Source organism: Shewanella electrica (genome assembly GCF_022321485.1).
Classification (GTDB): Bacteria; Pseudomonadota; Gammaproteobacteria; order Enterobacterales; family Shewanellaceae; genus Shewanella; species Shewanella electrica.
Genome location: NZ_JAKOGG010000014.1, coordinates 1 through 99,215, shown reverse-complemented (window position 1 = coordinate 99,215; position 99,215 = coordinate 1). Strand labels below are relative to the sequence as shown.

Below are 99,215 nucleotides of genomic sequence, written 5' to 3'. Positions count from 1 at the left end.
ACTGACTACCTAGAGCTGGTACTAACAGCGGGTTTAAATGCGTTGAGTGATATTTAGGCATTCATGCTCTCACCCTGCGTGAATGCCAAAGCCCATCCATATTGAGTTTTTAACTTTCATACAACTACCGACTTCTTCTAAGGGGAGCGCCTTTCTGAACACTCCCGGGCCAAAATACCAACTTATTTCACTTTCATTCACTTCAATAGTCATTGAACTGAATATGAAGCAAATTACTGTTAGCCCCCCAAAAAGCACTCCTAGGCCGGCCGCTGGTATTGTGTACACCACGTCGTTAATAATAAGAACGATTACTGCGAGAAGAGCTAGTGATATTATTGCAAGTAGACCCCATTGCCTGTGTTTATAAGTTTGAAAGTTTCCATCAGGCCACACTAGAGTATCGGCATTTATCTCAAAAACAGAAGCTAATGCCCTTATAGACTCCTGAGACCCACTCCCCCTAGACTCCAATCTTTGAATCGTCCTTAGCCCAAGCCCTGAGACTTTAGCGAGGTGTTCTTGAGACCAAAGTCTGTCAGTTCTATATTTTCGAATGATTGATGATTTAGCTTTCATGTCCATTTCGTATGACCCTCAAGTGTTAGAGTCATAAATGTATGTCAGTAGTTTGTTAATAAGTGACGTCATCACTACGTCAATATACCGCCATATGCCTTAGCATATTGATTTTTATCTATTTTAATGAAATATGGGAAGCATAGCATTTATTATGTGCTGACACTCAGGCCTACACTGAGCTTATGCTTGCCCATGACCAGGGTGAGAGCACACTAACCTATTCGTTCATCAAATAAGCAATGAGTTTATCTTTTGAACGAACTAATTTGTATTTTCTCGGCAAATTTTGTGGAAATTGACTTAGTTTTTAAGCTCGAATACGACTTGTTTAAGAAACAAACGAAGTGTGCTCCCGCCCTGGCCCATGACGGCCAACCAACTTGATTAAACAAGTGCATTATTAATTTCTGATACGTGCCAGCCATTGCCATTGCTCGTTCGATAGTTGGACAAACACAACTAATTCCAAGCGGCCTCAAGGTTTTTTTCTTGTGCGACCAAGTAAACAGACATCATTTTGCTAGGCTCTTTTTAATTCAAAGTTTTCTGGGCTTAAATAACCAAGAGCACTATGCCGTCTGGTCCGATTGTAATCAACCTCAATATACTCAAATACCGCTTGTCTCATACGGTCTCATGACACAAGTGCCTGTGGTTTTGAGAGAAACCCAGGCAGTCAAATATTTTCAAGATCACTTTGCCAGTGCTTTTATCGATGCCGATGGCATCATTTTATCTGTATCTCCGATAGTGCTCATTGCGTGGCTTGACTGCTTATTGCTAGGTTCGCGTTGAGGTGTGTCAGATAATTCCGAGGTTTACGAATTTTCCGTGATTCAGCCACGCGGGTATGTCATCTGTATATTTCTCAAGTAGGCCTACAAGCGTTGCCTTAGCAACTAACAGGGAATTAGCAAACATCAGTCCATCGGCGAAGCTGGCTTGGAAGAAATCATCGCTAGGCTCATCCCATACCGTAGAAATTAATGCTTCAGGCGCCACGTCGATAGCATTTTCTACCAGCGTGTACCAACCTTCCTCAAGGCTTGAGTGTTGAGCGCTGACGTAGATTTGAAAGAGGAACAGTTGGCCATTTTTCTGAAGATTAATCGCTGGGAAGTCTTGGTTTCCGCGTTCGTTGATGCTGAGTGCAAGATGGTCTTCTTGCGCGTGGGAAAAGTTCTCCAGTGAGAAGAGAATAAAGTCCACCCCTTGCTTAATGTCATTGAGTTTCAACTCGATAAAACGCGTGCTATCAGGTCGAGGGAATAAGGTCAGCGCAGTCATTTTTAGTTTCCTATAAATACTTGAGAGTCGTTTGCCAATTTACCGTTAGCTTGGAGCCTTCAGCGTTGCGCTTTCAACCTCTAATGGTCCAGCACTTTCGTCAGCCATGTATAAATCACCACGGCAACGTCACTAGACGACTTTTAGCCTCATTAAAATATTGCCAATAATACGTTACTAGCGACACTCGGCCGTTGTTAGAGTGGCGACGCTTCGGATAGTAAAACATTTCTTGTCTTGCTTCATGCCACGCTGTGTATGCTATCCGTCTTATTTTTCCTCTCTTTAAGTTACTCATGCTGACTAAGCTGGCTATACTCAATCTTTAAACAAGGATGTTATTGGCGTGGAATGCCGCAAAGAGGCGGTACCACCATACCGATGGGAATTAACGCGAAGGATTGTTTATGTTGACAAGACCACTGTACGAACTGCTGCCGTATGCCTATATGACGCTCGGTGCTGTTAGCTTTATGAAGCTGGAACCTGACTATGCCCTGCTCTCTAGCATAGTGTTGTTTGTGCTTGGTGCTAGGATCTATGCGCTACGTTCGCAAAACCGCCGAACAGACCCGGAAATACGGCGCAAATCTGGCAATATGCCGAAACTGGTGTATGACTTGCTGCCATTTTTATATGTACTTTCGGCGTTGGCCATCTTCAAATATCTGCCCGAAAAAATCTTTCCTTTGCTTGCTATCTGTTTGCTGACTTACGGTTTTTACGTGATGTTTCGGCGATCAATGTATCGTCGCCATCGCTTGCCTGTATCATCGTCAATGTTCTAACACGATGGGTAAACGTCTCCTTGCGATTCTAATGGCCCAGCACGTTCGTTAGCCGTGTATTTAACAAACGCAGTCGCCAGAATCACCACCGCAACGTGACTTGAGAACCAATAAATAACGGCGGTGAGTGGCGCGTTGTTGATGACTTACCGCCATTTCGGCAATCTGCTGCAGTTATCCCTTAATAATGTAAAACTAATTGCTGCTATTTACTTTTCCCCACGCCACCTTGAGTGAGTTTAAGCGGATCAAGCAACTGCTCTAACTCACTTCTGCTCAGTTCGGTTTCCTCTTGTGCCACATCAATAATCGCTCGGCCTTCTTTGTAGGCTTTTTTGGCAATAGCGGCTGCTTTCAAGTAGCCAACGACCGGATTTAACGCGGTGATGAGGATCGGATTCTTCCCAAGGTTTTTCTCAATATTGTCTTGCCGTACGGTGAATGGCGCGATGGCTTTATCTGCCAAAGCGAGGCTGGCATTGGTTAGCAGATGAATCGATTCGAGCAGGTTGTGGGCAATCACTGGCAGCATAACGTTGAGCTGAAAGTTGCCTGACTGCCCTGCCACGGTAATGGTGGTGTCATTGCCGATAACTTGGGCCGCCGCCATTGCCACGGCTTCAGGGATCACTGGGTTGACCTTGCCCGGCATGATGGATGAGCCAGGTTGCAATGCTTGTAATTCTATTTCCCCCAGCCCAGCCAGCGGCCCTGAGTTCATCCAGCGTAAGTCATTGCTGATCTTCATCAATGCCACGGCGAGCGTTTTTAGTTGGCCGGACAGCGCGACCACCGCATCTTGACTGGCGAGGTTAAAATAAAAATTGTCACTTGGCACAAATGCTAACGCCGTTAGTTGGCTGAGCTGTTGACAGAACTCAGCGGTAAAATTTGCTGGCGCGTTGATACCAGTGCCGACTGCTGTACCGCCTTGCCCGAGTGCTTTTACACTAGCTAACGTCGCCGTAATAGTTCGAGCAGCATGGCGTATTTGCGCTTGCCAACCACTCAGTTCTTGCTCGAAAGTAATCGGCATAGCGTCCATCAAATGTGTTCTGCCCGTTTTAACTATGCCAGCCAGTTGCTGTTGTTTGTGTTTAAGTGTGACGGTTAGATGGTCAAGTGCGGGTAACAAACGGTGCTCAGTGGCGATGGCGGCGCTAACTTGAATCGCCGCGGGGATCACATCATTACTGCTTTGCGCCATATTGACGTGATCGTTGGGGCTGACGGGTTGCTGCAATATCTGGCTCGCCAAAGTTGCCAGCACTTCATTGGCGTTCATGTTGGTGCTGGTACCCGAGCCGGTCTGAAATACGTCTATGGGAAACTGATCGAAGTATTGGCCGCCGATGACAGATTGCGCCGCTTGCCCGATGGCAGCGGCCATCTGAGGATCTAAGTTACCGAGCTTGGCATTGGTATGCGCCGCAGCCTGCTTGATGTAGGCCAACGCCACAATCAACTCTTTAGGCATTTGGTAGCCACTGATGGTGAAATTATTTACCGCGCGCTGGGTTTGCGCTTGGTACAGCGCGTCAGCAGGCACTTGAACTTCACCCATGCTGTCAGTCTCAATACGATAGGTTAGCGCCATAAAACATCCTTAACTTCATCTGCCAGTTTTCTCCACAGTATAAGATTTGCGCGTTGAGCGCATTTATCCCTATGGATAAGCGGCGACAGCCACAGCAAGTAAAGTACAGGGCGACACGCTATCGGTTTTGCGTATTGCAGGCGCCAGCTACGCCCAGCTTTGCAAGATTTATTGCTCTAGTTGAGAACTCTTAGGGCTAGTCACGGCTAACTGTAACCTGCTGCCATTGGCAACATTGCGCCAACGCTTGGCGTGAAATGTTGAACGTGGAAATAAGCTGATCAACTAAACGTTTTTGCTCTGCTTTCGGTAAATTGGCATTGGTGGCTGAGATAAAATAGGTGGTATTAGGTTTATCAAGCGCCAGCTTCTCTACCCGAATATTGTTGAATGTTAACTCTCCGGTCGCTAACTCTTCAGCAGTAATCCGGTATTGGCGGCGCTCATAGCCATCTTTTAACGCGGGATAAAATTCTTCTAACTCTGCGCGAGAGCGAATGTTGGGATTATTAGCAATCTGCGCGGCGATTTCCTCATCGGTATATTTGGTCGCTACCGTGACGGTCACGCCGGACGCTTCGGCATGGTGGCTGCTGTTTGCTGTGTTGGAAAAGGAGATGTTGCTTTGTGAAAAAGCGATGGTATCGCTCGGCAACCTCAGCATGATGCGGTAACCGTATTTGTCCTCATTGGCCAAAAAATCCCCTGCCGGATTTTCATCTTTCACCACTTTAGCGGCCACGGTCGCTAGCCCGAGTCCAATGGCAAAATGATTGGGTGACAAAGACGCGACGACAGGCTCAGCTGCATTGGTCAGTACCCAAACGTCGCCTGCTTGAGCGGTTAACTCGGCTACGCGCAGATAAAGCGCGCGGCGGTCTGCTGAACGCTGGTGCACAAGCTGCTGTTGTTTGCGCTCCTTCTCCATCATGAGATCGGTAACGGTGGCAATGTCTCGCTGATATTGCTGTTGTCGATAATCTCTGATGAGGCGCGGCACCAAGTAACTGGCGATAAGTGCGATGAGTAACGTGCTCATGTAAAAGATTTGCAGTCGCTGTTTTCTCTTGTAGATCTGCTCCATCAAGGTGGCGGGAATCGAATGCAACTCAATGCTTTTGACCATATCTGACGGCGGCGAAGCAAAACGGCCCGGCGCAGCAAGCGGCACATAATAAAGCGTACCGTCGTGCATGGTGATGACGGCATAACTTGGCGTGTCGGTGTAAATGGGCCAAGTCGGGTCGGTAACGGCCACAATTTCCCAATCGGGAAAACGTCGCGCGGTGTACAGAATACTGCCTCGTGGCATTAACGGCTTAAGTGCCTGCGCAACAATATCGTCCATCATGTTTTACGTTTTCCCTATCCACGCTGTCGAGTCCGCTGCGCATTACAGCAGTTTTGGCAGGAATTGAAAACCGTGATGAAGATGGCGGCGGGGCATGAACGTCATTCGCAGAAAAAGCCAGCCGCTCGACATGAGCGGTACGCTGGCTTTGTTTAACGACCTATGTTCGGTTCAGATGACGGGGCAAGCACCGCCACCGTTGGTATTTCGATGCTAATCTTTACCTTTTTGCAGCTCAGTGATCAGCTCACTAAAGTCATGCGTGTCGGCTTTTTGCACCGGTGGATACTCTTGCAGTGATTTGATGTGCTCCATCAACAGTTCTTGGACTGGCTCATTCAACCATTGTTTACGTTGCAGCGCTTGAGAACGATCTAACGTTGAAGCAAATGACTCGTAAGGGTCCATATGCAAGTTGAAGATAATAGGGAATTTTTGTTTTAAGTACGGATCGTAGTACGTTTCGCTGGTTTCGAAATTTAACTTCCACTGTTTATAGCGGATCGCTTTGATGCTGGATTCGTAATAATAAATGAAGCTGTTACGCGCACTCTCTTGGGTTTTGCCTTCCCAATAATCAAGGTTGTTCACCCCATCAATGAACTGCTTACGTTCCTTAAGCATTTTTTGATGTACATCGGGTACGCCTGCCGCCGCGGCGAGTGTGCTAAAAATATCCATGTGCGACTGAATCCCAGTGCGCAGTTCACCAGCAGGGATGTGACCGGGCCAGCGCACAATCATCGGCACACGTACCCCGCCCTCATAAGTCGTCATTTTTTCACCGCGAAACGGTGTGGTGCCGCCATGAGTTTTCGCGCTATGTTCGGGGCCATTATCGGTTGAATAGACGATGATAGTGTTATCTAGCACGCCCATTTTTTTCATCGCATCCAGTAAATCCCCAATCTGCATGTCGTGTTCAATCATACCGCCGCCATACATGTCGTGTTCGGTATTGGAATCAGCCGCTAAATAGCGATGGGATTCACGCAGATGGGTAAACATGTGCATCCGGCTGGTGTTCAACCAAACAAAAAATGGTTTATCGCTATCCTTGCTTTGCTGCATAAACTTTTCTGCAGCGGCGATAAACTCATCATCAACCGTTTCCATACGCTTACTGGTTAGTGGTCCAGTATCTTCGCAAGTTTGTTTGCCTACTTTGCCAAAACGTGGGTCGTCGGTTTTATCATCCTTATTCGTTGCGTAACAATGTAGTACGCCGCGAGTACCAAATTTCTTTTTAAACTCAGGGTCTTTCGGATAATCGTATTGCTCTGGTTCCTCTTCCGTATTGAGGTGATAAAGATTACCGAAAAACTCATCAAAGCCATGCACCGTTGGCAAGTGTTCGTTGCGGTCACCAAGGTGATTTTTACCAAATTGCCCGCTGCGATAGCCTTGTTCTCTGAGCACCTCGGCTAATGTTGGTGTTTTACTGCTGAGCCCCAATCTTGCCCCAGGACGTCCAACGGTGGTCAAGCCGCTGCGTATCGGATATTGCCCGGTTATCAACGCGGCGCGTCCCGCAGTACTCGATGGCTGAGCATAATGTTCGGTAAACATAATGCCTTCTTTAGCCAGACGGTCGATATTTGGCGTTTGATAGCCAATCACGCCGCGTCCGTAGGCGCTGACGTTGGTCCAGCCGACATCGTCGGGGAAAATAATCAGAATATTTGGGTGACTCGCCTCGGCCGCAGTAATAGCGGGGACGATGGTCATTGACGACAGCAACGCCGTGGCAATTAACGATTTTTTCATATCAACATCCCTTTACGATTATGTTGGAAAACTCACGTTCTAGACGTGACAAGCCAAACCGACAAGCTTTTGCCTAACTTGGGACAACTCGCATTAAATGTATGTGGGCGCGCGGACTTGGTGGAGCAACAAACACTATGTAGTGAGCTTCTTATGAAAGTAGCAATAGTGGTTATGTTTATTTGGTTAAGTCCATTTATCCCAAAGTCAAACATCGTAATGGCGCAGTGATTACCGAGTAGCAGCAAACGGTTAGCAATAAGTATAGATGACTACATGGCAACCATTAACAAAAAAGCCGATAGGCGTTATGTTGCACCTATCGGCTAGTTTTGCGAGCTAAGCGGCTAACTTAGAATTTGTAGCGCAGCGTCAATGTGGCGTTTCTTGGCTCGGCGTAGGCTAGCTGAGTGTAGAAACCGATCTGACTGTAGTAGGTTTTATCAAACAGGTTGTCTATGTTTAACTGCGCTGATAGCTGCGGGGTAATATCGTAGCGCGCCATCAGGTTAACTAACGCATAAGCGCCCTGTCCTACTTTCTCGCGACTCTGGGTGCCAGCATTGTTAACGATGGTATAACTTTCGCCTTCCCAGTTAACCCCGCCGCCGACACTAAAATCCTGCCAGTTGTATACCGTAAATAGGCGGAACAATTTGCTTGGGAAGCGCGTATTCACCGTATTTGATTCACCATCGGCATTCTCTTCGGTGGCATCAAACTGGGTATAGTTGGCGCTGATTTTCCAGTTATCGGTAATATCACCGACCACTTCAACTTCAAAACCTTTGCTGGTAACACCATCAGCAGCGCGGAACGCCACCATCTGATCATCGGTTGGTACAAAATCTAACACTTGTACGGCAAAGTTTTCTTGTTCGGTGCGGAACACGGTGAGTGTTAGGTGCAGTGCATCATCAAGGAACTGACTTTTTACCCCAGCTTCATAGTTGATGCCAGTGAGCGGATCGAGATAATTGCCATCAACATCGAGATTGTCTTGTGGTTGGAAAATCTCGGTATAGCTGGCGTACAGCGTGTAGTTTTCGGAGAGGTCGTACAGCGCGCCAGCATAGGGCACGACTACGCCATCTTTGCCAAAGCTCGTCTCGTTCAATAAATCTTTGCGCTCCCAATCGGCAACACGTGCACCAGCAATCACTTTAAAATCATCAGTTAGTGAGAAGCGCGTGGCCGCGTAGTAGCCGGTTTGTTCGGTAGTCAACCGCTGCATTGGCGCGCGCGGAGACCATTCTGGCTCAGCGATATTGCCATCCCATTCGAAGAAATTGCCCACGGCTGGCCGGCTGAGCGGGCTGTAGGTGAAGTAATCAAAATCTTGTTTGCTATGGTTGGCACCCAACACCAGCTCATGTTGGCGACCAAATAGCGAATATTTGCCAGTGAGGCGTACACCAAAGTCGTCCTGTACGCGTTCATTATCGTAATGCGCGGGACTGGTAGTCATGCCCAAACCGGTGTCGCGATCGGGAGAACCGGCAAGGTACAGTAGTTTCATCGCCGAACTACTTTCGGTGCGATTGTAGTTAAAGCGCGCTTGCCAATCTTGGTTAAATTGGTGCTCTAAATTCACAAAGTAGGTTTTGTGCTTGGTGGCCCAATAGGTCCATTTCGCGCCAACGGTGTCAGAGCGTTGCCAGTCGGTGCGGCTGCCGTCACTGTAAAATATCGGCAAGCCGCCCCATTGCGATGCGGTGGGGTCATTATCTTGGTAACTCGCGCCCACGCGCAGCAAGGTATTGTCGGTAATATCAGCGTCGACTACGCCATAAATCACCGACTTCTTGTTGCCAGCGTAATCCACATAGGAATCGCCATCTTCATAGACTAAAACCGTGCGGCCGCGCACCGAGCCAGACTCGTTCAATGCATTACTGACATCCACTTCACCACGATAGGTATTCCAGCGGCTGGCGCTGACAGAGGCGTAACCACTCAGCACTTGGCTGTCGGCGTGTTTGCGCACTAAGTTGATCGAGGCTGAAGGTTGACCCGCACCGGTTAGCAAGCCAGTAGCGCCGCGTACAATTTCGACTCGCTCATATAAGGCGGTGTCAGTTTGGGTTTCACCGGCGCTGGAACCGCCATCCCATTGCACCGGAACACCATCAATTTGGTAGTTGTCGATGCTAAAGCCACGAGATGAAAAAGAGTTGCGAGAACTGTCATAAGCGCGTGATGACACGCCAGCAGCACTGTTGACGACGTCAGTCAGCGAGCCTAAGCCTAAGTCGATAATTTGTTGCTCAGTCATAATACTGACTGACTGCGGAGTTTCTTTCAGCGTCAGCCCCAAGCCAGTCGCTGTATCTAATTGATCGTTAACAATGTATTTGCCTTCGACTAAGACTACCTCGATATTGCGTGTGTCAGGTGCGGCCGCTGCGTCATCGGCAACAGCCGGCAATGCCGATGTTGCCAATAACAAGGTAATTGCGGCGCTGAGTGGAGTTTTACTGAAGCGTGGTTGCACACTATCTATGAATGAAAAAGCCCGTTGCATATCATCATCCTATCTTATTGTTGGACAGTTGCCGTCGGTAATTTTCCAAGACCACATTTGCCCGATTACCAGCCGCGGCGCAGTTTGGAAAGCGACTGTCATATTATTAATCGTGCAGAATATTAGATGATAATGGTTATCAATTACAATCGTGTAAATGTAAAGATTAGCCACTGCTGACGGCGAATGTGACCGAGTTATCGAAGGTGTAAGTAAAACCGTTGCAAGTCGCTAAGGACTGAGGGTGGAAAAGAAGTGCATAACGCATCACCGCCTTGCGAATCACACCCTGCCGACGGCAAAACACAACCATTACCATATCCCGCTACGGGCAAATAATACGGCGAGCAAGGCTAAGTTTGACGTGGCGGGGGCTAAATCTTAACTGAGATAACGTGGCGAATTTTCTTCAACAAGATATCGGGACTGGTCGGTTTGATGATGTAATCGATAGCGCCATGCTCGACGGAAGCTTCAAACGTCTCTTTTTCCGAAAAGCTGGTCAACATAATCACTGGAATTGACTTGGTGCTCTCCATGCTTTGCAGAATTTGCAGCGTTTCAATACCGCCCATGATCGGCATATCAACATCCAATAAGATCACGTTAGGTTTGATGCTATCCAGCTTTTGCAGTACCTCTTGCCCATTGGCAGCTAACTCGACTTTAAACCCCTTTGGCTCCAGTATCGATCGGACAATTTTTTGCATCACCGGTTGGTCGTCAGCAACAATCACCACCGGCTGTTTTATGGCCGTTTTCAACAGTTGAGGTTTGGCCTTTTCAATTTTACGCGCCAGAATTGACAGCATTTCATTACGCTTGCGCTTAAACTCCAGCAGCGTACTGACGCTATCGTCCGCTGACGGTTCACCGTGTTTATCGGCCTGCTCGTCGTTGACGTTTTTGATCACTAAATCTAATTCGGCGCGGCTTTTTTCAATTTCGCCCACCATGTTGTCGCGTTCGAGTTGTTGATGGTGCAGATTGGCAATGTTCATCGCGTAGCGACCAACGCGGTTAAGCGTAAGGCGAATTTTACCGATGTCATAAATCGGCCGAATGGTTTCGTAGCTGTAGAACACTTCCGATTTACACAAGTTGTATGCGGCGGTACGCGCCGCTTTATCACAGATAAGTATCGATTCACTCGGCCAGCGGCCGAAGATATCCTTGCCGCCAGTTTCAATGACTTTGCGTTTGAACGGCGTGATCTCTTCAGTATCACCGCAAGCGTAAATAAATAGGATCGCGTAGTGTTCTTCGCTCAGTTTTTCGGCCAATTTTTGTGCAGAGACAATGTCCATTTGGTATTTAGCCACGCCCTGAAACCGCGTAGCAATCACCTGCCGCATGATGTCCAAGGTATCAGGCGTGTCGTAAATAAGAATGACGCTTAATACGGCATCTGAACTCATTGTTCACCTATCTCTGTTGGTAACGGGCTACTGATGACCCCTATCTGGCACAGCTGTTGTTGTACTGGAACGACGGCCAGCTCTATTTGCGCCAATAGTTCGACCACAATAGCGGCTTGGTCAAATTCCCGCTCAAGTTGATTAAATAGCTCACTTAACGCTAATGCCCCGGTGGACGCGCTGGCGCCCTTAGCGCCATGGGCCTTGCTACGAATAGTAGCCCAATCTTCCGCTTTTACAGCAATTTTTAGCGCGTGGAGATCTTGTTGCAACGCGGTCCAAAAGATCTCAAGCACTTCATGTTGCAGTGTTTGGTTCTCAGAGCCGATCATCTGCTCCAGATACGTCATATCAATCGCAGCATTGGTCGGTTGCTCAACGGGGGCCGTTTGTTTGACGGAGCTTTCCCGCTGATAATCATCAATGGCATTAAGATAACGATCCAATACCACGCTGAGCGCGCTCAACTCGACCGGTTTGCCGATGTAATCATCCATACCCGCTTGCTTACAGATCACATCTTCCCCGGCCATAACATTAGCGGTGATGGCAATGATCAAGCTAGGCGATTGTTGCTGCTGTTGCTCAGTGTGGCGAATCGCTTTGGTCAACTCAAAGCCGTCCATCACCGGCATATGGCAGTCGGTTAATACCACTTGAAACTGCCCTGTCTTCCATGCCTCAAGTGCCGCTTCACCGTTATCGGTCATTAGGTATTGGTATCCCAAACGTTCCAGTTGCTTCGACAACACCAGTTGATTAGTGCGCTGATCTTCTGCACACAAGATGGTACCGGTGAAGTGGCGGTTCAATTTTAGTTTAGCCGACGATTTATCTTTGTCTGCGTGATAACTAAGCTCCGGGCTTTCTATGCCAAATAACACGGCCAAGCCAAACACTAATTCGCTCGGTTTTAGCGGATAGTTACTGATGCCGTAGCTATGTGGTGTACGGCCAGCGAGCGGCTCAAATGGATCGTCAATTAACAGTAGTAGTTTTTGATGTTCGTTGGCCGGTTTACACGTCAGTTGGTCAGTGATGATCACCTGCGCGGTGGTCATGTCGCTAAGGATTAGGCCCGCACCTGCTAGCATCACGCGACAACTTGCACTTAGCTCGTTATCGACAATGTCGAGATAAACCGTGCGCTGGGCCAAATCATAAGCGCAGCCTAAAATGTCGCTGTCATTGGCAATGGTAGCAGGCAAAGTGATGACAAATTCACTGCCCTGATCTGGCTCGCTAGTGACGCTGATCTCACCGCCCATCAGCTCAGTGAAAGATTTGGTAATACTCAGGCCCAACCCCGTACCGCCGTATTTGCGCGTGGTTGATGCGTCAGCTTGAGTAAAGGGTTTAAACAGATTTTGCATCTGTTCGGCGGTCATGCCTACGCCAGTGTCTTTGACTGACAAACTAAGCTGCTGTTGCTCAGCGAAGTATTGTGTTCGCACCCATACATAGCCGTGTTGATAACGGTTGGCAGTAAATTTAATGGCATTACCGACGAGGTTTAACACGATTTGCCGCAAGCGAATGGCATCTAACAACAACATGTGTGGCACATGGAAGTCGTGCTCGATGAGTAGCGTCACGTTACTGTCTTTGGCACTGAGCCACGTTGCTTCAACGGTACTTTCGATCTGGTTCAGCAGCACGGTTTTATTGATGTCCAACGGCATTTGACCAGATTCAATCTTCGAGAAGTCCAACACATCGTTGATGATATGCAGCAGCGATAGTGACGAATCTTTGATGGTTTTTACCATGCGTAGCTGCTCTTTTTGCAGCGCTGTTTGCTGCAACACATCGATCATGCCCACCACGCCATTCATTGGCGTGCGGATCTCATGGCTCATCATTGCGAGAAATTGCGATTTGGCTTCGTTGGCCCGATTGGCCGCCTGCGTTTCACGCGCCAGCGCATCCTGGATTTCGCGGTAGGCCGTGATGTCAGTATTAATACCGAACTGCTTAATCGGTGTTCCGTATTCATCCAGCATCATGTCTGCTGAGGCGGCAATCCAACGAGTAACACCATCAGGTCGCACAATACGGAAGGTATGACGGAAGGTTTGTTTATGCTCTATGGCGTGACGAAACACTTGTTCACTCTGCTCACGATCATCGGGGTGCAGGTGAGTCGTCCAAGTTTGGTAATCAACTTTTGCGCCGTGCGGGACGCCATACAGTTGATACATATTGTCGTCCCAGTCAATCTCATGGGTGCGGAGGTCGTATTTCCAGTTACAAATACCGCCAGCATCTGACGCTAATTTTAACCCGAGCAGCAGCTCCTCTTGATAGGCTTTGGCGCGTTTGAGCGCGGTTTCGGATGTTTTGCGTTCGTTAATATCCTCAAAAATGGCAATAAAATAGTCGTCCTCTCCGTTGCAACGCACTAACGACATGGTGAGGTTGATCCAAATTAGCCCGCCACGCTTGGTAATATAACGTTTATCCACAGTAAAACTTTTGGATTGCCCCGAAATCACCTGTTCGATTAACGGTGTGGTGATATGCATATCTTTACTATAAGTGATGTCATCGGCTCGCAGCGTCACCAACTCCGCTTCGCTATAGCCCAATATGCTACAGAGTTTTTCATTCACTTTGAGGAAGTGTCTTTGCGGCGAGATATGTGCCATGCCAATCGCCGCTTGGTTAAATGCGGTGCGATACAACTCTTCGTTTTGCACTAGCTCCTCTTTCAAACGTCGCTCGCGATCAAGGACGTTTTCTTGCTCGGTGATATCGCGCACGGAGATCACGTAGGTATCAACATCCGTTAAGTAGTTGATGCCTATCGACAGCTCAGCGGGAAATTTACGGCCAGACTTGTGAATACCCACCACTTTAATCAGGGCGCTACTGTCGTGGAGACTGATGGCGTAAGCGAGTGTGCCTTCACCATCGTTAATGCCCACCATTTGGGTATCATCAATGAGCAAGGAGATATCCTTGTTTAATACATGTTGCCGTTTGTAACCAAAAATAAGCTCACCGGAATGGTTGATATCAACAATTTTGCCATCGCCTTCCATCACTATGGTGCCGTCGCGGGTGCTGTTAAACACGGCCCTTAGCTTGTTTTCTGACTCGCGGCTCTGCTTGGTACGGCGATCAATCTCTTTTTCCAGCGAGTACTGTGTCATCTCCGCCTGACGTTTTTCGTCAGTCACATCATTGATCACGCCAATGTAATGAGTGAGTTGATTGGCATCGTTATACACCGGGTCAATCCGCAACTGATTTAAAAACTGAGTGCCATCTTTGCGGTAGTTGCGTAACTCAACGGTACAGGACACGCCCTTGGCTATCGCTTGGCGCAGTTTGGTTAGCTCTGCTTGTTCGGTGTCCTCACCTTGCAAGAAGCGGCAGTTTTCGCCTACCACTTCATCACTGTGATAGCCGGTGATATGTTGAAACGCGCGATTGACAAAAATAACCGGCTGCTCGTCTGCCAGCATGTCGGTAATGATCAAACCGCTGGTGGTGGCATCAATGGCCCGCAGTTGAATGTCCAACGCTCGCCGTTGTTGTTGGCTTTGCTGAAATAGCGTATCACGCTCGGTTAATTTCTCTTTGAGCAGCGCCACCGCCTGAGCCATTTCGCCAACTTCATCGTTTGCCGTCACTGGCGGCAGCGTAAACTGCCGCTGCCCATGGGCTAAGCCGACCACAATGCGGGCGATTTTGCGCAACGGGCTGGCAAAGTTGAAACTGATATACAGCGCCGAAGCCAAGATCAACAGCAGTAACAATACGCCGATAAATAGCGACGTACGTTGTAAGAATGCCGCTTGTTTGAAAGCCTCATCGACATTGATGCGGATCAGTGCCGACCAATTCATGCCGGGGTAGTCGTACACGCCTTGGGAATGCGCGTAACCGGTGACTTGTTCAGTCTTCTTGCGTGAATGAATCGAGATGTTAGCGCCTTGTAGCCCGGCAACGGCCAGTCTGGCTCCGGCCACACCGTCATTGACCAAGTTGATCTGCCCTAACACACTGAAGTCACGTTTATACATGGCAGACTGTTGTCCCACGGGATCGTAGTCAACAATGATGTTGCCTTGTGCATCTAGTAAGGTAATGGAGGTTGAAATCCAACCTCGATGAGAGAGCACCGAATAGGTATCGGCCACAATGCTCTCAATCACACTAAAATCGACGATATTCGCCCAAACACCGATAACGTTGCCCTGTTTATCGACGATCGGTTTGGCAAACAACAAGTCGTAGTGCTCTTGCCAATCGCGCAATATCGAGCGCTCAGGTCCATAAATGTAAACGCCATTCATCTCACTTTGGCCTAAGCTTTGCCCCTGAACTACGGCGCTAAACCAAGGTTGTTCAAATACCCACTGACTCCCCAGTGTTAGCGATGGCACGGTTTTGCCAAAACCATTATCGGTATTGGCCGCAATCACTTTGCCGTATTTATCAAACACGACTAGGTGGTTGTACAGCCGATAATTGCGCGCGATTTCATTGAGGCGTTCAGTCACAATCTGTTGTTTATCTAGCTGATACCAATTGCTGCTATTCACATCGTCTGGCAAGGAGAACGACTGCGTGTCCTTGTAACGTTCAAACACGTTACGGTCGATTAGTTGGGTGAGTAGTTCGGCCTCGTTCTTAATCGCGTTCATGGTTTCCTGTTCAAGAAAATCGCGACTTTTTAATGAAATACCATAAATCACCAATAAGGTTAGCAGGCTGTAGATGATGAAAATCAGCGGTAATTTGATGGCAATTTTCATGGTGATTCAACCTTGTTCAAGCCAAAAGCGTCTATGAGTTGCTGATATCGCATCGGCTTGGCGTAAAAGTAGCCTTGCCCGATATCACATTGTTTTAACGCGAGAAACCCAGCAACATCTGCCGATTCAATTCCCTCGGCGACCACGCTCATTCCAAAGCCTTTGGCAAGCTGAATGGTCTGTTCGACCACGACGCGCGAGCGCAAATCCGTTAAACAATCGGCCACAAAACGCTGATCAATCTTGAGTTCCTGAAATGGCAACGAGTGCAGCTGTTCGATAGAAGCGTAGCCTGTACCAAAATCATCAATAGAGAGCTGGAATTGAAACAGCCTCAATCTCAATATGGAGGCGGTAAGAAGTGATGGATGTGAGGCCAAGGCGGTTTCTGTTAGCTCACAGATGACACGAGGTGGCGGCACTGAATATTGGTGACAAATAGCCTGCAACCAATGAGGAAACGTTTGATCTATTAGCACGCGAGCACTGATGTTAATTGATAGCGTCAGCGCTGGTTCTACCGCCAATAACGCCGCAAACTTGGCCAGCGCATCGGTCACTACCGCCTTAGTGAGTGCGAGCATGAGTGGGTCAGACTGTTCGGCAATCTCAATAAACTGGCTAGGGTAAAACACCTCACCGTTGTCATTTTCAATGCGCGCGAGCGCTTCTACACCGCTAAGCTGCTGTGTTTTCAAGCAAACTTGTGGCTGAAAAAAGGCGATTACATTGGCGTCGTCGATAGCCTTGGCGATCGCGTTGGCGCTAAGTGGCGTGAGCTGTTGTTGCTCGGAAGGTGCAAGGTGTTGGTTGGCTTTAATTAAAAAACTCAGCACGGTATGGCGCTGAATTGGCTTTTCGGCAACACCAATAATGGCTAAATTAAATTGCCTCGCCAGCAACGACGAAGCTTTCAACAACGTTTCATCGGTGCTACTGATAAGTACCACACCACCACTAAAGTGTTGTTCCGCTAAATACTGCAATACATCAATGCCGTTCTCATTCGGCATATTGATGTCACAAAAGATAATATCGAATTGCCTATCAGCGATAAGTTGGCGCGCATCTTCGCCATCGCCAGCTTCGTACACCTCAAAATTGCCTATGCCATTCAAACAGGCGCTTAAGGTGCGTCTGATCACGGCGTGGTCATCGATAATTAGCACTCTTTTTACCAAGCTAAACACGAACTGCGTTCCTCCGAAAAGGCATCCATGCTTGGTTGTCTTACAACATGTAGGTGGTAACTGTCGCTGTTGATTCAGCTCCTTAAGCCGTTTTGGCTTAAAAAGCTTAGTTCAATAATTCACTCATTACTTACCACTAAGATGAAAAAATTATTGCCCATCGCTATGGTAATCATGTCGGCACAGACACAAATAGTCATACAAATACCCTGCACTTCGCGCTAAATCTATGTAACTATTCCCTCTCAAACGATTAACACCTGCTCGTCATCTTGTTAGATGTGCGGGCGAAAGTGTTACCTAAGCCAAGGAGTACAGATGTTTAGCACCATTTGTCGTTCGTTGTGTCTCGCGGGCATCAGCTTAATCGTGCCATTCTGCAGTTACGCCAACTGCGACACGGTCAACTATCCCCTATCAACCGATCAGCAATTTATTGTCGATGCCAAGGGCTGCAAAGTGGTGTTGAAAAGCATCAACTGGTTTGGTGGCGAATCGGCAGCACTGACTGTTGGCGGTTTAGATAAACAACCACTGGCAACGTTGGTTGAGCTGATTAAGGAGGCTGGATTCAACTCAGTGCGGCTGCCATGGGCCAACGAGATGGTGGCTAGAAATCCGCGAATCGATGACACACTGCTCAGTGCTAATCCTCAGCTACAAGGGAAAACAGCCCTTGAGGTGTTTGATGAGATTATCGATACGTTTGGTGCAGCAGGTTTGATGGTAATTTTGGATAATCACCGTAGCCGCGGTGATTGGTGTTGCGATGACGTACATGGCGATGGTTTGTGGTACTCCAAAGACTACGCACCTGAGACATTTGCCCAACATTGGGTGTTTATGGCTAAGCGCTATCAAAACCGACCATTTGTGGTTGGCGCTGAATTACGCAATGAAGTTCGCCCAGATAAACAACTCGATTTAGTCCCAAGTTGGGGCGATGGCAACGCCGCTACCGACTGGAAAGCCGCCGCCACCCATGCCGGTAACGCCATCCTCAAGCAGAATCCCAACCTGCTGATCATTATTGGTGGCGTGCGCTGGCAAGTGGATTTGGCCGAAATAAAACACCGACCAATCACTTTAGCTACACCACATAAACTGGTGTACGTGGCGCACGATTATGTGTGGAATCATCCAGTTGGCAACTTGACCAATCCTGAAAACTTCGCCAAATTAGCGCTTAAGCGTTGGGAATTTGTACTCGAACCCAACAAACCATACACCGCACCGCTTTATATCAGCGAATGGGGTGGCTGTACGCAAACCGGCAACAACGGTGAGCGTTGCTCTGAAGATCGCTATCAGTTTGTATCTGCTTTTGCCCACTATCTCTGTGGATTGGGCGAAGAAACGCCTGTAAGTTGGGCCTATTGGCCACTTAATGCCACGCAAATGGCGGGATACAACCGTAACGAAGGCGACATAGAAACCTACGGTCTGCTGAAACCTGACTGGAAAACTTGGGCCTCGCCGGAATTGATGGCCCAGCTGTTTAGCAAACAATGTGGCCCGCAGTACTAATCGGTCACTCATTGGGGGCATACCACTGTTCAATCACTATCACGGTGATGCATCGTGTTACACGGCCTCTTTTTGTCTAAGCAAAACGCCAACATTATTGTTCATGGCCTTCTCGGGTGTGCGTATTGCTTGAACCGTTTGATAACTTTTAAAGCCAATGGAATGTACTTATGAAATGTATTTATGCGCTCGCCGCATTGTTTGGTTCACTGGCCGTTAACTGTAGCGCGTCCGCTAATACGGTCGATGCTCCCACGAATACTGAGTGGCAGGACTTGTCTGTATATCGGGTGAATGCACTCTCACCCAAAGCCACCTTTATTCCCTACGATACGCTCGCCAAGACCATAGCAGATGAACCGAGCCAATCGCCTTACTATCAAAATCTTAATGGGAAGTGGCAGTTTAAGTTGTATCCAAATCCCGCCGCAGTACCTGCCAACTTTTGGCAAGACGCCAAAGCCGTTAAACAGTGGATGCAAATGCCCGTGCCCGCCAACTGGCAAATGCACACCGACGATTACCCAAACTATGTGAATATCGGTTATTCCTTTCCAATGGACGCACCGCATGTGCCCAGTGACCACAATCCCACAGGCGCTTATGTTACCGAGTTCAACGTTGACCAACTGCGCCCCGACAGCCAACAAATTCTGCATTTCGGTGCGGTGAAATCCGCATTTTACGCTTGGCTCAACGGCAAATATTTGGGATACAGCGAAGGCAGTAAAACGCCAACGGAGTTTGACGTCAGCAAATTTATCAAGGCAGGAAACAACCAGCTGGCAGTAAAAGTCTTGCGCTTTAGCGATGGTAACTATCTAGAAGATCAAGATTTTTGGCGCGTCAGCGGCATTGAGCGTGATGTGTATCTTTATCAACAGCATGAACTGCATATTCGCGATTACTTTGCCAAAACCTCACTGACGAATAACTACCAAACGGGCGTACTGCAACTCACCTTGCAACTTGAAAATACGGGTGACCGCAGTTATCAAGAGCAACCGCTAAAGATACAGCTGTTTGATGCAAAACAGCAGTTGGTGCACGAACAACAAGTGCAATTTAGCCTTGATAAACATGCACAACGTGAACTAACTGCCCGCACCGAAATCCCCAATGTTGCTAAATGGTCGGCGGAAACCCCGAACCTGTACTCCATCGTGTTGTCACTGCCAGAGAGTAGCGCCAAAGCGGACTATATCGGCAGCAAAATTGGCTTTCGCCAAGTGGAACTGCGCGACGGACAAGTTCTGGTCAATGGACAACCAGTGTTGTTCAAAGGGGTAAACCGCCATGAGCATGATCAATTTGAAGCCCATGTCGTTAGCCACGAGTCTATGCTGCAAGACATTAAAATGTTCAAGCAGAACAACATTAATGCCGTACGCACCTCGCATTACCCTAACGATCCGTATCTGTATAAATTGGCCGACAAATACGGCATTTATGTGATTGATGAAGCCAATATTGAGAGCCACGGCTTTGGCTACGATTCAGATAAAACCCTAGCCAACAAACCAGAGTTTGAGCCGATGCACTTAGATCGCATCAAACGTATGGTCGAACGCGATAAAAACCACCCTTCCATTATCTTTTGGTCGCTTGGCAATGAAGCCGGTGATGGCCCAGCCTTTATTCACGGTTATCAATGGGTCAAACAACGGGATGACTCACGATTGGTGCAGTATGAACGCGCCGAGCGCCACCCAACCGACTTCCATGAATGGCACACCGATATCTACAGCTGGATGTATGCCGACCACAAATCCATTAAAGATTATCTTAGCCAAAAACCAGCACGCCCATTTATCTGGATTGAATACGCCCATGCCATGGGTAATAGCAGCGGAAACTTGAGTGACGATTGGAACATCGTGCGCGCAGAACCACAATTCCAAGGCGGCTTCATCTGGGATTGGGTCGACCAAGGCTTAGTGAAACACACCGCCGATGGTCAAGCATATTGGGGCTATGGTGGCGACTTTGAACCCAAGGGCGTACACAATGACGTTAACTTCTGCCTCAACGGTTTAGTCAATCCTGACCGTACACCTCACCCCGGGTTATTTGAGGTGAAAAAAGTCTACCAAGATCTGCATTTTAGCCATGTCAAAGGCGATACCTTTGCATTATTCAATGAAAACTTCTTTACCGACCTAAGCCGTTATCAAATCGGTTGGCGCCTGCTAGAAAATGGTCAACAAGTTGATCAAGGTGAGCTACAGCTGGCCGCACAGCCACAGCAAAAGATCAACTTTACTATTCCGGCACTGAGCAAACACACGGATACCTCGGCCGAACGCTTTATCGAGTTTTATGCCAAAGCTAAACAGGCTGACGATTTACTCGCAGCGGGTTGGGTATTATCCCAAGAGCAGATAGCGCTCACACAGTTGCAGCCTGTTGTGGTAGATGCGGCGTCATCAACTGACACCAGCATTCAACTTACCCAAGCGGAGAATGGCACACAGTTGCGCGTCGGTAACATTAACATCGGCTTTAACGCGCAAGGTTATCTCAGCGATTATCGTATCGGTAATGCCGCCATGCTCAGTCAGCCAGTCACGCTGAATTTCTGGCGCGCCGCCACCGATAATGACTTCGGTAATGGCATGCAACAGCGTGCTCAAGCATGGCATCAAGCGACGTTAAATCAACAGGGCAAAGGCCTAACCGTGGTATCTGCCACGCCGAAACTGGTTGTGTTACAGCAGCAAGTTAGTCTAGCCGCAGTTGATAGCCAAGCCACAGTGCAGTATCGCATCACGGCTGATGGCAAAGTGACCTTCAACCTCGACTTACCTTTAAAAGCACAGGCAGAGCCTAGCGAGATCCCGCGTATTGGTATGACGTTAGAAATGCCCGATGGTTTTGACAACGTGAATTATTACGGCCGTGGCCCGTTTGAAAACTATCAAGACCGCAAAACGGCGGCATTCGTTGGGTTGTATCAAAGCAAGGTCGCCGATTTAGGCTTTGCTTATATTCGTCCACAAGAGAATGGTAACCGCTCAGATGTACGCTGGAGTGAAATCAGTAATGCCAACGGTCAGGGACTGATCTTCAGTGCCATCAAAGGCCGTAAAGACTTACCACTGTTTGATTTCAGCGCTCATCATCAATACAACAGTGATTTTGATGCCGGACTGCAAAAAGCCCAGCGCCACACTATCGATATCATCGAGCGCCCGTTGACGACGGTAAATATTGATTATCAACAAAATGGTGTGGGTGGTGATGACAGTTGGGGCGCGAAAGCTCATTCGCAGTACCAACTGCAGCCGCAGCATTATCAATTTAGCTTTGCGATAGCACCGAAGACAGCTAACAAATAGTTCGGTTACAGCAAGAGAAGCGTCTAGTCAGGTACTAGGCGCTTTTTTTATGAGATCGGCTTGCGGTATCGCAATCGAGAAAGGTTTGCTACTTAGCAAAGAAAAAGGCCGCTCAATTTGAGCGGCCTTCTCGGAATATGGCGGAGGAGCAGGGATTTGAACCCTGGATAGGCTATAAACCTATGCCGGTTTTCAAGACCGGTGCATTCAACCACTCTGCCACCCCTCCGAACGCGGTGAATAATGCCCTAGCCGACCGCGCTTGTAAACTGCTTTTTTTAAGCTTTGAATCAACTGCTTAATAGATGCACATTGCGCTAGATTTATCGACATTTATTGGCGTTTTCAGCGGCTTTCAACAATAGGTGATATTAATACTGAACGCTGTGCAGCGCCCCATAGCCCAAAAACGTCATTGAGTCATGGCAACGTGAGAATGGTAAAAAAGAAGAAACTCGCAAAGAAAAAAGGCCGCTCAACTGAGCGACCTTTCCCGAATATGGCGGAGGAGCAGGGATTTGAACCCTGGATAGGCTATAAACCTATGCCGGTTTTCAAGACCGGTGCATTCAACCACTCTGCCACCCCTCCGGATGCCGCAAATAATATCCCTATCGAGCTGAGCTTGTAAACCCCTTTTTAAATGTATTGAATCAACTGGTTAACTGATGAACATCCCGCTGAAATATTGTGCCACTCTGCGAGTTTTTAACCACTGTCCGCTTGAGTTAGCGGCAAGATCTGAGTAACTTGCTGTATGAAAACAATTCACACCAACAAGGAATGCACATGCTGTCGGAACAATCATTTGAACTGATAGAACTGGTCGCCAAGCTTGGAAGCTTTACCTCTGCGGCTAATCATTTGAATAAAGTGCCTTCAGCAATCAGTTATGCAGTGAAGCAAATTGAAGAGGAAATTGGTGTTGAATTGTTTGAGCGGCACCATCGCAGCGTTAGCCTCACAGAAGCTGGCGAGCATTTTGTTAGCCACTCTAAAGGTGTGATGGCCTCCATTGCTTCGCTAAAACAAAGTACATTAGACATCAACAAAGGCTGGCGCCCTGCTCTAGCCATCGCGATTGACGGCATTGTCCGCGAAGACGGCATCAGTCATCTTATCCGCGCATTCTATCAACGCTTTACCGATGTTGAACTGCGGATTTACCGCGAGCAAGTCAACGGTTGCTGGCAAGCGCTCAGTGAACAACGTTGCCAAATTGCCATTGGCCCAGCATCGAACATTCCGGTCGGCGGCCCGTTTGAGTTTCGCAAATTGGCGCAACTGCACTGGCAATTTGTGGTGGCAGCCAAACACCCACTGGCACAGGTTGAACACATCAGCCTAACAGATTTGGTTGATTACCCTGCGATCTGTGTTAGCGATACCGCCTCAGACTACCCACGTTATCGTCGCGGCGTTGCTCCCGGACAACGGGCGCTGTCGGTGCCAGATTGGATTCGCGCAATTAACTGCGTGAAAGATGGTTTAGGTGTAGGCTTATTACCCGCCCACCTTATTGAGCCTTTTTTGGCAAACGGTAGTTTAGTGGCAAAATCTTGCGAACTGACGCTAGCCGATGGCGATAGCTTGTTAGTGTGGGATCGCAATGTGCAAAATGAGGCTATGAGTTGGTTAGTTGATTATTTAAGTAGCGATCAGCGCCTGGTCAACAGTTGGTTTTTACCAAATTAACCTTATATTCATAAAGTCATCGCACACTTAAACGTTAATTCACGGAACACTGATGCGATTCATCGGTCTGAATTAATAACGAATTTTAATTTCATCGGTAGCATAGGAGATCAACATGAATCAGCATGCAACCTACTCGATTAGCGCTTCAACCGAAGTCGTCAACAAAATGCTACGCAACACCTATATGTTGCTGGCAATGACACTGGCATTTTCTGCCGTATGTGCGGCGGTTGCCACCGCTATCGGCATTTCCCCCATCGCATCGCTGGTACTGTCCATTGGTGGCCTAGTATTGCTGTTTGTCACTTTGAGAAAAGCTGACTCCGCAGCAGGTCTGGCATGGATCTTTGCCTTTACCGGTGTCGAAGGTGCTTCACTCGGTCACCTGCTTAACACCTATTTAGGTATGAGCAACGGCCCGATGCTGATTATGCAAGCGCTGGGTTTAACCGCAGCAATCTTTGTTGCCTTGTCAGCCTACGCCGTAACCACCAAAAAAGATTTCTCGTTCATGCGCGGCTTCTTAGTTGCTGGCTTAGTGGTCGTGATTGTTGCAGCAATCATTAATATCTTCTTAGGCAACTCAGTGGTGTTTATGGCACTGAACGCCGGTGTCGCACTTTTGATGACCGGGTTCATTTTGTATGACACCAGCCGTATCGTAAACGGTGGCGAAACCAACTACATCCGCGCGACTATCTCGCTGTATTTGGATTTCCTCAACCTGTTCATCAGTATTTTGAATCTGTTGGGTATTAGCAACGACGATTAACCTGCTAAATCCGCTATTCTGCGTTAAAATGGCCCTCTTCAACCGAGGGCCATTTTTTTTATGCAGACGTTTATTATTTTGGTAAGCAGCACACCGTTAGCGCCAGCTAATGGCCTTAAAGCGATAAAATTCGCCCGTGCTGCGTTATCGAGTGGCCATCAGGTTCACAGTGTGTTTTTTCTAGGTGACGGTGTTTATCACGGTAACAGCCTGACATTGACACCGTCAGATGAAACGCCATTGCTAGCGGAGTGGCGCCAGCTACAGCAAGAATTTAATATTCCGCTGATCAATTGCGCTACCGCAGCGGCCCGTCGCGGAGTGTTAGCGGCGATGGAAGCACAAGAACACGGCTTAACTGCTAATCTTGATGCAGCTTTTATTGCTGGTGGTTTGGTCGAATTAGTCAAAGGCATTAGCCAGAGTGACCGTGTGGTGAGATTTTAATGAAACAGATCGCCGTGATTTTTCGTAGCGCACCGCATCGCAATGCGCGCGCGCGTGAAGGTTTAGAATTCGCCATGCTAGCCGCAAGTCTCGATCAACAAGTCAGCCTATTGTTTGTCAATGAAGGCATTTTTAACCTCCTGCCGCAGCAGGCTGAACTCATCGGCAATAAAGATTATCTGGCCACGTTCAAAGCGGTCGATTTCTATGACATTGAGCCGGTGATGATACTCGATACTTCACTCGCCCAATTTGGTATCGCCGCAACGCAATTGAGCTACGACGCTGAGGTGGTTGACCAACAGACCATGCAGCAGCATTTGCAGCAAGTTGATGAGGTACTGGTATTTTGATCCTACATCAATTCAACACATCGCTTAACGCCGACAACGCGTATCAAAGTGCCCTACCACTGATTGGTAACGACGACAGTTTGTTATTTATGGGCGAGGCGCTGTACGGCTTGTTACAACCTGAGTTATGTCGTCCCTCAGTGCCAACATATGTGTTAGCCGAGGATGTCATCGCACTTGGGCTGGAACAGCAGTTAGCACATTTCAAACAAATCGATTACGCGCAGTGGGTACACTTGACGCAAGCACATGACAAGGTTATTTCGTGGTAAACAGTATTGAATTTAATGGGCGCGAAATCGCCACCGACGCGCAAGGTTATCTCCTAGACGTTAACGACTGGCAGCCTGAGTTGGCACCTATTATTGCAGCCAAAGAAGAGATTGAATTAACCGATGCCCATTGGGAAGTGATTAATTTCGTGCGGGATTTCTACTTAGAATACAAAACCAGTCCAGCGATACGTGCGCTCGTTAAAGCTATGGGACAGAAGCTCGGCGAAGATAAAGGCAACTCCAAATATCTGTACAAGTTATTCCCCGTCGGCCCGGCTAAACAAGCCACTAAGATTGCAGGACTGCCGAAGCCCGCCAAATGTATTTAGGGGCTGCTTATCTTTGCTGAGTGTTTTTGCAGCAGACAGAGCGTGATTTAGGCAAGGCAGGTGATGTGCCGTGTAGTTATTCTCCACCAACAGCACCTAACGCTGAATAAATTGCGCTCTGTCGCTGTCCGAAGGGTTCATTTAAACGCCTCCTGAACTTTGTTGCCCCCAGCTTGCTTAGTTGACTAAGCATCGCAGGCCGCGCCTCGTTCATAACGCGTTTAATTTGAAAAAAATCAAACACTAAAGATAAACAGCCCCTCGCACAACGTTAGGAGCGCGCTCCGCAGCTCGAATCACCGCGTACCAGCGTAACAAACGTCGCGACCTTTTCTGGTATCGACTAATGCGCTGGTTGTTCAGTTTGATGCTGACGCTTTATCGTCCTTCGCCAGTATTGGCGCTTGGCAGTCAAGGACGGCGAATGTTGATTTCAGTTTGGCAACGCGCATGTGGCACCAGACCTGTTGGCTTAATGACATTGCTGCCAATCATCGGAACCGGTTTATGCGCTATGCAGGCACTAGCTGCCTCAATGTACTTACTGCTTTGAGTTCTAAGCTCAACGATGCCATGGCATCGCCCCCCCAAAACAACATCGGCGTCGTAGAAGCGATCCACAGCAACACAAAGCAAAAAGGTAGAGCGTGATGCTCTACCTTTTTCATTGGCTTACCAAACTTAACTAGCTCAGCCTTATCTGACCATCCGCTAGTTAAGGTTTTCCAACACCAGTACTGCGGCTTTTCCTAACGTCGCAAAAATTAATAGCAAGAACAATATTGCGACCACGACGTAGGATAATCTCTTAAGGTATCTACGACTGTCATTGTCCATTAACGACTAACCTATTTTTTCAATGCCACCCATGTATGAACGTAATGCTTCTGGCACTGTGATAGAACCATCAGCATTTTGATAGTTTTCTAATACCGCAACCAAGGTACGACCAACTGCCAAACCTGAACCGTTCAGGGTATGCAACAAGGTAGGTTTCTTATCGGCAACACCACGGTAACGCGCTTGCATACGGCGAGCTTGGAAGTCTTTCATGTTTGAACATGAAGAGATTTCGCGGTAAGTGTTTTGTGCTGGCAACCACACTTCCAAGTCATAAGTTTTAGCAGAACCGAAGCCCATGTCACCAGTACACAGGCTCATGACGCGATATGGCAAGTTCAACTTCTGCAGTACTTTTTCAGCATGGTTAGTCAGTTGCTCCAATGCGTCCATTGAATCTTCTGGTTTCACCAATTGCACCAGCTCAACTTTGTCGAATTGGTGTTGACGGATCAGGCCACGAGTATCACGGCCGTATGAACCCGCTTCACTGCGGAAACACGCGGTGTGAGCCGTCAGTTTTATTGGCAGGTCAGCTTCGTCGATGATCATATCGCGGGCTAAGTTGGTTAACGGCACTTCAGCGGTTGGGATCAAGTGCAAGCTCTGTGCTTCTTCAGTGGCAGGCTTGGTGTGGAACAGATCGGCTTCAAACTTAGGCAACTGACCGGTGCCATACAAGCTGTCGTCATTGACCAGCAAAGGCACATAAGTTTCAGTGTAACCGTGTTCATTGGTGTGCAGATCTAACATGAACTGCGCCAATGCGCGGTGCAGTTTAGCGATTTGGCCTTGCATTACCACAAAGCGTGAGCCGGTCAGTTTAACCGCACTTTTGAAATCCAGCCCTTTAACGCCTTCACCGAGATCCACATGATCTTTCACTTCAAAATCAAATTCGCGTGGTGTGCCCCAGCGACGTACTTCAACGTTTTCGCTTTCGTCACGACCCACTGGAACGGATTCGTCCGGCAGGTTTGGCATGCCCAACGCTACCGCTTCCACTTCTTTAAGCAATGCAGCAAGCTCGTTTTGTTTAGCTGCAAGCTTTTCGCCCAGATCACCTACCTGCGCCATGATGGGGGCGACGTCTTCGCCGCGCGACTTGGCCTGACCGATCGATTTGGAAATTGCATTACGTGAAGCTTGTAGTTCTTCAGTTTCTACCTGAAGCGCCTTACGAGTTTCTTCAAGCTTGGTAAGTTTTGAAACGTCTAGAATAAAACCACGGGTCGCCAAACGCTCGGCCGTCGTTGCCAGTTCATTACGCAGATATTTAGGATCTAACATTTTTTAATCTTTATTCGTTATACGCGTGAAAGAATCAATTGTTGTCCGAGATACACCATCAAAAGACAGATGATCAGGTTCAACGCCACATTTAAAAATGCCTTTAACAACTCACCGCCTTGGATGAGCATTAAGGTCTCATTTGAAAAAGTTGAAAATGTTGTCAACGCGCCCATAAAACCAACGCCCAACAATGCCTTAACTTCAGGTGAAATATGACTAAGTTGAGATAGCGCGGCAACAATTCCCATCAGAAATGAGCCAAGTACATTAACAGCCAGTGTACCAAAAGGAAAACTACTACCAAATAGCTGGATCATAAATATCGAGATTGAGTAGCGCAAAACTGCACCACCTGCACCGCCAAGTGCCACCCAAACCAGATTATTCATAACGTTTCCTTTGACTTGCTTGGTCCAACTGCTGCAGTTGCTTTAATTTATCTTGCATCCGCTTTTCAAAACCGCGATTGGTCGGATGATAAAATTGACTGTCTTTTAGCGATTCAGGCAAGTAATTTTCACCCGCCGCATAGGCATTATCTTCGTTATGGGCGTAGCGATAATCTTCGCCTGCGCCGATCGATGCCAGCAATTTCGTCGGGGCATTGCGCAAATGCATCGGTACCGGTTCATTACCAGTTTCGCGAGCTAATTTACGTGCGGCAGCAAAGGCGGTATAAACCGCATTGCTTTTCGGTGCAACCGCCAGATAAACAATAGCTTGCGCTATCGCGCGCTCACCTTCAGCTGGGCCAACGCGGTGGAAACAATCCCATGCATTGAGTGCGACGGTCATCGCCGTTGGGTCAGCATTGCCCACATCTTCGGACGCTATCGCCAGCAGGCGTCTAGCTACATAGAGCGGATCACACCCGCCTTCGAGCATGCGGCCATACCAGTAAAGTGCGCCATCGGGCGATGAACCGCGAATCGATTTATGTACGGCGGAGATCAGGTCGTAATACTGGTCGCCATTTTTATCAAACCCCGCCAACTGTTCGCCAGCAACTTGTGTCAGCAAATCTTTGCTGAACACGCCACCGTCTGGCAGCATATCTGCCATCAATTCCAGCAAGTTAAGTGCTCGGCGCGCATCACCATCAACGGTGTCGGCGAGTTGCTGTTGAACCTCAGCAGGCATGTGCAATTGGCGTTTACCTAAACCGCGCGCGGCATCGGTCAATGCTTGTTGCACTATGACGCCGATTTCAGCGTCAGTCAGGCGCTTAATCAGATACACCCTAACACGGCTAAGTAAGGCGTTATTGATCTCAAATGAGGGATTTTCGGTGGTGGCACCGACAAAAATCACCGTGCCATCTTCAATAAATGGCAAAAACGCATCTTGCTGACTCTTGTTGAAGCGATGCACCTCATCGACAAACAGCAAGGTACGTTGGCCGCGCGACTGCGCTACGCTTTTGGCATGTTCAATTGCGGTGCGGATCTCTTTAACACCTGAACTGACCGCGGAGATGCGTTCAACGTGGGCGTTGGCATAATTGGCGATCAGTTCAGCCAGCGTGGTTTTACCGGTGCCCGGTGGGCCCCAAAACATCATCGAATGCGCTTTGCCTGCTTGCAGCGCTGTGCGCAGTGCTTGGCCTTCACCTAAAATATGCGATTGTCCCACATATTCTTCTAACGTTTGCGGCCGCATTCTCGCCGCTAACGGGCGAAAATCGGGCGCAAAATCAAAACCTAAATTATCCATACTCGCTTGCCGTTATTGACCGCGTTGATCGTCAACCGACACGCCTTCTGGCACTGTAAAGGTAAAGATAGGCGCAGAGGCTTTGATCGGCTGTTGGGCGCTTAACGCAAATTCACTGTGATTACCTTGATTATCGTTTAACGAAATCTCTGTCAGCTTGTTGCCATCAAAACATACGCTTACCGTTTGCACGCCAGCATCTTGGCTTTTTGGATCGATGGTATAGCAGTTGTTTTGTGCTTTGATATCAAAATCATTCCACACGCTTGCATCGCGGTGCACCAGCAAGGTCATGGGTGAGGTGGCAATCGCTTGGTCGAGTGGTAATACGCTGACCTCTTCGGCAAATGGATTGTAGATCCATACATCTTTGCCGTCGGCAACAATCAAAGATTCATCGGGTTGTTGCAGGTGCCAATAAAAATGATTCGGCTGTGCCAATGCCAGTGAGCCGGTGCCAGACTGGATCACTTTCTGGTTTACGTCGGTAACCGTTTGCTTAAATTCCGCTTGAAAGCCGGGGTTAGCATCAAGTTTTTGCTGTAACTGCTCAGCTGGCGTGGCGGCAATGGCCGATGTGGCACACAAGCTCAACGCTACAAACATTAATCGCGTCATGATTACCTCTTTTATTATGACTTCGGTGGTGGCGGAGCTAAGACTTCGCGGTTGCCATTATGGCCTTGGGCACTGACGATGCCCTGCATTTCCATCTGTTCGATGATCCGTGCCGCGCGGTTATAACCAATTTTGAATTTACGCTGCACGCTGGAGATTGAACCGCGGCGAGTTTCGGTAACAAACGCTACCGCTTCGTCATACAGTTCATCGTACTCTTCATCGCCGTTTTCAGCAGCTTCGCCCGGTAACAGAACTTGTTCACCTTCCGATGAACCGTTAAGGATCTCATCAATATATTGCGGCTTACCACGCGCGTGCCAGTCGTGGACGACGGCATGAACTTCATCGTCATCGATAAAGGCGCCATGCACTCGGATTGGTACGCTAGTGCCCGGTGGCAAATACAACATGTCACCCATACCTAACAGGGTTTCTGCACCTTGTTGATCGAGAATGGTACGAGAATCGATGCGGGATGATACTTGGAACGCAATCCGCGTTGGAATGTTTGCTTTAATCAAGCCGGTGATCACATCAACCGATGGGCGCTGAGTTGCCAAAATCAGGTGGATACCCGCAGCACGCGCTTTTTGAGCGATACGAGCAATCAACTCTTCCACTTTCTTACCGACAATCATCATCATGTCGGCAAATTCGTCAACCACCACGACGATAGACGGCAATTTTTCCAACGCTGGCGCTTCATCTTCCATACTTTGGTCAGCACGCCACAGCGGATCTTGGATCACTTCGCCCTCTTCTGCCGCGTTATCAATCTTAGCGTTAAAGCCTTTAAGGTTACGCACGCCCAGCGCCGACATCAGCTTATAACGGCGTTCCATTTCACCAACGCACCAACGCAAGGCGTTGGACGCTTCTTTCATGTCGGTTACCACTTCACAAAGTAGATGCGGAATGCCTTCATAAACTGACAGTTCCAGCATTTTCGGGTCGATCATGATAAAGCGCACTTCATCAGGAGAAGACTTGTACAGCAAGCTGGTGATCATCACGTTCACACCAACTGACTTACCAGAGCCTGTGGTACCGGCAACCAGCAAGTGTGGCATTTTCGCCAAATCAACCACCACGGGTTCGCCTGCAATATCTTGCCCCAACACCATGGTGAGGTTGGATTTATTGGTTTTAAAGGCTTCGCAATCGAGTACATCGCGCAGGAATACGGTTTCGCGGAATTTATTGGGCAGCTCCAAGCCGACATAAGCTTTGCCCGGAATAACTTCGACCACTCGCACGCTTTCGGCTAGGAGTGAACGGGCCAAGTCCTTCGACAGGTTAGAAATCTTAGACGCCTTAACGCCAGGCGCCAATTCCAGCTCAAACCGGGTAATCACCGGACCAGGAAATACGCCAACGACATTGGCAGTAATGTTGAAGTCAGCCAACTTGAGTTCCACCAAGCGCGCCACTTGCTGCAACTCGTCTTGAGAAATCGGGTTTTGTTTGCGATTTGGCACGTTCAGCAAATCGATGCTTGGCAATGGCGTATCAGGTTTGGCTCGCGCGATAGGCTCTTGCCCCGGAATAACGATAATGCCATTTTCTACGCGCGCCTTTTGCGCATCCAATTTACGTTGTTTGAAATTACTGGTGGTGCCAGTAGAACGCGCCGTTTCAAACGCATCATCTAGCGGTTCAATCACCGTGTTGTCGTCTTCCGCATGATGCATGTGAATTACGGGTTCAACGCGAGTATTGGTAGGGGTTATATTGTCAGCGTCGTCTTGTTCTGCTGCTTTCTTACGGACAAAACGTGACAACAGGCCCGATTTTTGCTGCGGTTCATCATTTTCGTCAGTATCGTCTTCGTCAATATCTTCAACGACTTCGGGCTGACGTTTTGCAGGCGTTTTAATCGCTTGTTCTTCAAGCTCTGCGGCATCACGGCGTTGCTTAAACTTCTCGACAACTGACATAAAGCCTTGAGTATCTTTGGTTTCTTTGGCTGAGGAAAAGGCTTGCGGAATGTTGCCCATTTTTTTGACCGCCCACAAGGTGCCATAGCCAATCGACTCCACCAAAGCGATCATGCTGATACCCGTCATCAAGGTAAAACCGGCACAAACAAAACACAGCAACAACAAGGTAGTACCAAGCTGGTTAAAATACGGCAGCATGGCTTGCCAAATCACATCCCCCGTGACGCCACCGGCAGAGAATTCGTAGATATCATTCGCATTCATCGAGGCCAAGGCAGCCAGACTGGTCATTAGCAATAAGAAGCCAACAATTCGTAGTCCGACAGAAAAATAATCAACGCGGGTTAACTCGTAGCTACGGCGGAATAATAGCCAGCCTAAGGCGACGATCACGAGCGGAATACAATAGGCGGTATAACCAAGGAAATAGAACAGCACGTCGGCTGTCCATGCACCGACGGCACCTGTGAGGTTCTTAATATCGCCACTGAATCGAGATTGGCTCCAACCCGGATCAGACGGGTTAAAACTGCCCAGTGACAATAGAATGTAAACGGCTGCAACGCCACAGATTATCAAGCCGATTTCCTGCAAGCGTTGCAGGCCGGACAAGGTTTTAATGCTTTTTCCCTGAGACAAGCTGGTATCCATCGAAGCAAATATTAAACTGCAGCTAAGATACCAGAATCTGCCACAAAGTGCAGTGGTCCTCAGCCAATTGAGAGCACAAGCATAGCTTTTTGAAGTTGAAGGGAAATTGAACAGTAAGAAAGTTGTCTTTTATCGAAATAAAAGACAACTTGGATAGTGCTTACAACTCAATCGCGATGCGATTGCTTTGTTTTACTTCTTCCATGACCACGTAGGTACGAGTGTCAGAAACCGCTGGCAGCTTCAGCAGGGTTTCCCCTAGCAGTTTGCGATACGCAGACATATCTTCAACTCGTGTTTTCAACAGGTAATCGAAATCACCTGATACTAAGTGACACTCCTGAATATCATCGAGGTATTGTACGGCGCGATTAAACTTATCAAAAACGTCAGGCGTATCGCGGTTAAGAGTTATCTCTACAAAAATCAGTAGCGAAGCCCCCAATAACTGCGGATTAACCTGAGCGTTATATCCCTTGATATATCCCTGCTTTTCTAAGCGTTTAACCCGTTCCAGACAAGGAGTAGGACTCAGTCCTACCCGTTTTGAAAGTTCGACGTTCGACATACGACCATCGTTCTGTAGCTCATTAAGGATGTTACGGTCGATTCTATCGAGGTCTTTCATAGTGCTCTTTTTAATTTCGGCCATTTTTTTAACCTTGTTTTATCACTAAAACAATATTTAATTTCGCGTATGTTGGAACTTTAGCAACATTATCTGTTGCGAGAATAATATACTAGAAAACCCTGATGCATGACATCAGGAGTTAATTATAACAAATATCTTACTCTCGACAGATGTGTTTTATACACGAGGCTCTACATATGAAAATTGGTGTACCAAAAGAGATAAAAAACCATGAATACCGCGTAGGTATGGTGCCGTCCGCCGTGAAGGAACTTACCCTACAAGGGCATCAGGTTTTCATTGAGCAAAATGCCGGTGCAGGCATTGGTTTTAGCGACCAAGCGTACATTGATGCGGGCGCGGAAGTCCTTGCCACAGCTGCAGAAATCTTTGCCATCGCAGAGATGATTGTCAAAGTTAAAGAGCCATTGGCGGTTGAGCGCGCCATGCTCAAGCACGATCAGATTTTATTTACTTATCTGCATTTAGCGCCAGATTTGCCACAAACTGAAGATTTATTAAAAAGTGGCGCGGTTTGTATTGCTTACGAAACCGTGACAGATGACCGCGGCGGTCTGCCTTTGTTGGCGCCAATGTCAGAAGTTGCTGGTCGTATGTCGATCCAAGCTGGTGCGATGGCACTGGAAAAATCACACGGCGGTCGCGGTATGTTACTCGGTGGTGTGCCGGGCGTGGCTCCTGCAAAAGTAGTGATTATCGGTGGTGGCATGGTGGGTACTAACGCAGCGCAAATCGCCATTGGTATGGGCGCGGATGTTACCGTGGTTGACCGTTCAATTGACGCACTGCGTCGTTTGAATGCGCAATTTGGCGCAGCACTGAAAACCGTTTACTCAACCGCTGATGCCATCGAAAAATTGGTGTTAGAAGCTGACTTAGTGATTGGCGGAGTGCTCATCCCTGGCGCAGCGGCGCCTAAGCTTATCACTAAAGAGATGGTCGCTAAGATGAAACCGGGCAGCGCGATTGTCGACGTAGCCATCGACCAAGGTGGTTGTGTTGAAACGTCCAAAGCGACGACTCACCAAGATCCTACCTACATCGTCGATGACGTGGTGCATTATTGCGTGGCAAACATGCCGGGCGCGGTTGCGCGTACTTCAACCTTCGCGCTGAACAGTGCCACCCTGCCCTACATTTTGAAACTGGCTAAGCTCGGTTATAAAGAAGCGTTGATGCACGATAGACACCTGCTGAATGGCCTAAACGTGATGCACGGCAAACTGACTTGTCGTGAAGTTGCAGAGGCGCATGGGTTGGAATATACCCCAGCGACCACCATATTGTGATAACGCAGCAAAGTTCTTGATTAAAAAGGAGCCAATGGCTCCTTTTTTCGATTACAGCAATCATGAATATTCCTTTACGCTGGCTTTACCACTGCGACTAAATTACCTAAAATCCATGCCACTATATAGAACAGACGGAGCTTAAAATGAGCGAATCCAAACACTGTCATCTGCTGATCCTCGGTTCAGGCCCAGCTGGCTACACCGCGGCGGTTTATGCTGCGCGCGCCAACCTGAATCCGGTGATGATCACTGGTATGCAACAAGGCGGACAGTTGACCACCACCACAGAAGTGGAAAACTGGCCTGGCGATGCAGATGATCTTACCGGACCGCTGCTGATGGAACGTATGCAAAAGCATGCGGAGAAGTTCAACACTGAGATCATCTTCGATCACATCAACAACGTTGACCTGTCTAAGCGCCCATTCACTTTAGTTGGTGATAACGGCAGCTATACATGTGACGCACTGATCGTAACGACTGGCGCATCAGCGAAATACCTCGGTCTGCCTTCAGAAGAATCATTCAAAGGCCGCGGTGTATCTGCGTGTGCAACTTGTGACGGTTTCTTCTACCGCAACCAGAAAGTTGCCGTTATCGGTGGTGGTAACACTGCGGTTGAAGAAGCACTGTACTTGTCAAATATCGCTGCTGAAGTACACGTTATTCACCGTCGTGACACCTTCCGCTCTGAAAAAATCCTGATTGACCGCATGATGGATAAAGTAGCTAACGGCAATATCGTACTGCACTTAGATAGCACGCTTGATGAAGTGGTTGGCGATGACATGGGCGTAACCGGGGTAAAACTGAAAAGCACTAAAGACGGTAGCATTAGCGATTTAGACGTTGCTGGCGTGTTTGTAGCTATCGGTCACAGCCCAAACACCGGCATCTTCGAAGGCCAATTGGAAATGAACAATGGCTACCTGAAAGTGCAAAGCGGCCTGCAAGGCAACGCCACCCAAACTAGCGTTGAAGGTGTATTTGCTGCTGGTGACGTCATGGACCAACATTATCGTCAAGCCATTACCTCTGCCGGTACCGGTTGTATGGCGGCGTTGGATGCCGAGCGTTATCTGGACGCACAAAAGTAAGGTCAACAGCCCCTAAATGTAAAAAAGCCAGCAATTTCATGCTGGCTTTTTCTTAGGACGTTGTACGGTCCCGCAATAACTTAGCCTTTAAGTGCCTGCTTGATTAACGCTTGTGCTTCACTCAACAAGCTCGCTAAGTGCTCTTCGCTGATAAAGCTTTCTGCATACACTTTGTATAGTGCTTCAGTACCTGATGGACGCGCGGCAAACCAGCCGTTAGCGGTATTCACTTTAATGCCGCCAATCGCCGCGCCGTTACCGGGGGCATGAGTCAGCACGCTTTCAATCGCTTCACCAGCCAATTCGGTCGCGCCTAACGTGTCGGCATTCAGATCACCAAATTTGGCTTTCTGTTTTGGACTGATCGGGCTATCAACACGGCTGTAGTAACTGGTGCCGTATTCTTTGATAAGTTCTTGGTAACGTACAGCGGGCGTTTTGCCGGTAACGGCCAAAATTTCTGCCGCCAGTAAACCAAGAATGATACCGTCTTTATCGGTACACCAGGTGGTGCCATCAAAACGTAAGAATGCAGCACCGGCACTCTCTTCGCCGCCAAACGCGAATGAGCCATCGGCCAAGCCATCAACAAACCATTTAAAACCTACAGGGACTTCACAAAGGTTACGCTGGTGACCCGCCACAATCCGGTCGATCAATGCACTCGATACCAACGTTTTACCGATTTTAAGTTCCGCCGACCATTGCGGACGATGGGTCAGCAAATAATCGATCGCCACGGCTAAATAATGGTTCGGATTCATCAAACCATAATGTGGGCACACAATACCGTGACGGTCGTAATCGGGATCGTTCCCCAAACACAGATCAAATTCGTCTTGGTGTTTCAGCAAACCGGTCATGGCATAAGGTGACGAGCAATCCATGCGGATCTTGCCGTCTTTATCGAGCGGCATAAAACCAAAAGTCGGATCGACTTTGTCATTGACCAAAGTGACGTTGATACCAAACTCTTTGGCAATAACATCCCAATAGTAGATACCAGAGCCACCGAGTGGATCGACGCCAATCTTGATACCGGCTTTGGCAATCGCCTTAACATCAACCACGTTAGCCAAATCTTGCACGTATGGCGTAATCAAATCGCGTTCTTGCACTAGGCCAGCGGTTTTCGCTACGCCGTAATTAAGCTTTTTGATGCCCTCAAGACGATTTTTTAAATACTGATTAGCACGATCTTGGATCCAACTGGTGACTTGCCCTTCAGCGGGGCCACCATGAGGAGGATTATATTTGATACCACCATCCTGCGGCGGATTGTGCGACGGCGTAATAATCAGACCATCGGCCAAATCGGCGGCGTCTTTCGTTTTGCCTTTATTGGCACAGACGATGGCATGTGAAACAACCGGTGTTGGTGTGAAACTCTCGTTTTGCTGCACCACCACTTTCACATCATTCGCCACGAGGACTTCTAACGCAGAGATATAAGCCGCTTGCGATAAGGCATGGGTGTCCATCCCCAAAAATAGCTCACCGTTGATGCCCGCTTGCTGGCGGTAATCAACCGTTGCTTGAGCAATTGCCCAAATATGGTTTTGGTTAAAGCTACTTAATAGTGCTGAGCCACGGTGGCCAGAGGTACCAAAACTGACTTGCTCCGCCGCGTTGTCCACATTGGGAACGAGGCGATAATACAAACTCATCAGTTTGGGAATGTTGATAAGGTCTTGCTGTTCGGCAACTTTGCCTGCGCGGTCATGAATAGCCAAAATGTCCTCTCTTTCCTTGAAATGAAACCAATTAAGCCTATTTCGATGCGGTCGATTCCGATACTACCGGCGTAGGCAAAGCCTGATTAGCTAACGCTTGTGCAGCTGTTTCGCTGCTACCTAACGCCAAAATGGCTTCAGTCAAGATAGCTTGTTTCTTGGCGGTATTGTTGTTGGTAGTGACCCAATAGCCGCTGTTACCAATCTCTTTTGGGTTGCTCGATTGGCTTGCTTGCAATAACTCTTCTTTCGAGCGAGCAAAATACAATCTACCGCGACCTTGAACCTGTAACACTGCGGCGAATTTACTTGGTGCTTGCTGTTGTAAGCTGCTCAATGCGAACAGGAAACGACCTACAGCACCTTTTTGTTCGTCCAATTGCGCTTGGCTGAATTGGAATTCAGTAGCGTTAAGCTCGGGTTCGTCAGGCAATGAATTAGGCTGATAATTGGATTCTAAACTTGGTTGACTTACCGTAACCGCTACAGGCTGACTCGCTTCTGAATCAGTCATCGGCAGCGACAGCAAACGGCGCAGAATGTCGGATGCGCTCTCACCGATTTTTTCAGTTTTGCTGGCAATAAAACGATAAAGTTCTTCATCTATTTCAATATATTTCATGCTATTCCCTGACATACGAATGCGATAACTTTTCGCAGTAGAAGCGTTTTCTTTTTAGTGAAAGCAGTATGCCATAAACCTTTAATAGCGACATGATTTCTCCATAAAAATTTCGCGTTATAACAAGCCAACGTGTGTCGATTGAATAAATTTGCCGCAATAAATTAAGTGAATCCAACTTGTCACTCCCGCAACCATGGCCCACAATAGCCGCCTCCTATTGAATCGGAACATATAGTAACGCTGCATGGTACATTTTATTGATACTGGCGCGGGCTTTCCCGTCGTGCTTATTCATGGCTTGTTTGGTGATTGTGACAATCTCAAAGGATTAGGGCGCGAGTTAGAAAGCCGCTATCGCACCATTCGCGTCGACTGCCCCAATCACGGCCAAAGCCCGCAAATCAGTCCAATGACATATCCAGCAATGGCCGCTGAAATCATAGCGACGTTAGACTCACTAGCGATTGATAGCTTTTATGTTGTCGGTCATTCCATGGGCGGTAAAATCGCCATGACGTTGGCTTTAAATTATCCTGAGCGCGTTAAAGCGCTGGTCGCTGCCGATATCGCTCCAGTGAGTTATCCGCCGCACCACGACAAAGTCTTTGCTGGCCTAACGTCGATGGCTACAGACGTCAAAGACCGCCGCGCTGCCCTTGCCCATCTGTTATCCCACGATATTGATGAAGCGACTGCCCAATTCTTGCTGAAAAGCTTACGGCGTGGTGATGCGGGTTTTGGCTGGAAATTCAATCTTGCAGAGCTGATCAATAGTTACGATCACATTGTTGGTTGGTTCAACACTGATGCTAGCACAGCGAAAGCCTACCAAGGCCCTGCCTTATTTGTACGGGGTGGTGACTCAAATTACGTCTTGGCAGAGTATACCGCTGAAGTGAAGCGACAGTTTCCGCAAGTTAGCGCCAAGACCATTCAGGGCACGGGTCACTGGCTTCATGCCCAGAAACCGGCAGTGTTTAATCGGATTGTCAGCGAATTTATCGACAACTGTTCAGCAAATACTTAACAGTGTATGGCTGATAGCGGGAGGCTGTGATATATTCCCGCTTCTTTTACGCAAGGGATTTTGCTTAAGCGTTTGATCCCGTGTGAGTAGCTAGGCTTCGGTAACGCGCAGTTATAATAAGAAACATGGCAAAAGAATCAACTGACAGAACCACGATCGACCTTTTTGCCAATGAAAAGCGACGTGGACGTCCAAGAAGTAATCCACTTCCTCGTGAGCAGCAGTTACGGGTTAACAAACGTAACCAAATTAAACGTGATCGAGAGAAGGGATTAAAACGGATAGAGTTAAAGGTGTCACAAGAATTGTATGACGCCTTGAATGAGAAAGCTTCCGACAGTAACATCAGCCGCAGTCAGCTAATTGAGATCATTCTTCAGGACACTCTGACTCGGCAGTATTGAGCGATCTCAGACTTTTTTGAGTATTTAGATTAACTAAAGGAAAGACAATGGCAACTGTAGGTCTTTTTTTCGGTAGCGACACAGGTAACACTGAAGCTGTCGCCCAGATGATCCAGAAAAAACTGGGCGAGAAAATGGTCGCCGTAAAAGATATTGCCAAGAGTACCAAAGAGGATATCGCGTCATACGATTTATTGCTCCTCGGCATTCCAACTTGGTACTACGGCGAAGCCCAATGTGATTGGGACGACTTCTTCCCAGAACTGGAAAAAATTGATTTTACCGACAAACTGGTAGCAATTTTCGGTTGTGGTGACCAAGAAGATTACGCAGAGTACTTCTTAGATGCGATGGGTACCATTCGCGATATCGTAGAAGCACGCGGCGCCATCATCATCGGTCATTGGCCAACTGAGAGCTACGATTTTGAAGCGTCAAAAGCGTTGGTAGACGACAAACATTTTGTCGGCTTAGGTATTGATGAAGACCGTCAACCAGAGCTTACCGAAGAACGTGTTGATGCTTGGGTTAAGCAGATTTATGACGAAATGTGCTTAAGCGAGCTTGAAGACTAACTTCCGGCTAAAGGAATAGATAAAAGGCGGCGTTGAGCCGCCTTTTTTGTGAAGATCATGAACAACGTAAGTGTTTCCCCAACTCCCGGCCAACATTGGGATATCTTCTGCACCGTGGTCGATAACTATGGTGATATCGGTGTTACTTGGCGTTTAGCCAAACAGCTCGCCAATGAATATCAACAACCAGTTAATCTTTGGGTCGACGACCTGCGTAGCTTTCAATTCATTCTGCCAGAACTAGACATCACGCTGATCGAGCAACAGCATCACCACGTCAATATCATCAAGTGGGACCAGCCTCTCAGCCGCCCGTGGCAAGCTGGCAGTGTGTTAATCGAAGCTTTTGCCTGTGACCTGCCCGCAGAAATCATTGACGCCACCGCAGTAATTAAGCCTTTTCCACTCTGGATTAACTTAGAGTACTTAAGTGCTGAAAGCTGGATAGATGATTGCCATGGATTGAACTCTCCTGTGAAAAACGGCGTAAAGAAACGCTTTTTCTTCCCGGGTTTTTCCGAAAAATCTGGCGGTCTGTTGTGTGAAAAAAACTTGTTTGCACAATGCGATGCTTGGCAAGCCAATAATCAACGCGTTCAGCTGTTGCAACGCTTAGGTGTTGATAACGTAGGCGCAAATGATCGGCTAATCAGCCTGTTCAGTTATGAGAGTTCGGCCATAAATGCCTTGTGTCAGCAGCTTATTACTGGGCAACAGCTCACTCACCTATTCGTCCCGCAAGGACGGGCGCTGACCTCGGTCGCTGATGCATTAGCCACCACAACGGCAGCGTTGGGCAAACAACAGCATTACCAGCAAGGTCAATTGGCGTTACATATCCTGCCAATGACCAATCAAGAACAGTACGATCAACTATTGTGGTCTTGCGATCTGAACATCGTGCGCGGCGAGGATTCTTTCCTGCGCGCGCAGTGGGCTGGCAAACCTTTTATCTGGCACATTTATCCGCAAGATGAAGATGCACATATTGATAAATTACAAGCATTTATGCAGCGTTATTGTCAGCAACTGCCTTTAGACGCTGCAAACACCTGGCAACAGCTAAATTTAGCCTTTAATCAAAATGACCCATTAGCCTTCAGCACTCATTGGCAATCGCTGCAACATCATGAAGTTACGCTCGATAAGCATGCGAAAATTTGGCCAAAAACTGCAATAAACCACGCAGATCTCGCTAAGAGGCTAGTGCAAATGGTGAAAAACGGCTAAGATGCTGCGCTGTAGTGAAAAACCGTGAAATATAGGAATCTAGGTAATGAAAACTGCTCAGGAAGTCCGCGCAGGTAACGTAATTATGGTTGACGGTAACCCAATGGTGGTTCTGAAAACCGAATACAACAAATCTGGCCGTAACGCTGCGGTTTGTAAAATGAAACTGAAGAACCTGTTGCTGGGTTCAGGTACTGAAACTGTGTTCAAAGCGGATGACAAATTAGAAGACATCCAACTGGAACGCTTGGAATGTACTTATTCCTACTTTGCCGATCCAATGTATGTATTCATGGACGCAGAATTTAACCAATACGACGTTGAAGCTGAAAACATGGGCGACGCTATCAACTATATCGTAGATGGTATGGAAGAAATCTGTCAGGTAACTTTCTACGAAGGTAAAGCAATCTCTGTTGAATTGCCTACAACTATCGTTCGTGAAGTTGGTTACACTGAACCAGCAGCTCGTGGCGATACCACCGGTAAAGTAATGAAACCAGCTAAACTGGTTAACTCAGAACTGACCGTGATGGTTGCTGACTTCGTTAAAGAAGGCGACAAAATCGAAATCGATACCCGTACTGGCGAATTCAAAAAACGCGTGTAATCGGTACCGATATTCGTTGAAAAACCAGCACTTAGTGCTGGTTTTTTATTGCCTAAATTCAAGCAAATGTTATTCCTTTGTTGGTAAACGGACTGACACTGATCAGCTCATTTACCCAAGAAAAAAGCCCCAAACGGGGCTTTAACGAACAATGCGGTTGGCACATCAAGCAATGATAATAAAGCCAACAAATGCTAATGCCGCGGCAATCAGTGCATACGGTAGCTGTGTTACCGCATGGCTCACCAAATTACAGCCCGAACCTTGCGCTGCCAATACGGTTGAGTCGGAATAGAAACACGCTTGGCTACCAAATGACGACGCCGACAGCAGCGCACCAATCACCAGCGGAATATCCGCCCCAACCGACTGTGCTAACGGCATGACAATCGGGATAGTCACCGCAAAAATGCCCCAACTTGAACCAGTGGCGAAAGCCAGCACAGCCATGGCAACAAAGACGATCGCGGGCAGCATGGATGCCGTCATGTAAGGACTCAATGAATCGATAACATATTGCGGCAACAATAACTGATCGCAGACATCTTTAAATACGAAAGCGGCAATTACAGTACCGATCGCCGGCAACATGCTTTTAAAGCCGTCGATCATTTGATCCATCATTTCCGACAATGGCATCAGGCGTTGAATACCGTAATAAGGTAAGGTGATAACCAAGGTGGCTAACAAGCCTTTCCATACATCGATATCGAAGTAGACAGTAAAGCCAACCAGCATAAACATCGGCACCAAGAAGTTGTGCAATTGCCCTTGTTTATCCGCCGCCTCAAACTCCTCTTCCATCGCTTTGACAGCATATTCGTCTGACGTGATAACTTCGTCTAAGTCCACTTGCTCTTTGGCCGGTGTACCAGCCTGTGCTGCCAACTCCGCCTTTTTCATTGGACCAATGGCAGGCACAATACGTAATGCCACCAACAGCACCATAATCACGGCTAACCAAGCATACAGCATGTATGGAATGGCCTGCATATAAACATGAATGCCCTCGCCCTTTTCCGCTACGCCATTATCAACCAACAAACCACCGAAGAATACTGCCCACGTTGACACAGGTACGATGACGCACACTGGCGCCGCAGTGGAGTCAACAATATAAGCGAGCATTTCACGGGAGATTTTAAAACGGTCGGTCACGCGCTTCATGGTTTCGCCCACGGTCAGCGCATTGAGGTAGTCATCAATAAAAATCACAATGCCGAGGATAAAAGTCATCAATAATGATGAACGCGGTCCTTTAGCAAAACGCATCGCATTACGGCCAAAGGCCAATGCGCCGCCGGTTCTCACCAGCAAAGCGATTAAAGCACCGAAGCCCCCGCATACCAGAATCAACCAACCAATGGTTTCATCCTGCATCACATTTAATGAAGCGGTGGCAAAATTATCTAGCACACTGCTTGGGTCAAGCAGTAATAATCCAGTTACAGCACCGATGATTAGCGCCAAAATGGGCCGACGTAACCATACGGCAAACACCAACACCACGATTGGTGGAATAAGACTTAACGCAGTCGGCTCTGACATAAACGTAAATCCTCAAAGATACCTGAACGGTAAAGGTATAAAATGTAGCAGTCTTCAGCACCGAATCTGCCGCTATCTGTTTTATTTTGTTCCGTCACATTAGCGCACTGCTGATGTTTTAGACGTTTTTATTAAAACATCGGCGAGAAAATAAAACGCTTTTTCCACTGAGTCAACCAAATATCTATGCTGTGAACCAAATGCGCATTTTTTGCCTAGAAAAATTGATATATTCAAATATAAATCATAAGGTTACAAACCGCCTTACTGAGAACCTTTCAGTGGTAGTCATTCACTTATGACGAATGAATAACAACAGTTACCATAACTAACGTCCACAAACCTTTGTTGCCGTAGGAAATGTTGAAAGATGCATCAATTTCAGATTTTTGTGTTATCAAAAAGTCACATTATTAAATTTCTAAGATTATTCATCTAAGGCCAATCTAAAATATTTTAATAAGTGCTTTTTATATAGCAGGAAATTGGCTATTGTTGCAGGCCAACTTCTATCAAAAGCCATCAACTTCGAGGAAATATGCGGCCCATTATTAAATCCCATAAACTGGACAGTGTTTGTTATGACATTCGTGGACCAGTTCATAAGGAAGCCCGCCGCCTAGAAGATGAAGGTCACCGAATCCTCAAGCTCAATATCGGTAATCCGGCCCCGTTCGGATTTGAAGCGCCCGAAGAAATTGTCCGTGATGTGATCCTGAACCTGCCATCTTCTCAAGGTTATTGTGAATCAAAAGGACTGTTCTCGGCGCGTAAAGCCATTGTGCAGCACTATCAAGCGGAAGGCATCCGCGGCATTGATATCGACGATGTATACATCGGTAACGGTGTTTCTGAGCTGATCATGATGTCGATGCAGGGGTTATTGAATACCGATGATGAAGTGTTACTGCCCTCGCCTGACTACCCACTGTGGACTGCTGCAGTAAACTTAGCGGGCGGCAAAGCGCGTCATTACATTTGTGATGAAGAGGCCGATTGGTTCCCCGACATCGACGATATCAAAAGCAAAATTACACCGCGTACCCGTGGCATTGTGATTATTAACCCGAATAACCCGACTGGCGCCGTTTATAGCCGTGAATTGTTATTGGAAATCGTCGAACTGTGTCGTCAGCACGATCTGATTTTGTTCTCCGACGAAATCTACGACCGCATTCTGTACGATGGTGTGAAACATACCCACGCCGCCAGTTTGTCATCCGACATTCTGACCGTGACGTTTAACGGATTATCAAAAATCTACCGTGCAGCGGGTTTCCGTATCGGCTGGATGGTGCTCAGCGGTAACTTAAAAGGCGCTAAAAGCTACATCGAAGGCTTAGAAATGCTGTCATCGATGCGTCTGTGTGCCAACGTACCCAACCAACACGCGATTCAAACCGCATTGGGCGGCTATCAAAGTATCAATGAGTTAGTCGCCCCTGAAGGACGCTTGACCATTCAACGCGATACGGTTTACGAACTGCTGAATCAGATCCCTGGCGTGAGCGTGAAAAAACCTAAAGGTGCGTTGTATGCGTTTCCTAAGCTAGATGCTAAACGCTTTAGCCTGCGGGATGATGAACGGTTAGTGCTTGATCTGCTGCGGGAGAAGAAAATCCTACTAGTACATGGCACCGCTTTTAACTGGGCGCAGCCAGATCATATGCGCGTGGTATTTCTGCCATACAAAGAAGACTTACAACGCGCGTTGTTTGCCTTTGGTGACTTCCTCAGTAACTACCATCAATAATCGTTGTTGATTGTTGTGCGAAGCCGTCATGATTGACGGCTTTTTTGTTGGTGGCGCCTGTATTTTTAAGCTGATTAGCGTACAGTTAAACAGCTATCTTGTTGTTAATCATGCTGTAAAGGAATGCTATGAGTCACTTTTTTGCCCACCTCGCACGGATGAAATTGATCCAGCGTTGGCCGTTAATGCACAACATCCGCAAGGAAAATGTACAGGAACATTCACTACAAGTTGCTACCGTTGCGCATATACTCGCCATCATTGCCAACAAAAAATTTGCAGGCAAATTTGTACCAGAAAAAGCCGCTACCATGGCGATTTATCACGATGCTAGCGAAGTGCTGACCGGCGATTTGCCAACACCTGTGAAGTATTTCAACAAAGATATTGAGGTCGAATACAAAAAGATTGAAGCCATTGCCGAACAACGTCTGCTGAGTATGTTGCCAGAAGAGTTTCAAGATGAGTTTCGCTCACTGCTACTCAGTGAAGACGCAGACCCTGAATACAAAGCCTTAGTAAAATCAGCCGACACCTTATGTGCCTATTTAAAATGTTTGGAAGAGATCCATGCGGGCAACAACGAGTTTAAGTCCGCCAAAGTAAGACTTGAAAGCATGTTAGATGACAATCCGCTGCAAGCGGTTGCCTATTTCCGTGAACACTTTATTCCAAGCTTTACCTTAGATTTGGATCAGATAAACCAACTGTTATAGGAGTACCTCCCGTGGAGCAATGGCAGCAGCGTCAACAAACGGCACAACCGCCACGGCGGCATGATTTGCGCTCTGCATATCAACGCGATCGTGCCCGCATCATGCACTCCGCCGCCTTCAGACGTCTGCAAGCCAAAACGCAAGTGCTCGGTGTCGGCATGAACGATTTCTATCGCACGCGCTTGACCCACTCGTTAGAAGTCGCACAAATTGGTACCGGCATTGCGGCGCAACTGCAGGCCGAGTTTGCCGAAGTTAGGCCGTTAATTGATTCGATGAGTTTGATTGAAGCCTTGTGCTTTGCCCACGATATCGGCCATCCACCATTTGGACATGGCGGTGAAATCGCACTTAACTACATGATGCGAGAACACAGCGGCTTTGAAGGCAACGGCCAAACATTGCGGATTTTGGCAAAGCTCGAACCTTATACTGAACACTTCGGCATGAATCTCACCCGTCGCACGCTGCTGGGAATTATGAAATATCCCGCCTTAGCCGCTACGCTGCAAAACTATAGCGCTGCGCCGAAGTTGGATAGCTTTCGCCAGCTTAAGCCGCAGCAATGGCCTGCAGTCAAAGGCATCTTTGATATTGATAGTGATGTGTACGATTGGGTGTTAGCCCCGCTCAATAACGCCGACCGCGACGCCTTCTCCGCGATTACCACCATGCCAGTCGGGCAACACCACCGCAGCCAACATAAGTCATTTGATTGTACCGTCATGGAGTTAGCCGACGATATCGCCTACGCGGTGCATGACTTGGAAGATGCGATTGTGATGGGCATTATCACCCGTGATCATTGGCAGGAGTTTGTGCGGCCACAAGCCAGCAATATTGCTGATAGTTGGCTGACGGAACAACTGCCCGCGATTGAATCCCAACTATTTTCGGCCAAACATCATCTGCGTAAAGATGCTATCGGCACGTTAGTCAACGCGCTTGTTACTGCAACGGTGTGTGTGTCACTGCCGCAATTTGATGAACCATTATTACGTTACCGCGCACAACTGACGCCTAGCCACGCCGCGTTACTAGAGATCTTTAAGCAGTTTGTATTGCGTTATGTGATTAAAAAGCCAGAAGTGCAGATGATTGAATACAAAGGGCAACAGATTGTGATGGAGTTGTTTGATGCCCTCGCCTCTGATCCGGCGCGACTATTACCGAGCAACACCAAACAACGTTGGTTTGTAGCCGAAGAACAACATCAAGGCGCACGCGTTATTGCCGACTATATTGCAGGCATGACCGACGAGTTTGCCGCCAGATTACACCAACAACTTTTTAGTGCACGTAGTATCCATATGATGGAATTCGGCGCCCAGTAAAAACAACAACGCCCGATGATGATATCGGGCGCAGAGATATTTTGGCAAATGGCGGACGTTATAGATTTGGGAATAAGCCTTTTACACCGGCAGCCATGACTTCAATACCGATAGACAACATCAACAGCCCCATTAAACGGGTGATCACGTTAATCCCAGTTTTGCCAAGCACTTTATTGATGGCTGGCGCGATTTTGAATAGGCCGTAGCTTAACGCACCAAACACAACAACGATCAGTGACATCATGATCAAGTTTAACCAACCGCCATGCTCAGCTGCGAACACGATCACCGAACTAATCGCACCCGGCCCAGCCATTAATGGTAACGCTAATGGTACAACGGCCACGGAGTCCATCACCGATGCTTCGCGGTCTTCCTCTTTGTTGCGTTTTACTTCACTGAGTTTACCTTGCAACATCGACATGGCGATAATCGCAATCAAGGTGCCGCCAGCGATACGAAATGCCGACAATGAAATACTGAACAAGTTAAGGATGTGCTGGCCTGCGACCATGGTACAGAGCAATATCACTACAACAGAAAAATTGGCGACTCTTGCGGTATGGTCACGTTCAGCGGCCGTTTGGTGACTCGTAAGGCTAATAAAAACGGGCAATAGACCGACGGGGTTAATAATGGCCACTAAGCCAAAAAAGAACTTCACATACAGCATCAAATCCACTTTTTTTACTCGCCTATTATCACGTAACGTATTGTGGGACACACATTTTTAGGAGGCGTAATTTACTCTGATTTTCATACGCCACAAAATGAGTTTTTTTAACAGTTTGCCTCTAAAAAAGTTATGCATCAGCGGCCGTTTTACCAGTCACTACTTTAGTGCATCTTGTAGCTCTAAATGTAATTAAATTACATTTGTTGGCAAATCTTGCGGTTGATAACAGTTTTTAATCAGTTTAAGTTGTAAAAATATTCCAACTGAGAGAGGTTAACCAAGTCTACCTGAGGTAGCTTTGATTAATTTTTTTTACAGGACTTACATTATGAAAGTTACCAACACCGAAGAGCTAAACAGCTTACTCGAGCGCGTTACCGCCGCACAAGTCAAGTTTAGTAGCTACAGCCAACAACAGGTGGACCGTATTTTCCGTGCTGCCGCCCTCGCCGCCGCCGATGCGCGAATTCCATTGGCACAGCAAGCCGCGGCCGAAACAGGTATGGGCTTGGTGGAAGATAAGGTGATCAAAAACCACTTTGCATCTGAGTATATCTATAACAAATACAAAGACACCAAAACCTGTGACATTCTCGAAGAGGATGAGACCTTCGGCACCATCACCATTGCCGAACCGGTGGGTATTATCTGTGGCATTATCCCGACTACTAACCCAACCTCTACTGCCATCTTTAAATCACTGATGGCGTTAAAAACCCGTAATGCCATTGTGTTTTCCCCTCACCCACGCGCCAAAGCATCCACCGTTGCAGCAGCAAAGCTAGTGCTGGATGCAGCAGTAGCCGCGGGTGCACCGAAAGACATTATTGGCTGGATCGATGAGCCTAGCGTTGAATTATCCAATCAACTGATGACTCACCCAAACATCAATCTTATCCTCGCCACCGGCGGCCCGGGCATGGTGAAAGCCGCCTATTCCTCTGGTAAACCCGCTATTGGTGTCGGTGCCGGTAATACGCCCATAGTCATTGACGAAACCGCTGACATTAAACGTGCAGTCAGTTCTATATTGATGTCCAAGACCTTTGATTACGGTGTGGTATGTGCCTCAGAACAAGCAGTGGTCGTCGTTGATGAAGTCTATGACCGCGTAAAAGAACGCTTTGCGAGCCACGGCGCCTATATTCTGGATGCCAAAGAAACAGATGCTGTTCGCGCTGTCATTCTAAAAAACGGTAATCTCAATGCCGCCATTGTAGGCCAAAGCGCCAGTAGAATTGCTGACATGGCTGGTATTAAAGTGCCTAAGTACACCAAGGTGCTTATTGGCGAAGTAACTGCCATCGATAACGATGAAGCATTTGCCCATGAAAAACTATCGCCGCTACTAGGAATGTACCGCGCCATCAACTTTGATGATGCCGTAAATAAAGCGGAAGCATTAGTACAACTGGGCGGTATCGGCCACACATCGGGTCTTTACACCGACCAAGATCGCAACAGCGATCGCGTCCACAGTTTCGGTGCCAGAATGAAAACAGCTCGTATATTGATCAACACTCCAGCGTCCCAAGGCGGTATTGGTGATCTCTATAACTTCAAGCTGGCACCGTCTTTAACGCTAGGTTGCGGCTCATGGGGCGGCAACTCTATCTCCGAAAACGTTGGTCCCTCTCACCTGATCAACAAAAAAACTGTCGCCAAGAGGGCTGAAAACATGCTGTGGCATAAACTCCCGTCATCAATCTATTTCCGTCGTGGTAGTTTGCCTGTCGCCCTTGAAGAATTAGCTGATAAAAAGCGTGCATTAATCGTTACCGACAAGTTCCTATTTAATAATGGTTATGTCGATGAAACTGTCGCTATCTTGAAACGACTCGGCCTTGAAACTGAAGTGTTTTACGATGTTGAAGCCGACCCAACCCTGAGTGTGGTCAAAGCCGGTACTAAGGTTGCGGAAAACTTCCAACCCGATGTATTGATTGCGCTAGGCGGTGGCTCACCAATGGATGCAGCTAAAATCATCTGGGTGATGTATGAACATCCCGACGTTGACTTCTCCGATTTGGCGATGCGCTTTATGGACATTCGTAAACGCATCTACAAATTCCCTAAACTCGGCCGTAAAGCCACGTTAATCGCAGTACCGACCACGTCAGGCACAGGTTCAGAAGTCACGCCATTTGCGGTGGTAACCGATGAAGTTACCGGCACTAAGTACCCTATCGCGGACTACGAACTGACGCCCAATATGGCGATTGTTGACCCGAATTTAGTGATGAACATGCCAAAATCGCTTACTGCATTTGGTGGTGTGGATGCGATTACCCACGCGCTGGAAGCTTATGTCAGTGTAATGGCGAATGAGTTTAGCGATGGTCAAGCATTGCAGGCGTTAGACTTACTATTTGCCTACTTGCCGGAATCCTACGAACTCGGCGCTGATGCGCCAATAGCGCGTGAAAAAGTACACAACGGTGCGACTATCGCTGGTATCGCTTTCGCAAACGCTTTCTTGGGGATCTGTCACTCAATGGCGCACAAACTCGGCGCCGAGTTTCACATTGCTCACGGCTTAGCTAACGCCCTGCTCATTACGAACGTTATTCGTTTTAACGCCACTGATGTGCCAACCAAGCAAGCCGCCTTCAGCCAATATGATCGACCTAAAGCCCTATGCCGTTATGCTGAAATTGCTGACCATCTCAAGCTAGCGAAAGGCAAAAGCGTCAGTGATGAAAAGAAAGTCGCGTTATTGATTGATGCATTGGAAAGCGTCAAAGACCGCCTTGGCATTCCAAAATCGATTCAAGAAGCAGGCGTCAATGAAGCGGACTTTTTGGCTAAAGTTGACAAGCTCGCAGTAGATGCGTTCGATGACCAATGCACTGGTGCCAACCCACGTTACCCGTTGATCAGTGAATTGAAAGAGTTGCTGCTGTGTAGCTTCTACGGCAAAGCCTATAAAGAGTAACGCACTGAGTTAGCGGTTTTAACAATGACAAAGGCCTCAACATGAGGCCTTTGTTTTGTGCTTCAATCCATCAACGTGCAACTTACCACATCAAATCATCAGGAATGACGTAATCTGCATATGGATCATCCTCTTCAACTGCCGTTTCAGGCTGATTCTCTGCGGCTGTCCACAAGTAACCACACCACGCTGGCACCAACAGATTCACCCGCTCTGCCAGTTTATGCGGCACAACGTAGCTTTTTTCTTCAAAACGTACGATACCCAGGCGGCCATTCAACAACTGTTGCTGTAACTTGTTATCAATAAACAGCGAATGGATTTTGTTTTCTAAGGTAAAGTTGAATTTCAATTCGCCGTCTTTAGGTAAGTTCAGCGCTTGTTTGCGGATTTCGGTCACTAATGAACGAACCAAACCTTTCTCTGTGGCTTCAGCAAAACGCTTTTCGTTTAGTGCCTTATCACGCTCAGCCTGCTCGGCTTTTTGCTGTGCAATTTGTTGCTTAAGTTCACTGCTACCATCATCAACTTTGGCTTTACGGTCACGTTTTTTTTGGGTTTTAACGTCACGCATCTTTTGCTTGCTCGCCAGACCAGCTTTAAGCAATTGATCTTGTAGTGCATTCGCCATGGTTTATTCTCCGTTCAAAATCGATTGGTGAATAGCCTCAAGCGCGGCTAATGGATCTGCTGCCTGAGTGATGGGACGACCAATGACTAAATAGTCCGAACCCGCAGCCAAGGCTTTGCTTGGTGTCATGATACGTTTCTGATCGCCGATGTCAGCGCCTACTGGGCGAATCCCAGGAGTAACCAGTTTAAAATCTTCGCCTAATGTCGATTTTAGCAAACTGGCTTCTTGCGCTGAGCACACCACACCGTCGAGTCCAGCTTGCTGAGTCAACTTAGCCAAACGTAATACGTGTTCTTGCGCAGTAGCGTTGATGCCGAGCAGTTGTAACTCTTCATTGCTCATTGATGTTAGTACCGTTACCGCAATCAACAGTGGCGCGTTGTCACCGTATGGCAGCAAGGCTTTTTTAGCCGCTTGCATCATAGCGAGGCCGCCACTGGCATGCACGTTAACCATCCACACGCCGAGTTCCGCCGCTGCAGCAACCGCTTTAGCCACCGTGTTAGGAATGTCATGAAACTTTAGGTCTAAAAACAGATCAAAGCCGCGATTATGGATGTCTTTAACCAACTCAGGGCCGAAAAGAGTGAACATCTCTTTACCAACCTTCAAGCGGCAGAGCGCGGGGTCCAATTTATCAACTAGCTGTAAGGCCTTAAATTTATTGTCAAAATCTAGTGCGACAACAATAGGTTTTTCGGTCATGTGAACTCCATAAGTTAGACGGCTACTCGCCATCTAGCCCTTTGATATGTTTAATGCTGCCCCAATTTTTACAAGATGGACAATGCCAATACAGTGTGTGGGATGGGAAACCACATTCACTACAACGATAAATAGGTCGCGAACGGATCTGCTGCCCAACCAGTTTTTCTAGCATGGCTAGGCTATCTCTCGCCTGCCCCGGCTCGGCCTGCTGCAATTGCATCTTCATCAAAAACTGGAAACCGCGCATGGTTGGATGGCGATAGAGATTGTCCAAAATCAGTGATTCGGCGGCTTTGATATCACCGTCTTCAACCAACAGCTTGGCTAATGCAATGATGACCGATGCGCCAGCACCATTGTCGACCGCTTTAGACAGACGACGTTTTAGGTTGGCGCTATCTTTGGTGGCCTCGGCAAGGCGCAATGCATCATCCAGCGCATCAACGGCAAGTTCTGGGACTTTTTCAATAAGTTGATCTAGCAGTTGCGCTGCATCGTTAAACTGTTGCTCGGCCAAATATAATTTGAGCAACGCCAACATAGCACGGCCGCAGCTTGGGTCGTTTTTTAGCGCTTGGCGCAACAGCGACAATTTTTGCGTATTAGCCTTAGCTTCATCTGCCAACTGGCAATAGAAATGCGCCAGAACAGGCTTGAGCGTTTGCTGGCGTTTCCTAGGTAATTTACGAATGATGTCGATGGCTTTCTGCCAATCTTTGGTCATTTCGTAAATAGAAATAAGTTGGTCCTCAGCTTCTTCGGAATGATCGTCCAGCAGCACCAAGTTGAGAAATATCTCTTCAGCGCGATCATAGAAGCCCGCAGCCAGAAAATCCTTACCAAGTTCCATCATGGCTAAGTCGCGTTGTTCATTGAGCAATGACGGACGCGCGATGAGGTTTTGATGAATACGAATGGCACGGTCCACTTCACCGCGTTTGCGAAATAGTGAGCCGAGCGAAAGATGGGTGTCGATGGTTTCGTCATCGACATCAAGCATGCTAATGAACAGGTCCACGGCTTTGTCTGATTCATTAGACAACAAAAAATTGAGCCCAGCGAAATAGTCGCGGCTCAGCTGCTTTTGCTGTGATGACTGTTTCTGCCGGAGATTGCGACGTCCCATGTACCAACCATAGGCCACGGCAACGGGCAACAGCAGAAAAAACAGCTCTAGCATTTAGCTGTTTAACTCCTGTTGGGCTGACTCTAGCGACATTAGGCGACGACGAGCGCGTTTCAGCGAGAGTTTTAGCCGCAGAATATAGGCAAATGCCACAATCCAACAACTAACGAAGCCAGCAAAAAATACCACAGCTAATACAAATGGCAGCCGATATTCGCCCTGAACCACGAAGTAATTGATGGTGACCAATTGCTCGTTACGTGCACCAAAAATCAGCGCCACAATAAACAGCAGAGCGACAATAACAGTGACAATAAAAGACTTCACTCAATGCTCCCATAACTGAATTCAATTAGCTGATTATCCAGTAAATTGGCGGTTGCTACCAGTGTTGAACCGCTTGGGCTATAAAAAAAGCCCCCTATAGGAGGCTTTTTATACAAAGAGAAATTAGCCAATCGCGGCATCAACTCTTTCACGCAACTCTTTACCTGGCTTAAAGTGTGGTACGTACTTACCATCCAGCTCAACAGAGGTTCCTGTTTTTGGATTGCGACCCACACGAGGTGCACGATAATGCAGAGAGAAACTACCGAAACCACGGATCTCAATACGATCACCGATTTCTAATGTTTTCGCCATTTGCTCCAACATCTCTTTTACGGCACTTTCAACATCTTTTGCTGACAACAGCGATTGGGTCTCAGCAAGCTTTTCGATAAGTTCGGATTTTGTCATCCTAATCACCCCTTGATTTAAGCCAAACAAAATTAGCCTTTTATGGGAAGCGCTAAGCGCTTCCCAATCGGCAGGCTACTTATTTACGAGCCGCTTTGAACGCTTCAGCCATTGCGTTACCGATAACAGCTTCTTCCTGTTTGTTCAGGTTAGCCATTACTTCTTTTTCTTCTGCTTCGTCTTTAGCACGAATAGACAGAGAAACGTTACGGTTCTTACGGTCTACGCCCATGAATTTAGCTTCAACAGCGTCGCCAACGTTGAATTCTGCAGATGCATCTTCAACGTGTTCGCGGCTGATATCAGCAACACGGATGTAACCTTCAACAGCGTCAGCCAGTTCTACAGTTACGCCTTTCGCGTCAACAGCTGTAACAGTACCAGTTACAATAGAACCTTTCTTCTTGTCTGCCAAGTAAGCGTTGAATGGATCGTCTTCAGTTTGTTTCACGCCCAAGCTGATACGCTCACGTTCTGGGTCAACTGACAATACAACGGCAGTGATTTCATCACCTTTTTTGTATTCGCCAACTGCTTCTTCGCCAGCTGCATTCCAAGAAATGTCAGACAGGTGAACCAGACCGTCAATACCGCCGTCCAGACCGATGAAGATACCGAAGTCAGTGATAGACTTGATCTTACCAGTTACTTTGTCGCCTTTAGCGAAGCGGTTTGCGAAATCTTCCCATGGGTTAGTCTTACATTGTTTCAGACCCAGAGAGATACGACGACGTTCTTCGTCGATATCCAGCACCAGAACTTCAACTTCATCGCCCAAGCTAACAACTTTAGATGGGTGGATGTTCTTGTTAGTCCAATCCATTTCAGATACGTGAACCAGACCTTCAACGCCTTCTTCGATTTCTACGAAGCAGCCATAATCAGTCAGGTTAGTAACGCGACCAGTCAAACGAGTGTTTTCTGGGTAGCGTTTGCTGATTTCCAACCATGGGTCTTCGCCCAGTTGTTTCAGACCCAGTGATACGCGAGTACGTTCACGGTCATATTTCAGCACTTTAACTTCGATTTCATCACCAACGTTAACGATTTCTGATGGATGCTTAACGCGTTTCCATGCCATATCGGTGATGTGCAGCAGGCCGTCAACACCGCCCAGATCTACGAACGCGCCGTAGTCGGTCAGGTTCTTAACGATACCTTTAACAGATTGACCTTCCTGCAGGTTTTCCAGCAGAGCATCGCGCTCAGCACTGCTTTCAGATTCAATAACAGCGCGGCGAGAAACCACTACGTTGTTACGTTTCTGATCCAGTTTGATAACCTTGAATTCCAGCTCTTTGTTTTCCAGGTGAGCAGTGTCGCGAACTGGGCGAACGTCAACCAGAGAACCAGGCAAGAATGCACGGATACCGTTCAACTCAACAGTGAAACCGCCTTTAACTTTGCCGTTGATAACGCCGATAACAGTTTCGTTATCTTCGTAAGCTTTTTCCAGAACGATCCAAGCTTCGTGACGTTTAGCTTTTTCGCGAGACAGTTGAGTCTCACCAAAGCCGTCTTCAACGCTATCCAGCGCTACGTCAACTTCATCACCAACAGCGATTTCCAATTCACCTTGAGCGTTTTTGAATTGCTCAGCTGGGATTGGGCTTTCAGATTTCAGACCGGCGTCAACCAGTACTACACCGTTTTCGATGGCAACAACAGTACCACGAACGATAGAACCTGGGCGGAATTCCAGTTGTTGAAGGGATTGTTCAAACAGATCAGCAAAAGATTCAGTCATGTGTATTAACTTAATTTAAAAGCCATGCTACGTCCTGAACATGGGGTTATGTATATAATTCATCAAATCCTTTTGATGAATACCAAAAACTACAGGTGTCTATACACCTGTAGCAGATAGCTTTTCTTCGATGTATTTAAGTGCTTGCGCAAATACATCTTCGATAGCGAGACCGGTTGTGTCGATAAGGAACGCATCTTCCGCTGGCACAAGTGGTGCCACAGCTCGATTCATGTCCCTGAAATCACGGTCTTTAATCTCGCTTAAAAGGGTGTCGATATTAACATCAAAGCCCTTGTCTCGCAACTGATTATAGCGGCGCTGGGCGCGTTCTTCCGCCGAAGCAGTTAAAAATAATTTAGCCGGTGCGGTGGGAAACACTATGGTGCCCATATCACGACCATCGGCAATTAAACCTGGCTCAACTCTAAAGGCACGTTGACGGCGTAACAACGCTTCACGCACACGAGGAAATACCGCTACGCGAGAGGCAGCGTCTGAGCACTCTTGAGAGCGAATACTGTGTGTAACGTCTTCACCTTCAAGGATAATTTTTGACGATTCGGTTTCTGATGCTGCAAAAAACTGCACATCTAAATGTGAAGCCAATAAGGTAATAGCTTCTTCATTATCTAATTCTACGTTGTGATGAAGAGCCGCTAGCGCGAGTACTCGGTAGATCGCACCACTATCCAGAAACTTCCAACCAAGATGGCTGGCAAGTAGCTGACTAATCGTTCCCTTCCCTGCACCGCTAGGACCATCAATGGTGACGACAGGCGCCCGATCAGACATACATTCCTCCAAATAATTGTCTTTCTGGTGAGCTGAAGAGTCAGCGCCCAGAATTTCGCGGTCGACATTATATATCAAGATCGCGGTTAACGTCGGCGAATTTTAGCAAACATGTGATTAAGTGCCGAAGGCTTCGGCACTTAAAGAAAAACTACCGACTCGCAAGTAGTTGAAATTGGGCGAAGTAATCAGGGAAAGTTTTAGATGTGCAGTCAGGATCGTTAATAGTGACGCCAGCTTCACTAAATGCCGCCAGTGAAAAACACATCGCCATACGATGATCATTATAGGTATCAATGGCCGCATGTTTGATCTTGGACGGTGGCGTGATGCGGATAAAATCTTCACCTTCTTCAACGGTCGCACCTACTTTACGCAACTCTGTCGCCATCGCCGCTAAGCGGTCGGTTTCTTTAATGCGCCAGTTATAGATGTTGGTTAGCTGAGTGTCACCTTCGGCAAAAAGTGCGGCGGTGGCAATGGTCATAGCAGCATCCGGAATATGGTTCATGTCCATATCAATGCCATGCAACTTGCTACCACGAGCAATAATGTAATCATCGCCCCATTCGATATCAGCGCCCATTGCTGCCAAGGCATCAGCAAACTTCACATCACCTTGAATACTTTGTTTGCCAACACCCGTGACTTTTACTTCACCGCCTGCAATAGCACCGGCGGCTAAGAAATAAGAAGCCGATGACGCATCACCTTCAACCAGTAAATCCCCCGGTGCAATGTACTGTTGCTGACCTTTTACGCTAAAGCGCTGATATTGATGGTTAGTGACAGTAACACCGAACTTTTCCATTAGCGCTAGCGTGATATCGATGTAAGGTTTAGATACCAGTTCGCCGACGACTTCAATTGCTACATCGTCTTTTGCTAACGGCGCGACCATCAACAATGCGGTCAAAAACTGGCTTGAAAGTGCACCGGAAATTTTCACAGTGCCACCATTTAGGCCAGAGCCGATAACTTTAACCGGTGGAAAACCATCATTTTTGAGGTATTCAACCTTGGCGCCAATCTGCGCAATGGCGTCAACCAGATCTTTGATTGGTCGCTCTTCCATACGCGGTTCGCCGGTCAACTCGAACTCGCCAGTCCCCAAGGTTAATGCCGCACACAAAGGCCGCATCGCCGTGCCAGCGTTACCAAGAAATAACGTCAACGCTTGTTGGCTACTAAATGGCCCAGCATTACCCACCACGGTACAACTTCTGGCTTCAATATTACGTTGATAGCTGATCCCCAACTGCGACAGCGCATTCAGCATATGGCTGATGTCATCGGAATCTAACAGATTGGTTAAGGTCGTAGTGCCTTTGGCTAAAGCCGCCAACAATAAGGCACGATTTGAGATGCTCTTAGAGCCCGGAATGTTCACTTCGCCGTTGACGCGGAAGACTTGGTTCAGTTGTAACTGCTTCATAAATTTAGTTCTTTTAAGTGCCGCTGATGTTTATACCCATAAACATCGCTGATGATGAATTAATGATTTTGCTCAGTTAGCATTTAATTTAAACGCCTAAAAATTGATAATGCGGGTTACTCGAATTGCGTCTTCGTGCTGTTAAAGTAACTGAATAGCGGCTCAATTCAATCATTTTTTGTAATAGCCAAGCATTACAGCGCAAAAATTAAGCAGTGACGAATTTATTCGCTATACGGCAACAGATATGTACATTTGCGAATAAAAACGTCCATTTATCTGTACATGTAGCAATTTTTCTTTGAAAATAATGCAGATTAACACGACGGGATTTAGCCGCTATGCTAACAATCCTGTCACACATAACAATAACTGGAAGACTCGATGTTCAATGCATTAACCCCAATGCCTGCGGACCCTATTCTTGGGCTGATGGCGCAATTTCGTGAAGATCCTCGTACCGATAAAGTTGACCTAGGCGTCGGTGTTTATAAAGACCCTGATGGCAATACCCCAATTCTTGCTTGTGTGAAGACTGCAGAGCGTATTCGTACAGAAACCGAAACCACGAAAGTGTATATCAGTCCCGCTGGTAGCCCTGAGTTTAATCGCCTGATTTGCGAATTAGCCTTTGGTGCCGATCACCGCGCGGTGTTGAGCAATCGTATTCGCAGTGTATCAACCCCTGGCGGTACAGGTTCTCTGCGCGTTGCCGCAGACTTTATTAAACGCTGTAATGCCAATGCAACTGTATGGGTCAGCGACCCAACATGGGCCAACCATCTCGCCATTTTTAAAGCCGCCGGGTTAGCTGTAGAGCATTATCCGTACTATGACACCGAAAATAACGCCCTGCGTTTCGATGCCATGCTGGAAAAGCTGAAAACTCTTGGCAAAAACGACGTAGTGCTGCTGCACGCATGTTGCCATAACCCAACGGGTGAAGACTTAACGCCAGCACAATGGGACCAAGTCGTGGCGGTGGCAAAAGATCGTGGTTTTACCCCGCTGCTTGATATGGCGTATCAAGGTTTTGGTGAAAGCCTTGAGCAAGATGCCTATGGCGTACGCAAGATGGCGGATGCGGTAGATGCCATGCTGCTGTGTGATTCATGTTCGAAGAACTTTGGCTTATACCGTGAGCGTATCGGCGCTTGTGCTGTAGTCGCTAAAGATAGCAATGCCGCAGCAATTGCTCAGTCAGTCATGTTGCATGTGATCCGCGCTAACTACTCTATGCCGCCTGCACACGGTGCGGCATTGGTCGAAACCATTTTGGCATCTAGCGAATTAACCACACAATGGCACGAAGAGCTGAAAGTGATGCGTGATCGTATCAACGGTAACCGCGCTATGTTGGTGGAACGCATTAAGGCGCAAAGCGTAACCCGTGACTTCAGCTTTATTGCCCGTCAAAAAGGCATGTTCTCATTCTTAGGTATTACCCCAGAGCAAGTCGCATTGCTGAAAAGTGAGCACGGCGTTTACATGGTAGACTCAAGCCGTATGAGCATTGCGGGTATCACTGAAGCCAACGTTGATTACTTAGCGGCAGCGATTGCTAAAGTGCTGTAACGCACGACCTAGAGCAAAAGTTTGATAGTGCTGTTTAGCAACAGCGCCTAATAAAAAAGCGGATGAGGTGTTCATCCGCTTTTTTGTATCAAAGATGGCTGACTTAACTAGCTGTGTTTAGCCGCAAACGCAGTCATAAACTCAACCAATTTTTGTACACCTTCAAGTGGCATAGCATTGTAGATACTGGCGCGCATACCGCCAACAATGCGATGGCCTTTTAGCGCAACCAAGCCCTGCGCTTCCGCTTCTTTGAGGAAGGTTTTGTCGAGCGACTCATCAGCCAGTTGGAAAGTGACGTTCATACGTGAACGGTTGGCCGCTACCACACCATTTTTGTAGAACGGTAAACTGTCGATGCAGTGATACAGCAGTTCAGCTTTGGCTACGTTGGTTTTTTCCATCGCAGCAACACCACCATTGCTTTTCAGCCATTTGAAAACTTCAGCGGCCAAATACCAAGCGAATGTTGGCGGCGTGTTGAACATTGAATCCTTCGCTGCCGCAATACGGTAATCCATGATCGAAGATGGATGTACGACTGGCAGTTCGAGTAAATCTTCACGCACAATCACCAGCGTTAACCCTGATGGGCCAATGTTTTTCTGTGCGCCGGCATAGATCAAACCGAATTTGCTGACGTCAACTTCGCGCGACATGATAGTCGAAGACATGTCCGCCACAATTGGCCATGGGCTATCGAGATAGTCAAAAATCTCGATACCATCGACCGTTTCGTTCGGGCAGTAATGCACGTAACGGTATTTATCAGCAGCGCCAGTCAGTTGCGGTAACACCACTTTATTAAGACCGTCTTGCTGCTCAACAATGTTGAGCGTGTCGATTGCCGCGTCACCCACTAAACGAACCGCTTCTTCTGCGGCAGAACTTGACCATTGACCGGTCAGCAAGTACAACGCGCGGCCATTATCGCCAAGGAAGTTATTCACGACCGCAGCAAATTGACCACGACCACCACCGTGCATAAACAGCACTTTATAGTTGTCTGGAATATTCATCAGTGAGCGCAGATCTTTTTCAGATTGCGTTGCCAATGCAATAAAAGGTGCACCACGGTGACTCACTTCCATCACCGACACGCCTAGCCCTTGCCAATCCAGTAATTCCTGCTGCGCTTTTGCCAAAACGGGAGCGGGCAACATCGCTGGCCCGGCACAAAAGTTGTACACCGTACTCACTGATCTTCTCCTTGGAAATTTATAAGGCATAAATAAAACGAGCGTCTCATCGGACGCTCGTTACACTGCTAAGAATGGTTACTCTGCTGAATCATCCTGCGGTTCATCTGGCGTAGCTACTGATGCAGCTTCATCATCAGCTAACTCCGAATCGATATCATCGCCGCTAGATTGAATTTCGTCAATGCGCTGCAGTCCGACCACTCGTTCATCATCGCCAGTACGGATGATGGTCACGCCTTGCGTGTTACGACCAATCAGTGACACACCAGACACTGGCGTACGCACCAGAGTGCCTTTATCGCTGATCAGCATGATTTCATCGTTTTCTGCTGCTTGCACTGCGCCAATAACCGCGCCGTTACGCTCAGAAACTTTAATAGAAACCACACCTTTCGTGCCGCGGCTCTTCGATGGGTATTCATCAATCGCAGTACGCTTACCGTAGCCGTTTTCAGTCACGGTCAGAATTGGGTCATCAGACTTAGGTACGATCAGCGATACCACGCGTTGCTCGTCTTCCAGTTTGATACCACGAACACCGGTGGCGTTACGGCCCATTGGACGCACACCTTTGAAGGTGATCTGCTCTTCACCGTTTTCGTCCAGTACTGGGTTACCGTCTTCATCTACGATGGCTGACTCTTCTGCTTCTTTAAAGCGCACCACTTTACCCGCATCAGAGAACAACATGATTTCGTTGCTGCCGTCGGTGATATCCACACCGATCAACTGGTCACCATCTTTCAGGTTAACCGCGATGATACCGTTGCTACGTGGACGGCTGTATTCAGTCAGAGCAGTTTTCTTCACGGTACCATGTGAGGTTGCCATGATGATGTACTTGCCTTCTTCATATTCGCGTACTGGTAGGATCGCAGTGATGTGTTCGCCTTCAGACAATGGCAACAGGTTCACAATCGGCTTACCACGTGATTGACGGCTAGCCAATGGCAGCTCAAACACGCGCATCCAGTAGAGTTTACCGAAGTCAGAGAAGCACAAAATGGTGTCGTGGGTGTTAGCTACCAACAGACGCTCAACGAAGTCTTCATCTTTCACTTTGGTGGCCGCTTTACCTTTACCACCACGACGTTGCGCTTGGTAATCAGTCAACGGTTGATATTTGGCATAACCCAAGTGCGACAAAGTAACCACAACGTCTTCTTCAGTGATCAAGTCTTCCAAGTTGATATCAGCAGTAGAGGCAGTGATTTCAGTGCGACGTTCATCGCCAAAGTCTGCCAAAATCTGCTCAAGTTCTTCTTTAATCACTTCCATCAAACGTGCAGGACTGCGCAGGATCAACAACAAGCCAGCAATCACGTCCAACAATTCCACATATTCTTGCAGAATCTTTTCGTGTTCCAGACCGGTCAGTTTATGCAGACGCAGATCCAGAATCGCTTGCGCTTGTTGTTCAGTCAGGAAGTACAGGCCGTCGCGGATACCATATTCTGGTTCTAACCACTCAGGACGAGCAGCGTCATCACCGGCTTTTTCCAGCATTTCGCGCACGTTACCCAGTTCCCAACCTTGCGCCATCAAGCCTACTTTTGCTTCCGCAGGGCTTGGTGATGCTTTGATCAGTTCAATAATTGGGTCGATGTTAGACAGTGCAACTGCCAACGCTTCCAGGATGTGGGCGCGATCGCGTGCTTTGCGCAGTTCGTAAACGGTACGACGAGTCACCACTTCACGGCGGTGCAGGATGAACGCTTCCAGCATCTCTTTGAGGTTAAACAACTTAGGTTGGCCGTTAGCCAGCGCTACCATGTTGATACCAAAAGAGGTTTGCATTTGGGTTTGTGCGTACAGGTTATTGAGCACCACTTCGGCAACTTCGCCACGTTTGATCTCAATAACAATACGCATACCGTCTTTGTCAGACTCATCGCGCAGGCCGCTGATGCCTTCAATACGTTTGTCTTTAACTAACTCCGCAATCTTCTCAATCAAGCGCGCTTTGTTCACTTGATATGGAATTTCAGTCACGATGATGCGTTCACGGCTGCTGTGTTCGTCAGTTTCGAACGACGCGCGGGCACGCATGATCACTTTGCCACGACCGGTACGGTAAGCGTCTTCAATCCCTTTACGGCCGTTGATGATCGCCGCAGTTGGGAAATCTGGGCCCGGGATATAGTCAATCAACTGTTCAATCGACAGCTCTGGCTCATCAATCAACGCCAAACAGCCCTTGATCACTTCAGTCAAGTTGTGTGGCGGAATGTTGGTTGCCATACCTACCGCAATACCTGATGAACCGTTAACTAACAGGTTGGGAACACGGGTTGGCAACACTTCAGGAATGAGTTCAGTGCCATCATAGTTAGGCACGTAGTCAACGGTTTCTTTATCGAGGTCAGCTAGCAGTTGATGTGCCAGCTTTTGCATACGGATTTCGGTATAACGCATTGCTGCTGCCGCATCACCGTCGATAGAACCGAAGTTACCTTGACCATCAACCAAGGTGTAACGCAATGAGAATGGTTGCGCCATACGCACGATAGTGTCGTACACCGCACTGTCACCATGTGGGTGATATTTACCGATTACGTCACCAACAACACGGGCGGACTTTTTATAAGGCTTGTTCCAGTCGTTTTTCAGCTCGTTCATCGCAAATAGTACGCGACGGTGAACTGGTTTCAGACCATCCCTAACATCAGGGAGTGCCCTGCCCACAATTACGCTCATGGCATAATCGAGGTAGGAATTTTTGAGTTCGTCTTCAATATTTATTGGTGAAATTGATGAAGCCTGGTCAGTCATAAACTGCTCGATCCCCTTGTAATAGCTGACAACTGATTAATTCCTTGTCATTGCCGAGCCTGAAAAACGTGATTTTGGATTCTACCACAGTTCTGCCCACTGGTAAGCTCTGATCATGCTGAGGTGCCACAAATCACACAGATTAGATGAATTAATGTGCAATCAGGGAGTTGCCTATGATGCACCATGCTAATAATTTGCGCAGTTTTCCATAAAGCCTCCAGTCAATTAGTCCAATTGATCTAGTAAAGCCATAGCCAGATAAGGTTATAATGACCCCCTATTTTTCGAGAGGAATCGAGTAAGTTACATGTCCCAGAATGCCAATGTTGATCCGCAAGAGATTGCAAAGTTTGAAAATATGGCGGCCGGATGGTGGGATCCGCAAGGAGAATTTAAACCACTGCATGAGCTGAACCCATTGCGTCTTAATTACATCGATCTGAAGTCAAACGGCATATTTGACAAGCAAGTGCTTGATGTGGGTTGTGGCGGCGGTATTTTAGCGGAAAGCATGGCACGCATCGGTGCAAAAGTTACCGGGCTCGACATGGGGCATGAACCGCTGGAAGTGGCTCGTCTGCATGCTTTAGAAAAAGGCGTCAGCATCGATTATCTGCAGATCACAGCCGAAGAACATGCGCAAAATCATCAAGGTGCTTACGATGTCGTGACCTGCATGGAGATGTTGGAACACGTGCCCGATCCGCTGTCAGTGATTCGAGCGTGCTGCGATATGGTGGCAAATGACGGTTGGGTGTTCTTCTCTACGATCAACCGCAATGTGATGTCATGGCTGCAAACCATTGTTGCCGCCGAGTACGTTATGAAGATGCTGCCAGTGGGCACCCATCAACATGATAAGTTTATTCGCCCATCCGAGCTTATCGATATGGTGGAACAAACAGATCTGCATTGCCGTGATGCCATCGGTATCAAATACAACCCAATCACTTCAGTGTTTTCCTACACAGCTAACCTTGAAGTGAATTACATGATCGCCTGCCAAAAACAAGGATAGAGCTATGACCGCGTTGCCGAAAATCCAAGGCCTGTTATTTGATCTGGATGGCACGCTGGTCGATACAGCGCCAGATTTGATTCAGGCGCTGTATCTAGCTTTAGCTCAGTATCAACTCCCCTGTTTGGCTGATGAAGCCACACTGACCTCGGTCGCCTCTCACGGCTCACTTGGACTCGTCAGAACCGCACAGCCACAGCTCGATGCGGAGATGACCGAAACGCTCAGACTAGCGCTGCTGGAGCACTATCACAGTGTTAACGGCGATGCGGCGGTGTTGTTCGATGGCATAGCTGAATTACTCACTTTGGCTACCGCCCAAAACTTGAAAGTTGGCGTGGTAACCAACAAACCCGCACGTTTTACCCGCCCGCTGTTGCAAAAGCTGGGGTTAACTCAGCAACTCGGCACGATTATTAGCGCCGATAGCACCCGCTTTCGTAAACCAGATGTACAACCGATGTTATTAGCGGCGCAGCAGTTGCAACTGCCAACTAACAACATCCTCTATCTGGGCGATGCCGAACGCGATATTGTGGCTGCCAAAAATAGCGCTATGCCCAGTGCTGTGGCGTTATGGGGCTATCTTGCCGAGCATGACCAACCGGATGCGTGGGGGGCAGATATTGCACTCACTCACCCGACGCAACTGTTAACGTATCTCAGCTAATTTAGCGGCAGATAGCGACCGCGATCGATGCACGATCTTGTCACATCTGCTGCAAATTTTGGCGATCGAAATCTTTTTATTTAACCGCGGCTATTTTGACCATCAACCGCAATCCCGCGTATTGACGGGGCTAGCTGAAATGTGAGAGGAAAGATAGCCAAGATATCCACAAGATATGCTCCGTCTTGGTACTTGCAAATCCCCCTCAACCTCATTATCTTGATGTATATCAAATTTAGACACACTATATGTAGTGTGCAATCCTCAGTACAGGCACTAGACTTGTACTACCAAACGAATTAAACAGAGATGGCCGATTAACGGCCGTTTTAGTGCTTTTTGTTTACATCGGAAGTTAGATGGTGCGAGCCATCACTATAAGAAAATTGATTAGGGCTAGACTCCATGAATAGCAATATGACCGTGACTAAGCGCAGTGGCGCACGTGAAGTGATTGATCTGGACAAGATCCATCGTGTGATCACTTGGGCAGCAGAAGATCTTTCTAACGTATCTGTATCAGAAGTGGAACTGCGGTCTCACCTGCAGTTTTACGATGGTATTCCTACCGAAGCCATCCATGAAACCATCATCAAAGCTGCAGCGGACTTGATCTCGCCAGAGTCACCAGATTATCAATTCTTGGCGGCGCGTTTGGCGATTTTCCACCTGCGCAAAAAAGCCTTCGGTCAATTTGAGCCACCAAAGCTGCGTGATCACGTGACTAAATTGGTTGAGCTGGGCAAATACGATCAACACATTCTGCAAGACTATACCGCTGAAGAGCTGGATATCCTCGATAGTTATATCGACCACTGGCGCGATATGACCTTCTCTTACGCTGCCGTTAAGCAGTTGGAAGGTAAATATCTGGTGCAAAACCGCGTGACTCACGAAGTCTACGAAAGTGCGCAGTTCCTCTACATTCTGGTGGCTGCTTGCTTGTTTGCCCGTTATCCAAAAGAAACACGTCTGCAATACATTCGTGATTTCTACGATGCGGTATCGACCTTTAAGATTTCACTGCCAACGCCAATCATGGCCGGTGTGCGTACGCCAACGCGTCAGTTCAGCTCATGCGTATTGATTGAAACTGGTGATAGCTTAGATTCTATCAACGCCACCTCTTCTGCGATTGTGAAATACGTTAGCCAACGCGCAGGTATCGGTATCAACGCGGGGCGTATCCGCGCGCTGGGCAGCCCAATCCGTGGTGGTGAAGCATTCCATACCGGTTGTATCCCATTTTATAAGCACTTCCAAACGGCGGTTAAGTCATGCTCGCAAGGCGGTGTTCGCGGCGGCGCAGCAACCCTGTTCTACCCAATGTGGCACTTGGAAGTTGAATCACTGCTGGTACTGAAAAACAACCGTGGTGTTGACGACAACCGTATCCGTCACTTGGACTACGGCGTACAGATCAACAAGCTGATGTATCAGCGTTTGATCAAAGGCGAAAACATCACCCTGTTTAGCCCATCAGACGTGCCAGGTTTGTACGATGCATTCTTTGCTGATCAAGCGGAATTTGAACGTTTGTACGTGCAATATGAGCAAGACCCAGCGATTCGCAAACGCACACTGCGTGCAGTGGAACTGTTCTCATTAATGATGCAGGAACGTGCCTCTACCGGTCGTATCTACATTCAAAACGTCGACCACTGCAACACTCACAGCCCGTTTGACCCACAGGTAGCACCTGTACGTCAATCTAACCTGTGTTTGGAAATTGCACTGCCAACAAAACCATTGAACGATGTGAATGATCCTAACGGTGAAATCGCATTGTGTACCCTGTCAGCATTGAACTTGGGCGCAATTTCTGATTTGAATGAAATTGAAGGCTTAGCTGATTTGGCCGTACGTGCATTGGATAGTTTGCTGGATTATCAGGATTACCCAATCCCAGCAGCACACACCGCATCAATGAACCGCCGTACTTTAGGTATCGGTGTGATCAACTTTGCTAACTACTTAGCGAAGCACGGTGTGAAATATTCTGATGGTAGCGGTAACAACCTGACTCACCGCACCTTTGAAGCAATTCAGTACTACTTGCTGAAAGCGTCAATGAAGTTAGCCAAAGAACAAGGCGCTTGCCCACTGTTCAATGAAACCACTTACGCTAAAGGCATTTTGCCAATCGACACTTACAAGCGTGACTTAGACAAAATTGTGTCTGAACCACTGCACATGGATTGGGAACAACTGCGCAACGACATTAAAGAGTACGGTTTGCGTAACTCTACCCTGTCTGCGCTGATGCCATCAGAGACATCGTCACAGATCTCTAACGCCACCAACGGTATTGAGCCACCGCGCGGCCTGATCAGCGTTAAAGCATCTAAAGATGGTCAATTGAAGCAAGTCGTACCAGATTTTGAACAGTTGCGTGAAAACTACGAGCTGCTGTGGCAGATGCCAAGCAACGATGGTTACTTGCAATTGGTGGGCATTATGCAGAAGTTTATCGACCAATCGATCTCTGCTAACACCAACTATGACCCATCGAAGCACGAAAGCGGCAAAGTACCGATGCAGCTGTTGCTGAAAGATTTGTTAACTGCCTACAAGCTTGGCGTGAAGACCTTGTATTATCATAACACCCGTGATGGTGCTTCTGATAAGCACGACGATTTTGCTGCCGTCGAGAAAGAAGACGATAGCTGTGCCGGCGGTGCATGTAAGATTTAATAGATAAAATACTAACGGGGCCAAGTTGGCCCCGACTGTTTGGAAGAATGGATTATGGCTTATTCGATTTTCTGTCAAACGCCGAACGACGCGACTCGCGAACCGATGTTCTTCGGTCAAGCCGTTAACGTTGCGCGTTACGACCAACAAAAATATGAAGTGTTTGAAAAGCTGATTGAAAAACAGCTGTCTTTCTTCTGGCGCCCAGAAGAAGTGGATGTGTCACGCGATAAAATCGACTTTGCGTCGTTGCCTGAGCATGAAAAGCATATCTTTTTGTCGAACCTGAAATACCAAACCTTGCTCGACTCTATCCAAGGCCGTTCTCCTAACGTGGCGTTTTTGCCGCTGGTATCACTGCCAGAGTTGGAAACATGGATTGAGACTTGGTCTTTCTCGGAAACCATCCACAGCCGTTCGTATACGCACATTATTCGCAACATCGTGAATAATCCTTCAGAAGTGTTCGACGATATCGTAGTGAACACTGAGATCCTCAAACGCGCGGGCGATATCGCTAACTACTACGACCGTTTGATCAACATGACGCAGTATTACCATCTGCATGGTGAAGGCACGCTTGAATTCAACGGTGAACAAGTTAGCGTGACACTGCGTGAGCTGAAAAAAGCGCTGTATCTGTGCATGATGTCAGTTAACGCGTTGGAAGCGATCCGTTTCTACGTCAGCTTTGCTTGCTCATTTGCGTTTGCTGAACGCCGTTTGATGGAAGGTAACGCCAAAATCATCCGCTTGATTGCGCGTGACGAAGCACTGCACCTCAACTCCACTCAGCACATCATCAACTTGATGCAAGCGGGTCGTGATGACCCAGAAATGGGTGAAATCACCAAAGAGTGCGAGCAAGAAGCGTATGACATTTTCTTCCGCGCCGCTGAACAAGAGAAAGCGTGGGCACAGTATCTGTTTAGAGATGGTTCCATGATCGGTTTGAATGAAGCGATTTTGTGCCATTACGTTGAGTACATCACTAACGAACGGATGAAGTCAGTTAACTTGGCGCAGCCATACCAGCAGCGCAGTAATCCATTGCCATGGATGAAAAACTGGTTGGAAAGTGATTCAGTACAAGTCGCACCACAGGAAGTGGAAGTTTCTTCATATCTCGTTGGTCAGATTGATGCAGCCGTAGATGAAAATGAGTTCTCCGACTTTGATCTTTAAAAAGCGCCCTATCGTTTACTTACAAGGTGAACCCCTGCTGCTATGGAATTGGCAGCAGGAGCAGCAAACGCTGCTTGAAATTCTTGAGAGTAAACATGTGCGTATTTTTTCTGAGTGCCGCAGTGGTTTCTGCGGCGCATGCCGCACCAAAGTTCGCCAAGGTTCAGTAAAATATCTGATTGAACCTTTGGCGGAGTTGGCCGCGGATGAATGTCTGCCCTGCTGCTGTATCCCCAACGAAGACTTAGATCTCGACATCACCACCGAAGGCGCCGATATGCCGCCGGTATATCAGGACAAGTACGCCTAGACTCGATGGCGCAGAGCCATCCCAACAAGGACGTTAAGTAGTTGCTGTAAATGATAAGTTCACCCCTCCCGCAATTTACCAGCCTATATGCGGCGTTTGACCGTTTTCCCCTGCCCAAAGGTGCCACCACTCATATTCGCCAGATGGCCGCTACGCTATTCAATTATTGTGGCGATGGCTTGTTGTATGTGGCGGGCGATCATGACATGCCGACGCTAGAGCAGGAACAGCTACGCGATGCTAGCGTTACCTTGCTGCGCAGTCCGGTAGTCAGTGACAGCAATAATGTGCTGGCTAAAGCGATGGCTTACAGCGAACAGCTGGCGAGTGTGTTGCAACAACGTGGGCAAGGCCTGCACATCGCCCACTTTCGCGATCCTTGGGCGGGTGTACCGTTAGTCGATTTCAAACAGCAGCACCCCGAGCTAGCCCTCGTTTATGAAGTAAATGCCCTGCCCAGCATTGAACTGCCGATGCATATCGCACTGCCGCCAACCACCATTGCCGCCATTAAGCAGTGGGAACAGCGCTGTTTGGATGGCGCCGACGTTATTATCACGCCATCAAAACTCACCCAAGCTAAGCTCAGACTTCTTACCAACACGCCAGTACATTATTTGCCAAACGGCGCGGATGTTATCACTGACCAACAACTAGAGGCCAAACAGGCAGCGGTTAACGCCGAGCCACCGCGGTTGATCTATTTTGGTGGCGCGCAGCGTTGGCAAGGATTGAATCATCTGCTGCATGCCATGGTGATCATCAACCAGCAACTGCCCGTGCAACTCGACCTATGTTTGTCGCTCGATAATCGCCAAGCACGACAAGTCAAACAGCACATTCGTCAGTTGAACCTTGAGCACGTGGTCAAGGTGTATTTCGGCTTAAGCCAAGCCGAACTTAGACCCAAGATAATGCAAGCCACGGCTTCCATTGCGCCACTAATTGCTTGCCAACGCAATATGCAGCAAGGCTGTTGTCCGTTGAAAATAATTGAATCCATGGCCTGCGCAACGGCGGTTATTGCCGCAGATTTACCGGTCGTGCATGAACTACTACAAGCGCCGCAACACGGGCTGCTAGTCCCACCATCCCGCCCATCTGAGTTAGCCCGCGCCTGTATTCGATTGCTAACACAGCCAGAACTCGCACAGCAGATGGGACGCAACGGCTTGGCGCATATCAAGCAACACTTCCAATGGCCGGCCATCAACCAGCAATTGCGCCATCACTACCAACATCTATTACCACAACATTCGTCATTGAAAAGGACCCACAATGAATGCCTCGCCAGTGAACCTATTTAACGCCGAGAGCCATTACCGACGGCTCAAAAAATCCTACCAAGCACTGACGCCTGAAGAGCAAGAGTTTGTTAAAAGCCAACAGTTGGATGCAAGCCACTCAACGACGTATTGGCAGAAGTTCTTCCAACGGCTCATCGTGCTGGATGTTGTTGGTTCAGATCTACGTCGCATCTACCGCCATCTGCGCTTTTGGTCGTTGATATTGTTTGTTGTGTCGCTGTTTGTATTTTTCGGTAGCCGCTATAGCCCCATCATCTGGGGATTGTTGGCAGTGTTTTTATTTAGCTGTTATCGCTTTGGCAGCTGTAATAGAAAAGATGTCGACAACAACATTCGCACTGGCTTGGTTAAAGTGTTTCAGGTGCTAGCGCTCGAGACGCGCTACATCAAATTAAAGCTAGACGTGCGCCCACTAGAAAAGCGGGCAGTCACTGCCAAAGAGCAAGATGGCAAAAACACCAAACTGGAATTTTACCAAGTACCGTTGGTGCAGCTGTCTGCCAAACTAAAGGACGGCAATACCCTCAACGTGCGCGTACATGATGTGATCTGTAAACGAGAGCGCAAGCAGATCAGCCGCAGCGGGAAGCGCAAAACCAAAGTGAAATATAAAGGCCGTCGCCTGATACGAGTCGATCTCGGCTTAAATCCGCAACGTTACGTGCGCCGCGATGGCAAGTTGGCGCCGGGCTGTAAAATCGTCACCCTAGATGGTGAGCAGAAAGTGGTCGCGCAATTCAAGCTTAAATTCGAGGGGCAGTTTAAATATCTGGATGCCGAAAACATTCTCAAAACGGTCGCGAAAGCCTATCAACAGACCAAAGTCGTTAATCGAGGAAAAGCCGCATGAGTCAGTGTGAAGTAACTTACGGATTTTTCACTATGTCCGCCTGCCAAGAGCCAGCAGTCGCCACCTGCCCTGAATGCCATAAAGAGATCTGCGCCTTGCACTGGAGTGAAGCGCAAGGACGCTGTCTGGCGTGCGCTGCGAATGAACTCACACCGGAGAACGCCTCAGCGCTGTCACAAGGTGCCGACAACTACAACGGCTTTGGCATGAAGCAACTGTATTACAGCCATGATTGGTATCAAAACCATCGCAAGCACGGCAGTTATTCCGGCATGTTTAGCGACGCCGACTACGCCGCGTTTGATCAGCCATTAACTGAAGACAGTGATGCCGACGGTGATGATTACCAATACCGAGATATCTATGACAGCTAAGTTGCGCTTGCTGTGGTTAACACAACATTACCCACCTGCCGCTGGCGGCATGGCGCTGTCATGTGACCGTATCGTGCGCCACTTACGCGCGCAGGGCGTACACATTACCCTGTATCACCTCAAACACGCGAGTCCGCATAAGACGACCTTTTACAGTGATGAGTTGGGCTGCGACTATCGTGTTGGTCTTGCGGATAATCCCGCCCATGGTTTAAATCTGTTGTGGCACGAGATCGCCGAGCAAACCTTTGATGCCGTGGTCGGTTACGGCTTTCCGTGGGCACTGCATGGCGCGCGCATCTTCGCCGCGTGGAAACAACTGCCATTACTGACTTGCATTCGCGGTAACGACTTTGACGTGAATATTCTCGATGCGCGCCGTAGCGCCAATCTGCTCGACATACTTAGCGCCAGCCGGTTAGTGTTGACCGTGAGCCAGGACAAAGCCACTCGCATCAAAGCACTGTTGCCAGCGGTAAATGTCGCCAATATGGGAAATGGTATCGACTTAAGCCAATGGCAACCGCTACCGTTTGATCAACAACAAGCATCTTCATGGCGCGAGCAACGCCAGCTAAATAGCGCTACCAAAGTGATTGGTCTGATTGGTCATCTTAAAGATAAAAAGGGTTGCGCATTTTTTATTAGCACACTCCAACGACTGCGTTTGTTAGAGCGCGATGTGCACCTATTGTTGGTAGGTGATATCGACAACGCTACGGCACAGCTGCTCGACAGCTTGCCACCACAGAGTTGGAGCCACGAGCCGGTGCTGGATCGCTATCAACTCCCCGCCCGCTACTTGGCGTGTGATTTAATCGCTATTCCCTCCTTTTATGATGGAACACCCAACGTATTGCTAGAAGCCGCTGCGCTCGGCATTGCGGTACTTGGCGCGCGCTGCGGTGGTATGGCCGATATCCTCACGCCCGACAATGGCTGGCTATTTACCCCAAATGATAGTGATAGTCTCAGCCAAGCGCTGACGCACTGGCAGGCGAGTTCCCCAACTGAGGTGTCATTAAAAGCATCACGCTTACAGCAACTTATCTTCGAGCAATATCAAGCAGAACATGAAGCGAGGCGCTATATTAAGTTGATAGAGGAAACGATTGCGCCTTTGCCAGGACGGTAAACTATGACATTGCTTTACTATGCGCCCGGTGGCGGTTTGGGCCATCTAAGCCGCGCCGTAAAAGTGATGCAGTACATCAATGCTAAGGGCATTATTGTCACTAGCCCGCTACCCATCACGCCAGCCCTGCCCGATGGCATCATCCACTTAGCAATAGATAAACAATGCCAAGATGTCGGGTCACTTGCCGGTTGGCTGCAAAAGCAATTGCGTCATTTCAATATCCACCGACTGATTGTCGATAGTTTTCCCGCCGGAATCTTTGGTGAACTAGGTATGATCACGCTACCAGAGCAGCGCATCTTAGTTTCGCGGCTGCTCAATTGGCCGGTATATCAGCAAGGGATTAGCGCAATTCCGAGTTACCGCCAGACTTGGTATTGTGAATGGCCCGCCGCTGAACAAGAGCAAGCATTGACCCATCTTACAGGCACCCGTTATTGGTTACCGCTGCTGGCGACGCCGCCTGAGCAAGATGTTGAACCACATGCGGGATTATTGATTATCCACTCCAATGTGGATGAGTTGCCACTGCTGCTGCCGAAACACTGTTCACTGCCGATCACGTTAGTCGCTCCGCCACTATCGCAGGCACAACACGCACAATTAGAGCAGCGCTGGCCGCAAGTGCAGTTCACCCAACAATTCCCCTGTGATGCCTTAGGTTGGCACTATCAAGCGGTGCGTTGTGGCGCGGGCTTTAACTTGATGAGCGAGTATCTGCAGCATCCCGGTGCGAAATTTATTGCGCTTCCGCGACGGTTTGATTTACAAGAGTTACGGCTGCAACGGGGTATTCGCGGTATGTTACCGCCCAACGCCATGCCACTGCTGCAACCTAAGTTTTTTTGGTAACTTGGCTAAATCGCCTGCGCTAATAATGCCGCATCGCGGATCGCTCGCTTAGCGTCCAGTTCCGCCGCGACTTTTACACCGCCAATCATATGTACCGGTTTGCCGCTGGCTTCGAGCGCTGCGAGTAACGCCCGCTGCGATTCCTGTCCCGCACAGACCACAATAGTATCAACCGCGAGTAACTGTTCATGCTGCTGTTGGCTGATAACGAGGCCATCGTTATTGATACGCCGATATTCCACTCCTGTAAGCTGTTTTACACCATGCAGCTTTAACATCGCGCGGTGCACCCAGCCAGTGGTTTTTCCAAGCCCTTTGCCGATAGCTTCTGCTTTGCGTTGCAGCAGATAAATAGTGCGTGCAGTTGGCTCTTGCTGCGGTGGTTTTAAGCCTCCAACATGGCGATATTCGGTATCCACCCCCCAACGGGCATACCATTTATTCGGCGCTAACGTAGCAGACTGCTGCTCGGCCAAGTAATGGGCAACATCCACACCAATACCACCCGCGCCAATCACCGCCACCCGCTCACCGGCGGTATATTCGCCACTGAGCAACTGCTGATAATTGATCACTTTGGCGTTATCTATGCCGTCAAGCTGTAACTGCCGAGGTAACACGCCGCTGGCGAGGATCACTTCGTCAAATGCCGCCGCATCATCAAGGGTGAATGGCGTGTTTAAGCGCACGTCCACCGCTAACCGCTGCAACTGCGCCTGAAAATACCGCAGCGTTTCGTGAAACTCCTCTTTACCGGGGATCTGCTTGGCAAAGTTAAATTGACCACCAATTGCCGCACGAGACTCAAATAAACTCACCCGATGGCCACGTTCAGCAGCATAGACCGCAAAGGCTAAACCAGCCGGCCCCGCGCCAACCACGGCCAGCTTTTTCGGCGCTGCAACCGGCGTAAAATTGATTTCAGTTTCATACGCTGCGCGCGGGTTAACTAGGCAAGTGGCGCGTTTCAGTTTGAAGGTATGATCTAAACACGCCTGATTGCAGCCGATGCAGGTATTGATCAGTTCGTTATGACCTTGTGCCGCCTTTTGCACAAACTGCGGGTCAGCCAGTAATGGCCGCGCCATCGACACCATATCGGCCTGACCAGAAGTTAAGATCTGCTCAATTACTTCTGGGCTGTTGATACGGTTTGTCGCAATCAATGGGATATTCACTTCTTGGCGCAATTTGGCAGTCACCCAGCTAAACGCGGCACGCGGTACGCTGGTGACAATGGTGGGAATACGCGCTTCATGCCAGCCAATACCGGTGTTGATAAGGTTAACCCCTTCAGCTTCTAGCGCTTTTGCTAACTGCACCACTTCAGCCCAACTAGAACCGTTATCGACTAAATCCAGCATCGACAAACGAAATATGATGATGAACTCATTACCCACCACCGCACGAATGGCCCTGACGACCTCTAACGGAAAGCGCATGCGTTTACTAAAATCGCCGCCGTATTCATCCTGCCGTTGGTTAGTACGGCGGCAGATAAATTGATTGATGAGATAACCTTCTGACCCCATCACTTCAACGCCATCATAGCCAGCGCGCTGCGCCAACTTAGCTGAACTAGCAAAATCTTTGATGGTGCCACGCACTTGCCGCAGTGACATAGCGCTCGGCTTAAACGGCGTGATCGGTGATTTAACTGCCGAAGGTGCCAGCGAGAATGGATGATACGCGTAGCGCCCTGCGTGCAGCAGTTGCATACAGATCTTACCACCCGCTTGATGGATGGTATCAGTCACTAAGCGATGTTTGCTCACCTGCCAAGGAAAACTGAGCTGAGTCGCATGCGGGGTTAAGCGCCCACGAAAATTGGGTGAGATGCCGCCAGTCACAATCAAACCAACGCCACCTTCAACCCGTTCGCGATAAAACGTCGCCAATTTGGCAAAGCCGCCCTTTTCCTCCTCTAAGCCTGTATGCATCGAGCCCATGATGACGCGATTTTTAAGTTGGCAAAATCCCAGATCCAGCGGTGCAAGCATAGCAAGTGATGATGTCATATCGTGCCGATGTTTAAACAGTTGTTTGAATCAAGCATAGCTGCAAATAAAATTCGTCTCAATAACACCTAAGTGGCAGAAATTAGATAAATAGATTTACAAATCAAACTCCCCGTCTGCCCGCTTTTCAGTTAGCATTGAACGATTGTATAAAGCTAGGAATCGCTATGTCTGCAAAACCGCTTACCACGAAGAACACATTGATTCTGATATGGAATGTCATCAACTTTGTTCGCAAACTTATCCTCAATATCATTTTCTTCCCCATCCTGTTTATCTTTTTGATTGCCGTGATTGTGGGATTGGCGTCAGAAAAAGAAGTGACTGTGGATGATGGCTCTGCCTTGGTACTGAATCTTGCCGGTACTGTGGTGGACCAAAAAACGGAGATCGATCCACTCGAAACCCTGATGAGTCAAGGGAATCAACGTAGCGCTGCCAGTGAAGTACTGCTGAGCGAAGTGCTCGATACCATTGATAGCGCCGCTCAAGATAGCCGCATTAGTGCATTGGTGATTGATCTGGATGACATGGCATCTGGCGGATTAACCAAAATTCTAGCGATCGGGCGTCACATCGATGAATTTAAGAAAAGCGGTAAGCCAGTGGTTGCCATGGCCGACTTCTATGACCAATACCGTTATTTGCTCGCCAGTTATGCCGATACGGTTTACCTGAATGAACAAGGCCAAGTATTGATCCAAGGCTTTGGTAGTTACCCGATGTACTACAAAGAAGCACTGGATAAACTGAAAATCAAAGCACACGTCTTTCGAGTTGGTACCTATAAATCGGCAGTAGAGCCTTATCTGCGCAACGATATGTCCGACGCAGCGAAAGAAGCTAACCGCAAATGGATGGGTGATATTTGGCAAGTGTACGCTGAAGCTGCGGCACACAACCGTGGTTTGCAACCTGAAAGCTTCCACATGAATGCGGATGATTATGTCGCTGCACTGCAACAAGCTGATGGCGATGGCGCACAAATGGCGGTTAATCTTAAATGGGTTGATAAACTGGTGACGGCTGAAGAGTTCCGTCAGCAGATGGTGCAACTGGTCGGTGAAGCCAAAACGGGTCATAGCTTTAAGCAGATCGACTATTACAATTACGCCGCTCTGATTGCCCCACCGCCCGCCATTATTCCAACGGAAGGCGTGGGTATTATTGTCGCCAAAGGCAATATCCTAAACGGTGAGCAACCTGCAGGCACTATTGGTGGTCAAAGCACCTCAGCCCTGCTAAGAAAAGCGCGCTTTGATAACAAGATTAAAGCCGTTGTGCTGCGCGTTGACAGCCCTGGCGGCAGCGCATTTGCCTCTGAGCAGATCCGCCAAGAAGTGTTGGCATTAAAAGCAGCGGGCAAACCGGTGGTGGTTAGCATGAGTAGCCTTGCTGCTTCTGGTGGTTATTGGATTTCGGCCAGCGCCGACTACATTTATGCCAATCCGGGCACCATCACTGGCTCTATCGGTATCTTCGGCATGATCACCACCTTCGAAGATTCGCTAGCAGCATTGGGCATCCATTCCGATGGTGTTGCCACATCAGATGTGGCTGGCATATCTTTGGTGCGCCCTTTGCCTGAAGGATTTAAAACCAGCATGCAGATGGCAATTGAACGGGGCTATCAGAACTTTATCAATATGGTTGCCAAGTCACGCCATATGACCCCAGAGCAAGTGGATAGCATTGCCCAAGGTCGAGTTTGGTCTGGCGTAGAAGCGAAAAAAATCGGCCTAGTCGATGATCTCGGAGATATCGACCAAGCGATTACTAAAGCCGCGCAACTGGCATCACTGGATCAATACGATGTGCGAGTGATTGAAAAAGAACTCACACCCGAGCAGAAAATGCTGAAAGCCGTGCTGAGCAATGCTGAAGCTTATCTGCCAGATAGCGTGACTAAGATGAGCGCCACCGACAAACTGCTGCGTCAATTTAGCCATGTGGCCGAAGATTTTGCCGCGTTCGATGACCCGCAAAACCGTTATCTCTACTGCGAAGAATGTAGTTACTAAACGGCCAAAAAATTCAATAACTTCAAGCCCGGCGTAAAGCGTCGGGCTTTTTTTTGGCGTTTTGCTATAATCCGGCCACCTAAATAGACGACGACAACTAGCATGAATAAAAAGTCGATTTATATCGCCTACACTGGCGGTACCATTGGGATGCAAAAAACTGAAAACGGTTTTGTACCGGTGGCAGGATTCCTCACCGAGTGCCTTAACGGCATGCCGGAGTTTTTCCGTGAAGAGATGCCCCACTTCGATCTGCACGAATACTCGCCACTGATCGACTCTTCTGATATGTCGCCAGCGCATTGGCAGATGATTGCCGATGATATTGCCGCCAACTACGACAAGTACGATGGCTTTGTGATTCTGCACGGCACTGACACCATGGCATTCACCGCCTCTGCCTTGTCGTTCATGCTGCAAGACTTGTCGAAACCGGTGATTGTTACCGGCTCGCAGATCCCATTGTCAGAGCTGCGTTCCGACGGTCAAACCAACTTGCTTAATGCGCTCTACATCGCCGCTAATTATCCGGTGGCGGAAGTGTGTTTGTTCTTCAACAACAAGCTGTTCCGTGGCAATCGTACCTCAAAAGTTCATGCCGAAGGGTTTGATGCTTTTGCATCCCCCAACTATCCGTTGCTGCTCGAAGCGGGTATTCAAATTCGTATGCGTGCAGGTAGTCTCGCACCAAGCCAGTTACTGCCGTTGCGCGTGCAACACATCAAACCGCAGCCGATTGGTGTAGTCACCTTGTATCCGGGGATCTCCACCGAGATTTTCAAAAACGTACTACAGCAACCTGTTAAGGCACTGATTTTGCTTACCTATGGTGTCGGTAACGCGCCACAACAGCCGCAGTTACTGAATACGCTCAAGGCCGCGCATGATAACGGTATTATTCTGGTGAACTTGACCCAATGTCTACAAGGTCGTGTGAATATGGGCGGCTACGCCACCGGCAACGCCTTGGCACATGCGGGGGTGATCAGTGGCTATGACATGACGGTTGAAGCGGCATTAACCAAACTACATTATCTGCTCTCAACCGATTTAAGCGTGACCCAAGTGCGTGAAAAGATGCAGCAGAATCTGTTTGGCGAATTAACATCTAATTAGTGAATTAGCCATTGCACAGCAAAAAGCCCCGACCAATAGGACGGGGCTTTTCAATTAATAGCTTGGTGTTACAGCGATTTTTCGTCAAACGAAGCGATATTGTCACCTTTGAAGCGTTTTTTCAGCTCAGCCTTGGACAGCTCAATCACCTGCCCATCTTTGCCTATGGTGAAGTGCTCATTTTGATCTAAACGACGCGCTTGAAACAGCATCACAGCCTGTAATGTCGAGTCTTTCTGCGCTTCGGTCAGCAATGAACCATCTTCCCACTTACCGGTTTCTGCCGCCGCACGGAGTCTTTCATACACCTCCAGCGGCATTTCATCGATGACTTTCAGCAATTCATCGTTCATCAGTTTTTCCTTTTATTCAGCACAATCCGTAAGCGGGTAATTAAATAGCCGACAAAGCCAAACACAAAACACACTGAGCCAGCTAATGCTTGTTTGCCCTCGGCCACTTCTCCGCCCCAGAACCAGATCACGACCCCGACAATAAACAGTGTCAACGCGATAAAACTGTGCGTTTGTAACTGAGCGGCCTTTTTGATCTGTTGAATACGAATCGCTGATTCATTATCGCCATTCACCGCTAGATCACAGTTAGGGCAACGCGGCGATTTGCTCGACATTCGTTTATGACAAACCGGACATTCAACTAACGCCATAATGCTTACCTCAATTTATCAACTACGGCCAGCATCGCGGTTAATGATGCTTCACCGAAATGGATACAACGCGCCGGTGACCAACCTTCCATAGGATCAGCGAGATTTTGGTTGTCCTTAAACGGCATTTCTAATGTATTAGAAAGACATTTGAAAGTTTCCGCCACCCAATTAGAGGCAATGGTTAAATTCGCTTTGCCCGCTTCATCTTTGCCATAACCAAACTCAGTTTGGAAATCAGGGCTAACCAGTAACAAGGCGCGTTCAAATTCATCTTGCAGTTGCTGCATACGTGCATCCCAGCTTGGTACGCCTTCACAGCCGGCGAGGAATACATATGGCAATCCTTCGTCACCGTGAACATCGTAAAATAGATCGACGCCTGTGGCTTTCATCTTGTTAACGACGTAATAAACTTCAGGACTTTTTTCCAGCGATGGTGTTTGCCATTCACGGTTCAAGTTGGTGCCTACCGCATTGGTGCGCAGGTGACCGCGAACGCTACCATCTGGATTCATGTTAGGCACAATATAGAAATTGGCTTTATCGAGCAGTTGCTTTGAAACTGGATCATCTGAATCTAGCAAGCGATACAGCAGCCCTTCCACCAGCCACTCGGCCATAGTCTCACCCGGGTGCTGACGCGCGGTGATCCAGATATTCTTTTTATGCTCCGCACCATCGCCCACTTTGACTAACGTCATGTCGCGGCCATCCAAGGTCAAACCAAGGTGCTCTAGGGTGACTTCTGGATGAACTTGCACTGCACTGAGCAGATCTAGGTGACGTTCATAACTGTATGGGGCGAAGTAAGCAATTTGGATCGCGTCGGCGTCTAGCGCCAGATCGATGATCAATTCACCTTGTTCGTAACGCGTGGGCAAACGGAACCAATGCTGGCGATCATAACTGGCAACCGCATGATATTCTTGCCAACCTTTGGGGTAGGAAGACTTGCCCGCATTAACGATTTTCAGCGTGTATTGGTTGCCGACGACACCTTCAAAGCGGAAGTTAAACCATTGGAGAAATTCATCGCCAGCATCGCGACGAATGGCAAGACGAATATCATCTTTATTGGCGATATCAATAACTTCAATATTTCCGGCATCAATATTGGCGGTAACTCTCATTCCTTATCCTTTTTACTTTAGGTAGCGCTAACACTGCCCTTAATTTTGCGTACTAGGATAAACCAAATTGACTCAGCATTAAACGTTATTGGTGATGCGATTCGCCCTGCAACGCCGCAATGATTTGCGGGTTATAGCTGTAACCACGGCCGCGAACGGTAAGGATCACGGTTCGCGGTAATCCTTGTTGATGTAGCTTTTTGCGGATGTTGGCCACATGCATATCCAAGTTACGATCGAACTTACCAAACTCTCGTTTCAGAATTTGGTGCTGTAACTCTTGCTTACTCACCGGTTGCCCTTGCTGCGAATATAAATAACGGAATATTTTGAGTTCGGTATCGGTCAGTGTCAGCTGTTTGCGGCCAATCGCTAACAAGCCGCGCTTAAGGTTAATATTCACAAACGGTCGGCTGGTTTCATCCACCAGCACAGGGGCAATATCGTCATCCAATGACGCTGGCGATGAGTAGATAAACGGTACGTGTTCTAATGGTTGTAACTGATGATGCTCTGCTGGCTTAGCAAAGCGACGTGACATGAGTACCACGACATCTGGCGTATGAGGATAACTCAACGCATCATCGTTGAGTGAACACAGGGCAAAATCGTGCTCAACCGCTCCAGCCTTTGCAGCAATCCAAGGTTTAACGGCGTTAAGCCATTGATCGTCATCCGTTACAACTAGAAAATTCATATACTACGAACACAAGTGAGAATAGTTTTCATTAGCATATTTAAATCTAAATATCATGCTGCTGTCAAACAGATATGCAAACGAGAGTGATGATGGGCAAAGAAAAGGTGAGCATTGCTCACCTTTCTTTACGTTTTTTGACAAAAGCGTCGGCGTTATTTCAGCATCAACTGGCGAATATCTTTCACAGGTGCGCTGCCGTAGCTGAGAAACTGTTCATGAAATTGTTTCAGGTTGAACTGGCTGCCCTGCTTGGCTTTTAGCTCTTCGCGCAGATCATAAATGGCGCGATAACCAGCATAGTAGCTGGTCAGTTGCACTTGGCTTAAGGTCGCTCGGCGCCATTTACCTTCTGCCTCGGCAGTTTGCTGGAAGGCTTCTTTAGTCAGTAGCGCAACCGCCTCATCGTGCGTCATGCCTTTGACCTGAATGCTGTAGTCCAAAATGGTGTTGCAGATACTGCGCAGGTTCCACTTGTAGTACATCAGCCACAATTCAGGCTCAAAGTCACCATAGCCCTGCTCCAACATCATGCGCTCAGCGTAAACCGCCCAACCTTCCACCATGGCACCATTGCCAAATAGACTCTTAATCAAGCTTGGCGATTGATTGGCGTAAACCAGTTGCGCATAGTGCCCTGGAATCGCTTCATGGATATTGAGGATTTGCAGCATCCAGTGGTTGTATTCACGCAAGTAGCTTTCGGCGGACTCATCGCTCATGCCATCAAGCGGCGTGACGTTGTAATAGGTATTCGCGCCTTTATCGTAAGGTCCGGGTGCACTAACAGACGCACCAGCAACCCCGCGCATGTATTCTGGTGTTTCGCGCACCACTAATGGCTTGTTCGGGTCGATAACCAACAAGTCATGGTCTCTGACGAATTGGATCAACTGCGGCATCAGCTTTTTCACTTGCGGCACAAACTGATCGCGACTGACATGATTAAGCGACAGCTTGTCGATCATCATACGGATCGCCACTTTTTCATCTGAAGGTTTAGCTTCGGTAAAATACTTGATCCAAAGCTGATCGGTCAGTTTCGCCATTTCACTTTGCACATTGGCTTTGTCCACCAGCGCTTTTTGATACAGCTCTTTGCCCGTCATGCCCGCTTGGATATCTAACGCAAACTTTTGTTCGTAGAGCGCTTCGCCAATACGGAAGTCACGGGCACCATGTTGTTCTAAGTCACTCTTAAGCGTATTCAAGTAGGCAATGTAACCATTGATAGCCTGTTTAGCGGCATCGAGTCGGCGAGCAAACAGTTGTTTATCCGCAGCCGTTAGGCCTGATGCATTCACTTTTGCCAACAGCTCATCATTCAACACACTAAACGCACCTTGGCTCTGAGCAATCGCTAATTCGGTATGTTCCATGGTCGGTTGGCTAATATTTTGCTGTGCTGCCGCATAGTAAGCTGGCACATTTTCCAATCGTCCCAATGCGGCCTTGAGCCGTTCATCTTCCGCGGCGTAATTCCCGTTAATGATTTCGGCAAAGCTGCCCGCGACATTATAAGAGGAAGGATCCCACTGCCATGATTTAAAGGTATCGATATCCCAAGCGATGCTGGCTAATAGGTTTTCAATAATGCGGTAATCAATGAGATGGCTATCACTCAGTGCACTGGCATTAATCTGTTGCAACTTGGCTTGATACTGGGCAACAAAGGCTAACGTGTTAGCGCGATCAGTCGCATCCGGCACGACAAGTTTAGCGTCGTATTTATGGAAGCCACTATATAGCGCATAGGTAGGCATTACTTGCCAAAAGGCATCAATGAATGTGTCGCTAAATTGACTAAATTGTTGGTCAGCTGTCTGTTGCACAACTGCCGCCGTGGCGGCGGATGGTGTTGAAGAGGTTTCACATGCGGTAAGGCCAGTAAGTGCCGTCACAACCAGCAATGACAAAGGGAGTTTCTTCATGGGTGTATTTCCAATGATAATCAAGCAGTAATCTTCGCTTGAGTTAACCATTGCCACCGCTAAAAGTCAGCAATAATTCCCTTTGTCACATAGCTTGTTACAGTTTTACTTGGTTGCTACTTGGGTAAACACCGTGCTCGCGTCGAGTTGCCAGCCACCTTGCTGTTCATCAGTTTTCGGCTGTGGAATACCGGTCACTAAGGTGCCATCGTCACGGATTTGATAAACCAAGGGTTTAGGTTGGGTTTTATCGTCCCAGTACAGCGTCAACATCACCGCTGTTTGACCATCAATCGTTTTGAGATGAGTATCAGCCAACTGCGCATAAGCACTGCCACGATATTCACTGATGGTTTCGCCAGAGCATGTGGTGTTGTCATACAACTTTGCCACACTGTGGTAAGTGTTTTTGTCAAAACTCATAGTGAAGTCTTTACTGTTACTGCCTTCAGCGACACAACCAGTGCTCCAATCACCACTGATAGGTAACTCAGGTGTCTCCGAATGACGATAACCAAAATAGCCGACAACCGCGACTGCGATGACCAATAGCCCGGCATAGACTGCCTTTGACATAACTCCCCCGCCAGATGAAATAAATAACGCTGATGACAATAGCACAAATTTAGTTAGACTGGCGTTTAGAATATGCTTGCTTCCGCCTAAATATCAAACAGATAAACAAGGTTGTTCTATGTCAGAGATTGATTTTAGCCTGCGCTTCACCCTACTTCGACCTTACTCCTATTCCGAACCTAGCCGCGAGCTAGATATTAAGGCGATTCAACGGGCCTATGAGAGTGATCGCGGCCGTATTATCAACTCAGCGGCAATTAGGCGGTTACAACAGAAAACCCAAGTGTTCGCCTTAGAACGTAATGCGGCGGTGCGTAGCCGTTTGACTCACTCGCTTGAGGTTCAGCAAACGGGTCGGTTTATTGTGCAAAAGATCTATGAGCTTTTGGGCGACCGCGCCGCCGATTATCAACTGGCGCAATTTGAACGTGCCTTTGAGAGTTTGGTAGAGATGGCCTGCCTGATGCACGATGTTGGCAATCCACCATTTGGACATTTTGGTGAAGCGGCAATCAGCGATTGGTTTAGCCAACAATTGCCCGACTTTGCTAGCGGGTTTATTGAGCAATACCCCAAACTGTTTCAGGACATCAGTCATTTTGAGGGGAATGCGCAAGGTATCCGTTTGATGCAGTCGCTACTGAGTCTCAATCTGACGTACAGCCAAATTGCCGGGATCCTCAAATACACCCGCGCGGGTGATGAACTAAAGCCAGCGAAAAGTGATGCCAAAAGTTATCTGATGAAGAAAGTCGGCTACTACGCCAGTGAGCGACCCTTCGTACAGCAACTGTGGCAACAGCTACGCATTGCTGCTGGCAATCGTCATCCGGTAAGTTATGTGATGGAAGCCGCCGATGATATCTCATACTGTTTGGCGGATATCGAAGATGCGGTCGAAAAAGGCATTATCACCCTGCCTGCGCTACAACAAGCATTGATACAAGAATATGCACAGCAGTGGCAACACTTTGGTCAAGCGCAACGTCACAGCAGCGTTATGGCTCACGCCATTGAGTATGCGGCCAGTAAATCGGCCAAGATCGACATCAATCAGACCAGCCAGTTCTTTACCTTCTTGCGGGTTAAACTGATCCATCCGCTGGTAGAACACGCGGCCAAGTGCTTTGTCGATAACATCGACGCGATATTTCGCGGCGACCTCAATCGCGCCTTGTTAGAAGATAAGAGTCATTGCCATGCGATTACCGAGACACTAAAACAAGTGGCGCGACGGGAAGTATTCAGCCATCGAGAGATTGAAAAACTGGAACTGCAGGGCTATCACATTATCGGTTCGTTACTGCACCATTATGCACCGCTGCTTAAACTAAGCAGCGAGGCGTTTACTGCGTTGGTGGAAGGCACCAGTAATCAGCCATTGATAGCAACGCGACTATTACATCGCTTACCACAAAAGCATTTAGCGACTTACAAAAAGGCAATAAAAAACGACGGAGATGATGCACTACCTGAGTTTTATCATCGCTGTCGTTTAATTCAAGACTACGTCAGCGGTATGACGGACCAATTTGCCCAAGATGAATACCGCATGATGCAAGCGTTAGATTAGCAGCGGGTGATCCGCACCACTTTCATGGTTTCTAACTCCATGCCAGCCACGAGAGTGGTTTGCGGATAGTAATCGACATTCACATTTGAGCCTTTGAGACTCCGGTAACGTTTGCTACGTCGAAAACGGAATGGGGTTTCATAGTGTTCCAACATCAAAGTGTGTTGAACCCATTCGCCTTCATCACGTTGGGTATGTGATAACACGGTGCAGTGCTCTTTATGATAAAGGTTTTGTTGTTGCTCAATAGTGATGTCAGAAATACTCATTGTTTGATACCTCCCGCAGCGTTGATTCTGACGAAAAAATTCGGTCCTGATGGGCCATACATAAGGCCAACCCCCTACCTAAAAATTCCGTGAAAAAATCCAGCGCTGCATAAAACAGCGATCCTGTGTCAAATCTAAGGGGAGACCATCTATGTGCGCGTCGAGAAGTTGTCAGCACTCTCAATAATAACGCGAACGGATATTGTAGCAAAAATAACCAATAATTTGGCGGGGAAATTTGAAATTCTTTAAGGAAGATAACTAACTTAATGAATTACATTTAAAAATTCATAACTGTAAATGCTAATTCTATACTGCTAGTCTGCAAACCCCAGCGTCTTAAACACCGGGGGATTTAACCAACAGAATGCACAACATCACCACGGAATGATGTTGCCCTGATAATCAAAAAAGCCACCGTTTTGCTTATCATCTAAGTTATCAATAAGCTGTTTAATACCTGTGGCGGACTGCTGTGTGTCAATCAATCCATGCGGACCGCCCATCTCAGTACGCACCCAACCGGGATGGACTACGATGGCCTTCATCCCATAAACGGCTAAATCGATAGATAAACTTTTAGTTATCGCGTTTAACGCCGCTTTAGAGGAACGATAGAAATAGCTGCCACCACTATGGTTATCTTCCATACTGCCCATTTTAGAAGTCATATTGACCACCGTACCACGGGCTTGTTTCAGGTGCGGCAAAAAGGCTTGCACAATATTTAGTGGTGCAATGGTATTAATCTCAACGACTTGACGCCACTCATTCAGGTCAAGGTGACCGAGTCCCATATTGTGTGGGCCATAATAGCCAGCGTTGTTGATTAACACATCAAAGGCGCGATCGCGCAGCTCTACGGCGAGTTCGTTAACTGCGTCGTTATCGGTGACATCCAATTGATAGACTTCTAGGCCCGGGTTGTCACTGATTAGGTACAATAAGTCATCAGCTTGCGCTGGCGTACGACAACAAGCCACAACGTCCCAGCCATCTCGCAGATATAATTTCGTCAGTGCCAGCCCAATACCTCGATTAGCTCCGGTGATAAAAACTTGCGACATGGTGTCCTTACTCCTCGTTTGTCGAGCATCAGCTGACGTAGCCGTCATCTGCTCTACTGCCATCTGTTTGATTAAGATGGCTCAATGATAGTGATTTGGTCGCTATTTGACAGCGTCTTTTGCCAAGCAATGTGAACAACCGTCACATTGTTACCCGTTCACATACGCCGCGCTGAACTACCTCATCACCAACCTAAGATGCCAACCACCACAAATATCCCGGCGCGAGTGCGAGCGCTGTTAGGCTATGGTATGTGCGCCAACGCGCTGGCACCGCAATGCCTTGCTGCCAATTAAGTTGATTTACTGCCATGACTAGCGGAATTAACAACACGAATAATATCAACCAGCCAATAACTAATACCGTGTGCCCCATCTGCCACAGCAATAGGCAAACCACCAAAGGCGTCAATACACCAGAGAGCCGCAATAGCCAGTGACGCTCACTCACTTGCTGCGCTACTTTCAAAGTAAGCGGCAGATAGATGATAGGTAACAAGATACCAAGCCAACGGTGCTGCGGTGCGTTCTGCTGTTGCGCCCGCCAATAACACCAATTGCGATAACACCAGTAAACGCCATAGCCGCCGCCAGTTAACCACATCAATAGCAACGTGTGCTTTACTGAGGTTGGATAAAACACGGTATGGCGCAACGGTCTTTTTACCGACAACCATTTGGCTAACGCCACGCCGAGCAACACGAGGGCAAGCAGTACATAGAGGGTTCCAAGTAGCACTTTGCCCGTTTTTTTGGGCGGTAACTCCTGCACCGATGGTGGTTCTGGTGGATAACTGGCAATACCAAATTCGCTGTAATCGGCCACACGGTCTACCGCAGCAAGATACTCGGCAAACTGCTGCTCAGGCACGTAAGCAACTAGGGTTTGATAGTGGTAATTAAGCACCAGCTGGTTTTGTGCTTTGTCAAAGTTAACGGCAAAACGGTAATCAAAAAAACGATTCTGTTCCTGATGGGATTCGTTAGCAAAACTCCAATCGATGTCGTCGTTCAGTTTTAAGGTGATCTCACCGTTTACGGTTTGTGGATATTTCAACGCAAACGGGCGCGGCTCTCGATTTTTTGGCTGTCGGAGCGAGATTTGATTTTCGGAAATATAGAAACTTTGCTCGGCGTCATCATGTGTTTGCCAAGGGTTGTCTAACTGATATTGCTCGCGGATGGCAACGCCATTAGCCGAATCATCTATCGTCAATGGCGCTACCGTCAGCGCGCCATATTGTTCGGTGAAAAAATCTTTATAACTGCGTTGCAGATCAGCGACACCACCGGTCGCGAGCCGTTGGCGCAACTTTTCCGCCTCAGCGCCGAGATAACGTGTTTGCACTTGATAGCTGGCTGGATGCCCTGCACCACGGCGTAAATCAAACTCTTCTTTGTAATCAATAAGCGTGTTGGTGGGCGATGGCATTTTGACTAATGCCTGGCTGTTATCCGCTAACACCAAACCATAACCGTAATCTGGTACTTGCCGCTGCGCTAATGGTCCCTTCTGTACCCCAATCGTTGGATCGACAAACACTTGCTGACCGTCAAGATCTACCATCACCACTGCATGGTTAAATACTTTGCCCGATGGCAGACTCATGTTCAACTGAGCACCGCGTTCGGTGTTAACCAGTACCGGAAAGGCTTTGATACCCATCGCCTGTAACAACGCCACTAATAGCGCACTCTTATCTTTGCAATCACCGAAACGGTGCCGCAACGTTACGTCAGCCTTAGCAGGAAGATGGCTGTTCACCCCCATTTCTAATGCTAAATAGCGTATCTGGGTTTGCACAAAATCCAATGCGGCAACCAGCCGCTGCTCTGGTGTGGTCAGTCCCTCAGCAAGGCGTTTAGCCTCGGTAGCTACAGGTTCGGAGACGTCCATGGCATCGGTAAACAGGGCTTGTCCCCACTGAGCCACATCTTGCCACGTTGCCAAATCGCTAAAGCTGAGATGCGCCCGAGGTTCGTACCAAGAAGGCACCCCATCGGGTACAGTCATTCCCTGAGTATTGGTTAACGCCAGCTGATAAATCTGCTGTTCCCCCAGCTGTTGCCGCTCAATATGGTACGCATCAGCATCTGGGGTAATTTGCAACTGCAATGGCGTAGGTCGCTGCCAAATAATCCGCAATTGTTGCTGCGCAATGGGCACATTCCATTGCAGCGGACGTCGATGGTAGACATGGCCGCCAAATACAGGATTGGCCCCAACCACGCTGTAACTGAATTCGACGACATCACCAACGCGAATATCACTCAACAGTAAACGCAGTTGCATTGAACCATCAATCACCTGTTCCGCCCCCGGCGCTCGCTCGATGGTATGTTCAGCTTGCGTCAGTTTATCCAGTGTTTGTCCGTCACGATGCACTGTCACCGCGTGCAGCTGCAATTGTTCGTAGGCGGGATCAAACACAAGATTTAACTGCGAATAACTATCGGCGGCGTTAGTGTTAGTCAGCTTAACGGCGAAATGACGATACTGTTGTTCTGGGTCAGTAACAGTGAACAGATATTGAAAATCCGACAGCAGATAATAGATACCGTCTTGGATATCGTCGGTGGGAACGCTCGCGTCAAGTTTTGCAGAATGTGGCACCACCCAACTCGGTGCTTTCGTTATGGCTACCCGTTCTAGAGCCGATGTCGCAGGCTTGTGAGCCAATGTCTGTCGCTGCAACGGCGCGGCACTGACATATTGTGCAAGTGCTAACGAGCTACAACATAACAAGGCAATAATTAACGGAATCCACCGCCTAAATCCTGTCATTTAACATCATTCCTTTGTTTTACTACCCTATGCCGGTAGATAGTGTGCTAACCGCTGAAAATAATCGCGTAATCGCTGTAGGATCCGCTCCCGATGGTCCAAGGTTGGATATGCGGCTTGAGTGTGCTCATCTTGCTTTAGCGTGCCCTGCACTAAAAAGCGATTGGTAATCTCTGGCGAACTTTCGATGCAAGCCTCAAAGGCGCGGGCGCCTAGTTCAGTCGGCATGGCAAAATAGTAACGGTTTATCTGCTTATCCAACGCTATCGCCTGAGTAACAAAACTGTTGGCATCCGTTCCTTGCGCCTGCAAAAAGATCTCTCGCAGCAGCAATTCCAGCGGTTCATTGATTGGATGGCATTTAAGTGGGCGATCTTTAAGCCAAAGATCCGTAGCAAAATTAATCGCCGATGTTGTTACGCTACCGTCATCAATAAATGCGGTATCTGCCAGATGATGATCGAGTGCATGCCAAAACTCATGTGCCAACGCGCCAGCACCAGCATTCTTGGCTAACGCAAGTGTGCGTGTTTGCGGGGCATAATGCGCCTGTACGCCGGGGCGACCACCGATGCCAAAATCCAAATTGAGTTTCTGTCGTAATCCTAGCGTTGCTGGTGGCACATTGAGGATAAAGGCAAGATCTGCCAATGCATCAAATAACAAATTGGCCGCTTTTTCTGCTTCTTCGTCGGTAACCCATTTACCAATGCGTACCGCAGCAAAACCGAAGGTATCACGTATTTGACTAAAAGAGGCGGCCTCATCGAAGCGATAATCTGGGCCATTGCGAAAGTATTGAGAGTTTACGAGCAAAGGAGATAAGCAATTAGCGAATTTAACGGCATGATGACATAAATCACCGCCAATAAAAAAGCTCCCGTAGGAGCCTTTTTGAAGCACAAGACGTTATCGGCTAAAACGCCGTACCACCTCAAGTAAGTTAATGGCGATTTGTTGCAAGCCGTCAATACGTTGGGAGGCTTCCCCGGCATTTTGTTGGCTGCTGGAAGCCAGCGAAGAGATATTGCTCACTTGGCGATTAATATCTTCCGAAACATGCGCTTGTTCTTCAACAGCTGACGCCATTTGCGTTGCCATTTCCGAAATAACGCCCAGCTCAGATGAAATACCTATCAACAGTTGTTCACTTTGCTTAACGCGTTCTAAGCCAAGTTCAGCGCCACCTTGCCCCTGCTCCGCGACTACCACCGCTTTAGATGCCCGGTCACCCAACTCTTTAATGATTTCGTGGATCTCTTTGGTTGACTCTTGGGTGCGACTCGCCAATGAACGGACTTCATCTGCAACCACCGCAAAACCGCGCCCTTGTTCCCCGGCACGAGCGGCTTCAATCGCCGCATTGAGTGCCAGCAAATTTGTTTGTTCGGCAATCTGTTGGATCATCTGCGCCACAGTGGCAATTTTATCGGTCTGCTCTGACACACTGGCAACCGAACGACTAATGTCATCTACGGTGCTACGTAGTTGGGTAATGGCATCGCTGGTAGAACATGCAACGCTCTTAACCTCTTCAGCTAAGTCGGTAGACTTGGCGACTCTGGCCGATGTTTCCGACACATGACGAGACACTTCGTTAATCGTGGTGGTCATCTGGTTCATGGCGGTGGCCACTTGCTCTGTCTCATTATGCTGAGATTCGAGCTGACATTGCGATGCTTTAGTTAACTCGACCGACGATTTGGTCTCTTTCACCATCGTTGATGCGGCATGTTCAATGCGAGTAAGTACCGTATTAAGGTGAGATCGTTCACTCAATATCGCCACTTTAATGGTACCTAACATGTTGCGGTCATCAGTAAAACTTTGCACCGCTAACGGATCTTGGAAACTGCCTTGCAACAGGGCCAACAGATCGCGGTAAACTTTGCGTTTCGCTTGAGAACTCCAAACCGCATAAATCACAAACACGGCAATTAACAACTCTTCGGATAAGGTGTTAAAGCCGGAGAAAAACAGCGCGATACATAATAAAACGGCAACGGTGATGAAGATGTTTTCAGGGCTGGCCAATGGGGGCTTTTTCAATGAACCGCCGTTATTGAGAGAGGCATATAACTTAGTGCAACGCTCAACATCTGCTCGCTCTGGTACGACGCGAACCGACTGATAACCGACAACTTTGCCGTTTTCAGTCATAGGAGTCACATAAGCATTTACCCAATAATAATCGCCGTTTTTACAACGATTTTTCACAACACCCATCCACGGTTTACCCGCTTTCAGATAACTCCACATATTACGGAACGCTTCGGGCGGCATATCTGGGTGACGTACCAGATTGTGTGGCTGACCTATCAGTTCTTCTCTGCGATAGCCGCTGATATCTACGAAGGCGTCATTACAATCAAGGATTATCCCTTCGGCATTAGTCACAGAAATGAGCTTTTCTTCCGCTTTGAAGGTCCGTTCGCGATCCGTGACCGGTAAGTTTTTTCGCATAATGTTGGTCCATGCAAGCCAATAATTATTGGGTAACAACTCTATCCAGCGGTTTAATTATTGGTGATCTTTATCAAGTTTCAAATTTTTATCCCAAAAATTTAACATGTTGTATTTACAGTAAACGAATAGTAGGAAGGTATAGACAACGCAGAGTAGACATACCGCCTACAAAGGTAAGAACAGCAGCACTGTAGATGACGTGGTATGTTCACCCACTCAGGAAGGGTGTCCATTGTAATAGTTCGATACTTCACTATTTATCGCCACAACGATGTGTTCCAAAGTGTCGCGAAGTGTCGTTCGCGCCGTCCCTGACTCCCTAAATCAAGCTAGTCACACGATGTCGTTACCGCTATGTGATGAGCTCGCGGTAATATTAGCAAAGCCTAAACATAATAAACAGCTAATAAAAAAGGGACCCTAAGGTCCCCTTCTTACAACTCTTGGCACTAATAAATTAGTTAGCCAGAGCTTCTTTTGCTTTTTCAACCAAAGTTGCAAATACAACTTTGTCGAATACTGCGATATCAGCCAGGATCTTACGATCGATCTCGATAGAGGCTTTCTTCAGACCGTTGATGAAACGGCTGTAAGACAGACCATTTTGACGAGATGCCGCGTTGATACGTGCAATCCACAGTTGACGGAATTGACGTTTTTTCTGGCGACGGTCACGGTAAGCATACTGACCAGCTTTGATTACTGCTTGTACCGCTACACGATAAGTACGTGAACGGGCACCGTAGTAACCTTTAGCAAGCTTAAGAACTTTCTTGTGACGAGCACGTGCAGTTACACCACGCTTAACTCTTGGCATTTTTCAATCTCCTATTAAGCGTATGGTAGTTGGCGTGCAATTGCTGGCACGTCAGACTTGGCAACTAAACACTTCGCACGCAGATGACGCTTACGCTTGGTGCTTTTCTTGGTCAGGATGTGACGCAGGTGAGCTTGTTTACGTTTGAAACCATTAGCGGTTTTCTTAAAACGTTTAGCCACACCGCGGTCAGTTTTCATTTTTGGCATTACAAAAACTCCGCATTGGGATAATTAATAAAACGCAAGGCGAACCGCGGAACATATAAATATGACCCGCGAATTACTTTTGGAGCCTTACTATTTCTTCTTAGGAGCGAGAACCATCACTGCCTGACGTCCTTCCATTTTCGGGAAAGACTCAACAATAGCGAGTTCTTCCAAGTCAGCTTTGATACGGTTCAAAAGTTCCATACCAAGCCCTTGGTGAGCCAGCTCACGGCCACGGAAACGCAGCGTAACTTTCGCTTTGTCGCCGTCTTCCAGAAAACGAACCAGGTTGCGTAGTTTTACCTGATAGTCGTTTTCGTCGGTTCCGGGACGGAATTTAACTTCCTTCACCTGAACTTGTTTTTGCTTTTTCTTCTGTTCTTTCTGGGCCTTTGCCTTGTCGAACAGGAATTTACCGTAGTCCATGATACGGCATACAGGCGGCTCAGCGTTTGGGCTGATTTCCACCAAATCCAAACCTGCTTCATCAGCAGCTTCTTGGGCTTGACGAATACCCACAACACCTACTGGTTCACCGTCGGCACCGACTAGACGTACTTGTGACAGACCGGTTATTTCATCGTTAATTCTATTAGCGGCCGCCTGACGGCCTGATGTCTTCTTGATCTTTATGACCTATTCCTCCATCAATTCAAGACTACGGAGCGCAATTCTTTGTTTAACTAATGATGTAAAATCATCAACAGGCATTTTGCCTAAATCCACTCCGTCCCTGGTACGCACCGCTACTTCGCGGTTTTCAACTTCTTGATCGCCTACGACCAGAAGGAATGGAACCCGCTTCAGCGTGTGCTCGCGTATTTTAAAGCCTATTTTTTCATTCCTCAAGTCCGTAACCGCTCTAATTCCCTGAAGTTGGAATGAATTGACGATCTCTTCAGCGTAATCTTGCTGTTTATCGGTAATATTCATCACTACAACTTGGGTTGGAGCAAGCCACGCTGGGAATTTACCCGCGTATTCTTCAATCAGAATACCAATGAAACGTTCCAGTGAACCTAAAATTGCACGGTGAATCATCACTGGCACTTGGCGAGTGTTGTCTTCAGCCACGTAAGTTGCACCTAAACGACCCGGTAAGGCGTAATCGAGTTGCACAGTACCACATTGCCATGCACGATCTAAACAGTCATGCAAAGTAAATTCGATTTTCGGACCATAAAACGCGCCCTCACCCGGCAGAATTTCGAATTCAATGCCGTTATTGCTCAGTGCTTGTTTCAGTGCGCCTTCTGCACGATCCCACATTGCATCGTCACCGATACGTTTTTCTGGGCGAGTAGAAAGTTTCACTACAATGTTTTTAAAGCCGAATGTTGAGTAAGTGTCATACACCATTTTGATGCAGCTACTTACTTCAGTTTGCACTTGTTCTTCAGTACAGAAGATGTGTGCATCGTCTTGGGTAAAGCCACGTACGCGCATCAGACCGTGCAATGCACCTGATGGTTCGTTACGGTGACAGCTACCAAACTCAGCCATACGCAATGGCAAATCACGGTAAGACTTCAACCCTTGGTTGAAAATCTGTACGTGACCTGGGCAGTTCATTGGCTTAATCGCGTATTCGCGGTTTTCACTTTGGGTAGTAAACATCGCATCAGCGTATTTGTCCCAGTGACCTGAACGTTCCCACAGTACGCGGTCCATCATGAATGGGCCTTTCACTTCTTGGTAGCTGTATTCTTTCAGCTTGCCACGGATGAAACGTTCCAGTTCAAGGAAAATGCTCCAACCGTCGTTATGCCAGAACACCATGCCCGGTGCTTCTTCTTGCATATGGTATAGGTCAAGCTGTTTACCAATTTTACGGTGGTCACGTTTAGCCGCTTCTTCCAGACGAGTCAGGTGCGCTTTAAGGGCTTTTTTGTCGCCCCATGCGGTACCGTAGATACGTTGCAGCATCTTGTTGTCTGAATTACCACGCCAGTAGGCACCCGCTACGTTCATCAGTTTAAAAAACTGACAGAAACGCATGTTTGGCACATGAGGACCACGGCACATGTCGATATATTCTTGGTGATGATACAGCGCGGGCGTTGCGTCTTTGCTGATATTCTCATCCAGAATCGCCATTTTATAAGGCTCGCCACGCTGTTCAAATGTGTCACGCGCTTCTTGCCACGTCACCACTTTTTTGACGACGTCGTACTGGGTTTTCGCCAGTTCCATCATGCGCTCTTCGAGCTTGGCAATGTCTTCTTCGGTCAGTTTATGATCGAGGTCAACGTCGTAATAGAAACCGTTATCGATCACTGGACCGATAGCCATTTTGGTTTCTGGCCACAATTGTTTAATGGCATGGCCGAGCAAGTGCGCACAAGAGTGACGCGCAATTTCCAGACCTTCTTGATCTTTAATGGTGATAATCGCCAGTTCAGCGTCTTCGGTGATCAGATCACACGCATCTTTCAATTCACCATTTACACGACCAGCGATACAGGCTTTTGCTAAACCTGGGCCGATATCTGCGGCAACATCAAGAGTGGAAACTGCTTGAGCAAATTCACGTTTGCTCCCGTCAGGGAGAGTAATAACAGGCATGAGAAATCCTTAATCCAGTGGTGACCCACACGTAGGGCCACTTGGTCATCATGTTAACAATAGTAAGATGTTCACTCGCTGCGACATCACCATACGGTGGCGATGGGGACCGCGAACAGTGAATGGCGAATTTTACGGTAGTCAGTGTAAAGATAGCAACCTTACAGAAGGTTAAATTCACTTTAAAAACGGTAGCTAAGCCGAGATTACTGTCCGTCGGCGACAAATATGCCTCGATCCAACACTAGCCGACAGCACGCAACAGCTATACTGAATAAGTGATAGGTGAATTAGGAGGCGCATCATGAAACGCCAAACCATCTGTTGCCCATACTGTGGCCACCACCAAACCGTTGAAATTGATACCAGCATGGGTGATCAGGAGTTCTACGATGATTGCCGCATCTGCTGCAATCCTATTCATGTGCGTATGCATATCGATCATCAGCATCAACGCATTCAGCTGCATGTTGATACTGATGACGAGCAATACTATTGAGATTAAGCACCATCGCGTTGGCGAGTTTAGTCCTGCCACACAATAGTGGTGAGGTTTAACTACGCTAGCGTTAAACCGTTGGCTAGCCGTTGTGCTAATACACGCTCTACGGTATCGACGATCGTTTGCGTTTGGCTATCAATTTCGAGATTAAGCTGCATGCCGGTTTGATAGCTGGCGAGATTGGTGAGCCGCAATGTTTCAGGGATTAGATGCAACCAGAAGCGATTACTCTCAACCTTGCCGACCGTCAGGCTACAACCATTGACGCCGATAAACCCTTTATAAAAGATGTATTTTTGCCACTGAGGCTCAAATTCCAACAACATATTGTAGTGGCTGTCGGTGTTATCAACCGCAACCACGCTCGCTTGGGTATGGACGTGCCCTGACAAAATATGGCCGCCAATCTCTTTGCCAAAGGTCAACGAACGTTCCACGTTTACTTTGTCACCAATATCCAGCTTGGATAGATTAGTAAGATTCAATGTTTCTTCCATCACATCGAAAAACACCCTATCATCCGCAACGGCGGTTACCGTAAGACACACACCGTTATTTGCCACGCTGGCGCCTATCTCGAGTCCTGCTGACATCGCAGGGTTCATAGCGACGCCAAGTGTATGAAGTCCCGGCTTTTTCTCAATGCTCAAGACTTCACAATTTGCCTGCACAATACCTGTAAACATATATCACTCGCTTTTGGATACAACATGGAACACGCTGGTTTTCACGCGAAACGGATCCTACAACTGGCCATGCCAGTGCTGGTCGCTCAAGTCACCCAAACCATGATGGGCTTTATTGATACGGTTATGGCCGGTCGCGTTAGCGCCACCGATATGGCGGCGGTCGCCGTCGGCACCAGTATCTGGTTACCAGCGATCTTATTTTTCCAAGGATTGTTGATGGCAATTACGCCATTAATGTCTCATCACCACGGTGCCAATGAATCACGCAAAATTGGGCCGCTGGCGAACCAAGCCATCTATATTGCCATATTCGGCGGTTTGATAGTGATGGCATTGCTGCATTTCTCTAATGTGCTGATTGCCAACATGTCACTCGAGCCAAAACTGGAGCTGATTTCGGTGCAATATATCAGCGCGGTGCTGTGGGGCGCTCCGGGCTTTTTGCTGTATCAAGTATTACGCAGCTGCGGTGAAGGTATCTCTTATACCCTGCCCGCGATGGTGATTGGTTTTGTCGGTCTGGCGGTCAACATACCCGCTAACTTGATTTTTATTCACGGTTATTTTGGTATGCCCGCCATGGGTGGTGCAGGCTGTGGTGTCGCGACAGCCATCGTGCTTTGGGCGATGTTCTTTTCGATGTTGCTGTACATTCGTCTACACAAACGCTTTGCTGCTATCGAATTTTTTCATCGATTTAACAAACCCGATTTCGCAGTGATTTGGGGCGTGGTCAAACTCGGTTTCCCTGTCGCGTTGGCGCTGTTTTTTGAGGTGAGCCTGTTTGCCATCATCGCCCTATTATTAGCGCCACTGGGGGCGGATGTGGTTGCCAGTCACCAAATTGCACTTAACTTCTCCTCGATTGTATTTATGGTGCCATTGTCCATCGGCGTTGCGGTGTCGATTCGCGTCGGTTATTACTTGGGCCGTGATCAAGCCGACCACAGCGCGCTGGTTGCCAACATCGGGTTGAAGATCGGTCTATCACTGGCGTTTTTTACTGCGGTGCTCACGGTGCTATTTCGCGAAGATATTGCCGCGCTATATAACAAATCGCCGGTGGTCATCGAACTGGCCTCTGGCTTGATGCTGATGGCAGCAGTTTACCAACTGTCTGATTCGGTTCAGGTGATCTCCGCTGGTGCTTTACGCGGCTTTAAAGACACCAAGAGTGCGTTTTATATCACGCTGATTGCTTATTGGTTTATTGGTATGCCTATCGGCTATGTGCTCGCTCGCACGGATTATATTGTGCCTGCTATCGGAGCTTATGGCTTTTGGACGGGGTTAATTGCGGGATTAACCTCAGCGGCAATAATGTTTGCGGTGCGATTGCAAGTGATTAAACGCCGCGCACTGGTACTGCATCAGGCGGTTTAATGCCATTAAATTGCGGCAAAACCTATTGAGTTGACTAGCATTTCACCATTCGACGCATTTTTTGAGATTTTCGCTTGCCAGCATGCACGAGACGAATTTAATATAGCGCTCGTTCCTGCTGGCAACGCCAACAGGATGCAATTTGACAGTACACCCGTAGCTCAGCTGGTTAGAGCACTACCTTGACATGGTAGGGGTCGGTGGTTCGAGTCCACTCGGGTGTACCAATTTGCACAATCTTCAATACACCCGTAGCTCAGCTGGTTAGAGCACTACCTTGACATGGTAGGGGTCGGTGGTTCGAGTCCACTCGGGTGTACC

82 protein-coding genes, 4 tRNA genes and 1 pseudogene are annotated in these 99,215 nt (G+C 48.0%); 38 read left to right on the top strand and 49 right to left on the bottom strand.

The features are described from left to right. Positions 1-69: 69 nt before the first annotated feature. From L9G74_RS16130 to L9G74_RS16120, 3 genes and pseudogenes are all read right to left on the bottom strand, one after another. Positions 70-579, bottom strand: coding sequence for a helix-turn-helix transcriptional regulator (locus tag L9G74_RS16130; RefSeq protein ID WP_238897454.1), 510 nt, complete (start codon positions 577-579; stop codon positions 70-72). Between the two features lie 523 nt (positions 580-1,102). After that, positions 1,103-1,216, bottom strand: a pseudogene (locus L9G74_RS16125) (IS3 family transposase); the annotation flags it as partial. Positions 1,217-1,383: 167 nt separating this feature from the next. Continuing rightward, positions 1,384-1,869 carry a hypothetical protein gene (locus tag L9G74_RS16120; RefSeq protein WP_238897452.1) on the bottom strand — a complete coding sequence of 162 codons (486 nt, stop codon included), beginning with the start codon at positions 1,867-1,869 and terminating at the stop codon, positions 1,384-1,386. Between the two features lie 407 nt (positions 1,870-2,276). Here L9G74_RS16120 and L9G74_RS16115 point away from each other — a divergent pair, with 407 nt between their 5' ends. Next, on the top strand, positions 2,277-2,657 hold the full coding sequence (locus L9G74_RS16115) for a hypothetical protein (RefSeq protein WP_238897450.1): 381 nt from the start codon (positions 2,277-2,279) through the stop codon (positions 2,655-2,657). Positions 2,658-2,862: 205 nt separating this feature from the next. Here L9G74_RS16115 and L9G74_RS16110 read toward each other — a convergent pair whose 3' ends face one another. The 7 genes from L9G74_RS16110 to L9G74_RS16080 all read right to left on the bottom strand — a co-directional run bounded on the left by L9G74_RS16110 (position 2,863) and on the right by L9G74_RS16080 (position 17,249). Beyond that, the gene (locus L9G74_RS16110; protein ID WP_238897448.1) at positions 2,863-4,254 is read right to left on the bottom strand and encodes a class II fumarate hydratase; all 1,392 of its coding nucleotides are present in this window, start codon (positions 4,252-4,254) and stop codon (positions 2,863-2,865) included. Positions 4,255-4,450: 196 nt separating this feature from the next. Continuing rightward, on the bottom strand, positions 4,451-5,605 hold the full coding sequence (locus tag L9G74_RS16105; RefSeq protein ID WP_238897446.1) for a hypothetical protein: 1,155 nt from the start codon (positions 5,603-5,605) through the stop codon (positions 4,451-4,453). A 213-nt stretch (positions 5,606-5,818) separates the two neighbouring features. Next, positions 5,819-7,372, bottom strand: a complete 1,554-nt coding sequence (locus tag L9G74_RS16100) for an arylsulfatase (RefSeq protein WP_238897444.1) — start codon at positions 7,370-7,372, stop codon at positions 5,819-5,821. A gap of 352 nt (positions 7,373-7,724) precedes the next feature. Then, the gene (locus tag L9G74_RS16095) at positions 7,725-9,896 is read right to left on the bottom strand and encodes a TonB-dependent siderophore receptor (RefSeq protein WP_238897442.1); all 2,172 of its coding nucleotides are present in this window, start codon (positions 9,894-9,896) and stop codon (positions 7,725-7,727) included. Between the two features lie 374 nt (positions 9,897-10,270). Then, a complete protein-coding gene (locus L9G74_RS16090; protein ID WP_238897440.1) occupies positions 10,271-11,314 on the bottom strand; it encodes a response regulator in 1,044 nt (347 codons plus the stop codon). Next, positions 11,311-16,080, bottom strand: a complete 4,770-nt coding sequence (locus tag L9G74_RS16085) for a PAS domain S-box protein (RefSeq protein WP_238897439.1) — start codon at positions 16,078-16,080, stop codon at positions 11,311-11,313. Before L9G74_RS16085 ends, L9G74_RS16090 begins: the two co-directional genes overlap by 4 nt. Further along, complete coding sequence (locus tag L9G74_RS16080) at positions 16,077-17,249, bottom strand: EAL domain-containing response regulator (protein WP_238897438.1); 1,173 nt, start codon at positions 17,247-17,249, stop codon at positions 16,077-16,079. Before L9G74_RS16080 ends, L9G74_RS16085 begins: the two co-directional genes overlap by 4 nt. Positions 17,250-17,588: 339 nt before the next feature. Between L9G74_RS16080 and L9G74_RS16075 the strand changes: the two genes are divergently transcribed. Continuing rightward, positions 17,589-18,797, top strand: coding sequence for a glycoside hydrolase family 5 protein (locus tag L9G74_RS16075; RefSeq protein WP_238897437.1), 1,209 nt, complete (start codon positions 17,589-17,591; stop codon positions 18,795-18,797). Positions 18,798-18,967: 170 nt separating this feature from the next. After that, positions 18,968-22,135 carry a beta-galactosidase, LacZ type gene (lacZ, locus tag L9G74_RS16070; protein WP_238897436.1) on the top strand — a complete coding sequence of 1,056 codons (3,168 nt, stop codon included), beginning with the start codon at positions 18,968-18,970 and terminating at the stop codon, positions 22,133-22,135. Between the two features lie 138 nt (positions 22,136-22,273). Here the strand turns inward: lacZ and L9G74_RS16065 are convergent. Continuing rightward, positions 22,274-22,364: transfer RNA gene (locus L9G74_RS16065), tRNA-Ser, on the bottom strand. A gap of 271 nt (positions 22,365-22,635) precedes the next feature. Further along, positions 22,636-22,726 (bottom strand) — tRNA-Ser (locus L9G74_RS16060). A gap of 198 nt (positions 22,727-22,924) precedes the next feature. On the opposite strand from L9G74_RS16060, the gene punR reads away from it, so the two are divergent. The 6 genes from punR (at position 22,925) to L9G74_RS16030 (ending at position 26,009) form a co-directional block, all read left to right on the top strand. Continuing rightward, positions 22,925-23,830, top strand: a complete 906-nt coding sequence (gene punR / locus L9G74_RS16055) for a DNA-binding transcriptional activator PunR (RefSeq protein WP_238897435.1) — start codon at positions 22,925-22,927, stop codon at positions 23,828-23,830. 115 nt (positions 23,831-23,945) lie between these two features. Further along, entirely contained in the window at positions 23,946-24,605 is a 660-nt protein-coding gene (locus L9G74_RS16050; RefSeq protein WP_238897433.1) for a Bax inhibitor-1/YccA family protein, read from the top strand. Between the two features lie 60 nt (positions 24,606-24,665). Then, a complete protein-coding gene (gene tusD, locus L9G74_RS16045) occupies positions 24,666-25,052 on the top strand; it encodes a sulfurtransferase complex subunit TusD (protein ID WP_238897432.1) in 387 nt (128 codons plus the stop codon). After that, positions 25,052-25,405 (top strand): sulfurtransferase complex subunit TusC, encoded by a 354-nt coding sequence (gene tusC, locus L9G74_RS16040; protein ID WP_238897431.1) that lies wholly within the window; start codon positions 25,052-25,054, stop codon positions 25,403-25,405. Before tusD ends, tusC begins: the two co-directional genes overlap by 1 nt. Continuing rightward, positions 25,402-25,677: a sulfurtransferase complex subunit TusB gene (gene tusB / locus L9G74_RS16035; protein ID WP_238897429.1), complete on the top strand. Its 276-nt coding sequence runs from the start codon at positions 25,402-25,404 to the stop codon at positions 25,675-25,677. The genes tusC and tusB overlap by 4 nt, the downstream gene beginning before the upstream one ends. Beyond that, positions 25,671-26,009 (top strand): TusE/DsrC/DsvC family sulfur relay protein, encoded by a 339-nt coding sequence (locus tag L9G74_RS16030; RefSeq protein ID WP_238897427.1) that lies wholly within the window; start codon positions 25,671-25,673, stop codon positions 26,007-26,009. The genes tusB and L9G74_RS16030 overlap by 7 nt, the downstream gene beginning before the upstream one ends. An 843-nt stretch (positions 26,010-26,852) precedes the next feature. Here the strand turns inward: L9G74_RS16030 and serS are convergent. From serS to lrp, 6 genes are all read right to left on the bottom strand, one after another. Continuing rightward, positions 26,853-28,139 carry a serine--tRNA ligase gene (gene serS, locus L9G74_RS16025; protein WP_238897426.1) on the bottom strand — a complete coding sequence of 429 codons (1,287 nt, stop codon included), beginning with the start codon at positions 28,137-28,139 and terminating at the stop codon, positions 26,853-26,855. A gap of 17 nt (positions 28,140-28,156) precedes the next feature. After that, the gene (gene crcB, locus L9G74_RS16020) at positions 28,157-28,531 is read right to left on the bottom strand and encodes a fluoride efflux transporter CrcB (protein ID WP_238897425.1); all 375 of its coding nucleotides are present in this window, start codon (positions 28,529-28,531) and stop codon (positions 28,157-28,159) included. Further along, entirely contained in the window at positions 28,524-29,855 is a 1,332-nt protein-coding gene (locus tag L9G74_RS16015; protein ID WP_238897423.1) for a replication-associated recombination protein A, read from the bottom strand. The genes crcB and L9G74_RS16015 overlap by 8 nt, the downstream gene beginning before the upstream one ends. Before the next feature lie 12 nt (positions 29,856-29,867). Beyond that, the gene (gene lolA / locus L9G74_RS16010) at positions 29,868-30,473 is read right to left on the bottom strand and encodes an outer membrane lipoprotein periplasmic chaperone LolA (protein ID WP_238897422.1); all 606 of its coding nucleotides are present in this window, start codon (positions 30,471-30,473) and stop codon (positions 29,868-29,870) included. 14 nt (positions 30,474-30,487) lie between these two features. Then, complete coding sequence (locus L9G74_RS16005; RefSeq protein WP_238897421.1) at positions 30,488-33,055, bottom strand: DNA translocase FtsK; 2,568 nt, start codon at positions 33,053-33,055, stop codon at positions 30,488-30,490. A 172-nt stretch (positions 33,056-33,227) separates the two neighbouring features. Continuing rightward, on the bottom strand, positions 33,228-33,719 hold the full coding sequence (gene lrp, locus L9G74_RS16000) for a leucine-responsive transcriptional regulator Lrp (protein WP_238897420.1): 492 nt from the start codon (positions 33,717-33,719) through the stop codon (positions 33,228-33,230). A gap of 176 nt (positions 33,720-33,895) precedes the next feature. Between lrp and ald the strand changes: the two genes are divergently transcribed. Beyond that, positions 33,896-35,008, top strand: coding sequence for an alanine dehydrogenase (ald, locus tag L9G74_RS15995; RefSeq protein WP_238897416.1), 1,113 nt, complete (start codon positions 33,896-33,898; stop codon positions 35,006-35,008). 146 nt (positions 35,009-35,154) lie between these two features. Next, entirely contained in the window at positions 35,155-36,108 is a 954-nt protein-coding gene (gene trxB / locus L9G74_RS15990; protein ID WP_238897415.1) for a thioredoxin-disulfide reductase, read from the top strand. Between the two features lie 80 nt (positions 36,109-36,188). On the opposite strand, the gene pgm is transcribed toward trxB, so the two are convergent. Next, positions 36,189-37,841, bottom strand: a complete 1,653-nt coding sequence (gene pgm, locus L9G74_RS15985) for a phosphoglucomutase (alpha-D-glucose-1,6-bisphosphate-dependent) (protein WP_238897414.1) — start codon at positions 37,839-37,841, stop codon at positions 36,189-36,191. Positions 37,842-37,878: 37 nt separating this feature from the next. Continuing rightward, entirely contained in the window at positions 37,879-38,463 is a 585-nt protein-coding gene (seqA, locus tag L9G74_RS15980; protein ID WP_238897411.1) for a replication initiation negative regulator SeqA, read from the bottom strand. Positions 38,464-38,710: 247 nt separating this feature from the next. Between seqA and L9G74_RS15975 the strand changes: the two genes are divergently transcribed. From L9G74_RS15975 to efp, 5 genes are all read left to right on the top strand, one after another. Continuing rightward, positions 38,711-39,493: an alpha/beta fold hydrolase gene (locus L9G74_RS15975; RefSeq protein ID WP_238897409.1), complete on the top strand. Its 783-nt coding sequence runs from the start codon at positions 38,711-38,713 to the stop codon at positions 39,491-39,493. 125 nt (positions 39,494-39,618) lie between these two features. Continuing rightward, positions 39,619-39,897, top strand: a complete 279-nt coding sequence (ybfE, locus tag L9G74_RS15970; RefSeq protein WP_238897408.1) for a LexA regulated protein — start codon at positions 39,619-39,621, stop codon at positions 39,895-39,897. 47 nt (positions 39,898-39,944) lie between these two features. Further along, positions 39,945-40,472, top strand: coding sequence for a flavodoxin FldA (gene fldA / locus L9G74_RS15965; protein ID WP_238897406.1), 528 nt, complete (start codon positions 39,945-39,947; stop codon positions 40,470-40,472). 57 nt (positions 40,473-40,529) lie between these two features. Then, positions 40,530-41,702, top strand: coding sequence for an elongation factor P maturation arginine rhamnosyltransferase EarP (gene earP, locus L9G74_RS15960; protein WP_238897404.1), 1,173 nt, complete (start codon positions 40,530-40,532; stop codon positions 41,700-41,702). A 46-nt stretch (positions 41,703-41,748) separates the two neighbouring features. Then, positions 41,749-42,312, top strand: coding sequence for an elongation factor P (gene efp, locus L9G74_RS15955; RefSeq protein WP_238897402.1), 564 nt, complete (start codon positions 41,749-41,751; stop codon positions 42,310-42,312). Positions 42,313-42,477: 165 nt separating this feature from the next. Here efp and L9G74_RS15950 read toward each other — a convergent pair whose 3' ends face one another. Continuing rightward, positions 42,478-43,860 (bottom strand): Na+/H+ antiporter NhaC family protein, encoded by a 1,383-nt coding sequence (locus L9G74_RS15950; RefSeq protein ID WP_238897400.1) that lies wholly within the window; start codon positions 43,858-43,860, stop codon positions 42,478-42,480. Between the two features lie 538 nt (positions 43,861-44,398). Between L9G74_RS15950 and L9G74_RS15945 the strand changes: the two genes are divergently transcribed. The 3 genes from L9G74_RS15945 to L9G74_RS15935 all read left to right on the top strand — a co-directional run bounded on the left by L9G74_RS15945 (position 44,399) and on the right by L9G74_RS15935 (position 47,663). Then, complete coding sequence (locus tag L9G74_RS15945; protein ID WP_238897399.1) at positions 44,399-45,613, top strand: pyridoxal phosphate-dependent aminotransferase; 1,215 nt, start codon at positions 44,399-44,401, stop codon at positions 45,611-45,613. A gap of 128 nt (positions 45,614-45,741) precedes the next feature. Then, complete coding sequence (gene yfbR, locus L9G74_RS15940) at positions 45,742-46,329, top strand: 5'-deoxynucleotidase (RefSeq protein WP_238897398.1); 588 nt, start codon at positions 45,742-45,744, stop codon at positions 46,327-46,329. Positions 46,330-46,340: 11 nt separating this feature from the next. Then, on the top strand, positions 46,341-47,663 hold the full coding sequence (locus tag L9G74_RS15935; RefSeq protein WP_238897397.1) for an anti-phage deoxyguanosine triphosphatase: 1,323 nt from the start codon (positions 46,341-46,343) through the stop codon (positions 47,661-47,663). A 58-nt stretch (positions 47,664-47,721) separates the two neighbouring features. Here the strand turns inward: L9G74_RS15935 and L9G74_RS15930 are convergent, their stop codons facing one another. After that, a complete protein-coding gene (locus tag L9G74_RS15930) occupies positions 47,722-48,348 on the bottom strand; it encodes a YchE family NAAT transporter (protein WP_238897396.1) in 627 nt (208 codons plus the stop codon). A 322-nt stretch (positions 48,349-48,670) separates the two neighbouring features. Here L9G74_RS15930 and adhE point away from each other — a divergent pair, with 322 nt between their 5' ends. Next, positions 48,671-51,277: a bifunctional acetaldehyde-CoA/alcohol dehydrogenase gene (adhE, locus tag L9G74_RS15925; RefSeq protein WP_238897395.1), complete on the top strand. Its 2,607-nt coding sequence runs from the start codon at positions 48,671-48,673 to the stop codon at positions 51,275-51,277. Between the two features lie 82 nt (positions 51,278-51,359). Here adhE and L9G74_RS15920 read toward each other — a convergent pair whose 3' ends face one another. The 8 genes from L9G74_RS15920 to aroA form a co-directional block, all read right to left on the bottom strand. After that, positions 51,360-51,908: a DUF2058 domain-containing protein gene (locus tag L9G74_RS15920; RefSeq protein ID WP_238897394.1), complete on the bottom strand. Its 549-nt coding sequence runs from the start codon at positions 51,906-51,908 to the stop codon at positions 51,360-51,362. A gap of 3 nt (positions 51,909-51,911) precedes the next feature. Continuing rightward, entirely contained in the window at positions 51,912-52,616 is a 705-nt protein-coding gene (gene pyrF, locus L9G74_RS15915; RefSeq protein WP_238897393.1) for an orotidine-5'-phosphate decarboxylase, read from the bottom strand. A gap of 22 nt (positions 52,617-52,638) precedes the next feature. Further along, a complete protein-coding gene (lapB, locus tag L9G74_RS15910; protein ID WP_238897392.1) occupies positions 52,639-53,799 on the bottom strand; it encodes a lipopolysaccharide assembly protein LapB in 1,161 nt (386 codons plus the stop codon). Then, positions 53,800-54,072 (bottom strand): LapA family protein, encoded by a 273-nt coding sequence (locus L9G74_RS15905; protein WP_238897391.1) that lies wholly within the window; start codon positions 54,070-54,072, stop codon positions 53,800-53,802. It abuts the gene before it with no gap. A gap of 123 nt (positions 54,073-54,195) precedes the next feature. Beyond that, a complete protein-coding gene (gene ihfB / locus L9G74_RS15900) occupies positions 54,196-54,483 on the bottom strand; it encodes an integration host factor subunit beta (protein WP_238897390.1) in 288 nt (95 codons plus the stop codon). Between the two features lie 79 nt (positions 54,484-54,562). Next, positions 54,563-56,230 carry a 30S ribosomal protein S1 gene (gene rpsA, locus L9G74_RS15895; protein WP_238897389.1) on the bottom strand — a complete coding sequence of 556 codons (1,668 nt, stop codon included), beginning with the start codon at positions 56,228-56,230 and terminating at the stop codon, positions 54,563-54,565. A gap of 99 nt (positions 56,231-56,329) precedes the next feature. Then, entirely contained in the window at positions 56,330-57,025 is a 696-nt protein-coding gene (cmk, locus tag L9G74_RS15890) for a (d)CMP kinase (protein WP_238897388.1), read from the bottom strand. A gap of 151 nt (positions 57,026-57,176) precedes the next feature. Continuing rightward, complete coding sequence (gene aroA, locus L9G74_RS15885) at positions 57,177-58,460, bottom strand: 3-phosphoshikimate 1-carboxyvinyltransferase (RefSeq protein WP_238897387.1); 1,284 nt, start codon at positions 58,458-58,460, stop codon at positions 57,177-57,179. Between the two features lie 384 nt (positions 58,461-58,844). On the opposite strand from aroA, the gene L9G74_RS15880 reads away from it, so the two are divergent. After that, positions 58,845-60,035 carry an amino acid aminotransferase gene (locus tag L9G74_RS15880; RefSeq protein ID WP_238897386.1) on the top strand — a complete coding sequence of 397 codons (1,191 nt, stop codon included), beginning with the start codon at positions 58,845-58,847 and terminating at the stop codon, positions 60,033-60,035. 107 nt (positions 60,036-60,142) lie between these two features. Here the strand turns inward: L9G74_RS15880 and serC are convergent, their stop codons facing one another. Both serC and gyrA read right to left on the bottom strand, forming a co-directional pair. Continuing rightward, a complete protein-coding gene (gene serC / locus L9G74_RS15875) occupies positions 60,143-61,234 on the bottom strand; it encodes a 3-phosphoserine/phosphohydroxythreonine transaminase (protein ID WP_238897385.1) in 1,092 nt (363 codons plus the stop codon). 78 nt (positions 61,235-61,312) lie between these two features. Next, positions 61,313-64,009, bottom strand: a complete 2,697-nt coding sequence (gene gyrA, locus L9G74_RS15870; protein ID WP_238897384.1) for a DNA gyrase subunit A — start codon at positions 64,007-64,009, stop codon at positions 61,313-61,315. A gap of 310 nt (positions 64,010-64,319) precedes the next feature. Here gyrA and ubiG point away from each other — a divergent pair, with 310 nt between their 5' ends. The 10 genes from ubiG to L9G74_RS15820 all read left to right on the top strand — a co-directional run bounded on the left by ubiG (position 64,320) and on the right by L9G74_RS15820 (position 74,410). After that, positions 64,320-65,030, top strand: a complete 711-nt coding sequence (gene ubiG, locus L9G74_RS15865) for a bifunctional 2-polyprenyl-6-hydroxyphenol methylase/3-demethylubiquinol 3-O-methyltransferase UbiG (RefSeq protein ID WP_238897383.1) — start codon at positions 64,320-64,322, stop codon at positions 65,028-65,030. Positions 65,031-65,034: 4 nt separating this feature from the next. After that, on the top strand, positions 65,035-65,700 hold the full coding sequence (locus L9G74_RS15860) for an HAD family hydrolase (RefSeq protein WP_238897382.1): 666 nt from the start codon (positions 65,035-65,037) through the stop codon (positions 65,698-65,700). A 405-nt stretch (positions 65,701-66,105) separates the two neighbouring features. Further along, positions 66,106-68,394 (top strand): class 1a ribonucleoside-diphosphate reductase subunit alpha, encoded by a 2,289-nt coding sequence (gene nrdA / locus L9G74_RS15855; protein ID WP_238897381.1) that lies wholly within the window; start codon positions 66,106-66,108, stop codon positions 68,392-68,394. Positions 68,395-68,448: 54 nt separating this feature from the next. Then, positions 68,449-69,579 carry a class Ia ribonucleoside-diphosphate reductase subunit beta gene (gene nrdB, locus L9G74_RS15850; RefSeq protein ID WP_238897380.1) on the top strand — a complete coding sequence of 377 codons (1,131 nt, stop codon included), beginning with the start codon at positions 68,449-68,451 and terminating at the stop codon, positions 69,577-69,579. Further along, a complete protein-coding gene (yfaE, locus tag L9G74_RS15845) occupies positions 69,548-69,889 on the top strand; it encodes a class I ribonucleotide reductase maintenance protein YfaE (protein ID WP_438944579.1) in 342 nt (113 codons plus the stop codon). The genes nrdB and yfaE overlap by 32 nt, the downstream gene beginning before the upstream one ends. Before the next feature lie 50 nt (positions 69,890-69,939). After that, a complete protein-coding gene (locus L9G74_RS15840) occupies positions 69,940-71,196 on the top strand; it encodes a glycosyltransferase family 4 protein (protein WP_238897378.1) in 1,257 nt (418 codons plus the stop codon). Beyond that, complete coding sequence (locus tag L9G74_RS15835; RefSeq protein WP_238897377.1) at positions 71,168-72,046, top strand: hypothetical protein; 879 nt, start codon at positions 71,168-71,170, stop codon at positions 72,044-72,046. Before L9G74_RS15840 ends, L9G74_RS15835 begins: the two co-directional genes overlap by 29 nt. Continuing rightward, positions 72,043-72,420, top strand: a complete 378-nt coding sequence (locus tag L9G74_RS15830; protein WP_238897376.1) for a hypothetical protein — start codon at positions 72,043-72,045, stop codon at positions 72,418-72,420. Before L9G74_RS15835 ends, L9G74_RS15830 begins: the two co-directional genes overlap by 4 nt. Further along, positions 72,410-73,555 carry a glycosyltransferase gene (locus L9G74_RS15825; protein WP_238897375.1) on the top strand — a complete coding sequence of 382 codons (1,146 nt, stop codon included), beginning with the start codon at positions 72,410-72,412 and terminating at the stop codon, positions 73,553-73,555. The genes L9G74_RS15830 and L9G74_RS15825 overlap by 11 nt, the downstream gene beginning before the upstream one ends. 3 nt (positions 73,556-73,558) lie before the next feature. Continuing rightward, complete coding sequence (locus tag L9G74_RS15820) at positions 73,559-74,410, top strand: hypothetical protein (protein WP_238897374.1); 852 nt, start codon at positions 73,559-73,561, stop codon at positions 74,408-74,410. 5 nt (positions 74,411-74,415) lie between these two features. On the opposite strand, the gene L9G74_RS15815 is transcribed toward L9G74_RS15820, so the two are convergent. Next, a complete protein-coding gene (locus tag L9G74_RS15815) occupies positions 74,416-76,428 on the bottom strand; it encodes an oxidoreductase (RefSeq protein WP_238897373.1) in 2,013 nt (670 codons plus the stop codon). A gap of 167 nt (positions 76,429-76,595) precedes the next feature. Here L9G74_RS15815 and sppA point away from each other — a divergent pair, with 167 nt between their 5' ends. Continuing rightward, positions 76,596-78,449 carry a signal peptide peptidase SppA gene (sppA, locus tag L9G74_RS15810; RefSeq protein WP_238897372.1) on the top strand — a complete coding sequence of 618 codons (1,854 nt, stop codon included), beginning with the start codon at positions 76,596-76,598 and terminating at the stop codon, positions 78,447-78,449. Between the two features lie 102 nt (positions 78,450-78,551). Beyond that, entirely contained in the window at positions 78,552-79,565 is a 1,014-nt protein-coding gene (ansA, locus tag L9G74_RS15805) for an asparaginase (RefSeq protein WP_238897371.1), read from the top strand. A 68-nt stretch (positions 79,566-79,633) separates the two neighbouring features. Here the strand turns inward: ansA and L9G74_RS15800 are convergent, their stop codons facing one another. From L9G74_RS15800 to L9G74_RS15775, 6 genes are all read right to left on the bottom strand, one after another. Beyond that, positions 79,634-79,918, bottom strand: a complete 285-nt coding sequence (locus L9G74_RS15800; protein ID WP_238897370.1) for a YeaC family protein — start codon at positions 79,916-79,918, stop codon at positions 79,634-79,636. Then, positions 79,918-80,232 (bottom strand): zinc ribbon domain-containing protein, encoded by a 315-nt coding sequence (locus L9G74_RS15795; protein WP_238897369.1) that lies wholly within the window; start codon positions 80,230-80,232, stop codon positions 79,918-79,920. The genes L9G74_RS15800 and L9G74_RS15795 overlap by 1 nt, the downstream gene beginning before the upstream one ends. 5 nt (positions 80,233-80,237) lie before the next feature. After that, positions 80,238-81,365, bottom strand: coding sequence for a M14 family metallopeptidase (locus tag L9G74_RS15790; RefSeq protein ID WP_238897368.1), 1,128 nt, complete (start codon positions 81,363-81,365; stop codon positions 80,238-80,240). An 85-nt stretch (positions 81,366-81,450) separates the two neighbouring features. After that, the gene (locus L9G74_RS15785; RefSeq protein ID WP_238897367.1) at positions 81,451-82,062 is read right to left on the bottom strand and encodes a winged helix-turn-helix domain-containing protein; all 612 of its coding nucleotides are present in this window, start codon (positions 82,060-82,062) and stop codon (positions 81,451-81,453) included. 155 nt (positions 82,063-82,217) lie between these two features. Then, the gene (locus L9G74_RS15780; RefSeq protein WP_238897366.1) at positions 82,218-83,993 is read right to left on the bottom strand and encodes a DUF885 domain-containing protein; all 1,776 of its coding nucleotides are present in this window, start codon (positions 83,991-83,993) and stop codon (positions 82,218-82,220) included. A 105-nt stretch (positions 83,994-84,098) separates the two neighbouring features. Next, positions 84,099-84,569, bottom strand: a complete 471-nt coding sequence (locus tag L9G74_RS15775) for a hypothetical protein (protein WP_238897365.1) — start codon at positions 84,567-84,569, stop codon at positions 84,099-84,101. 118 nt (positions 84,570-84,687) lie between these two features. Between L9G74_RS15775 and dgt the strand changes: the two genes are divergently transcribed. Then, positions 84,688-86,142 (top strand): dGTPase, encoded by a 1,455-nt coding sequence (gene dgt, locus L9G74_RS15770; RefSeq protein WP_238897364.1) that lies wholly within the window; start codon positions 84,688-84,690, stop codon positions 86,140-86,142. Here the strand turns inward: dgt and L9G74_RS15765 are convergent. The 9 genes from L9G74_RS15765 to thrS form a co-directional block, all read right to left on the bottom strand. Continuing rightward, on the bottom strand, positions 86,139-86,411 hold the full coding sequence (locus tag L9G74_RS15765; RefSeq protein ID WP_238897363.1) for a hypothetical protein: 273 nt from the start codon (positions 86,409-86,411) through the stop codon (positions 86,139-86,141). The two genes, dgt and L9G74_RS15765, sit on opposite strands and share 4 nt — an antisense overlap. Positions 86,412-86,788: 377 nt before the next feature. Further along, positions 86,789-87,478, bottom strand: a complete 690-nt coding sequence (locus tag L9G74_RS15760; RefSeq protein ID WP_238897362.1) for an SDR family oxidoreductase — start codon at positions 87,476-87,478, stop codon at positions 86,789-86,791. A 193-nt stretch (positions 87,479-87,671) separates the two neighbouring features. Continuing rightward, complete coding sequence (locus L9G74_RS15755; protein WP_238897361.1) at positions 87,672-90,263, bottom strand: DUF3857 domain-containing transglutaminase family protein; 2,592 nt, start codon at positions 90,261-90,263, stop codon at positions 87,672-87,674. 27 nt (positions 90,264-90,290) lie between these two features. Beyond that, positions 90,291-91,079 carry a CLCA_X family protein gene (locus L9G74_RS15750; RefSeq protein WP_238897360.1) on the bottom strand — a complete coding sequence of 263 codons (789 nt, stop codon included), beginning with the start codon at positions 91,077-91,079 and terminating at the stop codon, positions 90,291-90,293. Positions 91,080-91,172: 93 nt separating this feature from the next. Beyond that, complete coding sequence (locus L9G74_RS15745) at positions 91,173-92,726, bottom strand: methyl-accepting chemotaxis protein (protein WP_238897359.1); 1,554 nt, start codon at positions 92,724-92,726, stop codon at positions 91,173-91,175. 460 nt (positions 92,727-93,186) lie between these two features. Further along, positions 93,187-93,546 carry a 50S ribosomal protein L20 gene (rplT, locus tag L9G74_RS15740; protein WP_037439620.1) on the bottom strand — a complete coding sequence of 120 codons (360 nt, stop codon included), beginning with the start codon at positions 93,544-93,546 and terminating at the stop codon, positions 93,187-93,189. A 14-nt stretch (positions 93,547-93,560) separates the two neighbouring features. Continuing rightward, on the bottom strand, positions 93,561-93,755 hold the full coding sequence (gene rpmI / locus L9G74_RS15735) for a 50S ribosomal protein L35 (RefSeq protein WP_238897358.1): 195 nt from the start codon (positions 93,753-93,755) through the stop codon (positions 93,561-93,563). Between the two features lie 90 nt (positions 93,756-93,845). Next, entirely contained in the window at positions 93,846-94,388 is a 543-nt protein-coding gene (gene infC, locus L9G74_RS15730; RefSeq protein ID WP_238897455.1) for a translation initiation factor IF-3, read from the bottom strand. Positions 94,389-94,391: 3 nt separating this feature from the next. Then, the gene (gene thrS / locus L9G74_RS15725; protein ID WP_238897357.1) at positions 94,392-96,320 is read right to left on the bottom strand and encodes a threonine--tRNA ligase; all 1,929 of its coding nucleotides are present in this window, start codon (positions 96,318-96,320) and stop codon (positions 94,392-94,394) included. Between the two features lie 304 nt (positions 96,321-96,624). On the opposite strand from thrS, the gene L9G74_RS15720 reads away from it, so the two are divergent. Continuing rightward, a complete protein-coding gene (locus tag L9G74_RS15720) occupies positions 96,625-96,819 on the top strand; it encodes a CPXCG motif-containing cysteine-rich protein (RefSeq protein ID WP_238897356.1) in 195 nt (64 codons plus the stop codon). Positions 96,820-96,878: 59 nt separating this feature from the next. Here the strand turns inward: L9G74_RS15720 and L9G74_RS15715 are convergent, their stop codons facing one another. Then, complete coding sequence (locus tag L9G74_RS15715; RefSeq protein ID WP_238897355.1) at positions 96,879-97,508, bottom strand: riboflavin synthase subunit alpha; 630 nt, start codon at positions 97,506-97,508, stop codon at positions 96,879-96,881. 24 nt (positions 97,509-97,532) lie between these two features. Between L9G74_RS15715 and L9G74_RS15710 the strand changes: the two genes are divergently transcribed. The 3 genes from L9G74_RS15710 (at position 97,533) to L9G74_RS15700 (ending at position 99,213) form a co-directional block, all read left to right on the top strand. Then, a complete protein-coding gene (locus L9G74_RS15710) occupies positions 97,533-98,894 on the top strand; it encodes an MATE family efflux transporter (RefSeq protein WP_238897354.1) in 1,362 nt (453 codons plus the stop codon). A gap of 150 nt (positions 98,895-99,044) precedes the next feature. Continuing rightward, a tRNA-Val gene (locus L9G74_RS15705) sits at positions 99,045-99,121 on the top strand. An 18-nt stretch (positions 99,122-99,139) separates the two neighbouring features. Then, a tRNA-Val gene (locus L9G74_RS15700) sits at positions 99,140-99,213 on the top strand. Positions 99,214-99,215 lie beyond the last annotated feature (2 nt).

What these genes read in the sequence shown, in the direction of transcription:
- L9G74_RS15710 (WP_238897354.1), top strand. Translation starts at nt 97,533, where the DNA reads ATGGAACACGCTGGTTTTCACGCGAAACGGATCCTACAACTGGCCATG.
- lolA (WP_238897422.1), bottom strand. Translation starts at nt 30,473, where the DNA reads ATGACGCGATTAATGTTTGTAGCGTTGAGCTTGTGTGCCACATCGGCC.
- rpsA (WP_238897389.1), bottom strand. Translation starts at nt 56,230, where the DNA reads ATGACTGAATCTTTTGCTGATCTGTTTGAACAATCCCTTCAACAACTG.
- L9G74_RS15975 (WP_238897409.1), top strand. Translation starts at nt 38,711, where the DNA reads ATGGTACATTTTATTGATACTGGCGCGGGCTTTCCCGTCGTGCTTATT.
- L9G74_RS15950 (WP_238897400.1), bottom strand. Translation starts at nt 43,860, where the DNA reads ATGTCAGAGCCGACTGCGTTAAGTCTTATTCCACCAATCGTGGTGTTG.
- L9G74_RS16110 (WP_238897448.1), bottom strand. Translation starts at nt 4,254, where the DNA reads ATGGCGCTAACCTATCGTATTGAGACTGACAGCATGGGTGAAGTTCAA.
- punR (WP_238897435.1), top strand. Translation starts at nt 22,925, where the DNA reads ATGCTGTCGGAACAATCATTTGAACTGATAGAACTGGTCGCCAAGCTT.
- L9G74_RS16105 (WP_238897446.1), bottom strand. Translation starts at nt 5,605, where the DNA reads ATGATGGACGATATTGTTGCGCAGGCACTTAAGCCGTTAATGCCACGA.
- ansA (WP_238897371.1), top strand. Translation starts at nt 78,552, where the DNA reads ATGAATAAAAAGTCGATTTATATCGCCTACACTGGCGGTACCATTGGG.
- L9G74_RS15715 (WP_238897355.1), bottom strand. Translation starts at nt 97,508, where the DNA reads ATGTTTACAGGTATTGTGCAGGCAAATTGTGAAGTCTTGAGCATTGAG.
- tusD (WP_238897432.1), top strand. Translation starts at nt 24,666, where the DNA reads ATGCAGACGTTTATTATTTTGGTAAGCAGCACACCGTTAGCGCCAGCT.
- dgt (WP_238897364.1), top strand. Translation starts at nt 84,688, where the DNA reads ATGTCAGAGATTGATTTTAGCCTGCGCTTCACCCTACTTCGACCTTAC.
- ubiG (WP_238897383.1), top strand. Translation starts at nt 64,320, where the DNA reads ATGTCCCAGAATGCCAATGTTGATCCGCAAGAGATTGCAAAGTTTGAA.
- L9G74_RS15795 (WP_238897369.1), bottom strand. Translation starts at nt 80,232, where the DNA reads ATGGCGTTAGTTGAATGTCCGGTTTGTCATAAACGAATGTCGAGCAAA.
- L9G74_RS15775 (WP_238897365.1), bottom strand. Translation starts at nt 84,569, where the DNA reads ATGTCAAAGGCAGTCTATGCCGGGCTATTGGTCATCGCAGTCGCGGTT.
- L9G74_RS15780 (WP_238897366.1), bottom strand. Translation starts at nt 83,993, where the DNA reads ATGAAGAAACTCCCTTTGTCATTGCTGGTTGTGACGGCACTTACTGGC.
- L9G74_RS15720 (WP_238897356.1), top strand. Translation starts at nt 96,625, where the DNA reads ATGAAACGCCAAACCATCTGTTGCCCATACTGTGGCCACCACCAAACC.
- pyrF (WP_238897393.1), bottom strand. Translation starts at nt 52,616, where the DNA reads ATGACCGAAAAACCTATTGTTGTCGCACTAGATTTTGACAATAAATTT.
- ihfB (WP_238897390.1), bottom strand. Translation starts at nt 54,483, where the DNA reads ATGACAAAATCCGAACTTATCGAAAAGCTTGCTGAGACCCAATCGCTG.
- L9G74_RS16130 (WP_238897454.1), bottom strand. Translation starts at nt 579, where the DNA reads ATGAAAGCTAAATCATCAATCATTCGAAAATATAGAACTGACAGACTT.
- lrp (WP_238897420.1), bottom strand. Translation starts at nt 33,719, where the DNA reads ATGGCCGAAATTAAAAAGAGCACTATGAAAGACCTCGATAGAATCGAC.
- L9G74_RS16015 (WP_238897423.1), bottom strand. Translation starts at nt 29,855, where the DNA reads ATGGATAATTTAGGTTTTGATTTTGCGCCCGATTTTCGCCCGTTAGCG.
- L9G74_RS15760 (WP_238897362.1), bottom strand. Translation starts at nt 87,478, where the DNA reads ATGTCGCAAGTTTTTATCACCGGAGCTAATCGAGGTATTGGGCTGGCA.
- L9G74_RS15820 (WP_238897374.1), top strand. Translation starts at nt 73,559, where the DNA reads ATGACATTGCTTTACTATGCGCCCGGTGGCGGTTTGGGCCATCTAAGC.
- nrdB (WP_238897380.1), top strand. Translation starts at nt 68,449, where the DNA reads ATGGCTTATTCGATTTTCTGTCAAACGCCGAACGACGCGACTCGCGAA.
- cmk (WP_238897388.1), bottom strand. Translation starts at nt 57,025, where the DNA reads ATGTCTGATCGGGCGCCTGTCGTCACCATTGATGGTCCTAGCGGTGCA.
- L9G74_RS16120 (WP_238897452.1), bottom strand. Translation starts at nt 1,869, where the DNA reads ATGACTGCGCTGACCTTATTCCCTCGACCTGATAGCACGCGTTTTATC.
- crcB (WP_238897425.1), bottom strand. Translation starts at nt 28,531, where the DNA reads ATGAATAATCTGGTTTGGGTGGCACTTGGCGGTGCAGGTGGTGCAGTT.
- L9G74_RS15745 (WP_238897359.1), bottom strand. Translation starts at nt 92,726, where the DNA reads ATGCGAAAAAACTTACCGGTCACGGATCGCGAACGGACCTTCAAAGCG.
- L9G74_RS15825 (WP_238897375.1), top strand. Translation starts at nt 72,410, where the DNA reads ATGACAGCTAAGTTGCGCTTGCTGTGGTTAACACAACATTACCCACCT.
- L9G74_RS15840 (WP_238897378.1), top strand. Translation starts at nt 69,940, where the DNA reads ATGATAAGTTCACCCCTCCCGCAATTTACCAGCCTATATGCGGCGTTT.
- L9G74_RS16115 (WP_238897450.1), top strand. Translation starts at nt 2,277, where the DNA reads ATGTTGACAAGACCACTGTACGAACTGCTGCCGTATGCCTATATGACG.
- ybfE (WP_238897408.1), top strand. Translation starts at nt 39,619, where the DNA reads ATGGCAAAAGAATCAACTGACAGAACCACGATCGACCTTTTTGCCAAT.
- trxB (WP_238897415.1), top strand. Translation starts at nt 35,155, where the DNA reads ATGAGCGAATCCAAACACTGTCATCTGCTGATCCTCGGTTCAGGCCCA.
- L9G74_RS15830 (WP_238897376.1), top strand. Translation starts at nt 72,043, where the DNA reads ATGAGTCAGTGTGAAGTAACTTACGGATTTTTCACTATGTCCGCCTGC.
- thrS (WP_238897357.1), bottom strand. Translation starts at nt 96,320, where the DNA reads ATGCCTGTTATTACTCTCCCTGACGGGAGCAAACGTGAATTTGCTCAA.
- lapB (WP_238897392.1), bottom strand. Translation starts at nt 53,799, where the DNA reads ATGCTAGAGCTGTTTTTTCTGCTGTTGCCCGTTGCCGTGGCCTATGGT.
- seqA (WP_238897411.1), bottom strand. Translation starts at nt 38,463, where the DNA reads ATGAAATATATTGAAATAGATGAAGAACTTTATCGTTTTATTGCCAGC.
- sppA (WP_238897372.1), top strand. Translation starts at nt 76,596, where the DNA reads ATGTCTGCAAAACCGCTTACCACGAAGAACACATTGATTCTGATATGG.
- tusC (WP_238897431.1), top strand. Translation starts at nt 25,052, where the DNA reads ATGAAACAGATCGCCGTGATTTTTCGTAGCGCACCGCATCGCAATGCG.
- fldA (WP_238897406.1), top strand. Translation starts at nt 39,945, where the DNA reads ATGGCAACTGTAGGTCTTTTTTTCGGTAGCGACACAGGTAACACTGAA.
- L9G74_RS16095 (WP_238897442.1), bottom strand. Translation starts at nt 9,896, where the DNA reads ATGCAACGGGCTTTTTCATTCATAGATAGTGTGCAACCACGCTTCAGT.
- L9G74_RS15880 (WP_238897386.1), top strand. Translation starts at nt 58,845, where the DNA reads ATGTTCAATGCATTAACCCCAATGCCTGCGGACCCTATTCTTGGGCTG.
- yfaE (WP_438944579.1), top strand. Translation starts at nt 69,548, where the DNA reads ATGAAAATGAGTTCTCCGACTTTGATCTTTAAAAAGCGCCCTATCGTT.
- L9G74_RS16075 (WP_238897437.1), top strand. Translation starts at nt 17,589, where the DNA reads ATGTTTAGCACCATTTGTCGTTCGTTGTGTCTCGCGGGCATCAGCTTA.
- rpmI (WP_238897358.1), bottom strand. Translation starts at nt 93,755, where the DNA reads ATGCCAAAAATGAAAACTGACCGCGGTGTGGCTAAACGTTTTAAGAAA.
- adhE (WP_238897395.1), top strand. Translation starts at nt 48,671, where the DNA reads ATGAAAGTTACCAACACCGAAGAGCTAAACAGCTTACTCGAGCGCGTT.
- L9G74_RS16050 (WP_238897433.1), top strand. Translation starts at nt 23,946, where the DNA reads ATGAATCAGCATGCAACCTACTCGATTAGCGCTTCAACCGAAGTCGTC.
- lacZ (WP_238897436.1), top strand. Translation starts at nt 18,968, where the DNA reads ATGAAATGTATTTATGCGCTCGCCGCATTGTTTGGTTCACTGGCCGTT.
- L9G74_RS15835 (WP_238897377.1), top strand. Translation starts at nt 71,168, where the DNA reads ATGAATGCCTCGCCAGTGAACCTATTTAACGCCGAGAGCCATTACCGA.
- L9G74_RS15785 (WP_238897367.1), bottom strand. Translation starts at nt 82,062, where the DNA reads ATGAATTTTCTAGTTGTAACGGATGACGATCAATGGCTTAACGCCGTT.
- nrdA (WP_238897381.1), top strand. Translation starts at nt 66,106, where the DNA reads ATGAATAGCAATATGACCGTGACTAAGCGCAGTGGCGCACGTGAAGTG.
- serS (WP_238897426.1), bottom strand. Translation starts at nt 28,139, where the DNA reads ATGTTAGATCCTAAATATCTGCGTAATGAACTGGCAACGACGGCCGAG.
- L9G74_RS15920 (WP_238897394.1), bottom strand. Translation starts at nt 51,908, where the DNA reads ATGGCGAATGCACTACAAGATCAATTGCTTAAAGCTGGTCTGGCGAGC.
- L9G74_RS16100 (WP_238897444.1), bottom strand. Translation starts at nt 7,372, where the DNA reads ATGAAAAAATCGTTAATTGCCACGGCGTTGCTGTCGTCAATGACCATC.
- L9G74_RS16085 (WP_238897439.1), bottom strand. Translation starts at nt 16,080, where the DNA reads ATGAAAATTGCCATCAAATTACCGCTGATTTTCATCATCTACAGCCTG.
- L9G74_RS15755 (WP_238897361.1), bottom strand. Translation starts at nt 90,263, where the DNA reads ATGACAGGATTTAGGCGGTGGATTCCGTTAATTATTGCCTTGTTATGT.
- L9G74_RS15860 (WP_238897382.1), top strand. Translation starts at nt 65,035, where the DNA reads ATGACCGCGTTGCCGAAAATCCAAGGCCTGTTATTTGATCTGGATGGC.
- L9G74_RS15815 (WP_238897373.1), bottom strand. Translation starts at nt 76,428, where the DNA reads ATGACATCATCACTTGCTATGCTTGCACCGCTGGATCTGGGATTTTGC.
- L9G74_RS15765 (WP_238897363.1), bottom strand. Translation starts at nt 86,411, where the DNA reads ATGAGTATTTCTGACATCACTATTGAGCAACAACAAAACCTTTATCAT.
- earP (WP_238897404.1), top strand. Translation starts at nt 40,530, where the DNA reads ATGAACAACGTAAGTGTTTCCCCAACTCCCGGCCAACATTGGGATATC.
- ald (WP_238897416.1), top strand. Translation starts at nt 33,896, where the DNA reads ATGAAAATTGGTGTACCAAAAGAGATAAAAAACCATGAATACCGCGTA.
- yfbR (WP_238897398.1), top strand. Translation starts at nt 45,742, where the DNA reads ATGAGTCACTTTTTTGCCCACCTCGCACGGATGAAATTGATCCAGCGT.
- L9G74_RS15945 (WP_238897399.1), top strand. Translation starts at nt 44,399, where the DNA reads ATGCGGCCCATTATTAAATCCCATAAACTGGACAGTGTTTGTTATGAC.
- L9G74_RS15790 (WP_238897368.1), bottom strand. Translation starts at nt 81,365, where the DNA reads ATGAGAGTTACCGCCAATATTGATGCCGGAAATATTGAAGTTATTGAT.
- L9G74_RS15800 (WP_238897370.1), bottom strand. Translation starts at nt 79,918, where the DNA reads ATGAACGATGAATTGCTGAAAGTCATCGATGAAATGCCGCTGGAGGTG.
- rplT (WP_037439620.1), bottom strand. Translation starts at nt 93,546, where the DNA reads ATGCCAAGAGTTAAGCGTGGTGTAACTGCACGTGCTCGTCACAAGAAA.
- gyrA (WP_238897384.1), bottom strand. Translation starts at nt 64,009, where the DNA reads ATGACTGACCAGGCTTCATCAATTTCACCAATAAATATTGAAGACGAA.
- aroA (WP_238897387.1), bottom strand. Translation starts at nt 58,460, where the DNA reads ATGAAGCAGTTACAACTGAACCAAGTCTTCCGCGTCAACGGCGAAGTG.
- efp (WP_238897402.1), top strand. Translation starts at nt 41,749, where the DNA reads ATGAAAACTGCTCAGGAAGTCCGCGCAGGTAACGTAATTATGGTTGAC.
- L9G74_RS16090 (WP_238897440.1), bottom strand. Translation starts at nt 11,314, where the DNA reads ATGAGTTCAGATGCCGTATTAAGCGTCATTCTTATTTACGACACGCCT.